Consider the following 115,343-nt stretch of genomic DNA (forward strand, 5'->3'; position numbering starts at 1 on the left):
GCCCCCATGGGTCCAAGGACTGTCTGCACCCCCCTCTTACAGTGCAGAGACGCCGATGACATAGGGATGCGCCCAGAGAAGCGTGGCGAAGAGCCCCAAAGCAAATGCCAGCCGCCCGATAAACCCCGTCCAAGAGGCCGGGGCTTGCAGGAGCGGGGCCGCCCGGCGCTGTGCCTCAAGAGCCTGCCACTGCTCTGCCCCCATCTCCCGGCGTTTGCGCCGGTCGATCAAGGCATGGCCCGCGACCGCGAAACTGCCCAGAACGCCGAACAGCAGGACATGCGCCAAATCGCCGTTCGGCAACAGGTGCACCCCCGCCCAGATCGCCAAGGCAAGCAGGATCGGATGACGTGTAAAGCGAGTGACTCCGGGCCGTTCGGGATCGTAGCGGTCGTTATGGGCCCCGCCGAATGAGAAGGGATTGGGCCGTGCAATACTCAGCGCGAGGATCAGACATACCGTTAGCATACCCAGGTGCGCCGAGTGGCGCTGCCACAGCATGTGCGGCCAGAGTTCCACGTAGGGGGCCTGCCCTGCGGCCCAGATCAACAGCACCAACATCGCCGTCGACAGGAGCGAATATCCCATCCCGAAGCCACGCGCGCCGAAGGTTCGTGTCAGGCGCGCCTTGATGCCGGGGCGCACGGGAATCGAGTGCGTCAGGAAGAATGCGACGAAGACGGCGGCAAAGGCGGTCCAGCTCATGGGTCTTTCTCCGGTTTTGGCCGCAGGGGCGCAGGTAATTCAACACGATGACCGAAATGCCAAGCCCAAACCCCTAGCGCGCCGCCATCATCGCCAGCCGGATCAGCGCGCGTTCGACAAGGGCCATTTCCGGGGCGTGCTGCCCGGCGGAACGTAGTTGCAGGTCGGTCTCGGTCAGCAGGCTAAGCGCCTGTTCCAGTTTGGACGCCCCCCAGTTCTGGGCTTGCCGCAGCATCCGGTCGCGGCGCGGGCCGAAAACGGGCGGGCGCACACGACCCATGCCTTGGGCCGCACCGCCGGGATCGGAGGCGGCAGTGTAGAGCGTGCGAAAGTGGCGGGTCGCGGTGATACAAAGGCTCACGGGTTGCACCCCTTGGGCGCGCAGGCGTTTCATGACCGGGCCGATTTCACCCGAGCGGGCCTCGGCCACGATGTTGAGGATGTCATCAAGTTCAGCTTCGGTGGAACTGGGCGCGCAGGCGGCGATGTCCTCAGGCGTGAGCGGCCCCTCATCACCATATTTGTAGAGGCCCAGTTTTTCCATTGTCTGTCGGAAATCCCCCGGGTCGAGCTCTCGCGCAAGGGCGGTGAGGTCGCGCATCGCGTCATTGCCGATGTCGCGCAGGCCGGATTTGGCCAGTGTCGCCTCGATCTCGTCCCTTGAGGGGGGGTCGTCATAGATGGCGGCGGCATAGGCGTTGGGGTGGCCCTCGAAGAGTTTACGCAGTTTGGAAGTGGCCTTGAGTTGTCCGGCCGTCACGATGATCTGGGCATCGCCCTCCTGCCAGTCTTCCACGGCTGATATGATCGTGGGGGCCATGGCATCGGTGGCATCCTCGACGAAGGCCACGCGTGGACCGGGAAAGAAGCCTTGGGCCTTGATGGCATCCAAGAGCATCGCAGGGTCTTTGCGCAGATCGGCGGCGGGGATGCGAGTCAGGCGCATTTCCTCTTCGCCCTGCGGGCCGATGAGGGCGGCGATGACCTCTTGCCGTTTGAGGGCCACGCGCATCCCATCCGGGCCATAGATCAGAAGGCCCGTGCGGTGCGCCTCGGGCTTGGCGAAATAGCCCGGCGCGTCGCGCCCGGTCAGTTTCATTCCGGCAGACCCCCGGAGGCCGCGATAAGACGGGTGGTGACTTGATCAGCCAGAATGGTCATCAGCCGCTCCTTGGCGTCACGTTCGGCCGCTTGCCTTGCAACCGTCGTGCCCGAGGCGGAATAGGAGGTAAAGCTATCCACCTTGCCCGAGGTCAAAACCTCACCCGTTCCAAGGTCGCGCAGGGCATAGGTGACACGGCCCAGCAGGTTGACCCGGGTGGCAACGTTGCTGGCTGAGATGGCGGCGGATTGTTTGTCGAGCGTAATGGAACAGGCAAGCCCGAAACGCGCAGGGGCCGGGCGGCCCAACCGATCCTCAAGCGCGCGCGTCAGAAGATACCCCGCGCGGCTGTCGGGTTCATCAACTGCAATGGCGCCTTGCAGGTTTTGCGCCGCGCCCTTCGGGCCGTAGGCCGGCGCAAAGCCACAGCCCGCCACGAGGGTGGCGGTGCCAAGCAGGAAAAAGCGGCGGTTAAACGACGACATTGACGATCCGACCGGGGACAACGATGACCTTCTTGGGTTGGGCCCCATCCAACGCCTTGACCACAGCATCGGTGGCAAGCGCGATTTTTTCAACCTCTGACTTGTCCATATCTTTCGGCACTTCGATTTCAGCGCGGCGTTTGCCGTTGATCTGGATGGGCAGCGTAACGCTGTCTTCGACCAGCATGGCGGGGTCGGCCTTGGGCCACGGGGCGTTGACGATCAGGCCCTCGCCGCCTTGGTGCGCCCAGATGTCTTCGGACAAATGCGGGGTCATGGGTGACATGAGTTGCGCAAGGGTCATGATGGCCTGACGTTGGGCCGCTGCCCCGGCTTTGGATTTGGCCAGCGTGTTGGTAAAGGCGTAAAGCCGCGCGATGGCGGCGTTGAAGCCGAAGCTTTCGACGCCCATCGTCACGTCATGGATGGCCTTGTGCATCTCGCGCAGCAGGGCCTCGTCGCCCTCGCCTTTGGCGTCAGCGTCCATCTGGGCGATACGATCACAGAGGTTCCAGACGCGATTGAGGTGCTTATGCGCGGCCTCGGCCCCGGCCGCGGTCCATTCCACGTCACGCTCGGGGGGGCTGTCGGACAGGACGAACCAGCGGGCAGTGTCGGCGCCGAAGGCCTCGATGATGCTGACCGGGTCGACGACATTATTTTTAGATTTGGACATTTTAGCAGAGGGGATGACTTGCACTTTCTTGTCAGGCGTCAAACCTTGCCATCGTACAAACATGCTGGCGGGGTCGTTAGTATTCACTAAATCGTTTTTTTCGGATCGTAAGGTCGCAACGTCATCTTTCAAGAATGCAAAATCTTTTCCATCCAAAGAATATTCAATTACTTCCTCAGGGTAGTGGAATACAGGGCGCATATCTCTTTGCGTGCGGTAGATTGCATGCGTCACCATGCCTTGGGTGAAGAGCGCATCGAAAGGTTCGATCGCTTTTTCCGGCAGGTGGCCGCAGATCTGCATCGCGCGGGCAAAGAAGCGCGAATAGAGCAGGTGCAGGATCGCATGCTCAATCCCGCCGATATATTGATCGACGTTCATCCAATACTCGGCCTCGACCATGTCGGTGGGGGTTTCAGCGCGGGGTGCTGTGAAGCGGGCGAAGTACCATGAGCTATCCACGAAGGTATCCATGGTGTCGGTTTCGCGCTGCGCGGGCGCACCACAAGCGGGGCAGGTGCAATCGCGCCACGTGGGGTGACGATCAAGCGGGTTGCCGGGCACCGAGAAGTCAATCGGCTTGCCGCCCTCGTCATAGGGCAGTTGGATGGGCAGGTTCTCTTTCTTTTCCGGCACCACGCCGCAGGTGTCGCAATGGACCACGGGGATCGGGCAGCCCCAGTAGCGTTGGCGGCTCAGGCCCCAATCGCGCAGGCGGTACTTGGTGACGCCTTGGCCGACGCCATTGGCCTCGCAGAAGTCGATGGCAGCGTCGATGCCGTGATCGCCGGTTTGCAGCTCTTCACCCGCGAATCCCCTGACATAGCGGACTTTCTCGGATTTCGCAGGCACGTAGGCCGGGCCGCCGTCTTCGGGGCTTTGATAATCCTCACCGGGGGTTTCCGGCTCGAACGTGGAGGCGACGGGGAGGTCGTATTTGCGCGCGAAATCAAGGTCGCGTTGGTCATGCGCGGGGCAGCCGAAGATCGCGCCGGTGCCGTAATCCATCAAGATGAAGTTGGCGACGTAAACCGGCAGTTCCCACGAGGTATCGAACGGGTGGCGCACGCGCAACCCGGTGTCAAAGCCCTTCTTCTCGGCCTTTTCCAGTTCCTCTTCCGAGGTGCCCATGCGGCGGCATTCGGCGTTGAAGGCGGCCAGATCGGCGTTGTCTTTCTCCAACTGGCGGGCCAGCGGGTGATCGGGCGACACGCCGATGAAGCTGGCCCCGTTCAGGGTGTCAGGCCGCGTCGTATACACCTCGATCCGGTCGTGGCCCTCGGGGCCGTCAATGAGCGAGAAGGCGAACTGCAACCCGCGCGACCGGCCAATCCAGTTTTCCTGCATCAGGCGCACTTTGGCGGGCCAGTTGTCGAGGCCGTCCAGTGCATCCAGCAATTCCCCGGCGAAATCCGAGATGCGGAAGAACCATTGGGTCAGTTCACGGCGTTCCACCAAAGCGCCCGAGCGCCAGCCGCGCCCGTTTTCCACCTGTTCGTTGGCCAGCACGGTCATATCCACCGGGTCCCAGTTGACCACGGCGTTCTTGCGATAGACGAGACCCTTTTCGAGGAAATCGAGGAACAGCGCCTGTTGCTGGCCATAGTATTCGGGATCGCAAGTGGCGAACTCGCGGCTCCAGTCGATGGAGAGGCCAAGCGGCTTCATCTGGGCGCGCATGTCGTCGATATTGCCGTAGGTCCAATCCTTGGGGTGGCCGCCCGATGCCATGGCGGCGTTTTCGGCGGGCATCCCGAAGGCGTCCCAGCCCATGGGGTGCAGCACGTTATGCCCGGTGGCCAGCTTGTAGCGCGCGATCACGTCGCCCATGGTGTAATTGCGCACATGGCCCATGTGGATACGGCCCGAGGGATAGGGGAACATCTCAAGCACATAGTACTTGGGTTTGTCCTCGGTCCGGGTGGCGCGGAAAATCCCGGCCTTTTCCCATGCCTCTTGCCACTTGGCTTCGATCTCGGACGGCGAATAGCGCGACATATGCAACTTACCCTCAAGGTGGTCTTGATATTTACCATTGCGTGATAGGCCGCAAGGCGCGCGGGGTCCAGTGCCCAAGCCCAAAAAGACAGGGCTTTGCAGGTATTCCGCCCGTGCCTATAACGAGAAAAACGGTATCGAGTGGTCCCTGCATGAAAATCCTGTTCATTCACCAGAACTTCCCTGGCCAATACAAGCACCTCGCGCCGCTTCTGGCCGCGCAGGGGCATCAATGCGTGGCGCTGACCTTGAAGGTGAAAAAGCCGACCAAGTGGAACGGTGTACAGGTCGTTCCCTACGGCCTGCCGAAACGGTCGGGGCAGAACCTGCACCCGTGGCTGGTTGACCTGGATACCAAGGTAACGCGGGGTGAAGCCTGTTGGCGGGCGGCGCGGGAGTTGAAGGACAAGGGGTTCGCGCCGGATTTGATCCTGGCGCATCCCGGTTGGGGCGAGTCGATGTTTTTGCACGATGTCTGGCCGCAGGCGCGGATCGGGCTGTATTGCGAACTGTACCACCACGCCGAGTATCCGCACCTGAATTTCGACCCCGAGTTCGACAAATCCGCCGACACGCAGGCGCAGGCCCTGCGTATCCGGATGAAGAACATCAACAACCACCTGCATTTTCCCGCCGCCCATGCCGGCATCAGCCCGACACTGTTTCAAGCCGACACCTTTCCAAGTGAATTTCGCGAACGCATCACCCTCAGCCACGATGGCATCAATACGGCCACCTCATGCGCCAATCCCGATGTACGCTTGAAAATCGAAGGGCAGGTCGACGTGACCCGCGACGATGAGGTGATCACCTTCGTCAATCGCAACCTTGAACCCTATCGCGGGTATCACGTCTTCATGCGTGCCCTGCCCCGGTTGCTCAAGGAACGGCCCAAGGCAAAGGTTCTGATCGTCGGCGGCGACGAGGTGAGCTATGGCGCGCGGCCGCCCAAGGGGCAGACATGGAAACAGATTTTCATCGACGAGGTGAAAGATCGCATCGCCCCAGAGGATTGGGAGCGCGTGCATTTTCTGGGCCGCATCCCTTACGACACGTTCACGCAGCTATTGCAGGTGAGCCGGGTACATATCTACCTCACCTACCCCTTTGTCCTGAGTTGGAGCTTGATGGAGGCGATGAGTTGTCAGGCGGCGATCGTCGCGGGCCGGGTGGCCCCAGTGGAAGAGGTCATCACCCATGGGGAAACCGGGCGGCTGGTGGATTTCTTCGATGGTGAGGCGCTTGTCACCGAGGTTTGTGACCTGTTGGAGGATGAGGCGGCGCGCACAAGCCTTGGAGCGGCGGCGCGAACCCTTATGCGGGAACGATATGACCTGCATTCGATCTGCCTGCCCCGGCAAGTCGAGTGGGTCAAAGCCCTAAGCGAGATACATGTGGATGACCGCGGGGGCGTTCAGTAACGCCCTGCCTGAACCCGCAATTGCCGAGCGCGGGCCAGAATCGCGTCTTCCACGGCGCGTTGCGTGCCTGCACTGACAGGGCCGCCACGGGTTTGCAGCGCCACGTTGAGCGACCGCGCGTCAAGCGCCGGGTCGCTGATGAGGACCGTCGCGCGATAGGCGCGACCACCGCCCGGCGGTGTGCCGTACCCGGTTGAAATCACGCCGGTAAAGGGATCGGCGCTTTGGACCGGCAGGAAATCGAGCACATCGAGAGACGCTGTCCAGAGGAAGCGGTTGACCTTGACCCCGGCATCCGCGTCACCCGAGAAAATGTCAAACAAGCCGCCTTCGTTGCGGTACTTATCAGCCTCACGCCCGGATTCGACTTCCCAGGCTTTCGGATTCAGCTTTGTCTCGCGTTCGCCGCAGCCGGCCAATACGACCAATGATGCCATGGCCAAGCCGGCGATTTTCGAGGAAAAGGTCATCATGCTACCGTCCACCTTTGTTTCCCTACCCTACTATCCAACGTGGGCACACGGGGCAAGATGTTTGCGGGGATTGTGGAGAGGCGCGGCTTTATGGCAAAGCAGACAAGACCGCCGCAAAGCATGAAAAGGGGCCGCATATGAGCCTTGAGGACATCCAGACCCGTATCCGCAAAGCCGAGGCCGAGGCCGGACGCGCCAAGGGGAGTGTCAGGCTCATCGCGGTATCGAAAAAGCAACCGAACGAACGGGTCGAGGCGGTTCTGGATCAGGGCCACCGGGTTTTCGGTGAGAACCGCGTGCAGGAAGCCGCCGCTAAGTGGCCGGAATTCCGAGAGAAATTCGAGGGGGTGGAGCTGCACCTGATCGGGCCCTTGCAGACCAACAAGGTGCGGCAGGCCTTTGACCTGTGCCAGTATATCCATGCGGTGGATCGGCCCAAACTGGCGAAAACCATTGCACGGATCGCGCAGGAAGAAGGCCATTGCCCCGGGGTGTTCATTCAGGTGAACACCGGCGAGGAAGAGCAGAAAGCCGGGATACTGCCGAGTGAGGCAGATGATTTCATCAAGGAATGCGAGGGGTTGGACCTGCCTGTCGAAGGGTTGATGTGCATTCCGCCCGTGGAGGAAGAGGCCAGCCTGCATTTCGCCCTTTTGGCAAAGATTGCAGCGCGCAATGGCCTTGAAGGGCTGTCGATGGGGATGAGTGGCGACTTTGAAAAGGCCATCGCCCTTGGGGCCACTCATGTCCGGGTGGGCAGCGCGATCTTCGGCGAGCGAAACTACGAATAACTCTTTCGAATCAACGCCCTAACCGCGGATGATAAGGCGGCTTCCGTAGCTGATTCCCCGCGCGATCCGGCGCAGGTGATCGCGGCGGAAGGCGATGCAGCCTTCGGTGGGGTAATGCGGCCTGCGCCATTGGTGCAAAAAGATGCACGATCCACGGTTTGGGACGGCGTAGGGCCAGTTCCAGTCGGTGATGAGGATCAGGTCATAAAGCGGGTCGGCCCGGCGCAGGGATTCGTGCGATCCGGAATAAGGCTTTGATACCAATTGGTTATAGACTTCACAATTCGAATCATCCGACCACAGGTCACGCGGAGTGATCGGCACGGCCCATGAGGTCGGGCGCGCCATGCGGTCGGGGCGGTACATCAGGCCGACAATGCGATGCACGCCCACGGGCGTTGCGCCATCTCCCTCATGTTTACAAGCACTTAGCCCGCCCTTACCAATGGAGCAGGGATAGCGCCGCCCGCGAAAACGCAGGCCCAAAGGGGTCAGGACAAGGTCATCAGGGGTCATGGCAGCCTTTGCGCAGGATTTTCGTACGAGTCGTACGAAGATGCCCCCGGTTTCGTACGAAACTCAAGGGGGCCGGCCAAAGGATCGTACGAGTCGTACGACATCCCGCCCTCAAAGCGATGCGCGACGCGCCCGGAGCCATGCGCCCCGGACGCCAGCCCGCCGATCAGTTCAGCGACATCTGCACCAAAAGCACGATATCTTCGACCGCGCCGTCAGCGAAGGCCGAGGTGGCCCCCGCATCCCCCGGGGCAAGATCGCCCGCATCGACGATGCGCAAGAGGTGATCACCCAAAAGCCCCGTCCCGAATCCCGCTGCGGCACTGGCGCCGACATAGCCGGGGAAATCGGGCAGCGCGGCAAAGCCGGACACGGTTGTCCCGTTGATGCTGATTTCGGTGCCGGTGGCCGACAGCCCGTCACGGGGTTTGATCAGCAACAAGGCCTGATCAAGACTGATCGCGCGATTGCGCAAGGCCACGGGCAAGGCGCGTTGATCGAGTGTCAGCATGGCATCGACATTGACCGGCCCGGTGGACAGCTGATGCAGGACGGTGCCGAATTCCTGTCGCAGGCTATAGGCCCGGGCCAGTGAATTATCGGTCAAGGCCTTGGCCAAGGCCCCTTCGAGCGAGGCATTGGCATCTTCGACCCGGTCGCGCAACACCCCGTCGCTTTCCGCCGAATAGGAGATATGCAGGATCACGTCATTGATCGTGGCATAATCGAACGGCCGGAAGTTGCGCGGCAGGGTCACTTTCCATGTGCTTTCCACGGCCCCCGCCCCTTCAAAGGGCATATAGCGCGGATCGGCGAAGCTGAAGTCAAAGACGCCGGCATCGGACTGTGCGGTGCTGGTGGCAATCTGCACGGTATGGCGCAACAGACTGTCGGTCAGGCCCGCCGGTCCATCCTGTGTGGGTTCCACCCGCAGTTTCGAGCCCGTCAGCGTCAGCGTCGCGGGGATGTTGACGTAGGGCCCGGTCACGCAGGCAATCGACAGGCGCGCGGAATTGATGATCCGCCGGTATTGCCCGGGATAGAGCAGATCGAAGGCCAGTTCGGGCACGGTGAAGGTACATTCCCCGGTTTCGCGCAGGCGCATCAACCCGGCTGGGTCGATCTCGGCAAGGGAGAAAGGTTGCGAGATTTCCAGCTTGCGATAGTTGGTTTCGAGGAAGCGTTTTTCCATCGCGACCAGATCGACGGCCAGTTTCTCGCCCGACAGAAGACCCGCCTGCCCCGGTTCCCAATAGCTGAGGTCCAGCAGGATGGCGGTATCGTCGGGCCGTTCGAACCGATAGGCCTGTTCGGCCAGTTGCGCCATGGAGAAGGCCGCGTTGAAGGCTTGGCGATAGATGGTTTGCAGGGTTGAGACCATCCATGTGTAAAGCTCTTCGCCGGAAAACTTGCTTTCGTAGAAATCCAGCACCTCTTCTTGATCTTCGATGGCCTGAAGGTGGTTTTCCAAGGCGCGTTCGGCGATCTCTAGCCGGATTTTGGCGGCGGCGATCTTTTTCTCGATCTGCTTGAGTTCGTGTTCGTCGAGTTTCTTGCTGTGTTCCCAGCCCTTGCGGCGGCGCTGATACTTGGCCTCAAGCGAGGCGGATTTGCCGAAGATATCCAGCATGGTGCCTGTATCGCTGAAGACCTTGGCCCATTCCTTGGCCGAGCCGCCCAATTCGGCACCGCCGTATTTCATCGCAAAGGGCGATCCCAGTTGCGGGATGAGGTAGAAGATACCGGCGGTGCCGCTGAGGGCCGCGCTGAGGCCCTTGCTAAGACCGGCCCCGTGGGTTGAGATTTGCTCGGCCCGTTCCCATGACAGCAAGTCTTGAGAGATATTTTCTTCGTAATAGCTTTTGCGGTATTCCACCGCCTCCTTGCGGCGGTTGATCTCTTCAAGGCTTTCCTCAGCGATCTTGACCTCGTTCTCGCGCACCTTGGTGACAAGGTTTTGCATGTTGATCGCCTGTTGCAGGCGCAGCTTGGCCAGTTCCTCGCCATCCTTGCGTTCGATGGCGCCCTGCAGCTTGGCCCCGAAGCCCTGCACCAGTGAGGTGTATTCGCGGGCCTTCGAGATCAGGTAGGAGAAGCGATAGGGCGGCAGGTTGCCCGCGCTGGCCCCCAGTATGTCACTGAGGCTGAGGCCGGCGGCGCGGGCGCGGACAAGCGCCATCGGGTCGATCTCGGGCGCGAAGAGCGCCATATCCACCCGCTCGCCATCGATGTTGCGGCAATTGTGGATCTTGTACAGACGGTCTTCGATGCGGTCCCAGATTTTCATCAGGTCCTTGTTGCGCGGCACGCAGAAGACCGGCCCGACCTGCCGCACAACCGAGGTGGTAAAGGCATCGGGGCTGATCCGGTTCCAGTGGCGCCAGTTGCGATCAAGGGTTTCGGTGGCGCGCATATGGCCACGTTCGGCATAGACCTTGCCGGTGCCGTTCCACGTCATTTGCCGCCCCGGAATGCCGTCTTTGACATGCGCCGTTTCATAGCGTTTCTCGGCCTCGATATGCGGGGCCAAGACCGGTTCGGCCGGCTCGGACGACGGGCGATCGGCAAGCATGGCGACGGTGGGGTCGTCGTTGATCTGCAACTCGGTCTGGCCGCGGCTTATCTTGTCGACCCGTTCGGCGGCACCCGCGGTGCGGGCGCTGTCGAAGGTCATTTCGGCCATGACCATGGATTCGGTCTTGGCCTTGAGGTCGAGCATGTGGAGATCGGCGCGTTCCATGGCGACGAAATCGCGGCTGGCGACAAAGCCGGTATTGTTGGCCTCGTGCATGATGCCGTGGTGCACCCAGAAGCTTTCGGCCTCGATCAGGAAATCCTGACCGGCCTCCATGTGCGGTTTGATCTTTTCATAACTGCGCGGGCGCACCTTGCCTTCGCCGCAATCCCCGGCATCGGCGGGGCGCGGGCCCATGATCTGGCGGGCCAGATCGTAAAGGATATGCGCCTCGTCCACGGTTTCGCGCTGGAACTGGCGGAACAGGCTGTCGGCCCAGTCCAGCAGGTTATCGACATAGCGCATGACGATATTCTTCTGGAAAGCCGACAGGCGCAGGCGGGCGATGGCATAGGGGTTGAAGGGGTCCTTGCGGTAGGCCTCTTGCGCCTCTTCATCGGTGAGGATGCTGCGCAGGGTGGGCGGGGCCATGCCGTGGAATTCGGCATATTGCCAAACGCGATCACGCTCGGCCTGTTTGCGGGCGCTGTCCGACAGACCGGCCAGATCGACACCGCTGTCGAATTTGGCGGTGGGGTCGAAGATGGTCTGGTACCAGCCTTGGGCGGCGGAATAATCCCCGCGCGCATTGTGGTGCCCGGCCAGAAGCGCCGGGATATACATGAAAATCTCGCGGAAATAGGTGCCAAGGGGGCCCGCGTAATCTAGGCCACTTGTGGTGCCGCGCAGCAGGGTGCGCATGTTGCTGCTGGTGACCAGATGGGCCTTTTCCTTGAAGTCGGCCTGCGCCTTTTTATCGAGCAGCGCATCGACCCCGCCGTAGAACAGCGTGCGGCTCATCTCGTTCAAGACGGTGGTGCCGACGCGGCGCGCCTCGTAGGGGCGGGCGCTGCTGCTGAAGTTGTAGCTGAAGAAGCTGGCATCGCTTTCTTTTTGCACGAACATGCAGGGAAAGCCGAAATCGGATTGCGGCACGACGAGATGCGGATCGGGGGTGTTGACCCGCGCGACCGACGCCCCGAGGTCACGGCCAAAGAAATTCATATCATCGCGGGTGTCGCGCGCGGTATCCTCGTTGAACCCGCAGGCCAAGAGGTTACGGTCAAGCGCCTCACGGGATTTCACGAAATCCTGACGCGCGCCGACAGGTGCAGAAACCAGCCTAGGGTGCCAGTCTATCGATTGCTCATAAAGGCGCCGTCGGCTGTCGGGGCCACGCATGTGCATGGCCTTGCGGTTGCCGCGCCAATAATTGTTCATATGCTCGGTTTGGCTTTGCGTGAGCTTGGTGCCGCGGCGCTCATACAGATCGACATGAAACTGGATGTGACGTGCGCCGAGACTGAGATACAGCTCCCCCCGCAGAATACCGGGATAGACCTTTTGCCAAGCCGGGGCGTTCAGGCGGTAGCCTTCGTGGTAGTCATAGTGCCCGACCAATTCATCGGAATAGGTGGGGATAAGGACCGAGGAGCCAGGATTTTTTTGAATGCGGTGTTCAAGCAAAACGCCGCCTTCACGCAAGATCCAGTTCTGTTCAAGCCGGATCTGTTGCGGCGTGGCCCATGTGCCATCGAGGCGCAGGAAGGTGAACATCACCTTGAAGGTGTGCTTGTAGCCACGGAACTTGTTTTCCCCACCTTCCACCTCGCTGCGCGAGGAGGTGCTGGATTCCACCCAGAACAGATGCAGCCGGTTGTTGTACATGAAAGGCGAGACATCGCGCACCGGGATGGCCACGTCGATCTTGCGCCGCGCCGAATAGGTCACACGGCGATTGTCGAGGAACTTGCCGAAGGTCAGGTTGTGGATGGTCCAGTAGTAATAGGTGGGCGGATCATCGGCGGTACAGCCGAAGACATGCATCACGTCCTGACCGTCCGACCAGATATGTTCGTGATAAGCCCCGGCGATGCGCAGGTTTGCCACCTCTTCGAAGCCCCGCATATAGGCGCCATAGGCATCCAGAACGGTCTGTTCGGTGACATCCTGTTGCAGCAGGGTTTTTTCAAGCGTTTCGAACAGCGGGGTCTTGTTGTCGCGCAGTTCGGGCAGCATGTAGTTTTCCGGCCAGAGGAAGACTTTGCGGTTGGCCTCCCAGACGCGGTAGTTCTTGCGCCATTCCCATTCATCGGCGGGGATGCGCGAGGGGCTGATATGGACGTGATCCGCGGCATCCGCGGGGCGGCGGTCTTGTTCCATATTGAGCACGACACGGTGTACGTAGCTTTGCAGCGAGCCGATGGCCGAGACCACAAGCGAGGTGCGCGCACAGCCCTCCATATCCGGGTCGATGAGGTAGTAGTTGTATAGGTCGCCGCGACTTGTGAAGCGTCCGGCGGAATCGCGGATCATCCTGTCGGCCAGCGCATCGCGGCGTTTGCCGCGCAGCGCGTCCTCATGTGCCTCGGAGGCCGAGGCAAAGGCCGCCTCGTCGCCCAGCCGCAGGCGCAGCGCCGCCTTGAGGCTTTCGGCCCCTTCTTTCAGGGACTCGGCAGTCTCGGAGGCCAGAAGGGCCATGACATCGGCCCCCAAATGGCGGTCCTCGGCAAAGGCGACGATCCGGCGCATATGCGTCAGGGCGGGAACCGCCAAGTCCGGCAGGCTGGCGGCGGCCTCGAAGACGCGCACCGTGGCGATATCGGCCCCGGTGGCCTGGGCGAATTGGCCGGTGTCGGCGGCGGCGAAACCATTGGCGGCGGTATGGGCCGCCAGCACCGCCTCGACCGCCTCGGCGTGGTCGTCATCCTCGCCGTCTTGCAGAGCGTCGATATAGCCCGCGATGGCCCCCACGCTGGCGTGGGTCCAGGCCGCGACCGGGTTGGCCAGAGCGAAAAGCGCGCGGTTTGCATCGACGAATTGCACCCGTTCGGCCGTGATCACGTCATCGGCAAGGGCAGCGATGGGGCGGCGCATCCGGGCCAGCGCCGTTTCAAGCGGCCCGGCGGCCCCGCCGCTGGCCGCGTCGATCACGCCGGCCTGTGTGAAATCGGCCCCCGCCAAGGTGGCCAGCGCATCGAATTTGTCTTGTGGCACGTCAAGCGCGAGGGCCAGTTCCTCGGGCAGGATGCGCCGCAGGTTGAAGCCATCCAGAACCGCCTGCAAATCCGCCTCGGTCACACCGCTGGGAAAGCCCGCCGCCGGGGCCGTGATGGCGGGCGCAAGGCCGACCCCCGGCTTCAGGCGCAGCATGTCACGCTCGGCGCTGTCGAAAAGACTTTCGTTGGCGCGGGTGATGGCGCGGGATTGATCCTCGCTGACGCCATCGAGAAAGGCAAAGACCGTGGGCGCAAAAAGGCCACGTTCGCCATCGGCGATGGCGGCCACCACATGCGCCGTCAGGGCAGCGGGATCAAAGAATTCCTCGTCCTGTGCCGGATCGGTCGGCCCGCCCATGAGGGCCGCCACGACAGGCAGCTCGAAGGGCATGGTTTCGGCCCTTTCAGCAAAGTCCAGCAGGGCGGACACGTGATCGGGCGTGGTGACGGCGGAGGCGCCGGTGGCGATGCGGATGGCCATGAAAAGCTCGGAAATATCAAGGCCCAGCGCCTCGGCCAACAGGGCATGGCGATAGAGCAGCGACAACGCATCCGCCGTCAGAAGGAAACCGCGATCCTGTTCGGCGGCGGCTTCGGGATCGAAGCCGAGGGCAGGTGCAAGGTTGACGATCAGCTCAAGCAGATCTTCCTCGCTGATGCCGAAGGCCATGCGCATGCGTTGCGAGATGAAAACCCCGGCATTGGGGCCTGCATCGGGCAAGGAGGCATCGTTGCGCAATCCGGGATGAACAAAGCGCAGCGCCGGGGCCGGAAAGGCCACCGCACCATCGGTGCGCAGGGTTTCATTGAACAGCCGGTCCATCAGCGCGCTGTCGTGATGGCCCATGGCAATCTGGGGGATATCACCGCCCAGCGCGAGGGCCTGATCGGGGTCAAGGCCAAGCACATCGGCGGTGTGCGCCACGCGCAGCACCCGGCCAATGGCGGCATCGGTCAGGCCGCCGCCCACACGGGTCATCACCGCGTCCAGCGTGGCCGGATCCCAGCCGATGGCCTGCGCCAGCCGCCAGAAGCGATGCGCCCGGTCCAACATGGCGCGGGTCATGCCGGTGACGCGCTCGATATCGTTTTGCACGCTGGTGGCGGAACGTTTCTGGGCGCGGATGCGGATATTGCCGCCGCCTTGGACGAAATCGGTTTCGACCAGCGCGCCAAAGTCATCGCGGCTGATCTCCATGCCGGCCATGATTTCCTGTACATCGAAGGCATCGGCGGTATTGCCCGAGCGCGTAAATTCCATCCGGTAAAGCGCTTCGAGGAAACCCCATTGACTGCGGGCCGTGGTGATCATCTCGTAGGCGGGCATCGACAGCAGAAGCGCCGCCGCATTGGCCGCATCGTTGGGTGCGTCGGGACGGATCAGGCCCATGATCTCGGCCCGGTCGGTATCGAAATCGGTGACATATTCATCGGCTTCGGCCGCGCCGAGGACGAAGGGCGTGACGAAAGACCGGGTGGCGGCGGGCAGGTCATCGCCATAGACCTTGGCGTGCACCGCGTCACGGTCGGACATGTCGATCCCGGCATCGGCGCGTTTGGCGATGGCGGTTTCCAGAATACCGTTGATGATGCTGAGAGTGGGCACCAGATCATGGGTGTTGTCGCAGGTCAGCGGGGTGGTCCACAGATCGGGCCGCCGGTTTTGCAGCTTGAGCGCATGATCGGCCTTGGCGCCGGTGAATTCCTTTTTGGTGACATTCTCGTCGACGAAATTCATCAGGTCGATGAAATAGGCCGACGGGCTGAGGATCGAGTCACAATGCGCGCAGTCGCAGAAGCTTTGATCGCCGAACAGGTCTTCGTAGCCGGGCAGTTTTTTCAGGCCGTCGGTGACATCCTCGGGCGGGGTGGGCAGCCATGTGTAGCCGCCGGGTTGCCAGATCAACTCGTCGGCGAGGGTGGCCACGAGGTTTGTCACCGTCAGGCGGGTGTCGCGGGCGCGGGCATAGACCATCTCGGCCTCGACCAGCGGCATGCCGGTCAGGTTTGCGACGGTCATGGGGTCACTGGCCGCGACGGCCACGGCGGAATGGAATCCCCCCTGCATCAGCGCGGCCGCGTTGCGCACGGTCCCGCCCACCTTGTAGGTGCGCGTCCGGGCCTTGAGCACGGTCACGACCGCCTCTTGATCCTCGTCGGCGATGCCATCGAAGTTGAGCTTTCGCAGATCGTCGGACCCTGGCATCAGGTCAAGCTGCATCAAATCCATGTCGCGGTTGTTTTCGAGAAACCCTTCGAACAGCGCGACGCGTTCGGCGATCTGGGCGGCCACACGGTTTGCCGCCGCGCCCGATTGCGCGATCTTTTCAAGGCCAAGGCCGGGGTAGGCCCCGACCGTGGCGCGAACTTCGGTTATGGCCGCTTTTTCCTTGTCGTCCAGACGTGCGGGCAGATTGGGATCAAAGAGGGCGTCGGGGTCTTTCTTGAGAAACTCCCTGACGGCGGAATAGCCTTTGCTGATCTGCTCTTTCTTCGGGGCGGCCAAACGCATCTTGAGGCCGGTATCGGGAAACCGCTCTTCAATACGGTTACGTATAGACTCGGCCTTGGCCTTGGCCCCCTCGGGGTCTTTTTCCAGCAACTCGGGCGCCGTGGTTTTGGCCAGTTCCTCATCACTGGCGAACAACAGGTCCTCCAGCTGTTCGGGCTTGCGACCCAGCGCCTTGACCGGTGTGGAGGCAACACGTTCGACCGCTGAGATATCGTCGCCCAAAAGCTGCGCGAACCCGGACAGGAGGCCCAGCCGCTTGGCGTCTTCCTCTTTCAGCTTGCCTTCGATCGCCAAGCTGCCAACCCGTTGATCCGACAGCGATTCTAGCGACGGCACGCGCTCGAGCAGCACCTTGGCACTTTCATCGGACAGGTTCGGCCAGATCGGCCAGGGCCGCCACCCGCGAGCGATCCAGTTCGCTGCGCAAAAAGGGCATGTCGTCCAGGATCGCATCCTGATTGTCAGCATCAAGTTCCGCCAGGCGTTCGGCAATGCCCGTGGTGGACAAATCGGCCTCTAGCCGGGTCTTTTCCGTCTCTTCGATGTCGGCGGCCTTGATCGCATCGGCGATCGTCTCGCTCGCCTTGCGTTCCAGAATTTCGCTATCCGAAATTTCCTTGATCCGGGCACGCACGGCATCGGGGACAGCTTCGAGAGAGCCAAGCACCTGCCGCCTGCGCACCTCGGCCAGGACGGTTTTTGTCACGCCTTCGCGGGCCGCTTCGGCCACCGAGAGGGCCCGTTTCTTGGCCAATTCACGCAGACCTTTGAGATCAAGAATTTCTTCCGGCATGACAAGTCTCCCAAATTATTGGCGCGATCCGTTTTAAAACTGTGGGATGCGCATGGTTATGTCGGCCCCCCGGTTGCGTAGGGCGTCCGGGGTGGTGACGGGGTCGGGCCCGTCGCAAATAAGGGCCGCACCGATCGGCGCGGCGTTTTGGCTATCGAAGGCGATGCTGTCGGGGTCGGCCCCCTCCGGCAAAAGCCAGAATTCCGGGCCAACACCGCTGGACGTATGCAAAACCTGACCGCCCTTTATCGCGCCGAGCTGCACCAGTTGCCCGGCCTTGGCCAAGCGGCCCAATCTGGCCGCTTGCGCCTCGGCGCTGACCCAGTTGAGGCCCGGCGCGCTCATGGTGCGCCTGCCGCGGCGGCGGGGTTTTCATCGTCGCCGGTCAAGTAGCGGTAGGCGCCATACGCCGCCCCGCCAAGCCCGGCCATCCCGGCGGCGGTCCATCCCATCGCTTGGCGTGCCATCGCCACATTTTTATTTTTACCCAAGTAAAACACATACGTGGAATGGAGGGCGTTAAGCGGCACCATAGGCAAGGCATGCAGGCGGCCCGTGGCCAGCCGTCCCGCAGCATAGGCCCCCATTTCGTCCAGCATACTTATGATTGCGAACACAGGTTGCCCTTTCGGGGTTTCCCACATGTATTTCTTTACTGGCCAAGCCACCAAATTGGTGAAGGCGTGAAAGCCCTCATGCACCGCAGCGTCCAATTTGTTGGGCAGGCGAGTGGCCTTGTTCACAATCGTGGTTTTCATATACGGCCAAAAACCGAGAAACTTTTGCGGCGTCGTAGCGCGAAAAGCCTCTGCCCCATCCGTCATTCCGTAAAGAAACCAGCGGCCCACAGCGCTGTCGACCATGGCCGCGCGCCATCCGCCTTTGCTCATGGCCCAATTGTAGAATTTGTATTGCAGACTATAATCACCGGCCACCCATTTGAAGAGATTGTCGGCATAGACGCTCATTTGTTTCGCGCCTTTGACTGAAAGCTGTTTGAGCCCTTTGACCGACAGGTTCTTGGCGGCTTTGCGGCCAAGCGTTGTGAGGGCTTTCACGCCCGCTTTGACCGCGACTTTCAGGCCGGTCTTGATGGCCGCCAAGCCACCAAGGGTCACCACCGTCAGGGCGATATCCACCACCGTCAACGCCACATAAAGCCCCTGCCCCCATGAGCCGAGGTTCAGGCTGCCCATGCCGCCGGGGATGCCGCCGGATTCGCCACCTTTCTTGTCGCCGCCAAACTCTAGGTTCCAGTAGCCCGCGTATTTGACCACCTTGTCCATGACGGTGGCCGGCTTTTGACCGCCGCCGCTTTCGTCGCCGTTTTGGCCGGGCGTCTTGTTCTTGTTGGCGTCACCGCTGGCGCCTCCTTTGCCGTTTGTGCCGCCGGTTTGCGGGCCGGCGTTGCCGCTTCCGGTGCTGCGCTCGCCGCCCGTGCCTTTGCCTTCGCCGGTGGCCTCGCCGTCGGGGTGCCCATTGAGCGACCCCTTGATGCTACCGCCGGCCATGCCCCCTTCTTGACCGCCCTTTTGGCCGCCGGGGGTTTTGCTGGTGCCGCCCTTTTCGCCATCGGGCAGGGCGCCATTGGCCTCGGGGTCGGTGCCGGTGCCGTTGCCCTTGCCGCCTTTCTTGCCCTCGGCACTACCGCCCGGTTTATGCGCATCGCCCAACCCGCTGCCGCTGGCGCCGGGGCGCGTGTGTTCGCCGCCCTTGCCGCTACCGGTTTTTTTGGGGTCGCCTTCGCCCGCACCATGGCCCGTGCCCTTGTCGCCCAACCCATGAGCGTTTGCCTCGTTTGAGGTGCCGCCGCCACCGTCGCCATCGCTTTTGGACAAGGGATTGCTTCCGGTGCCATCGTCATCGCCTTGATCACTGCCGTTCTTGGCCTTGCCCTCGCCATCCTTGCCGGTGGTGTCGTCCCCGGTGCCATCGTCGGCACCTTGGGAGAGGTCGGCGCCGTCTTTCTTGCCGTCCTTGGCCTCTGTGCTGTCATCGCCTTCACCGCCGCCACCAGAGGTGTCTCCGCCGGTCTCGGTGCTGTCGGAGGTGTCCTCGGGGTCGGTGTCGTCCTTGGGGTCGCCCGTGCCATCGCCGGTGCCGGTGCCATCCTTGGACCCACCCGGAGTGGTGACCACCTGCACGTCTTCGCCAGCGGCCAGTTTGCTTTCAGCAAGCGCCGCCATCTCGGCCTTGCTGCCCATGTGCACGGTGCCCTGCGTGTCGATGAAATAGGCGAAATTCTTGGCATCATAGAGCGCCTTGAGTTCCTTGAAGCGCTCGGGGTTGGAGGTTTTCAGACCGACGATCGCGTTGATCACCGCGTCGGGCGTTTCGGCCACTTCGACCGGGATACGTTTGCCCCGTTCGCCGCTGCCCGTTGTTTGCAGGCCGGTCGGGTCAAGATAGGTGATCGGGTTGCATTGCGCGTAGATATAAAGGTTCGGGCCATCCTCATCGCCCGCCGGGTCGGGAGATATCCACCGACAGAGCCAACTTGCATAGTAGCGCTGCCCGATATGGTGCAGCCCGGTGGCATCGTCGCGTTCGCGCCCGATGAAGCCGAAGCGCTTGAGCGCCACCTCGCGGGCATTGTCGCCCGCGGCAAAGGCGCGTTGGCCGAAGGGCAGGTATTCTTCGTAGGAGATGATATTGCCCGTCTCATCCAGCCGCAGCGAGGCCGAGCACAGATGATCGCCCAGCGTATAACGCAGGCGGTGCGCGGTCACGTCGTTGGTTTCCCGCGCGCTGCTGTCGAGGGTCCAGCGGTAAAGCTCGGCCATATCGGACAGCCCGTCGGACAGCGTGGTCGTGAACCGTTCGAGGATCATCTGATCGTCGCGGAAGATGCGGCGGCGTTGTGCGCCGGGCAGATAGGTCACCTCGGTCCGCTCGACGATGCCACCGGCCAGCATGCGGCGGGTGATCCGGCGCAGGCGGTTGCCGTCGCCGTCATAAAGATAAACCTCGTCATCATCCGGCAGGCCTTGATCGGAACGGTCGATCACCACCGCGCGGGCCAGCCGGTGATCGTGCCGCCATTCCAGCCGTGCGATGTGGTCCATGCGCTGTAGCTCACCCGCGGCGGCGAAATCGGCCTGCGGGTTGGGATAGGGCAGGCCATCGGCCCCCAAGGCGGGGCGCGATCGGTTGCTGGCCGCGTCGATCCAGAAATCCTGTGTGAAATTGCTTAGGGTGCCGGTGTGGCGCAGGCGTTCAAGGTTGCCCGACAGGTCATAATCGTAGCTTTGGGTAAAGCGTTCGGTGGCCGAGCCATCCGACAGTGCGAAACCGGCCTGTGGGGTTGGCCCGGCAGTGAGGGCGTTATGCGCCCGCCCTTCGCAGCGGGTCAGCCGGTAGAAGGGATCATAGGTATAAAAGCGCGCGGCGCTGACGGCGGGGGCGGTGCGGAAAAAAGCCGAAGCCCCGCCGCCCGCCGGATCATGGGCCAGATCCTGACAGGCGGTGATATTGCCCACCGGGTCATAGGTATAGTTGAGGTCCTGGATCAGCCGCACGCGCGCCCCGGCGGCGGGGCGGCGGGCCTCGATCCGGCGGACCAGACGGGTGTCGGGGTCATAGCTGCGGGTCAGTTCGACGCCATTGCCCAGACGGGCGAATGCGCGCTGGCCCTCCACGTTGTAGCGCGCATCTCCAATGATCTGGGTTTCGGCCACCTGCCCGTCCAGCGTGGCCACCGACAAGGCGGCAAGGTGGCCGCCATCGGTATAGGCGGCGCGCAGGCGCGTGCCATCGGGGCGCTCTTCGCTCAAGGGACGGCCAAAGGCATCGTGGTGCATACGGGTGGTGAAAACATCCGCCTCCAGCGCCACGGCCCCCGTCCAATCGGGCGCGGCCTCGGCATCGGCCAGCAGTTGCATCGAGCTGCGGGTGGGTTGCCCGGTGGGCAGGGCATCCAGCAGGCGGTGTTCGCCCGCATCATCGCGCGTGACTACGGCCATCCCCAGAAGATTGCGCGACAGCGTATCGGCATCGGTGGGGTCATCGGCATAGGTCACCGTCTCAACCCGGCGCAGGCCAGCGCCGGTATCGACATCCACGGCGACGACCCGGTCGGTGGCGTCAAACCGCGTGTGCCGGATCGTGCCATTGGCCAGCGTCAATTCCACGGCATTGTCGCGATCATCGAACAGGGCGCGGGTCCGGCCGGCATCGGCCAGCCATTCGGTGATCTTGCGCCCCTGCATGTCGTAAACATGGCGCGAGGTCTCGACCCCGCGCGCATCAATCACGCGCGTGATGTCGCCGTAGTGGTCATAAAGACTGCGCATTTCGCGCAGGCCTGCGGCCCCGCCGTCTTCGCGCAGGCGCACCTGTGCGCCCGTGGCATCAAAGATACGTTCCACCGGGGTGCCTGCATGGGGCAAGCTGCCATCAAGCGCGCGGCGTTCGGGGTGATCGGCGGGCAGGATGTCCCGCGACAACCGCCACGCGGATTGATCGACCGTATCGTTGGCATCGAAATGCCGCTCTCCCCATGCGCCATAGTCCGAGCGTTCCATGGCCCCGCCGGGCAGAAGCCGCCGCACCACCCGTCCGAAGGCATCGAAATACTGTTCGGTCGGCTGCCCGAATTGTTGCAGCACCTCGTCGGCCTCGTAATCGGGGCGGTCCGAGAAATAGGGCTCATAGGCGCGGATCGGTTCGCCCTTCTGGTTGCGCTGAACCCAGCCATTGGTGGTCCAGCGTTGGGTGGCGTCTTGCAGATCGGGCGTGCCATCGGCGGCCAGCACCACGTCGCCTTGGGCGTCGCGGTGAATGGCCGGGCCACCCTCGACCCGTTGTTTGCCGCTCAGCACCTCACCATAGCCGTCGTGATACAAAACTTCGGCGCGCAGATGGCCCATGGCCTGCGCACCGCCCTGCCCGTCATGCCGAAGGTCACCCGCCAGAATGGACAGTTGCACCGGCGGGCTGCCATCCCGCTCGAAGGCCTCAAGATCGTAGATCATGAGCTGTGAGGCCGCCCCAAGCGCCGCCGCCGGATCGGCCAATGCGGTTGCCAGATCGGGAACAGGCCCAGCCTGCGGCGGATCAAAGCCCCAAGGCTGCTGGGTGCCGGTGTCATCCACCACGCTGCCGCCATGCGCGGCGCGCAGCGGGATGCCCAGCGGGTCGAACACGGTTTCGCTCCAAGCGCCGGTCGGGCTTTCGCTGCGGCGGGGGGTCAGCGCGTGGTAGTCGATCACGCTGGTCGCCACCGCGCCAAAGGGGTCGGTCATCGACACGGCGAACAGATGCGCCGCGTCAAACCCGTTTGTCGTGCGCCGCCCATCGGGAAGGATATGCCCCGTGGCGCGGAAAAAGCCAGCGGCCTCAAGATAGGTCAGAGTCGGGGTCGCGCGCCACCAATGCCCATCGCGTTGCCAATGGCCCAGATCGGTCAGGCGCGGGCCGATGGTGGCCCCGTAGTGAGTGGTGGCGAAAAGGTCAGAGAACACGGCGCTTTCGGCATGGTGCAGGCGCGGCGGTTGCGCGATGTCTTGCGGGCGGTCGAAATCGGCAGGCTGGCCCGCCGCGTCATAGTGGATTTGCCGGCTCCAATGGCTACGCAGGGCGCGATTGGGCACCGGCGGGGCGGCGAAGCCAAGCGGGTCGGCCAGCGCCGTATCGACAAGCGTCGCCATCTCGTCAAACCGGAACCAGCCGCGCGCCGGGGCGGCAAGACCGGGCAAAACAAACTCCTCTTGCTCGCGCAGAAGGTTGAGCGACAGCAGGTCGTCGTCGTCTGCGTGGTGCAGGGTTTTGCGCGTGATCTCGCAGGTCAGGGTGGATTGCCCTGTATCTTCGACCGGCTGTCCGGCGCGGCGCGGGTAACTAAGCGTTGCGGCCAGAGTATCGGCCCCGTGGTCATCGCGATGCAGGATGAAGGCATGCGATTCACGCGGATCATCAGCGACGCCGTGATAAAGTGCGGCGCTGCTTTCGCGGTCAAAACAGGCCAGTACCGCGCGATCCTGTGGCCGCCTGCGATTGCGCAGGGCGGCCGCGGCGGCGGGGGGCTGCTCCATGCGCACCGCAAAGCCCGATTGGTTGACCGACATCGGCACCGGGGCCGGGCCATCGGCCCCGATGGCATAGGTTTCTTCGCGCAAGACACGCCCGCGCAGGCATTTGCGCGCGTCTTGCAGGGTTTCCATATCAGGCACCGGCGCGCCGGGCGGGCGTTCGAAGTGGAAGGCCGGAACCTTGATTTCCTGCGGATCACCCTGCCAATAGCGCGCCTGCGCCGGATCGCCCTGCCCGTGGTCATAGAAGGCACGGGTCATCAGCGGTTCACTGACCGGCAGGTCCTCGCCCTCGGTTTGCAGGAAATCGGCGGTGACGATCTCGACCTCGCCAAAGCCCGCGAAACTGCGGCTGCGCCCGTCATAGGCCCCATTGCGATAGCGCAGTTGCGTCTCGTATAGGGTGCCGGTGATCAGGTCTTCGCTGATCACCCGGTCGACCGTGACCAGATGGCTGGGCAGGCTGGTATCCCATGCCCGGTCGCTGCCTTTATCGCGCAGGTAATGCTGCGCCGAATGGCCATATTCCAGACGGTCGCAGCGGCCCATGCCATTGCGCACTTCGCGCATCAAACCGGGCGGCACCGCACCGGACAAAGGCAGGCTTTGCCATGTGGCGATGCGACCGGGGCGCACTTCGGTCCAGACCAGCGACAGGCGCCCGTCGGCCATGATATCGGCCACCTCGACGGTGCTTTGGGTGTCGATCATCGGCAGGCCCGACAGGATGCGCGGCGCGCTCCAGCCATTGCCGGCCTCGTTGGTCCAGATGCGCACCTCCCCCTCGCCCAGAAGGATCAGGTCCGCCGTGCCCGAGCCATCCAGATCGGCCAGCAGGATACGATCCAGCGCAAAGCCGCCCGCGGTCTCCAGCACAGGCGCGTTTTCCATCACCACCGGCGCGCCGAAACGACCACCGCCCAGACCGGGCCAATAGGCCATCATGCCGCTGCGCACCAAGACCTGATCTTGCAGGCCATCGCCGGTCATATCGGCGAAAAGGTAATCATTGGCGGGGTCGCTGCTGAGCGGGGGGGCGCCGGTGGGGCCTTGGGCGGCCTCCTCGGGCAAGCGCGTGCGCTGTGCCTGCGGGGCGTAACCGGCGCGGCCGCGCGCCTCGTAATACCGCAGGCCCTCACCATCGCGCACCACCAGATCGGCGCGGCCATCGCCCGTCATGTCAAGGCGCTGCACCCCGGCAAGGCTGCCAAGGGCGGGCATTTCATCGAAGGGGTGAAAGGCGCTCCATTCCCCCGTGGTGCGGTCGAATGTGTAATGCCCCGCCCCCTGCCCCGCATAGGCGACCGCATCCATGTTGCCATCGCCATCGAAATCGCCAAGCGAGATGGCCGCAAGGCTATGGGCCGGGCGGCTTTGCACACAGACGGGCGGCGCGAACCGCCCGCCGCCAAGGTTACGTTGAAAGAACCACCCGGCGGGGTCGTCTTGCAACAGGCCCGGCAAGCCTTCGCCGTAAAGATCGGCCAGAAGCGTCTTGGCATTCGACACGCCACCGGGGGCGGTGGCCTGCAAGGGGGCGGACACGGCGGCGAAGGTATCGGCGATCGACGGTTGGGTGTAGTCGAACCGAAGCGGCGGCATGGCGCGGCTGGCCCCCTCGCGCCAGCCTGTCTTGGTCACCCCGGTCAACAAGGTGCCGCTGGTGCGGCGGTCATAATCGAAGGCGATGCTGCGGGTCAGAACGGGCTGTGGCCCCAACGCATCGAATTGGTGAAACAGCAAGGCGCGCTGACACAGGCGCCATGTCCGCAGGTCGAACCCCGCAGTGCAGGTTGAAAAGGGATCGGGCCGCACGGGCCACGCGCGGTCAGGCGCGGGGCCGGGCGCATCCGGGTCGTGATCGCCATAGTCAAAGACCAGTTGGAAGGCCCATCCGCTGGTCGCCGGATCGAAGGCGTCGACATCCTGCGCCGGGGTCGTATTCACCCAATGAACGGATTTGAGATAGCGTTGCGCCAGTGCGCCGCGCCGCGCGCGGTCGGCCAAACGGTCCCCTGCCCCGCCGCGCAGGTCCTCGGGCTGGTATTGATACCAGATGGCATCGCCCCGCGCGTTGACCGTCAGTTCCGGCAACCATTGATAGATGCGCCGTGGCTGCGCCGGGTCGGCAATGCAGGAACCTGCATCGGGGTCGCGTCCATAGATTGTGACGGCATTGGTGGTGTCGCGGCTGCGCCAGTGGACCGCGCCGGTGGCGATCTCAACCCAGCGTTCAAACCGGATACGGCTGCTGTTTTCCTGCGCGATGAAGGTCTCCACCCGGAATCCGGCCTCGCTGCGCACCATGGCCCGGCCCGCCGCGTCATGCTTGGGTACAAGCGAGCCACCCAGAGTGGCGGTATAGCCATCGCTCTGATCGTAGCGTGGCAGGCTATCGCTGGTGTCGATGGTGATGACCGGCAGGCCCATCAAGACCCAACCGCGCCCGAAGGCCCCCTGCATCCGCGAGGAGGCATAGGTCAACCCGAGAGTCGGTTGCAGGCCATTGCGGCCCTCGGGCAGGTCGAAATCAAGACTGACCTGTGCCGACCCGGTAAAGCGATCTGCCGAGACTTGGTAAGACAATGCCAAGTCCGATGGTGAAAAATTCGATGACCCAGACATCGCGATCCTTTGAAAACACGACGAAAGAAGAAACCCGTGAAAAACAAAATATCCAAGAAAGGCCCAAGCAAGCCTCAACTCAGGGTAGTGTTGATTCTCGCAATCCGTCAATTTTTTTTCGCCGGGATCGGCCAAAAGGCGCGCAGGAGCCTACGTGACTTCGCAGCCCATACGCGGCCAGCCAGGCCACTTGCAGCAACCGGTGGAGCGAAAAAATTGCGTATTATTCAGAACTTGCCCCTGCACGGACCAAAGACAAGTTGGCGTTACACAGCAGGCATAGACCGCGGGCGCTCGCGGTTTTGAAATGCAAAAGGCCCCGCGCTCTGCGGGGCCTTTCAAGGTGTTGGTGTCGCCGGGTTTACTCTTCGCGGCTTTCGGGGGTGTCGACGAAGGTGTCGAATTCATCCCCGCCAACCACGTCATCCTCTGCCGGGGCAGCAAGCGCTGCGGCGGCTTCGGCTTCTTCGCGGCGAGCTTCGATGACCACATTATCACGGCCCTGGGCGATATGGCGCACCTTGAGGGTCGCGCCGCCGGTGCCCGCCGGGATGAGGCGGCCCACGATGACGTTTTCCTTCAGGCCCACGAGCTTGTCGCGCTTGCCCTGAACCGAGGCCTCGGTGAGGACGCGGGTGGTTTCCTGGAACGAGGCCGCCGAGATGAAGCTGCGGGTTTGCAGCGACGCCTTGGTGATGCCCAGAAGGATCGGTTCGCCCTGTGCGGGGCGGCCCCCCTTGGAAATCGCCTTTTCGTTGGCGGCGTCGAATTCGGCCTTGTCCACGTGTTCGCCCTTGAGCAGCGTGGTTTCGCCCGAGTCCAAGATCTCCCACTTTTGCAGCATCTGGCGGACGACCACCTCGATGTGCTTGTCGTTGATCTTCACACCTTGCAGGCGATAGACGTCCTGCACCTCGTCGATCATGTAATCGGCGAGGGCCTCGACCCCCATGATCGACAGGATGTCGTGGGGCGCGGGGTTGCCGTCCATGATGTAGTCGCCCTTCTGGACGAAGTCACCTTCCTGGACAGGAATGTGCTTGCCCTTGGGCACCATGTATTCGACGGGCTCCATCGACTCGTCCGAGGGTTCGATGCTGATCCGGCGCTTGTTCTTGTAGTCGCGACCGTAACGCACGTAACCGTCGATTTCGGCGATGATGGCGTGATCCTTGGGACGACGCGCCTCGAAGAGTTCAGCCACACGCGGCAGACCACCGGTGATGTCCTTGGTCTTGGCGCCTTCGCGCGGGATACGCGCGACGACGTCACCGGCGTGGATTTCCTGACCGTCTTCGACCGACAGGATGGCATCCACGGACATCGGATAGGTGACCGGGTTGCCCGCGTCGTTGCGCACGGGTTCCCCATCTTCGCCCATGACGATGATCTCGGGCTTGAGTTCATTGCCCTTGGGTGCCGCGCGCCAGTCCATCACGATTTTCTGCGTCATGCCGGTGGCTTCGTCGGTCACGTCACGCACGGCAACGCCGCTGACCAGATCGACGAACTTGGCGGTCCCGCTTTTCTCGGCGAGGATCGGCAGGGTATAGGGATCCCATTCGAACAGCTTGTCGCCACGGTCCACCTTGGCGCCGTCCTTGACGTGCAGCTTGGTCCCGTAACCCAGTTTGAAGCTGGCCAGCTCGGCATCGTTTTCGCCCATGATCCGCAGTTTCATGTTGCGGTTCATGACCAGCGTTTCACCCGAGGCGTTTTCCAGCGTCTGCGCGTTCTCGAACGAGATCGTACCGGCCTGACCTGCCTCCTGGAAGGACTGCTGACCACCCTGCGCCACGCCGCCGATGTGGAAGGTCCGCATCGTCAGCTGGGTGCCGGGTTCACCGATCGACTGCGCGGCGATGATGCCGACAGCCTCGCCGGTGTTGACCATGGTGCCGCGTGCGAGGTCACGACCGTAGCACATCGCGCAAACGCCATCCTCGGCCTCACAGGTGAGGGGCGAACGGATGCGTGCCGATTGCACGGCGGCCTCTTCCACGGCGTCGGCCATGCGTTCGTCGATCAGTTGACCGGCGGCGATGACCACCTCTTCGGTGACCGGGTTGACGATGTCCTCGGCGGCAACACGGCCAAGGATACGTTCGCCCAAGCTTGCCACGACCTCACCGTCGTTGACGGCGGCCTCGGCGGTGATGGCGCGTTCGGTGCCGCAGTCGTGCTCGCGCACGATGCAGTCTTGCGCCACGTCCACCAAGCGACGTGTCAGGTAACCCGAGTTCGCGGTTTTCAAGGCGGTGTCCGACAGACCCTTCCGGGCACCGTGGGTGGAGTTGAAGTACTCCAGCACGGTCAGACCTTCCTTGAAGTTCGAGATGATCGGCGTTTCGATGATGTCGCCGTTCGGCTTGGCCATCAGGCCGCGCATTCCGCCCAGCTGTTTCATCTGCGTGACCGAGCCCCGCGCGCCCGAGTGGGCCATCATGTAAACGCTGTTGGGTTCGGCAACTGCGCCGGTTTCGTCCTTTTTCTCGGCCGAGATTGTGCCCATCATCGCCTCGGTCACCTGGTCGTTACACTTCGACCAGGCATCGACAACCTTGTTGTACTTTTCGCCCTGTGTGATCAGGCCGTCCATGTACTGTTGTTCGAAGCCTTTCACCTGATCACGGGTTTCCTCGACGATGGTCCATTTGCCGTCGGGGATCACCATGTCGTCCTTGCCGAAGGAAATCCCGGCGCGGAAGGCTTCCTTGAAGCCCATCGACATGATCTGGTCACAGAAGATCACGCTCTCTTTCTGGCCGCAGTAACGATAGACGGTGTCGATCGTCTGCTGCACTTCTTTCTTGCGTAGCAGCTTGTTGACCAGTTCGAACGGGGCCTTGGTGTTCATCGGCAGCAGCGCGCCGATGCGGACACGGCCCGGGGTGGTCTCGTAGCGTTTCATGACCACTTCGCCGGTTTCCGGGTCGACCTGCGGCACACGCGCGGTGATCTTGGCGTGCATATGCACCTCGCCCGCGTCGAGGGCGTGCTGCACCTCTTCAATGGAGGAGAAGACCATGCCTTCACCCTTCATGCCTTCGCGCATGATGGAGGTGTAGTAGAGGCCGAGAACCATGTCCTGCGAGGGCACGATGATCGGTGCACCGTTGGCGGGCGACAGAACGTTGTTCGTCGACATCATCAGCACACGCGCCTCAAGCTGGGCTTCCAGCGAGAGCGGCACGTGAACGGCCATCTGGTCACCGTCGAAGTCGGCGTTGAAGGCCGAGCAGACCAGCGGGTGAAGCTGAATGGCCTTGCCTTCGATCAGCACGGGTTCGAACGCCTGAATGCCAAGGCGGTGCAGCGTCGGTGCGCGGTTGAGCATGACGGGATGTTCGCGGATCACCTCATCCAGGATATCCCAGACCTCGGGGCGCTCTTTCTCGACCAGCTTCTTGGCTTGCTTGACGGTCGAGGACATGCCCTTGGCTTCGAGCCGCGAGTAGATGAAGGGCTTGAACAGTTCCAGCGCCATCTTCTTGGGCAAGCCGCACTGGTGCAGCTTGAGTTCCGGGCCCGTCACGATGACAGACCGGCCCGAGAAGTCGACGCGTTTCCCCAGAAGGTTCTGGCGGAAGCGGCCCTGTTTCCCCTTGAGCATGTCCGACAGCGATTTCAACGGGCGCTTGTTGGCGCCGGTGATCACGCGGCCGCGGCGGCCGTTGTCAAAGAGGGCGTCGACCGACTCTTGCAGCATCCGCTTTTCGTTGCGGACGATGATGTCGGGCGCGCGCAGTTCGATCAGGCGCTTGAGGCGGTTGTTCCGGTTGATCACACGACGATAAAGGTCGTTGAGGTCGGAGGTGGCAAAACGGCCCCCGTCCAGCGGCACCAGCGGGCGCAGTTCGGGCGGGATGACCGGGATCACGGTCATGATCATCCATTCCGGGCGGTTGCCGGATTCGATGAAGCTTTCCACGACCTTGAGGCGCTTGATGATCTTCTTGGGCTTCAGCTCACCCGTGGCTTCGGCCAGATCGGCGCGCAGCTGCTCGGCCTCGGATTCGAGGTCGATGTTCTGCAGCATTTCGCGGATGGCTTCGGCGCCGATGTTGGCGGTGAAGGCGTCCATGCCATAGGCGTCTTGCGCGTCCATGAACTCTTCTTCCGAAAGCATCTGACCATAGGTGAGGTCGGTCAGGCCCGGTTCGATCACGACGTAGTTTTCGAAATAGAGAACGCGCTCCAGATCGCGCAGGGTCATGTCCAGCATCAGGCCGATGCGCGAGGGCAGCGACTTGAGAAACCAGATATGGGCACAGGGCGCGGCCAGTTCGATGTGGCCCATGCGTTCACGGCGGACCTTTTGCAGGGTCACCTCGACACCGCATTTCTCGCAGACGACGCCGCGGTATTTCATCCGCTTGTATTTGCCGCACAGGCATTCGTAGTCCTTGATCGGGCCGAAAATACGGGCGCAGAACAAGCCGTCACGCTCGGGCTTGAAGGTCCGGTAGTTGATGGTCTCGGGCTTCTTGATCTCACCGAAGGACCACGAGAGGATCCGTTCCGGCGACGCAAGGCTGACCTTGATCTCGTCGAACACCTTGGCGGGGGCGTTCGGGTTGAAAGGGTTGTTTGTGAGTTCCTGGTTCATTTCATGTCCTCAATTCTGAGAGGGTGCGGTGGGGAGGGATGGCGTGGGGTGCGCAAAGACTGCGCACCCATTGGAAAACGTCACTCCGCGTCTTCCTCCTCCTCCGCATCCAGGAGTTCCATGTTGAGGCCGAGGCCGCGCACTTCCTTGACGAGAACGTTGAAGGATTCCGGCACGCCGGCTTCGAAGTTGTCCTCGCCCTTGACGATCGACTCGTAGACCTTGGTCCGGCCTGCCACGTCGTCCGATTTCACCGTCAGCATCTCTTGCAGGGTATAGGCGGCGCCGTAGGCTTCGAGTGCCCAGACCTCCATTTCCCCGAAGCGCTGACCACCGAACTGCGCCTTACCGCCCAGCGGTTGCTGGGTGACGAGGCTGTACGGCCCGGTGGAGCGTGCGTGGATCTTGTCATCGACAAGGTGGTGCAGTTTGAGCAGGTATTTCACACCCACGGTCACGGGGCGCGAGAATTGCTCGCCCGTGCGACCATCAAACAGCAGCGACTGACCGCTTTCGTCGAAACCGGCGCGTTTCAGCGCGTCGTTCACATCGGCCTCTTTCGCGCCGTCGAAGACGGGCGTGGCGATGGGAACACCGCGGGTCACGTTCCCGGCGGCTTCGACAAGCTGACCTTCGTCCATACCGGCGATGCCTTCTTCGTAGACATCATCGCCATAGGCGATTTTCATGGCCTCGCGCACCGGCGTCAGGTCGCCCGAGCGGCGGTATTCCTGAAGCGCCTCGTCGATCTTGATACCAAGGCCGCGCGCGGCCCAGCCCATGTGGGTTTCAAGAATCTGACCGACGTTCATCCGCGACGGCACGCCCAGCGGGTTCAGGCAGAAATCAACCGGGGTCCCATCGGCGAGGAAGGGCATATCTTCCATCGGCACGACCTTCGAAATCACACCCTTGTTCCCGTGACGACCGGCCATCTTATCGCCCGGCTGAAGCTTGCGCTTCACGGCGATGAAGACCTTGACCATCTTCATCACGCCCGGCGGCAGGTCGTCGCCACGGCGGACTTTCTCGACCTTGTCCTCGAAACGGGCATCCAGGGTGCGTTTCTGCGCCTCGTATTGCTCGTTCAGGGCTTCGACGATCTGGGCGTCTTTCTCGTCTTTCAGCGCCAGTTGCCACCATTGGCCCTTGGTCAGGGTTTCAAGCAGGTCCTCGGTGATTTCCGAGTTCGCCTTGACGCCCTTGGGGCCTTTGACAGCGACCTTGCCGAGGATCAGCGATTTCAGACGGGCATAGATGTTGCGATCGAGGATCGCCAGCTCGTCATCGCGGTCTCGGGCGAGGCGCTCGACCTCTTCACGCTCGATTTGCAGGGCGCGTTCGTCTTTTTCAACGCCGTGGCGGTTGAAAACACGCACCTCGACCACGGTGCCGTAGTCGCCCGGTTTCACGCGCAGCGAGGTGTCGCGCACGTCGCTGGCTTTCTCGCCGAAGATGGCGCGCAGCAGCTTTTCTTCGGGAGTCATGGGCGATTCACCCTTGGGGGTGATCTTACCCACGAGGATATCGCCCGGTTCCACATCGGCGCCGATGTAAACGATGCCCGCCTCGTCGAGGTTGCGCAGCGCTTCTTCGCCCACGTTGGGGATGTCGCGCGTGATTTCCTCTGGCCCAAGCTTGGTGTCACGGGCGGCGACTTCGAATTCCTCGATGTGGATCGAGGTAAAGACGTCATCGCGCGCAATGCGTTCCGAGATCAGGATCGAGTCTTCGAAGTTGTAGCCGTTCCACGGCATGAAGGCCGCGATCACGTTCTTGCCGAGGGCCAGTTCCCCCATATCTGTGGACGGGCCATCGGCGATGACTTCGCCCTTGGCAACCGTATCGCCCACTTTCACCAGCGGACGCTGGTTGATGGTGGTGTTCTGGTTCGACCGCTGGAACTTGCGCATCCGGTAGATGTCGACGCCGGGGTCGCCGACCTCAAGATCGGCGGTGGCGCGGATCACGATCCGCTGGGCATCGACCTGGTCGATGACACCGGCACGCTTGGCCATGATGGCCGCGCCCGAGTCGCGTGCGACCACTTCTTCGATGCCGGTGCCCACGAGCGGGGCCTCGGAGCGCAGCGTCGGCACGGCCTGACGTTGCATGTTCGAGCCCATGAGCGCGCGGTTGGCGTCGTCGTTTTCAAGGAACGGGATGAGCGAGGCCGCGACCGAGACCAGCTGTTTGGGGCTGACGTCGATCAGGTCCACGGCATCGACCGGCGACAGGGTATATTCCCCGGCCTGACGGGTGTTGACCATCTCGTTCACGAACTTGCCGCTGTCGTCGAGAGTGGCGTTGGCCTGTGCCACGACGTGACGCTGTTCCTCGGTGGCGGACATATAGGAAACCTCATCGGTCACCTGCCCGCCTTCGACCTTGCGGTACGGAGTTTCGATAAAGCCGTACTTGTTCACGCGAGCGAAGGTCGCGAGGCTGTTGATCAGGCCGATGTTCGGGCCTTCCGGCGTTTCGATCGGGCACATCCGGCCATAGTGGGTGGCGTGCACGTCGCGCACCTCGAAGCCTGCGCGTTCACGTGTCAGGCCGCCCGGCCCAAGCGCCGAGAGACGGCGTTTGTGGGTGACTTCCGACAGCGGGTTGGTCTGGTCCATGAACTGCGACAGCTGCGAGGAGCCGAAGAATTCACGCACAGCCGCGGCGGCGGGTTTGGCGTTGATCAGGTCTTGCGGCATGACGGTGTCGATCTCGACGCTGCTCATGCGTTCCTTGATAGCGCGTTCCATCCGCAGAAGGCCGACACGGTACTGGTTTTCCATCAGTTCGCCGACCGAGCGCACCCTGCGGTTGCCGAGGTGGTCGATGTCGTCGATGTCGCCCTTGCCGTCGCGCAGTTCCACCAGTGCCTTGATGCAGGCAACGATATCTTCGCGGTCCAGCGTGCGCTGCGTATCCGGCTTTTCAAGCGCCAGACGCATGTTCATTTTCACGCGGCCAACAGCCGACAGGTCATAGCGTTCGGAATCGAAGAACAGCGTGTCGAAGAGTGCGCTTGCGGCCTCTTCCGTGGGCGGTTCACCCGGGCGCATGACGCGGTAAATGTCCATGAGCGCGGTTTCGCGGTTCATGTTCTTGTCCATCGCCATGGTGTTGCGGATGTAGGGGCCGACGTTGATGTTGTCGATGTCCAGCACGGGGATGTCGGTGATGCCCGCATCCAGCAGCTCCTGCACGGTGCCGCCGATGATTTCACCGTCCTTGTCGCGCTCGACGGTCAACTCGTCACCGGCCTCGACATAGATCGCGCCGGTTTCTTCGTTGATGATGTCACGCGCGACGAATTTGCCCGCGATCTGATCGAAGGGCAGCAGGAGGTCTGTCACTTCGCCTTCGTCGATCAGTTTCTTGACGGCGCGCGGGGTCACTTTCTTGCCCGCTTCGCCGATCACTTCACCCGACTTGGCATCGACAAGGTCAAAGGTGGGACGGGTGCCGCGCACACGCTCGGGGAAGAACTTGGTGACCCAGCCGTGGGCCTTTTTCTTCAGCTTGTAATCGACGGTGTCGTAGTAGGCATTCATGATGCCTTCCTGATCGAGACCCAGGGCATACAGCAGGGTGGTCACCGGCAATTTGCGGCGACGGTCGATCCGGGCGAAGACGATATCCTTGGCGTCGAATTCAAAGTCGAGCCACGAGCCGCGGTAGGGAATGATGCGGCAGGCGAAGAGCAGCTTGCCCGAGCTGTGGGTCTTGCCCTTGTCGTGGTCGAAGAACACACCGGGCGAGCGGTGCATCTGGGACACGATCACGCGTTCGGTGCCGTTCACGACGAAGGTGCCGTTCGGCGTCATCAGGGGCATATCGCCCATGAACACGTCTTGTTCCTTGATGTCTTTCACCGACTTGGCGCCGGTATCTTCGTCCACATCAAAGACGATCAAGCGCAGGGTGACCTTCAGCGGCGCGCTGTAGGTCATGTCGCGCTGCATGCATTCCTCGACGTCGTATTTCGGCTTTTCCAGCTCGTAATCGACGAATTCCAGCACGCTGGTTTCGTTGAAATCCTTGATCGGGAAAACCGATTGGAACACGCCTTTGATGCCTTCGCCGTCCATCGGCTGGGGCTGGTCGCCGGAGTTCAGGAAGAGGTCATAAGACGATTTTTGAACCTCGATGAGGTTCGGCATGTCGAGAACTTCGCGGATTTTACCGAAGTATTTACGCAGACGTTTCTGGCCAAGGTAGGTCTGAGCCATGGTCGATGTCACCTTTCGTTTCTCACCGGAAACGCCTGCTGTCGGGCTACAGCGGCGTACCCATACGAGACGGCGGGTGCGATCCATTCCCGGCCCCTGTCCCACCAGGGGCCTCCCGATCGCGAGAACCGCGCCTTAGAAAGGGCTTTCCAACCGAGGGGCTGCAAAAGCCCTTTCTAAGACAGGTTCGGCTGAGCGCGGTATATGTCCGCGCTCAGCCAGTCTTGTGCACTCCGGGTTGCCCCGGCGCGACTTACTTGAGCTCGACTTCGGCGCCAGCCGCTTCGAGTTTCTCTTTGATCTCGTCGGCTTCGGCTTTGTCGACGCCTTCTTTGACGGCTTTGCCGCCGGCTTCGACCAGTTCCTTGGCTTCTTTGAGGCCCAGGCCGGTGATGCCGCGAACCTCTTTGATGACGTTGATCTTCGACGCGCCGGCCGATTTCAGGATCACGTCGAATTCGGTTTGCTCTTCAGCAGCACCGCCAGCGTCGCCGCCTGCGGGGCCAGCCATCATCACAGCGCCACCAGCGGCGGGCTCGATGTCGTACTCATCCTTGAGGATGGTTTTCAGTTCTTGTGCTTCGAGAAGCGTCAGACCAACGATCTCTTCAGCGAGTTTTTTCAGATCAGCCATTTTATCAGCTCTTTCCGTTTTAAGATGTGTTCCAACGTCAGGGGAATTCCCTACGCGGTCCTTTTCAGTTGCTTACGCGGCTTCCGCCTTCTCTTCGATGGTCGAAAGAATGCTCGCGATGTTCGAAGCAGGTGCGCCAATTGCACCGGCGATGTTCGAAGCGGGTGCGCCCAGCATACCGGCGATCTGAGCAAGCAGCTCTTCGCGCGACGGCATATCGGACACGGCTTTGACACCGGCACGGTCCAGGTGATCCGACCCCATGGCACCGCCGAGGATCACGAATTTCTCGTTATCCTTGGCAAACCCTTCGGCGACTTTCGCAGCCGAAACCGGGTCTTCCGAGTAGGTCAGAACGGTCATGCCCGTCAGGTAGTCACCAATGCTTTCGCACGGCTTACCCTCAAGGGCGATCTTGGCGAGCCTGTTTTTCGCGACGCGTACAGAGGCTTCGGCCTCGCGGGCACGGGCCCGCAGGTCTTGCATCTGCGCAACTGTAAGACCCGCGTAGTGGGCAACCACTACGACGCCAGAGCTTTCGAAGATCTGGCCGAGTTCCTCGACCACTTTCTCTTTCTGGGCTCTATCCACAGTTTCACTCCAAATTTGGGGGTTTCCCCCCGGCTCATGTTTGCCACCCCGGATGGGGCAGCGTTCGGGTCCAAAGTCAGGGTCCCGAGGCCAAGATCACCCGAAGGCCTAGCCTTCGTTGAAATCTCATCTCGTTCCCCATCTCAGGAAGGAATTACGAGGCTTGCGCCTAACCCTCCATCTCGGACAGGACGGGGCCGGATGCGGCCCCGCCATTCGCCCCGGCCCCGAGGGACCAGTGCAAATTCTTATTCCGACGCAGCGTTGCTGACGTCGATGCTGACGCCCGGCCCCATGGTCGAGGTCAGGCAGATCTTCTTGACGTAGGTGCCTTTGGCGCCGGTCGGCTTGGCCTTGTTCACGGCGGCCACAAAGGCACGCACGTTCTCGGCCAGCTTGCCTTCGTCGAAGGAGGCTTTGCCGACACCGGCGTGCACGACGCCCGCTTTTTCGGCCTTGAACTGCACTTCACCGCCTTTTGCGGCGGCAACGGCATCAGCCACGTCCATGGTCACCGTGCCGACCTTGGGGTTCGGCATCAGGTTCCGCGGGCCAAGCACCTTACCCAGACGGCCGACGATCGGCATCATGTCGGGGGTCGCGATGCAGCGATCGAATTCGATCGTGCCGCCCTGAACGGTTTCCATCAGGTCTTCGGCGCCCACGATGTCGGCACCGGCCTCTTTCGCCTCGTCGGCCTTGGGACCACGGGCGAAGACAGCCACGCGCACGTCTTTGCCGGTGCCGTTGGGCAGGCCGACAACGCCGCGAACCATCTGGTCCGCGTGACGCGGGTCAACACCAAGGTTCAGCGAAATCTCGATGGTTTCGTCGAACTTGGCCTTGGCGTTGGATTTGACCAGCGAAACGGCCTCTTCCACGCTCAGGTTTTCCTTGCCTGCGACGGCTTCACGGGCGGCGCGGGTACGTTTACCAAGCTTTGCCATCTTACTTCACCTCGATGCCCATGGAGCGTGCGGAGCCAAGGATGATTTTCATCGCGGCTTCGACGTCGTTTGCGTTCAGGTCTTTCCACTTCGCTTCCGCGATTTCGCGGACCTGCTTGGTGGTCACCGAGCCTGCGGTCGCACGACCGGGGGTGTTCGACCCCGACTTCAGCTTGGCAGCCTTTTTCAGGTAGTAAGACGCGGGCGGCGTCTTGATGTCCATTTCAAAGGACTTGTCCTGATAGTAGGTGATCACGGTGGGGCAAGGTGCACCTTGCTCCATTTCCTGCGTCTTGGCGTTGAACGCTTTGCAGAATTCCATGATGTTGATGCCACGCTGACCAAGCGCCGGACCCACGGGCGGGGACGGGTTCGCTTGACCTGCGGGCACTTGCAGCTTCATCGTGCCTGCGAGTTTCTTGGCCATTGGCCTTCTCCTTTTCCAACCTCCTCGGGACGCGTCCGTCGGAGCCTATGTTGTGTGGTCCGGTCCGGGCATCGCGATGCCCTCGCCTCCCACGGCTTGCACGTCAGGCCTGCTTGGTGACCTGCGTGAATTCCAGTTCGACCGGGGTTTCCCGGCCAAAGATTGAAACCGTCACCTTGAGGCGCTGGTTCTCGTCGTCCACTTCCTCGACCATGCCGTCGAAATCCTCGAACGGGCCGTCGTTGACCTTGACCTTCTCGCCCACCTCGAAGCTGATCATCAGCTTGGGCTGGTCCTCGCCCTCCTGAACGCGGTTGAGGATGGCGTTCACCTCGGAGTCGCGCATCGGCATGGGGCGGCCCTGCGGGCCAAGGAAACCGGTGACGCGGTTGATCGAGTTGATCAAATGATACCCTTTGTCCGACATCTCCATGTGCACAAGCACATAGCCCGGCATGAAGCGGCGCTCGGCGGTCACCTTCTTACCGCGGCGCACCTCGATCACCTCTTCGGTGGGCACCAGAACCTCGTCGATCTCGCCTTCGAGTTCCTGCTCGGCAACGGATTGTCTGATTTGCTCGGCGATTTTCTTCTCGAAGTTCGAGAGAACACTGACCGAGTACCACCGTTTTGCCATCTTCGACCCATGCCTTTGTCACTGTCGGCCACAAGGGCCGGAATTCTTTTGATTTCAGGGGGTTACCCCGAGCTTCCCAAAACAAAAAATCGGCGCGCAACTCGAATCGCCGCGCGCCCTGTCTGGAATTGAGGCGTCAACTACCGCTGTTTTCGCCTGATTTCAAGGGGCTGGCGCGATTTTCCGCCGACACGTTCTCGCCTCGTTAGCCGAAAAGGTTGAGCACACCGGTCAGGCCGGAGCGGATCACCAGATCGACAAGGGCAAAGAACACCGCTGTCAGCGAGGCCATGATGAAGACCATCACGGTGGTCAACAGGACCTCACGCCGCGTGGGCCAAACCACCTTGGCCACTTCCGAGCGGACCTGCTGAATAAACTGAAGCGGATTCGTACGTGCCATGTGCGCTATCTTCTTTTCCGTGCTGCCGTGAGGGGGCACATACGCGCAGCGGCCCATGAATTCAAGGCCAGAAGCGACAGACGCCCCATCAGCCCGTATCAGCCGCGAAAGACCCCGGCTTCAAGCTGCCCGTTGAATGAATCGTCACGGTCATCGTTCCGGCCCATGTCACGACTGGTTGTGCCACCTGCCAGCCAACGGGCACGAATTTTTCCGGGCAGCCTCTTCATGACTGTCCCACGGGTTATATCCCTGATGCCGCGCAGCTTGGCGGCCAGAACGGGATGACGCCGCAGGAACAGGCGCCACAGCCCTTGCAGGAAATCCACCACGCGACCCGGCCCGAACAAGAGGCTGGCCACGAAAAGGGTCCAGAACATCATGGTCAGCAGGCCCGGGATCATCTGTGGCTGAAATACCAGGATGCTCACGATCACAAGCGACAAGGCATAGCGGCGTTCGGTTCGCGGTTCCTCCGCCTCTGCCCCGTCGCCGCTTCGGTCCTCGCGCAGAAAGAACCGTGCCACCCCGCCGCGGCGCGGATGCTCCGCCTCTTCATGATGCGTGTCGTAATGCGTGGAGGGTGTTGCATTAAGTGCCCTGCCCCACGCCTGACGGCGTTCGAGGCGCGCACGGCGCGCATCCTGATCTTCTGGTGAGATGCCCTTTGGCTCATCCGGCATAATGGCGGGCAGGCTGCGCAGGTTCTTTTCGCGCCGCTGTTCGGCCATCATCTTGCGGATCATATCGTCGGCTGTTCCAGCGCGCGTTTCTTGGGGCGAGCCGTCCCGCCCTGTCGTTTGTGTGCGGTCAGGTCCGTCAGCCTCCGGCAAGCCGGGGTCAATGCGTTTGGCCATATGTCTCATACGCTGTCACCAATCCTGTGTCCGCCTTGCGCGGGGCAAGTTGAAAACGGGCACTCTGCACCCTGATGGGACAACGCTATTGGCTGAAATTGGCCAAATAATGGCTATGAATTGCAAAAAAACCGACAAGGTTAACACCATCCAGAGCCCCGCAAAGCAAGAGGTCGTGGGCATGGGCGAAGTCGCGATTTTCGGAGAATGGCAGGGGCAGCAGGGTTCGAACCCGCGACCTACGGTTTTGGAGACCGTCGCTCTACCAGCTGAGCTATACCCCTAAGTCGCCGCGGTGTTATTGTCTTTCGCCGCCGCCGTCAAGCGTCGGTCTGTGACTTATCGGCGAGAATGCTGCCATAATTTTCATGCGGCCCGGGTTTGCGCGGCAACAGCTTGCTTGACCCATGCCACAAGCGCCGCCGCATCGCCCTCCAATGGCTCGGCCAGCCCCTCGGTAAAGTCATGGAAGGCCTCAAGATTGAGCCCGTTGACGCCTGCTAGAACGGGGACGCCCTCCAGCAGGCATTGGCCGATGACATCGCGAAAGCCGCGCCCGTCGGCCTCGTGCTTGCCGAACTTGTTGACGATCAGCAAATCGGGCGACGCGGACAGGCTTTTGCTGACTTCGCCCACGGCCGCTTCAAGTGCGGCCGGATCAAGGCGGCAACCGCGTGCCTCCTTGCCCAAGGATTGCGAAATCCGAAAGACCGGCCCATCGGGCAGAACTTGCACATCCATGTCGCAAAGGTGCGACTTGGCGGATTCGGTATTGGTTTGCACGATCCCGGCCACGCGAACGCCCTCGGCGATGCAGCGGGCGGCGACCTCGCTCAAAAGGCGGTCGGTGGCACCGCGTTCGGCGGTTATGACATATCCAAGCTTCATTTCTTCTTTCCTCAAGACTGGGCTTTGAACGGCAGGAATTCCAGCAAATCCCCCTGCCGCAACTGTTCGACATCGCCGGGAATCAGGACCAACCCGTCAGCCCCGGCCAAGGGCCCCAGATCGGCCGAATGCATATGATCGGAACAGGCGATGACCTGATGGCCGTCTCCGTCATAGCCCGTGATCCGCGCGGGCCGGTATTCACACCGCCCGAGCTTATGCGACAGGGCTGTGGCGGCGCGTACATGCCAGCGCGTGTCCACTGCCCCCGTCTTGCCCGCCAGCCGCGCCGCAAGCGGACGGCCCAGCACATGCCACGTCACGAAGGCCGAAACAGGGTTGCCCGGAAGGCCGAGAACAAGCGCCCCGTCCACATTAGCTACCGTAACAGGCTTGCCCGGCTTGATGGCAACACCGGCCACGACAGTCTTGGCGCCGATGTCGTGCAAGGCACCGGCCACATGATCGCGGTCGCCCACGGACACGCCCCCCGAGGTCACGATCATATCGACATGACAGGCAAGGTCACCCAAAGCCGAGGCCATATCCGCGCGCGTATCCGCCACATATCGGGTCTCCACGACCTCGACTCCCGCCTCGTCACACAGGGCATCGAGCATCGGCCCGTTCACATCCCAAATCGCGCCACCGGTCAGGGGCTCACCCGCCGGGGTGATCTCGTCTCCGGTCAAAACCATGGCGATGCGCGGGCGGCGATAGACGGTGACCTGCCCCGCCCCGGCCCCGGCGCAGAGCGCGAGTGCCTTGGCATCCAGCGTTGCGCCGATCGACAACAGGTCATCACCGGCACGTCGATCTTCGCCCTGCTTGCGAATATTGCCGCCTTGATCACAGGGCGCGATCAGACGTATTTCATCGCCTGTACGCTCAACCTTTTCCTGCATGACCACGGTATCGGCCCCGCGCGGCAGGGGGGCGCCGGTATAGATCCGCATGGCGACCCCGGCAGGCAAATCCTTGGTCGCATCCCCCGCCGCACTGACCCCGGCTACAGGAATCCATCCATCATGGCCAAGATCCTCATGGCGAAGGGCATATCCATCCATCCCGGAATTATCGAAGCGCGGCATGTCTGCCCCTGCCGTTACGGGTAAAGCAAGAACGCGCCCCCGCGCGGCGGCCAGTGGCAACACCTCGGTTCCCTCCACCGGCGCGGCCAGCGAAAGCGCGGCCTGCACCGCATCACGCACCGACATCATCGAATGGCCCGACTGATCGCAGTCACAAGCCGCGGCCTGTAGTTTCTCGAAAACGGTCATTCTGCCGCCCTCCTTTCGTTTTCCCCGCGCGCAACCGTGCAATCCAGGTCGCGCAGCAGGCCGTCCTTGAGCCCATAGATCAGCCCATGCACCGCGATCCTATCCCCCCGCGCCCAGGCCCGTTGCAATATCGGGGTTTCCGAAACGCGCAGGACGCCCTCGATCACGTTCAACTCGGCCAGACGGTCGCGGTGCGCCTCGGGGGTCTTGGCCTGCGCCAGATCGATCGAATACTGCCGCGCCAGCCGCCGGATGGGTTCAAGCCAGTGGTCGGCCAGTCCATGCGGCAAATCCTCGGTCGCGGCCTTCACCCCACCACACCCATAATGCCCGCACACGATGATCTCGCGGATATTCAGGGCATCGACCGCGAACTCCAGCGCGCTGAGCAGGTTCATGTCAGAGGAATGCACCACGTTCGCCACGTTACGGTGGACGAAGACCTCGCCGGGGTCCAGCCCCGCAACCACATTGGCGGGCACGCGGCTGTCGGAACAGCCGATCCAGAAAAACTCGGGCGATTGTCGCGTGGCCAGCCGGGCAAAATAGCCCGGCTCCCGTGCGGTGCGGTCGATGGACCAGTCCTTGTTGCGCTTGAGCAGGTCCTTGAGCATGTCAGGTCTCCTCACTGTCGGGGCCGCTGCGCCGCAGGGCCATGCGCAGGCGCAGGGTTTTCAGATCATCCTTGGTCAGCAGACCACGGGCCAAGGGCAGGACGATCGCGTTTTCCACGATCAGGTGGCGGCGTTCATGCGTCGCGAAGGCCACGGCATCAGCAACCTCGTCATCGGTGAAGGCGGTATTTGAGGACAACACCCGTCGCAGGGCCTGCACCACGCGGTCCAGCGACGTTTCGCTTTCATCGTGATCGGCCAGAAGTTGCGCGAGGGTCTCATGGATTTCGTCGTCGGGCGCGGCGCGGCGGCGCAAGAGCGGGAAGAGGTCTTCTTCCTCATCCGCGACATGACGCGGCAAGACCGTTGTCAGATGCGTCAGGATGGCGATGGCCCGGGCCTGCGGCGGGTGCGCGCAATGCACAAGAGTTTCCAGATCGCAGCACATCACCCGCTGTTCCATATGCTCGTCCGCGATCTGGTCCAGCGGATTGGCGCGCAGGCCCGGGCACGCCTCGCCGCGCCCAGCGCCGTCATCGGGATATGCCGCAGCCCGCTCCATCCCCGTCAGGCCACCTGTTGCAGGTCCATGCCGGATATCCGGGCCTCGTCCAAAAGGCCGGTGACATAAACATGCGCCGCGCGGGCCCAGTTGGCCTTTTCGCAGGCCTCGCGCAGGCGCCCCCGCACCGCCTCGAACGGCAGGACATCTCCCTCGGCGCGGGCATCCATACGCAGGATATGCAGGCCATAGCGCGTCTCGACCGGGCTGTCGTGCACCTCGCCCACGGGGGCGGCATCCATCGCCGCCTCGAACTCGGGCACGGTATCGCCGCTGCTGAGTTGCCCGAGCTGGCCACCGACATCGCGGGACGAGCAGGCACTGTGCTTTGCCGCAAGGTCGCCAAACCGGCGCGGGTTCTCGTGTAGTTGAGACAGCACCTCGTCGGCCTGTTGCCGGGCCGCCGCGCGCTGCGCGTCGTCCCCGGCGGGGACAGCAAACAGGATATGGGCAGGCTGATAGAGCGTGGGCGCACGGTAGCGGCCGGGGTCGCGGTCATACAATGCGTGCAGGTCGGCCTCGGTCACCGGGGCCGGGTCGATCACCTGTTCGAGCACCTCGCGAATGCGTGCCTCGTCATCGGTTTCCAGCTTGCCGGGGGCCAGTTCGCGCGGGGCAGCTGCAATCTCCAGCCGGTCGGCCTGTTCAAGCAGAAGCTGCCGGATGGCCAGCGCCCGCGCCGCGCGGCGCCAGGCAAGGCCGGGCTTGCCCTGCGGTGCGGGGTGGTTTTGGGCTTCTGCCGCGATGGACGCGGCAGAAAGGGTCGTTCCGTTGACGACGATATCGGGGAAAAGCGGGTTGGCCATGGGATCACTCCGCCGGGGTTTTGTTGCGTGCAGCCAAGGCCGAAGACCGGCGCGAGCGCACGATCTGATACCCCCGGCGCGTCAGCAGGTAGCGGAACGGCGCGGCCAGCCCCGATGCGATATGCACAAGCCGCGTGAACGGCACCAGCAGGAAGATCGTGAGACCGAGGAACAGGTGCAGCTTGAAGATGAAGGCCACGTCCTGAATATAGCTGGCGGCCTGACCGTCGAAGGTCACGATGCCCAGCGCCCATGACATGAACTTGGTCATCTCATACCCGTCGAGGTGCTGAAGCGACACGAAAATCGTGCCCAACCCCAAGACCAATTGCGCCAGCAACAGCCCGAGAATGCCGATGTCGGCCACGGTCGAGGTACGGCGAATGCGCGGATCGGTCCAGCGACGATGGAACAGCATCCCGCCGCCCAGCAGCGCTATGATCCCGGCGATGCCGCCCGCGATCACCGCCAGAAGCTGCTTGGCCCCGTGGCTGATGCCGATGGCGTCGAAGACCCAAATCGGCGTGAGCAGCCCCACGAGGTGACCGACGAAGATGATCAGGACCCCGACGTGAAACAACACCGAGCCGATGATCAGCTGCTTGCGGCGCAAAAGCTGACTGGAGCTGGATTTCCACGTGAAGGGTTCGGTCTCATAGCGCGCGATCGACCCGAAGATCATGACCGACAGCGCGATATAGGGGTAAATTCCGAAAAGGAAATTATGCATCTGAGCCTCCATCACTCAGCCGCGGGGGCGGCGTGGCCCGGCGCGGGGTTAACAGGTGTGTCCATCTTGGCGAGCATGTCGCGCACCTGCGGACAGCCGCCATTGGGATCGGGGCCGAAGGTGACTTCGGTTTCTTCCCAGACGGCATCGAGCGCCTCGAGGTCCGACGGGTCGTCATCCGGTTGCTCCAGCAACTCGGCAACGGCCCCGGCATCGGCCTTGACCCCGGCGATCTGCAAGAGGCTGGCGAACACGGCACCATAAGGGCTTTCGCGCCGGGCAAGCCGGTCACGAAGCGCCGCAAGGATATGGGCCGCGTCCGCCAGCGTTTCCTGGACTTCAGTGAAGGGACGCGTTGCCAGGAATTCCAGAAGGACGGGAAGGTGATCGGGCAGTTCCGAGGTGACCGGATCAAAGCCCGCATCGCGGTACATCTCGACAAGGCTGACCATGGCGCCGCCCCGGTCACGGCTTTCACCGTGGACGTGCTCGAAGAGGTTGAGCGACAGGGTCCGCGAGCGATCGAAAAGGCCCACGTAGGTCTCCTGTACCTCGAAGATGTCACCGCTTTGAAGCCAGTCCACCAGCGGGCGCAATTCGCGCCGCGCCGCCGCCGTCAGGCGCGTGTCCGAGGCCAGCACGGCCCCGATTTCCGGCATGGCCGCCTGAAGTTCGGTCGTGGGATAGCTCAGCAAAAGCGATATGGCTTTCAGACTACGATCCATCATCACATCGCCTCCGGCATTTTCAGGGGTTTGCGTTTGCCGCCAAACAGCGAGCCTTTGGAGATGCCCGTCGAACAGCCGTTGCCATCGGTAAAGCCGCAGCCACCGCGCAGGTCATAGGCTTCTTCGACCTGTTCGCGGTGCGTGGTCGGGATCACGAAACGGTCCTCGTAATCGGCCAGCGCCATGATCTTGTACATATCCTCGATCACCCGGCCCGACAGGCCGACGCGGGCCGCGATGGCCTCGTCGATGACACCATCAACCGTTTTGGCGCGCATATAGGTCCGCATGGCCGACATCCGTTCAAGCGCCTGAACCACGGGTTCTTCATCCCCCGCCGTCAGCATGTTCGCCAGATAGCGCACGGGGATACGCAGAGACCGCACGTCGGGCATTTCGCCGTCGTGGCCGATCTTGCCCGCCTCGGCGGCGTTCTGGATCGGGCTGAGGGGCGGGATGTACCAGACCATCGGCAGCGTGCGGTATTCGGGGTGCAGCGGGAAGGCGACCTTCCATTCCATCGCCATTTTCCAGATCGGGCTTTCCTGTGCCGCCTTGATCCAGTCCTCGGGGATACCGTCGGCGCGGGCAGTCTCGATCACCACCGGGTCGTTGGGATCGAGGAACACGTCAAGCTGCGCGTCGTAAAGATCCTGTTCGCTGGGGGCATTGGCCGCCGTGTCGATCTTGTCGGCATCATAGAGCATCACGCCGAGATACCGGATGCGCCCCACGCAGGTTTCCGAACAGACCGTTGGGTTGCCGGATTCGATGCGGGGATAGCACAGGGTGCATTTCTCGGATTTGCCGCTTTCCCAGTTGTAGTAGATCTTCTTGTAGGGGCAGCCCGAGACACACATCCGCCAGCCTCGGCATTTTTCCTGGTCAATCAGGACGATACCGTCTTCCTCGCGCTTGTAGATCGCGCCCGAGGGGCACGAGGCCGCGCAGGCCGGGTTGAGGCAATGCTCGCACAGGCGCGGCAGGTACATCATGAAGGTGTTTTCATACTCCCCGTAGATGTCCTTCTGCACGCCTTCAAAGTTGTAGTCCTTCGAGCGTTTCGAAAACTCGCCGCCAAGGATTTCCTCCCAGTTGGGGCCGTGTTCGATCTTCTCCATCCGCTCACCCGAGATTTTCGAGCGCGGGCGCGCGGTGGGGAAGGCCTCCATTTCGGGGGCCGATTTCAGGTGGTCATAGTCGAAATCGAAGGGCTCGTAATAGTCGTCGATCTCGGGCAGGTCCGGGTTGCCGAACATATTGGCCAGGATACGCCACTTCGAGCCCTGCTTGGGTTGCAGCTTGCCCGATTTGGTCCGCTCCCAGCCGCCGTTCCAGCGGCTTTGGTTTTCCCAGTCCTTGGGATAGCCCACGCCGGGCTTGGTTTCGACGTTGTTGAACCAGGCGTATTCGACACCATCGCGACTGGTCCAGACGTTCTTGCAGGTGACAGAGCAGGTGTGGCACCCGATGCATTTATCGAGGTTCAGCACCATGCCGATTTGTGCACGTACTCTCATTCTGCGGCCTCCTTTGCGGTCGCTTCACGGTCGAGCCAGTCGACCTTTTTCATTTTCCGGACAACGACGAATTCATCGCGGTTCGACCCCACGGTTCCGTAGTAGTTGAAACCATAGGACTGCTGCGCGTATCCGCCGATCATATGTGTCGGCTTGAGCACCGCGCGCGTGACCGAGTTGTGGATACCGCCGCGCTTGCCGGTTTTTTCCGATCCGGGCGTGTTCACGATCTTTTCCTGCGCGTGATACATGAAGACCGTGCCTTCGCGCATCCGCTGGCTGACGACCGCGCGGGCGGTGAGCGCCCCGTTGACGTTGTAGGCTTCGATCCAGTCGTTATCCTCGATCCCGGCCTTTTTCGCGTCGACCTCGGAAATCCAGACCACCGGGCCGCCCCGGTTGAGCGTGAGCATCAACAGGTTGTCGGTATAGGTGGAGTGGATGCCCCATTTCTGGTGCGGTGTGATGAAGTTGAGCACAAGGCTGTCGCCGTCATCCTGCACCGATTTGGTGATGGTCTTGAGGTCAACCGGCGGACGGTAGCCGACGAAGCCTTCGCCGAAGGCCCGCATCCAAAGGTGATCCTGATAAAGCTGCTGACGGCCCGTCAGGGTGCGCCACGGGATCAGCTCGTGGACGTTGGTGTAACCGGCGTTATAGCAGACCTCCTCGCTTTCGATGCCCGACCACGTGGGCGAACTGATAATCTTGCGCGGCTGTGCGGCAATATCGCGGAAGCGGATCTTGACGTGCTCCTGCCCCTCGGCCAGATGCTCGTGTTTCTGGCCGGTGGCCTTGCCCAGTTGCTCCCATGCCTTGACGGCCACTTCGCCGTTGGTCTCGGGGGCCAGCATCAGGATCACCTCGGTCGCGTCGATGTCGGTTTCGATCTTGGCGAGGCCCTCGTTCGCACCCTCGGCGTGAACACCGTTGAGGTCGCGCAGGTGCTTCACCTCGTCCTTGGTGTCCCATGAGATGCCCTTGCCGCCGTTGCCGACGTTTTCCATCAGGGGGCCAAGTGCCGTGAAGCGATCGTAGATCGCGGTATAGTCCCGCTCGACCGGCACATAGTTGGGCGCGGTCTTACCCGGGATCAGGTCACATTCGCCTTTCTTCCAGTCCTTCACCTGGTCCTGTGCGATCTCGGCGGGCGTGTCGTGCAGGATGGGCAGCGCGACAACGTCGGTTTCCTGCCCCAGGTATCCCGGCACGATCTCCTGCACCTTCTTGGCGACGGCCTTGAAGATTTCCCAATCCGACTTCGACTCGTAGGCCGGGTCCACCGCCGCTTGAAGCGGGTGGATGAAGGGGTGCATGTCCGAGGTGTTCAGGTCGTTCTTTTCGTACCAGCTTGCCGTCGGCAGGACGATGTCGGAATAGACCGCCGTGGTGGACATGCGGAAGTCGATGGTGACCAGCAGGTCGAGCTTGCCTTGCGGGGCCTCATCGTGCCACTTGGCCTCTTTCGGCTTCTGGCCGCCTTCCTCGCCCAGATCCTTGCCCATGACGCCGTTGTCAGTGCCCAGCAGGTGCTTGAGGAAATATTCGTGCCCCTTGCCAGAACTGCCCAACAGGTTGGACCGCCACACGAAGAGGTTCCGCGGCCAGTTCTCGGGCGCGTCGGGGTCTTCGCAGGACATTTCCAGTTCGCCGGACTTGAGCTTGTCGGCGATATAGTCGCGCGGCTCCTGCCCCGCCGCCTTGGCGGCCTTGGCCACCTCAAGCGGGTTCTGCTTGAGCTGCGGCGCCGACGGAAGCCAGCCCATCCGCTCGGCCCGGATGTTGTAATCGATCATGCTGGCGTCCCAGTCGCCCTCGGGGGCCGTGGGCGACAGGATTTCGTCGGCGGTCAATGTCTCGTAACGCCATTGGTCAGTGTGGGCATACCACGCCGAGGTGGAGTTCATGTGCCGGGGCGGGCGCCCCCAATCCAGACCGAAGGCCAGCGGAAGCCAGCCGGTCTGCGGGCGCAGTTTTTCCTGCCCCACGTAGTGGCTCCAGCCGCCGCCCGACTGGCCGACACAACCGCACATCACCAGCATGTTGATGATGCCGCGATAGTTCATGTCCATGTGATACCAGTGGTTCAGACCAGCCCCGAGGATGACCATCGACTTGCCGTTGGTCTTTTCGGCATTGAGCGCGAATTCACGGGCCACGGTGGCGATCTTGTCAGCAGGAACGCCGGTGATCTTCTCGGCCCATTTCGGGGTATAGGGAATGTCGGCGTCATACTCCGTGGCCACCCAATCGCCGCCCAGCCCACGATCCAGACCATAGTTGGCGCAGAACAGGTCAAAGACGGTGGCGACACGTGCCTCGCCCTCGGCCAGTTTGACGGTCTTGACCGGGATATTGCGGGTCAGGACATCGGGGTGATCGCATTTGACGAAGTTTTCTGTGGCAACGCCGCCGAAATAGGGGAAATCGACGCCGACCACATCGTCATGATCCTCATCGAGGATCAGCGACATCTTCAGCTCGGTGTCGGCGCCGTTGGCGCGTTCTTCGAGGTTCCATTCGCCGTCCTCGCCCCAGCGATACCCGATGGAGCCGTTGGGCGCGACGTAGCTACCCGATTTGCCATCCAGCGCGATTGTCTTCCATTCGGGGTTGTTATCCTCGCCCAGCTTGTCGTCGAAATCATCGGCGCGCAGAAGGCGACCGGGCACCAGCTGGCCGTCTTTTTCCTCCAGCTTCACCAGCATGGGCATATCGGAATACTTGCGGCAGTAGTCTTCGAAATAGGCTGCCTGCCGGTCGAGGTGGAATTCACGCAGGATGACATGGCCCATGGCCATGGCCAGCGCGGCATCGGTGCCCTGCTGCGGGGCCAGCCAGATGTCACCGAACTTCGATGCCTCGGAATAGTCCGGGCAAATCACTGCCGACTTGGTCCCGCGATAGCGCGCCTCGGTATAGAAATGCGCGTCCGGTGTGCGGGTCTGTGGCACGTTCGACCCCCAGATCAGCAGGAAACCGGCGTTGTACCAGTCCGCCGATTCCGGCACGTCGGTCTGTTCGCCCCATGTCATCGGCGAGGCGGGCGGCAGATCGCAATACCAGTCGTAGAACGACATGCAGGTGCCGCCCAGAAGCGACAGGTAGCGCGAGCCGGCGGCGTAGCTGACCATCGACATCGCGGGAATGGGCGAAAAGCCGAAGACGCGGTCGGGGCCATAGGTTTTCGCGGTATAGGCATTGGCGGCGGCGGTGATCTCGGTCGCCTCGTCCCAAGTGGCCCGCACGAAGCCGCCCTTGCCGCGCGTTTCGACATAGGTCGCGCGCAGGATCGGATCGTTTTGCAGCTTGGTCCATGCGTCGATCGGGCTGAGGGTCTTGCGCATGTCGCGCCAGATTTTCATCAGCTTGCCGCGCACCAGCGGGTTTTTCACCCGGTTGGCACTGTAAAGGTACCAGCTATAGCTGGCGCCACGGGCACAGCCACGCGGTTCGTGGTTGGGCAGGTCGGCGCGGGTGCGCGGGTAATCCGTCTGCTGGGTTTCCCAGGTGACGATCCCGGATTTCACGTAGATCTTCCAGCTACAGGAGCCGGTGCAGTTCACCCCGTGGGTCGAACGCACGATCTTGTCGTGCCGCCAGCGGTTTCTGTAGGTATCCTCCCAGTCACGGCTTTCACGCGTGACCTGACCGTGACCATTGGCGAACGGCTCCAATTCCTTCGACTGGAGAAAGTTCAATCTGTCGAGCAGGTGGCTCATGGTGTTCTCCTTGGGTTTATGCTCAGGCCGCGGTGGTCGTCTGACCGCGTTCGATGTCGTGAAGAATGCCACCCTTGCGCGTGTAAACGGCGAAGGTGATCAGGGCGCAGACGACGTAGAAGGTCAGGAAAGCCCAAAGCGCGGCGGCCGGGCCGCCCGTAGCGGCGATCGAAGTGCCATAGCTTTTCGGAATGAAGAAGGCGCCGTAGGCTGCGATGGCCGACGTGAAGGCGATGATCGACGAGGCCTCACGCTCGGATTGCTTGCGCGCGGCGTTGTCCTCCTGTCCGGGGTTCAGGCGGGCCACTTCGCGACGCATGATCACCGGGATCATCTGGAAGGTCGAGGCATTGCCCACGCCGGTGAGGAAGAAGAGCGCCATGAAGCAGGCGAAGAAGCCCCAGAAATTGCCCTCGCTACCGCCCAGCGGCAGGAACTGAAGCACGCCATAGACCGCGGCGATCATGCCGACAAAGGTCCAGAACGTCACACGGCCACCGCCCCATTTGTCCGAAATCCACCCTGTCGCTGCCCGGCTGAGAGCACCGACAAGCGGCCCGAGGAAGGCAAGGTGCAGCATGTCCAGTTCGGGAAACTGGGTTTTCATCAGCAGGGGAAAGCCCGCTGCATAGCCGATGAAGCTGCCGAAAGTGCCGGTGTAGAGGATGCACATGATCCAGTTCTGGCGGCGCTTCAGGATTTGCAGCTGGTCCGACAGGGTGGCCTTGGCATCGGCGATGTCGTTCATGCCGAACCACGCCGCGACGGTCGCGATCACGAGGAAGGGGACCCAGACAAAGCCCGCGTTCTGCAACCAGATGCGCCCGCCATCGGAAATCTCCTGCGGTGCACCGCCAAGTGCGCCGAAGACACCGGCCGTGATGACAACCGGCACAAGGAACTGCATCACGGACACACCGAGGTTCCCCAGCCCCGCGTTCAGCGCCAGGGCGTTACCCTTCTGGGCGCGCGGATAGAAATAGGCGATATTGGCCATCGACGAGGCAAAATTGCCGCCGCCGAACCCGCACAGCAACGCGAGGATCAGGAACATCGAATAGGGCGTGTCGGGGTTCTGCACCGCAAAACCTATGCCAACAGCGGGCAAAAGCAACGAGGCGGTCGAGAGGGTCGTCCACAGCCGCCCACCGAAAATCGGCACCATGAAGCTGTAGAAAATGCGAAGCGTGGCCCCGCTGAGGCCCGGCAGGGCCGCCAGCCAGAACAGTTGGTCGGTCGTGAAGGCAAAGCCGATGGCGGGCAGTTTGGCCACCACCACCGACCAGACCATCCAGACCGAGAAGGCCAGAAGCAGCGCCGGGATCGAGATCCAGAGGTTGCGTCGCGCAATCCGTGCGCCGTCTTGTTTCCAGAACTGGCTGTCCTCGGGGCGCCAGTCGGTCAACAGTTTACCGGTGTTTGTCGATACGGAAGACATCTTGTCATATGTCCTTTTCAATTGGGTTCCGGGGCGGCGCGACCACGCGTGTCGCGCCGTGAAGGGGTTATTCGGCAGGGCGTGCGCGTCCGGCTTCAGACATGCCGACGGTTGACGCCTCGGGTTTGGCCAAAGGGGTCTCGGGAACGTCCGAGAGGTATTTCTCATCCTTGAGGGCCGGGTGACGGCGGCGTTCCATACGGCGGATGGCGACATGCATCCAAACGGTCATGATCGCGACCAGCACGAAGAGCAGCATGAAGGGCGCGGTCCAGACCCCGGTGAGGTCCAGCAGCATCCCGAAGGCAATCGGCAGGAAGAACCCGCCAAGGCCGCCGATCATGCCGACCAGCCCCCCGACCGAGCCCACGTGATGCGGGTAGTAGACCGGGATGTGCTTATAGACGGCCGCCTTGCCAAGGCTCATGACAAAGCCCAGCGCCACGGTCAGCGCGACGAAGACGCCGACGCTCAGGCCGAAATTGAACTCGATCGGGCCGGTGATACCTTGCACGACATAGCTGGTCTGCGGGTAGCTCATGAGGAACAGGACCACCAGCGACACCACGAAGGTCAGGTACATGACCGAACGCGCGCCCCATTTGTCCGACATCCATCCCCCGAGTGCGCGGAAGACAGAACCGGGAAGGCTGTAGAGGCCTGCAAAGACACCCGCGGTTGTCAGTTCGAGCCCATAAGCGCCCACGTAATAGCGCGGCAGGAAACTGGCCAAGGCGACGAAGGCGCCGAAGACGAAGAAATAATAAGTGGCAAAGCGCCAGACCTGGATGTTCTTCAGCGGTTCGAGTTGCTGACCGGTCGAAACCGGACCTTCACCGCTTACCTTGCGGGCCTCGTGCTCGGGGTCGGTCTTGGCCAGCAGGTAGAACAGGACAGCGGTGATCGCCAGAACCACGGCATAGACCCGTGCGGTCCCTTCCCAGCCAAGCGCGACGACGAGGAACGGGGCGGCAAAGTTGGTAACAGCCGCACCCACGTTACCAGCACCGAAAATGCCAAGGGCCGTGCCCTGACGCTCTTTCTCGAACCAGCGCGAGGTATAGGCGACGCCCACGATGAACGAGCCGCCCGCAAGGCCAAGGCCCAGTGCCGCCAACAGGAACACCGGGTAACTGTGTACCGAAGTCAGCAGCCAGACGGCCACGGCGGTGATCAGCATTTGCAGCGGGAACATGATCCGGCCGCCGAACTGTTCGGTCCAGACGCCCAGGAAAATCCGGCTGATCGAGCCGGTCAAAACCGGCGTGGCCACCAGCAGGCCAAATTGAGTATCACTAAGCCCGAGTTCCCCTTTGATCTTCACGCCGATGATCGAGAAAATCGTCCACACGGCAAAGCAGACGGTAAAGGCGAAGGTGCTCAGCCCAAGGGCACGATATTGATCCGTGCGAGTTACGCCTTCGAGCGAGTTCATGATTGGTCCCTCCTAAGATGCATCGCAGTCTCCTGCGGCGCGTTTCCGGGGCACCAAAACGCGTCGAAGGGAGGAAACTGGTTGATCCAGATCAAAAGTTCCCCCACCCTTGGGCGAAATAAGTGATCGTCAAATTTGATTGGGTCGCGCCTGAAAAACATGTTGGGCACAAAGAAAATCGACATCAATCCAGCGGTTGACATTTATCAAGTGACCCATCAAGCAATGTGAAGTCCCAGTTTCGGAGGCCTCGTGCGAGCAGACGATATACCGGCGATTCGCGAACTTGCCTTGTTCCGCGACATGGAAGAGGAAAACTTCCAGAACTTGGTCAAGGCCGCCTATGTGCAAACCTTTCCGCCGCAGGTGGACCTGACAACGGCGGGCGATCACTCGGATTTTCTGCACATCGTTTTTTCCGGCAGCGTCGAACTCTATGCCAACTGGAACGGGCGCGAGACCTCGATGGCGACGGTGCGCCCGATCTCGACCTTCATTCTCGCGGCGACGATCAAGGACGCACCCTATCTGATGTCGGCACGCACCGCCGAGAAATCGCGCATCATCATGCTGCCCTCGCCCAATGTCCGCGCGGTGTTCGAGCAGGACAACGGCTTTGCCCGGGCGGTGGTGACCGAGTTGGCACAATGCTACCGCTCGGTCGTGAAAACCTCCAAGAACCTCAAGCTGCGCACCTCGATCGAACGGGTCGCCAATTATTTCCTGCGCTGTCACAGGCGGGTGGACGGGGCCTCAGAATTCAAATTGCAGATGGAGAAACGGCGTCTGGCCTCTTTTCTGGGCATGACCCCCGAGAACCTGTCGCGTGCCATCAAGGCCCTGCGTGCCTATGGTGTCGAGGTGGATGGCGAGGACGTGAAGATCACGAACCTGTCCGAGTTGGAGAGATTTGCAAAACCTGATCCGCTGATCGACAATTATTCGACATGAGAGGAGCGATGCATGGCTGATGATCTTCCCGGCGCCGCTGGCGACCTACAAAACGACTTTCCCGATGTCTGGAAATCCTATTCCGATCTGGGCGAAGCCACCGCGACATGCGGCCCGTTAACGGCCCGCGAGCGGCGGCTTGTCAAACTGGCCCTCGCTATCGGGGCAGGATCGGAAGGGGCCGTCCATTCCCACATGCGCCGCGCCGACGGCGACACGGTTTCCCGCGCCGACGCGATGCAGGTGGCGATGATGTCGATCGGCCCCCTTGGTTTTCCGCGTGCCGTCGCCGCGAAAACATGGATCGAAGACGTCACGGGCTAACATTGGCTCCGAACGGATCGGGGGCCAACATCGCCATCAGGCCGCGTCGGCCCGGCGGGCGATGTGGCGATAGCCCGCTTCGCCATACCAGAACCCATTGCTGAACCCCGTGCCGACACAAAGCTCGCCAAGGCGTGAGCGCCCCTCTTCGACACTGCTGCGGCCTTGCATCACATCGTCGAAAATCCGGGCCACGGCCACCATATCCACGTCCTGCGGCAAAAGGCGGGCATGGGTGATACCCATGTCCCGCATCACCGGCAATTCCGCCAAAAGCTCGATATAACTTTCCGATTGCGTCTGGATTCCGTTCACCCGGAGGATCGGCTGTTCGTCCCGCGTGGCCAGTGGCATCCCGTCGCTGTCCTCCTCGCAAACGAACTGGCAGTTGTCCTTCGTCCGGCCATGGGCGCGCGCATGGTAGCACCGCGCCGACACGGCCAGCGGCGCGCGGCCAAACGCCTGCACCTCGACGCCAAGGCCCAGATCGCGGGCGGCCTCGGCGGCGACCCCCACCGCGGCCCCCGGCATTTCCGGCGGAAGGCAGACATGCGTGGCCCCCTGCCCGGCCATCCAGTCGATGGTCGCCACGCTATAGGCGTTCAGGAACGGCCCGATGCGATGCGCCCGCCCGCCCCGCGCCATGAGCCCCGCGGCATTGTTGACCTCGACCTCGGGGCCCTCGCTGTCCATCAGGTCCGAAGTGGCTTGCCGTTCACGTTTGAGCATCACTTCGGCCAGCGATGACAGCACCACCCGCTTGCCCGCCCGCTCCAGCCGGTCGATCACCTGCGGCAACTCGCGCTCGAAAAAGGGCGCGCGCTTGGAACAGATCACCTCGCCCAGGTAAACCGTGCTCACAGGTGCCTCATCGGCAATCCGGGCATAGAAATCGCGGCGTTTTTCGGGCGTCCAGTGATAGGCCAGCGGCCCAAGCGTCAGTTCCATCGGCTCATCTCCATTTCTTGGTCTGAAACGCGCCCTGCGTTTCCTTCTGCCCCTCGGTCAGCGCGATCAGGTCGGCCAAGTCCGGCTCGGCCCCGGCGCGCACGGTATCCACCGCCTCGCGAAAGGCGCCCACGACCTTGCGGACATAGGATTTCGAGCGCTGCCGCCCCTCGATCTTGAAGGCATGCACCCCCGCCGCCATCAGATCGGGCAGAAGCCGCGACAGGTTCAGGCTGACAGGTTCTTCGAAAGCATAATAGCCCTCGGGCCGGTGCGGGGCGGTGTAGCGCCCCTTGCAGATGGTGGGATAGCCCGCCGTTTCGCCCTTGGCGAAACTGTCGATGGTGAACCCACCAAGACAGGAACGCAACGCGCCATTGGCGTCTTCCTCGTAGGTCACCTTGGCGGCGGGCGAACAGACACCGTCCATATTCGTGGACTCCCCCGTCATCCAGTTGGTCAGGCTGCACCGCCCTTCGACCATGAGGCCGTGATTGCCAAAGATGAAGGTCTCGATCTCGCAGGGGATTTCCTGCTTGATCGCGCGGATTTCGGGGATGGTCAGGATGCGCGGCAGCACCACACGTTTGACCCCGAAATTCTCACAGTAATACCGGATCGCCTCGGGGCTGGAGGCCGCCGCCTGCACCGAAAGGTGCAGCCGCAGGTCGGGATGCGTGGTGGCGATATGCCGGGCCACGCCCATATCGGCCACGATACAGGCATCCACACCGACGCGTGCCGCGACCTCCGCCGCGTCGCGCCAAAGCGCCTCGTGCCCGGCGGGCGGATATGTATTGAGCGCCAAAAGCACCTTGGCCCCGCGCGCATGGGCATAGGCGACCGAGGCTTCAAGCTCTTCGGGCGTGAAGTTCAGCCCGGGGAAGTTGCGGGCATTGGTGGCATTGCGGAAGCCGCAATACACCGAATCCGCCCCGGCATCGACGGCGGTGCGCAGGGCGGCGGGGGTGCCAGCGGGGCAAACCAACTCGCCAGCTTGGGAAAACTGTTCACCCGTGGTCATGCCGCGGCCCTCCGGCGCAGGGCGTTCAGGACCATCCGGCCCGGCGGACCAAACAGGTTGGCCGTATCCTGCGCGATCGACCCGTCCACGTCATCCAGCGCATTGCGCAGCGACACCACCGCCTCGGTATTCCCCGAGATCGTCAAATCGCGCGAAAAGAACGCCGCGTCGCCGTCATCCTCGCCATCGACCAACCGCAACAGCAGCATGAACGGCCCCTCGATCCGCGCATCATGCGGCGGCAGAGGGTCGCGTGGAATCGCGCGAAAAACGGGCGCGTCCGGGTCCGGGCGCAGATGCAGGGCAAAGGGCATCTCGCGGGCCAGAACGATGAAATCGGCCTGTTGGTAGGGGGCGATGCGTGCGAACATCTCGGGATGCCGGCGCGCGATCCGGTTTACCACCCGTGACAGAACAGGCTGAAGTGCCGCGCGCAGCGGGCCGCCGGGCAAGGCGGGCCACCGGGGCGGCGCCGGGTGTGGGGAGGCATCGGTCATGCTTGGGTCTCCGTCTTGTCTATGGAACCGTTGTCCGGTCCGCCCTCCTGCCCCGGCAACATGGCAAGCGCGGCGAAAGCGCCGAGTACGCACAGCCCCGAAAGGACATGGAGAGGGTCGGTATGATCTGGCCAAAGGCCCGCCGCGACCCGCGCCGACAATGCCACCACCGCGCATAGCCCCAGCACGAGACCAGGCAGACGGGTGTGGCGCGACGCGGCACAGGTCATCCGCCGATCCCTCCCGGAGCCGGTCCGAAGCGGCCAGCGATCAGGGTGAAATCTATGCGCGGTGTTGCAAACACGGAATCGGGCTTGTCCTGCGCCCGGAAATGGCACGCAGCGGCGCCACCCGGGCATGGTTTCGGTTTGCAAAACCGTCTATTCGCATTAATAGGTATTGTAAATACCAATTCAGCAGGACACGGAAATGCGCCTGACCTCTTTCACGGATTACGGCCTGCGCATGTTGATGCGCATGGCCAACGCGCCCGAGCAGTCGTTTTCGACAGCGGAATTCGCCGAGGAATTCGGCCTGTCGCGAAACCACTTGGCGAAGATCGTGCAGCACCTGTCTCGCGCGGGGCTTATCCGAACCCGACGCGGTGGCGGCGGCGGGGCGGTTCTGGCCCGCCCGCCGGCGCAGATACGCCTTGGCGACATCGTGCAATCGCTTGAGGCCGGGCATCCGCTGGTGGAATGCCTCGGTGCGGAGGGCGGCGATTGCACGCTGGACGGACGCTGCCTTCTGAAGGGGCGGCTGCGCATGGCCGAAGCCGCCTTTTACGCCGAGCTCAACCGCAGCACGCTGGCCGATGTTGCCATCGCCGGGGCGCTCCGAATGCCGGGTTCAGGTGGGTAAATCCCCCCGCCCGGCCTCGCCCGGCCGTCCTTTTCGCGTGGTCAGGCCCATGTCATCCAGAATGGAATAGAAGGCCGGAAGAACGATCAACACCAAGAACGTGGCCGAAAGCAACCCGAAGACCACCGAGATGACCAGCGGTTTGACGGTTTGGGCCTGCGTGCTTGTTTCCGCCAGAAGCGGCACCATACCCATCATCGTCGTGGTCACCGACACCACGATAGGGCGGAATCGGTCGCGGCTGCCCTGCCCTGCCGCCTCCATCCCGCTGCTGCCCTCGGCGATCCGTTGCTTGACCACCTGGATCAACAGAATCGCGTTGTTCACCACGATCCCCGCCAAGGAGGCCGCCCCCATGATCGACGGCATCGAGATGTTATAGCCCATCGCCATATGCCCCAGCACCACCCCCACCAGAGCCAGCGGGATCGTCAGCATGACGATCACCGGCTCCACGTAGCTGCGGAACTGGAAGGACAGGACCACGTAAATTCCCACCAACCCGATCAGGAACCCGCGCAGGATCGAGCCAACGGTCTCCGCGGAATTCGCGTTCTGGCCTCCGACCTCATAGGTCAGCCCCGGCATCTCGCGGGCAAGTGACGGCAGGAACGTCCCGGTAAGCTCGGATACGATAGCGTCGGCATTGCCGATCCTGCCATCCACATCCGCCTGTACGGTCAACGTCCGCAGCCCGTCCACATGCGTGACACGGCCCCAACCGCGCGCCTCGTCAATCTGCACAACCGTCGAAAGCGGCACCCGTGCCCCATCCGGCAACAGCACCTCGAAGGCCGACAGATCATCACGCGCGTCGCGATCAGAGATGGCCTGCTGCACCTCGATCTCATGGGCAATATCACCCTCCTGCACCGTGGTGACGATCCCGCCCAGATAGGCGGTACCGATCTGGGTGGCTATGTCGGCGGCACTCAGCCCCAGCGCCGAGGCCCCCTCGGCCAGTGACAGCCGCAATTCGGGCCGCCCCGGGCGCAGGTCGTGCATTGCATTGTAAACACCGGCATAGGTTTCAAGCTCGGCAATCAGGTCGCTTCCGGCGCGCTCCAGCCGATCAAGGTCGTCCCCGAACAGGCGAATTTCCACCGCGCGCCCCTGCGGCCCCATCCCCGGCTCGGCCAGCGTGATCGCAATCGCACCGGGAACGCCCCCGATCTCGGCCCGCCAAGCGGCAATCAGGCTGTCCAATGTGGTTGCGCGGCGTCCGGCTTCCAGCAGATCGGCCGAAACCGTGGCCACATGGGGGCCGGTCTCGCCAGCGGTGACATTCTGGCCATAGGTGACCTGCACGGATTGCACGAGGTCCGCCTCGTCCGGCTGATCCTTGCGCAGCTCTGCATTGACGGCTGCCAGCGCCTCGGAGACATGCGCCGCGACCTCCTCGGTCCGGCTCAATGGTGTGCCCTGCGGCATCAGGATCTGCGCCTCCAGAACGTCACCGTCAATATCCGGCAGCGCCTCGCGTTGCACATAGCCGCCACGCATCAACCCCACCGTAACGATAAGCGACGCCAGCGTCGCACCGGCCACCAGATAGCGCCAGGCAATCGCCCCATCGACAAGCCGCCCCAGCCCCCGGTCGCGGACACGCGTGAACCCCCGTTCGAACCAGGCGCGCGCACCGGACGGAGGCCGGTTCGCGGATTTCAGCCCATGCGACAGGTGATGCGGCAGCACCCAAAACGCTTCAAGCAGGCTTGCCGCCAGCGCCGCGATCAGGACGACAGGCAGCACTTCAAGCACCGCCCCGAGATCCCCGGCCAGAAACGAGAGCGGCGCGAAGATCGCCACCGTCGTTATGAAGGACGACACGACACCGGGCAGAACACGCTGGGTGCCCTTTATCGCGGCCTCTGTCCGGGAATGCCCCTCGGCCGAAGCCTCGGCAATAGCATCCGAGATCACGATGGAATCGTCCATCACGATCCCGATGGCCATCAACAGCGCCACCAGCGTGATCATGTTCAACGACAGCCCGGTCAGCGCCATGACCGCAAAGGCCCCCAGAAAGGCCACCGGCAGGCCCATCGCCGCCCAGATGGCATAGCCGGGGCGGAAAAACAGGCTCATCACCGCGACCACAAGGACAAGGCCGATGGCCCCGTTCTTGACCAGCATCGCCAGACGGTCGCGCACGTTCGAGGTCATGTCCTGCACGATCTCGATACGAACGGCCTCGGGCAGCGTGGTCCGCTCGGCCTCGACAAGCGTCTCGACCCGGTCGAACACCCGCAGCGCATCAGCGCCCAGCGCCTTGTCCACTTGCAGGAACACCGCGCGTTGCCCATCCAGAAGGGCGCGCGCCTCGGACGGGTCGAACCGCTCCTCGATCCGGGCGATCTGTCCAAGGGTCAATTCCGCACCATTGGGTTTCGACAACACCACGATCCCAGCCAACGCCGCAGCGGTGCGGCGTTCATCTGTAAAGCGCAGCGCGATGTCGCGCTCCGGCGTCTCCAATAGGCCTAGGGGCCGGTCAATACTTTGCGCGCCGATCCGCGCGGCCAGCGCCGAGGCGGTCAGCCCGTGCTGCACCAGCACGGCGCGCGGCACCGTGATCCGAAACTGCCGCTCCCCGACCCCTGTACGACTGACCCCGGCCACATTGGGCAGCGCCGCCAGCCTGTCACGCAGCGCGGCGGTATAGCGGTCCAACGCGGGCTCGGGCAGATCACCGGCGACAGCCACCGACACCACCCTGTCGGTGCGGTGCAACTGGCGCACCACCGGCGGATCGGTGCCCTCGGGGAAGTCATCGACCGCCGTCACCTCGGTCCGCAGGTCGTTGACGAAACGGCCCGCCTCGCCCCCAGGCGCCATGGTGGCCACCGCGCGGCCCGCGTTGTCCTGCGCCGTGCAGGTAAGTTCCTCAAGGTGCTCGACGGCCTCGACCGCATCCCAGATGCGGCGGCAGATGGCATCCTCCACCTCCGCCGCCGAGGCCCCCCGGTAGACCACGTTTATTTCCGCCTCGGTCGGGCGGAAATCGGGGAAGGTCTCGCGCTTGAGGGCGGGGGCCGCCATGATCCCGATGGCGGCGATCAACACCAGCAGCAGGTTGGCCGCCGTGGGATGGCGCGCAAACCAGCCGATCATTGCCCCTGCCCCGCCGGGATCACCCGAAGGCCCGGCAAGGCCGGAACCACGTCATCGACGATCACTTCATCGCCCTCGGACAATCCCTCGTTGATCACGGCCATACCGTCCTGTCGCCACCCCACTTCAACGGTACGCAGGGCCAGACGCCCCTGCTGATCGCGCAGGTAGACCGTATCGCCCTCATGCACCGCATTCGCGGGGATAACGACACGCGGCGCCCCCGGCGGGCCGGTCAGGATGGCCTCGACATACATGTTCGGCACCAGCGGCAAACTCAGGGGCGGATGTGCCCCGGCATAGGGCGCCTCGACCGAAAGCACCACGGGCACCGAGCGCGCCTGCGGATCAAGCGCGTTCTCGATCCGGATCACCCGGGCCTGCCATGTTTGCCGCATGTCCGACACCAGCCGCAATTGCGCGTCCAGCTTACCCAGAACCGCCTCCTGATCCGCGGTTTGAAGATCGACGCCATCACCGGCCACCGCCCCCACAAGGCGCGGGAAACCGTCAATCGGGAACTGCGCGGTCACCTCGGCCCGCGCCGTTCCGTCCGCCGTCACCAGCGGCCCACCCGCTGGCACGAACTGATGGCGCTCCGCATGAACCTTGCCGATCCGCACGGCAAAGGGCGTTTCGATCCGGGTCAGGTCCAGCTCTCTCCGCGCCCGGTCCCGCCCCGCCTCGGCCCGCGCGATCTGTGCCTCCAGCCGCGCCCGGCGGGACGGAACCAGCGCCAGCGTATTTTCAAGCTCCCGCACCGCACGGCGCAACAGCAAGGTCGCGCGCCTCTGTTCGTCCAGACGGCTTTCCGGCGCGGTCCCCTGCTCGACCAGCGTTCGAACCCGCTCAAGGTCACTTTCCGCAAGGGCCAGCCTGTCCTGTTCGATCTTCACGATGCTCTGGGTGTTTTCCGCCTCTAGGTCGATCTGTGCCCGCTCGGCCCTGAGCGCGGCCAGATCCGCCATGGCCTGCCGCAGGGCCAGATCATAACGGGTGGTGTCGATCTCGAGCACCTTGGTCCCGGCGGGAATGATCTTGCCGGTTTCAAGGTCCGGGTGCCGATATGTCACCGCGCCTGCGACCTCGGCCACCGCTTGCCAACTGCGGGCCGGGCGCACGGTGCCATAGCCATGCAGCCGGGGGGGCACTTCCTGCGGGGTGACTGTCAGGACGCGCGCCGTGACAGACCGCACCTCTCCCTCGACACGTTCGGGCGGCTCCGCCCCCGAGATCAACCAGACAGCAAGGCCGATACCAACCGCCACAGGCGGCAACAGGCGCAGGATACGGGTACGTTTCATCTCAAACCTCCGGGCCGGGGGCGCACATCAGCGCAATTTGAATATCCACAAGCCGCAAACCTTCGGCAACAAGATCAAACGCACAATCCGACAACCGCCAACGCAGAACCGTCCCCTGAACCAGCCCAAGGAACAGGTCAACGGCATCTTCGGGCGCCAAGTTGGCGAGGTCTCCGGCCTCGGTCGCGGCCGTCAATTGCGCCATAATCCGGGCGCGCAGACCTTGCATGACACGCAGGTGAATGGGCCGCATCGCGGTTTCGGCCGTGGCACGCCCCTGATTGAAGATCAGCACCGGGATCGCGGGCACCTAGGCGATCAAACCCAATTGCGCCCGCAGGACCGCCCGCAACCGCGCCAAGGGCGTGGTCTGCCCCTCCTCCGCCGCGTCCCATGCACTGACAGCGCGGGCCTCGACCGCTTCGAGAACCGCCGCCCATAGGGCATCTTTCGTCCGGAAGTGCCGGAAAATCGCGGCTTGGGTGATCCCTATATCGTCAGCGATCCGCGCGGTCGAAAGGGCCTCGACCGGCGTCACCGTTAACAGGCGCAAGGTGGCCTCGACAATCTCGGCCTTGCGATCGCCCGAGGATTTGCGACGGTCGGACATGGCGACTCCCTTAGTTAGTGATCAATTACTAACTAAAGATACGCCGAAACATCAAGCCATTTCGCGACAGGCGCGGGAGGCGCCCGGAATATCCAACAATGGCGATCTCAGGCCGCAGAACGCGCAGTATATCCCGGGCTTTGCACGACGCCCTTGTCATGCAGTTGCGCAATCTCGGTATCGGTCAACCGCGCCACGTCGCCCAGCACCTCCTCGGTATGCTGGCCCAGTTGCGGCGCCGGTTGCGGCTTGATCCGGGGCTTGGCCGAGAAATCGCCGGGGAACCCCGGCACCGGGAAACGGCCCAGCCCCGGCTGATCCAGTTGCGAGAACATCGGGTTCGCCTCGCTCAGATCCGGGTCTTGCGCCACCGCCTCGGGCACGGTGCGGAATACCGACCACGTCAGGCCCCGCTTGTCGAACTCCGGCCCGAAATCGGCGATCCTGCGGGCGGCGAACCACGGGCGCAGAATCTCGGTGATCTCGTGGCGCAATTCCCACCGCACGCCCTCGTCGCGCAAATCGCGCTTGGCTCGTTTGGCCAGTTTCTCCATTTCAGCGCCGCTTCCCGTCACCTTGACCAGCCCCGACCATTGCCGCCCCGTCAGGCCAATCACCATGACCCGCCCGCCACAGGCACAGGTGAAATCCTGCCCATAAGCGCCATAAAGCGCATTGCCGGATTTCTCGCGCGCATGGCCGTTGACCACCGCATCGCCGATCATCCCAAGATGGCCCAGCGTAGCGGCGGCCACATCCTTGAGGGCCAGCTCCACCTCCTGCCCCTCGCCATGGCGCAACCTATGCCGCTCGGCCGCCAACAGCGACGAGACCACGAGGTTGCCGGCCATCAAATCCCACGCCGGCAGGGCATTGGCCACGGGCGCATCATACCCCTCCGGACCAGTCATGTCCGGGATCCCAAGCGCCGGGTTCACGGTGTAATCCACCTGCGGGCGCCCCTCGCGGTCGCCCATCAGCGTCACCATGATCAGATCGCGCCGATATTGGCTCAGCGTTTCGTAATCCATCCAGCCGCGCACCCGCAGGTTGGTCAGGAATTGCCCGGCATCGCGTCCCGGCGCGGTGATGATCCGGGTGACCAGCTCCTTGCCTTCGGGGCTACGCATATCCACCGCAACCGATTTCTTACCCTTGTTGAGCCCCGCCCAAAACAGGCTTTGCCCCGACGGTGCCAAGGGCCAGCGCCCGGCATCCAAACCGCCTTCGATACGGTCAAAGCGGATCACCTCGGCGCCCATCTGGGCCAACGTCATGCCCGCCAAGGGCACCGCGACAAAGGCCGAGCCCTCGACCACGCGCATTCCGTCCAGAACCCGGTTCATTGCGTCTCCTCCCAGATCGCCGTGGCCTGCATCCCCTGATGCCCGCCCTGCCCGGTGCAAAGGCTCAAACCGCCCACCTCATCCTCGGTGCCCATCAACTCGATCTCGCGGCTCTCTCCGGGGGTCAGGAAAACCGGATGCACACCCCGGAAATCGAAATGCTTCGGCCGCCGCCCCTTGTGGGCACAGGCCGCCTGCATCAGCCATGCCGCCTGTAACGGCCCATGCACCACCAGCCCCGGGTAATGCTCGACCTGCTGCGCATAGGGCAGGTCGTAATGGATGCGATGCGCGTTGAAGGTGATCGCCGAAAACCGGAAAAGCAGCGGCTCCGAGACCTGGCGGCGTTCATGCAGCACCGGATTATCCGGCAGGGCGCGCGGGCGCGGCGGGCGGAAGGCCTCGGGAATGTCGAGGTAAACGATGTCCTGACGCTCCTCGATGGCCAGCCCCTGCTCGCCATAGATCTTGTGATCGACCGAAACCAGAACCATCGGCCCCGAACCGCCCTCCTTCTCGATCACACTGCGAATGAAGGATCGCTTGGTCAGCCGCTCACCCACCCGCAAAGGCGCGCCGAACGACAGGCTGCCACTGGCCCACATCCGCCGTTCCAGCCGCACAGGCGGCAGGAAATCCCCGAGGATCGGGTGACCGTCGCGGGCCAGTTCCCCCATCGGGTTCGTTGGTGTGAAAGCGCACCAATGCCACAGGGGGTCCACCGCCTCGCCCAGCGTAGGCGCGGCATGACGGGACGACCCAAGGGTTGCGTGAATCTGTGCCGCCTGAGCGGGGCTGATCACCCCCTCCTGAAGATCGGTCCGGCCCTCCCAAGCCCTGACGTTCAACTGATCCATGGCAAACCTCCCTGTGTGCATGTCACAAGGCTGCGGGAGAAATTCGATTTTATCAAGATTTTCAACAACTTAGCGGAATACCGTTGTATGCCGGAAAATTGCTGCACCTGCAAAACAGCCGATTGTACCTTGTTTTCTATCGGAAATCTCGGGGGGATGTCAGCGCGGAGTCGGGCGCTTCATATTGCATTTTCTGCATTTGAAACCGCCCGCGCCCGCCGTTCGACATTGCGGCAGATTGACCCATTCAGCCCCCGAAGCGCTCTGCTTCGGCCTCGAGCGTCACCAAATCCGCCCCGCAAATCGCCGCCTCGTGATGCAGGATTCGCGCAATCGGCCAATCCCACCACGCCAGCGCCAAAAGCCGCGCGATGGAGGCCTCGTCAAAGCGTCGCCGAACGACCTTGGCGGGGTTGCCTGCCACAACGGCATAGGGCGGCACCTCGCCGTGCACCACGGCCCCGGCCCCGACGATCACCCCGTCACCGATCCGCGCACCGGGTAGGATGCGGGCATCCTTGCCGATCCAGACATCGTTGCCGATCACCGTGTCCGGCCCCGGCTCTTGCGGCAGCGACGGGCGACCGCTTTCGAAATCTCCTTGAAAGATCGCGAAAGGAAAGGTCGAAAACCCGTCCCGCCGATGATTGGCCGAAGCGGTGATGAACACCACCCCATCGGCGATCTGGCAGAACTTGCCCATGATCAACCGCTCGGGCGATTGCGGGTACAGGTAAGGGGCCAGATGCGCCGCCCAATCTTCGGGTGGCTCAAACGCATTGGCATAGGTGAAATCGCCCACCTCGATACGCGGATGGTCGATCACGGGTTTCAGGAAAACGGTGCCGGGATGGGTCGTGCCATCGGGCAAGGTCAGCGGATGCGCGGTATGCGCAGGGGGAAAGGGGGCAGGCATGTCAAAGCGGCCTTTTCAAAGGATCGGGTTTCGGAAAAAACGGGCGATCAGGCGGCTTTGTTCACGGCACTCTCCATCGGTTGCTGAGGCAGGTTTACCGGGAAAGGATCAAAAAAGAAAGGGCGCCCCAACGGGACGCCCTTTCACAAATTCAGCCGGTGCAAAGATTATTCAATAATCTTCGAGACGACGCCGGCGCCGACGGTGCGGCCGCCTTCGCGGATGGCGAAGCGCAGACCGTCTTCCATGGCGATCGGCGCGATCAGCTCAACCTCGAACTTCAGGTTGTCGCCCGGCATCACCATCTCGGTGCCCGAAGGCAGCGTCACGGTGCCGGTCACGTCGGTCGTGCGGAAGTAGAACTGCGGACGGTAGTTCGCGAAGAACGGCGTGTGACGGCCGCCTTCTTCCTTGGTCAGGATATAGGCCTCGGCTTCGAACTTGGTGTGCGGCGTCACCGACCCCGGCTTGCACAGAACCTGACCACGCTCAACGCCGTCACGGTCCACACCGCGCAGCAGCGCGCCGATGTTGTCGCCCGCTTCACCGCGATCCAGCAGCTTGCGGAACATTTCAACGCCGGTGCAGGTCGTCTTCTTGGTGTCGCGGATGCCGACGATCTCGATCTCGTCGCCAACGTTGATCACGCCACGCTCGACACGGCCGGTCACAACCGTACCACGACCCGAGATCGAGAACACGTCTTCGATCGGCATCAGGAACGGCTTGTCGACGTCACGCTCCGGCGCGGGGATATAATCGTCCACGGCGGCCATCAGCTCGCGGATCTTCTCTTCGCCGATTTCCGGGTTGTTGCCTTCCATCGCCGCCAGCGCCGAACCGGCGATGATCGGGATATCGTCGCCCGGGAAGTCGTAGTCGCTCAGCAGTTCGCGAACTTCCATTTCCACCAGCTCGAGCAGCTCGGGGTCGTCAACCTGGTCAACCTTGTTGAGGAACACGACCAGCGCGGGCACGCCGACCTGGCGGGCCAGCAGGATGTGCTCGCGGGTCTGCGGCATCGGGCCGTCAGCCGCGTTCACAACCAGGATCGCGCCGTCCATCTGCGCCGCACCGGTGATCATGTTCTTCACATAGTCCGCGTGGCCGGGGCAGTCGACGTGCGCGTAGTGACGGTTCTCGGTCTCGTATTCGACGTGCGCCGTCGAAATCGTGATCCCGCGGGCCTTCTCTTCCGGCGCGCCGTCAATCTGGTCATATGCACGGAAATCACCGAAATACTTCGTGATCGCCGCCGTCAGCGTCGTCTTGCCGTGGTCAACGTGACCAACCGTCCCGATGTTCACGTGCGGTTTCGAACGGTCAAACTTTTCCTTTGCCATATCTCAAGGCGCCTTGTCGTTGGGGGGCCTCTTGGCCCGATTAATACTCCGCGCGCCATTTATTGGCTCGCGACGGGAAAATCAAGCGCTTCGTGGCGCCTGGATCAGCTTTCCGGTGCCTCTTCGGCCTCGGCCATGGCCTTCTCGGCAAGCTCCGAGGCATCCGTGCCCTCGTCCTCGATCGCCTCGGCCGCCTTGCGGGCCTCGTCCGATGGGCCATCCACCCCCTCGAACCAGCCATTTTGGGCATTCTCCCGCACCAGCCAGTTTTCGATCAGCTTGGCGGCATTGCGGCTGAGGTTGTCCAACTGCTTTTCCTTGGATTGCGTCAGCCCCGATCCCAGCAAGGTATTGCCCGAAAAGGTTTCCATGACCGTGATCTGCTCCGGCTCGGCGTTCAGTTTTTCCTGCTTGGCATCATCCCAAACGGTCACATTCAGGATCAGCGCCGATTTCGGCGACAGCACCAAGGGCACCCCCGGCACCGCCAGAACATAGCCCTCGATACTGACCCCGAGGTGATACAGCCGCTCGCCGTCATACCGCCCGAAGCGGTCGTCGATGGCCTTGGTCATCACCTTGACCCATTCTTCCTCGCTCGCCTCGCGCGAGGCCGGCCCCTTAGTCAGGTTCGGCGCCACGACCACGTTATGACCCAAGTTGAAATCGCCCAGATAGGTGGGCTCTTTGTTCAAATCGTTGGCATTGGTGCAGGCCGTCAGGGCCAGAAGGCCCGCAAACAGGACAATGATACGCAGCAGCATGGATGAATTCCCCTCACGTTTGGCCCCGGATACCGCAGGCGGGGCCTTGGCGCAATGCACGGGGTATTTGCCGTCCGGCGGGTCCGCGCCTATATCTGGGGCAAGCAGAAAGGACCGCCATGACTGCCGCCGCGCCCCTTCCCGTGCATGTGCCCCTTGTAACCCGGCCCATGGGCCTATGGGCCAGCCTGCAAGCCTCGCGCCGCAATGTCCTGAGCATCATTCCCGCCATCGCCACCCGGCAGCCCATGGTCTCGGGGCGCACCGGCAAACGCTGGCACATGGTGATGGACCCCGGGGCCATCCGCCGGGTGCTCCTGGAAGAGGTCGACAATTACCCCAAATCGCTGGTCACCAAGAACCTGCTGCGCCCCGCCATCGGCGAATCGCTGTTCATCGCCGAGGGCGCGCACTGGCGCTGGCAACGGCGGGCGGCGGCGCCGGTGTTTTCCCATCGCAACGTGATGAACCTCGCACCGATCATGACGGCGGCCGCCGAGCGCAGTTGCGCCCGCATTGCCAAGGCAGGCCCCCGCGCCGTGGACATGGCCGAGGACATGGTGCGCACCACTTTCGACGTGATCGCCGAGGTGACCTTCTCGGGCGACGGCACCTTCGACGCCGACGCCGTGCATGGCGCGATTGACGCCTATATCGCGGAAGCCGGGAAAATCTCGCTTTTCGACCTGCTGGGCTTTCCCGATTGGGTGCCGCGCCCGGGCCGCGTGATATCGGGCGGCGCCGTCAACCAGATGAAACGCGTGGCCGACGAGGCCGTCGAGGCCCGCCGCGAAAGGGGCCGTGATGGTGTGCCCGACCTTCTCGACCTGCTGTTGGAGGGCGAAGACCCCAAGACCAAACGGCAGATGAACACCGCCGAACTGCGCGACAACCTTCTGACCTTCATCGTCGCGGGCCATGAAACCACCGCGCTGACGCTGGCGTGGTCGCTCTACCTCTGTGCCTTCGACCAAGAGGTCCAGGACCGCGCCCGTGACGAGATCCAGGGCGTTCTGGGCGATCGCGCCTGCACCGGCGAAGATGTCGAACACCTGCCCTACATCCGCCAGATCATCGACGAGGCCCTGCGCCTTTATCCGCCTGCTGGGATGATCTCACGCACGGCCATGGCCGACGACACGCTCTGCGGGCGCGAGGTGAAGCGCGGCGATACCGTGATCCTGCCGATCTACGCCCTGCACCGCAGCCACCTTCTGTGGGACGAGCCCGACGCCTTCCGGCCCGAGCGTTTCGCCGACCGCAAGGCGATTGATCGCTACGCCTACCTGCCCTTCGGTGACGGACCGCGTATCTGCATCGGGGCGAGCTTCGCCATCCAGGAGGCGGTGATCATCCTTGCCACCCTGCTCAATCGCTACCGCTTCACCCCCGTCAAGGGCCGCGACCCCGACCCGGTGATGATCCTCACCCTGCGCCCCGAAGGCGGTGTCTGGCTTGAGGCCGAGGCGATTTAGGCCGCCCGACCGACGGGCCAAGCGGCCAGACTCTACCCGCAAATCCCCTTGAGCGCCTGCCAATCCGCCTCGCTCAACACAGGGCTGGTCGCACCTTGGCTTTCTGCATTGTCGCGGGCCCGTTCGGCACGCCCCGCACTGGCCGGGTGGGTCGAAAGATACTCGGGCAATTGCATCATCTCGCCCTGCAACTCGCCAATATGGTCAAAGAACTCGGCAAGGCCGGTGCTATCCACCCGCGCCGCGTTCAGCATCCCGAGGGCAAACTCATCCGCCGCCGCCTCGGCCTCGCGGGTATAGCTGGCCTGCATCACCCTCTCGCCCAGAACCACGGCAATCGTGCCGCCGGTGAAATCGCCCAGCACCATCGACAACAGCCCGGCAGACCCCGCCGCACGCAATGCAATCCGTGTCGCGTCGCGCGCCTCCACATGGCCGATCTCATGCGCCAGCACGGCAGCCACGGCATCCGGCCCGTTCGCATCCTCCAACAATCCGCGCATCACGACGACCTGACCGCCCGGCGCGGCAAAGGCGTTGACCATCTCGTCGTCGAAAACCCGCACCTCAAGGTCATACTGAAGGTCCTGCCCCTCGGTCAGCCGCGCCACCATCCGGTCCAGCGCCGCCTGCCCTGCATCCCCGCGACACCGCAGGTCGCCCAGATCGGCGGCGCCCAGTGCGCGCTCCATCTGCGCGATCACCGACTTGCCAAAGGCAATCTCGCGCTCCACCGGGATCAGCGTGGCCAAGGTGTCGGCCATGCGCGGCAGGATCACGAAAAGCATCAGAACCACCGCCGCAACGGCAAGGCCCGTCCGCTTCAAAAGCTTACCCCATGTCCCCCGGTGCAGGTCCCGGCGCCGCAGGTCGGGGCAGACCTCACGAATGCGCGCCGTCATGGACGGCTCGCGGATGGTCAGGCGCGCGGGATCGCGCGGCGACTCGTCCTTGGTTTCGGCGTGCAGGGTCAGGGTCAGGCTATAGTCGCGCGCCAGATCTTCCAGCGCGCGCAGCCGTTCCAAGGGCCAATGCAGTGCCTCGGGCAGGCTCGGCCCGGTCACGATCAGCACTCCCGCCCCCTCATCCAGTGTCACCTCGACCCGGTGACGCCCGGCATGTTGGCCGTCGAAAAAACTGCCCGTGACCGGCCCCATCAAATCGCGCCGCCAATATCCAGAGCGTCGGCGAAGCCTTCGGCATCCGCCCCGTCGTCATGCGCCCGTTGCTTGATGGTGTTCAGGTGATCCGCAGCTTTCACATTGAGCGTGGTGACCACGTGATAGATGATCGGCTGCGTGATCCAGACAAGCGACAGCGCCCCCGCCATGGCCAGTGCCATGATATAGATGGCGGCCACGAATATCAGCCCGATGATCTGGGCCACCGGGTTGCCGAACATCAGCGGTCCCATCATCGACGAGGCGATTCCGCCGACCACGGCAAAAACCAGACCCACGATAAGGCCCACCACAAGCCCCCCCACGATCACCGTTCCCACGATGGTCGAGGTTTCGGGCGCGGCATCGAAGGTCACCTCTCGGTCCAGAACCTTGTTGTCGGTAAGGTAAATGAACGAACGGACCCGATACGACACAAGCCCGACCATGAACCAGATATAGCCGACAATCGCGGCAATCACGCCTATCGCAGCCGACCCTGTGACGCCGCCCAGAATGCCGCCCCCGATCAGGATGGCCAAGCCAATCGCCAGATGCTTCATCGCCGGGTAGAGTCCGGTCCAATTGCCCTGTTGCTCGAACCTGCCGTCGCCATACCACGTGCGGTCGGTCATGTACTTCTCAAGATAGAATGTCTGGCGCGGCAACAGGACACCCAGCGTGATAATGGTCAGGACCCAATGCCCAATCGCCCGCAGGGCATAGCCCCACGCACTGCTTTCCATCCCGAAGCGCACCCCCCGCCAGCGCGACCGCGCCAGCTTGTAACGCCGCGCGCGATACTGCGCGAAGAAAATCAGCGGCACCACCGCCAGGAAGGTGATGTAGAAGGCCAGCGTCTGCCCGACCATCTCTGCCGTGTTCGTCGGTTCGGAAAACAGGGTCAGGCCGAAATAGAACAGGATCATCTGCACGATCCCAAGGTAGACGGCCAGAATCACGATCGCCATCAGGAACCCAAGGAACTTTTCCAGACCGGTGCCGGTATATTCAAAGGCATCGCCCTGCCCGGCCACCGAGGACCAGATGTATTTCCGGATGCGCGTCTTGGCCCAGAAACGGTAAATCCCCACCGTCAGCGCGGTAAGGATTGCGGTTTTGAAGGCCAACCCGAAAAGCGGCTTTCGCTCGCCATGGTATTCGCCTGAAATTGTATGCGTAACGTCTGACATCGAAACTCCTTAAAAACAAAGACTTGACTTAAATTTGGCGGCACCATCCATGGGCTGCCCCATGTGACCGCTTTTGGCAAAGACACAACCCTTGGTAAAGCGCAAATCGTCTCGCCCGGAAAACCTGCCGAATGCCTAGACAGCCGCCGCCAGATCCAGTGCATCGGCAAAGCCCTCGGCATCGGCCCCCTCGTCAAAGCTGCGCTGCTCGATGAACTGCAACTCGTCGGCATTATGTACCGTAATGGATTCGACAACCTGATCAATGATCGGCTGAACAACCCAGACCAGGGCCAGCGAGTTGGTGATCGCCAGCGCCAGAAGATAGGCCGCGACGACCGCCACCGTGGCAATGAACATCGCCCCTTGCCCCAGCATGGCGGCAGGCACCACCAAAACAAAGATCCCCACGCCCAGCGCACCGAACACGAACCCCGTGATCAGGGCCGCCGCCAGCGCCCCAAGAAACACCGTCGCCACAAGCGAAACGGTATCCACCTGCGCATCGAAGTGAATATTGCCGTCCAGCGTCTTGGAGTTGGTCAGATAACAAAAGGCTTTCACACGATAGAGCACGATCCCCGCAATGAACCAGACAAAACCCAGCCCGCTCAGCATCATGCCCTCGGTCGGCAGCGCCATCATACCGGCCAGCGCTCCGCCGCCCACCACGATCGCGAGGCCCATATAGATATGCCCCATCATCGGCAAAAGCGCCGTCCATTTTCCGCCCTGCTGAAACGGCGCATCCCCGTACCAGCTCCGGTCGGTCATATAGCGTTCCAGGCGCAGGGTCTGCCACGGCAACAGCAGGCCCAGCGACAGGATCGTCAGCACCCAATGCATCATCGCCCGCGCGGCATAACCCCATGCGCCCTTGTCCATGCCAAAGCGTATCCCGCGCCAGCGCGTCCGCGCCATCTTGTAGCGCCTCACACGGTATTTCGCGAAAAAGACCAAGGGCACCACCGCAAGGGCCGTGATCACCACCGCCATGGATTGCATCATCGTCTGTTCCGGGGTCTGCGGCTCGATGAACAGGGTCATCCCGAAGTAATAAAGCCCCATCTGAACCACCCCGAGGTAGACGGCCAGAATGACAACCGCCACCAGAAAACCCAGAAGTTTCTCAAGTCCCGTGCCGGTATATTCGAAACTGTCCCGGCCATCACTGACCGAGGACCAGATATAGCGCCGCACGCGTGTCTTGGCCCAGAACCGATAGATCCCGAAGGTCAGAGTGGTCAAAAGCGCCGTCACCACGGCGATATTGAACAAGGACTTGCGCTGACCCGCGTAGTGGCCCTCCAAAGTCTCCCGAACCCCGAATTGAATATCTGTCGTCATTGCTTGACCCAACGCTTCGTTGATGGATGCTTCCGTTGCCTTGCGGCCTTTCAGAAGGTTCTCATCCAACTTTGCGTTGAATTTGAGGCAATATCACGACGTTATGAAGCCGCCCTAGCGCCCCGCGCCGATGCCCCGGTGCAGGCAGGCAAACTGTCAGGTAAAGCGGTTATCCCGTGGGAAACCGCGCGGTGCCATCCGGCCCGTACCGGCACGTTTGCCCATCCATTCGGCAAGCTCGGTTTCCGTCCGCGTCCGCCCCGCCGGATCAAGCCAGCTTAGCCCATCGGCCAGCGTAAAGGTCGCCGCATCGCTAAGGCCCCCGTCCTTGTACTTCTGCAACCGCACGCCCTTGCCCCGGCCCATCTCGGGCAGGTCTTCCACCGGGAAGATCAAAACCTTGCGGTTTTCCCCCACACAGGCCACGTGATCGCCCGTCACCGGCGTACAGACCCGCGCCGACGCCTCGCCGCGCACGTTCAACACCTGCTTGCCGGTCCGGGTCTGGGCCACGACATCGTCCTCACTCACGACAAACCCGTCCCCCGCCGAGGAGGCGACCAAAAGCTTCCGGCCCGGCTTGTGAATGAACAGATCGACGATTTCCACCTCGTTGGGCAGGTCCACCATCAGGCGCACCGGCTCCCCCATCCCGCGACCGCCGGGCAGGTTGGCGGCGCTCAGGGTATAGAACCGCCCGTTGCTGCCAAAGACCAACAGCCGGTCGGTGGTTTCCGCATGGAAGATGAACCGCCCCTCGTCGCCATCCTTGAACTTCAACTCGCGGGTCAGGTCGATATGCCCCGACATCGCCCTGATCCACCCCATCTTGGAGCAGACAACCGTGATCGGCTCGCGGTCGATCATCGCCTCCAGCGGCACCTCTTCCACTTCGCCGGCCTCGGCGAACTGGGTCCGGCGCGCGCCCACGTTCTGACCGTCCAGAACGTAATCCTTGCCAAAGGTCTTCTTTACCTCGCGCAACTGATCGGCAATCGCCGCCCATTGCAGGCTTTCATCCTCAAGCAGGTCTTCCAACTCGGCCCGCTCTTCCATCAAGGCATCGCGTTCCTTGACAAGCGCCTCTTCCTCAAGCCGCCGCAAGGACCGCAGGCGCATGTTGAGGATCGCTTCGGCCTGCACATCCGACAGGCCGTTTTCCCGGCCCGCGTAACTATGCGGCACGGCCCGCTCGGGCGCGCTTTCCGACAGAACGCCCGTGGCCTCCATCTCGGGGTCGGCAATCAAGGCCAGCGATTTCACATCGACACCCGCCAACGGCGAGCGATACTCGGACTCGTCCATCGCGCGGCTCAGGGTGGATTGATGCACATGGCTCCAATCCTCGTACATCAACGCCACCTTGGGGTCGTCGTCATAGCGGATAATCTCGATCACCCGATCAAGGTTCAAGAAGGCCGTGATAAGCCCCTGCAACACCTCCAGCCGGTGGTCGATCTTGGCCATCCGGTGGCGGCTGCGACGGATCAGAACCTCGCGCCGGAAATCAAGGAAGGCGCGCAGAACCTCCTTGAGGCTGCACACCTTTGGGGTGACGCCATCAATCAGCACGTTCATGTTCAGGCTGAACCGCACCTCAAGGTCCGAGTTGCGATACAGCATCCCCATCAGAACCTCGGGGTCGACGTTCTTGGATCGCGGCTCAAGGATCATCCGCACGTCATCGGCGCTTTCGTCGCGAATATCCGCGAGGATCGGCACCTTTTTGGTCTGGATCAACTCGGCGATCTTCTCGACCAGCTTGCTCTTCTGCACCTGATAGGGAATCTCGGTAACGACCACCTGCCATTGCCCGCGGCCAAGGTCCTCGACCTCCCACTTACAGCGCAGGCGGAAGGCCCCGCGCCCGGTACGATAGGCCTGCGCGATATTCTCGGGCGGCTCCACGATCACCCCGCCGGTGGGAAAGTCCGGGCCGGGAATATAATTCAGCAGCGTATCGTCGCGGGCATCGGGCGTCTTGATCAGATGCAGACAGGCATCGACCAGCTCACCGATGTTATGCGGCGGAATATTGGTGGCCATCCCCACGGCAATGCCGCTCGACCCATTGGCCAGCAGATTGGGGAACGACGCCGGCAGAACCGCCGGTTCGGTCAGCGTCCCGTCATAGTTATCGCGGAAATCGACGGCATTCTCGTTCAGGCCGTTCAGCATCGCCTCGGCCACGGCGGTCATCCGTGCCTCGGTGTACCGGCTGGCCGCCGGGTTGTCCCCGTCGATATTGCCGAAGTTCCCCTGCCCGTCGACCAGCGGATAGCGGACCGCGAAATCCTGCGCCAGACGCGCCATGGCATCGTAAATCGCCGCGTCCCCGTGCGGGTGGTAGTTCCCCATCACGTCGCCGCTGATCTTGGCGGATTTGCGGAAACCCCCGGCGCTGCTCAGTTTCAACTCGCGCATCGCGAACAGAATCCGCCGGTGCACGGGCTTCAACCCGTCACGCGCATCGGGTAGCGCACGGTGCATGATCGTGCTCAGGGCATAGGTCAGGTAGCGCTCACCGATTGCACGGCGCAGCGGTTCCGACACAGCCTCGGGGCCGATATTGGGGTCATCCAGCAAATCACTCATAGATGATGTGATACCGCCCCCGCGAATCCGCGTAAAGCGGATTGGAGGGAAAGAATTCACCTTTTCCCATGAAGCGAAGGGGCGAATCGTGTAAGCTGTACTTTATCTGTTCAAGAGTGTGTTTATCCGGGGGGATTGCGCAATGTGGCGCTTTATTTTGATAAGCTTCGCCTTTTTGGGGTGGTCATTTTATGAATTGAGCGGCGGCGCCGATTACGCGCCGGTCACCAATTCCATTCAGGTCCGCGCGCAACTCGATAACGCGCGCCCCAAGGCACGCCCGGTCAAGGTTGATGTGACGCGCGTGGCCGCAAACGGCGACCGCGCCGAGGAAGAAACCGTCACCCGCTCCATCACCTCGCTGGCCGATCTGGACCTGTCCGGCGGTCAGCGGTTCGAGATCAGCCTCGCCAGCGTCGAATCCCCAGCCCCCGAGAAAGCCCCCATCGCCAAGGTAAACAAGGCCGTCGCCACGGGAGGGGCCAAAGACACCCCCCTGCCCGATCACGTCGCCAAGGCCGTCGCCGCCGCCAGCCTGTCCGGCGTGGCATCGCAAAGCGTCGATCAAGCCGCCCTTGCCACCGCCCCGGACACCGAAACGGTCCAGCCACCCCGCGACATCCGCCGCGTGACCGGCACCGTGGTCAACATGCGCAGCGGCCCCGGCACGACATACGGGCGCACCGGCAAACTGTACAAGGATGACAAGGTGATCGTCCTGCGCGACCCCGGCAATGGCTGGATCAAACTGCGCAATGCGGAAACGGGGCGCGTCGGCTGGATGGCCGATTGGCTGGTCACCGCCGCAAACTGATTGCATCGCGCGCCCGTGCGGGCCATAGCTCCCTCCATGAGCGCGAAAACCATCCTGATCACCGGCTGTTCCACCGGCATCGGCCTTGACGCGGCCCACACCCTGCGCGCCCGCGGCTGGCGGGTCTTCGCCGCCTGCCGCAAGGCCGAAGACTGCGACCGCCTGCGCACCGAGGGCTTCGATAGCCCGCGCATGGATTACAACGACGAACACAGCCTGCGCGACGGTCTGGCCGAGGTCCTCGACGCCACCGGCGGTACGCTGGATGCGCTGTTCAATAACGGCGCCTACGCCATCCCCGGCCCGGTCGAGGACATCCCGACCGAGGCCCTGCGCACCATCTTTCAATCCAACCTCATCGGCTGGCACGACCTGACCCGACAGGTCATCCCGGTGATGCGCGCCCAGGGGCATGGCCGGATCGTGCAATGCTCCTCCGTTCTGGGCCTTGTGGCCATGAAATGGCGCGGCGCCTACGTGTCCACCAAGTTCGCCCTCGAAGGCCTCACCGACGCCCTGCGCCTTGAAATGGCCGAGACCGGCATCAAGGTTTCCATCATCGACCCCGGCCCGATCGAGACCGATTTCCGCAAGAACGCGATCAAGGAATTCGAACGCTGGATCGACTGGGAGAACTCGGCCCGCGCCGACCAATACCGCGACAACCTTCTCACCCAACTCTACGAAGGCAGCAGCAGCGGCCCGCAATGGCCCGCCTCCGCCGTTACCCGCAAATTGATCCACGCCCTCGACCATCCCCGCCCCAAGGCGCGCTACTATGTGACCGCGCCCACCCATGCCATGGGCCTTGCCCGGCGCGCCCTGCCCGCCCGCGCATTGGATTGGCTGGTCTCCAAGGGGTAAAAGCCCCGCGTCACCATTTCACCTTCGCTTTTCGTCCTGTAGGCTCTACATGGCCCAAGACGTCATAAAAGGATGCCCGCGATGATGAACGATCCCGTATTCCTTGTGGCCGCAGCGGCGATGCTGGCGGTCGTGGTGATTCTGGCCCTCGGGATCAGCCACTTCGGCAAGGGCGATATCGACTCCGCCAAGAAATCCAACCGCATGATGAAATGGCGGATCATCATGCAGTTCGTGGCGGTCTGCCTCATTCTCTTCTTTCTCTGGTTCCGCTCGGGGGGGTAAATCATGGTCGTACTCAATAAAATCTACACGAAAACAGGGGATCACGGCGAAACCGCGCTTGGCAATGGCGCGCGGGTGGCCAAGCATTCCATGCGCGTCACCGCCTATGGCACCGTGGACGAGGTGAACGCCACCGTGGGCCTTGCCCGTCAGCACGCCACGGGTGAAACCGACGAGGCCCTCGCCCGCATCCAGAACGACCTCTTTGATCTGGGCGCCGATCTCTGCCGCCCCGACATGGAAAAGGACGCCGAGGCCGAATATACCCCGCTGCGCATTTCCGACGCACAGGTCGCCCGCCTCGAATCCGAAATCGACGCGATGAACGCCGCGCTTGAACCCCTGCGCAGCTTCATCTTGCCGGGTGGCACGGCACTTGCCGCACAGCTCCACCTTTGCCGCACCGTCTCGCGCCGGGCCGAACGCCTGTCCGTGGAACTGGCCACGGTCGAGCACGTCAATCCGGCCGCCGTGAAATATCTCAACCGCCTGTCCGATTGGTTCTTCGTCGCCTCGCGCGTCTCCAACGACAACGGCAAAGAGGATGTTTTGTGGGTTCCGGGCGCGAACCGCTGAGGCAAAGCCGAAGCGGCGGGGCCTCCGGGGGAGGCACCGGCAACCGGAAGGGCGGAGCCCCGCAAGGCGCGAACCGCTGAGGCAACGCCGAAGCGGCGGAAAACTCGACACATTCTTGAAAGATTCTTGCGTTCAAACCGGAAACGCGACGTCGCAAGACGGTAACGTGACGATTTTGCCCTGTTTCACGATGTAACAAGGCTATATCAACGACCCGGAGAGCTTTTGGGAGAGTCGCATCGCGGCTCTCCGTCAATTTAAGGGAGACCATGCCAATGAAGGTTCTAGTGCCTGTCAAACGCGTGATCGACTACAACGTGAAGGTCCGCGTTAAGGCGGACGGCAGCGGTGTCGATCTTGCCAATGTCAAAATGTCGATGAACCCCTTTGACGAGATTGCCGTCGAAGAGGCCATTCGCCTGAAAGAGGCCGGCAAGGCCGACGAAGTGATCGCCGTATCCATCGGCGTCAAGCAAAGCCAGGAAACCCTGCGCACCGCGCTCGCCATGGGCGCCGACCGCGCCATTCTGGTTGAAGCCGCCGATGACGTGCACACCGACATCGAACCTCTGGCCGTGGCCAAGATCCTTGCCAAGGTCGTCGAAGAAGAACAGCCGGGCCTTGTCCTGACAGGCAAACAGGCGATCGACAACGACATGAACGCCACCGGGCAGATGCTCTCGGCGCTTCTGGGTTGGTCGCAAGCGATGTATGCCAACAACGTGGATGTCGAAGGCGACCATGCCGTCGTCACCCGCGAGGTTGATGGCGGTCTGCAAACCATCAAGGTCAAGATGCCCACCATCATCTCGACCGACCTGCGCCTGAACGAGCCGCGCTATGCCTCGCTGCCGAACATCATGAAGGCCAAGAAAAAGCCGCTGGACGAGAAAACCGCCGCCGACTACGGCGTCGACGTCAGCCCGCGCCTCGAAATCGTCAAGACGGACGAGCCCGAGGCCCGCAAGGCCGGTGAAATGGTCGGCTCGGTGGACGAGCTGGTTGCCAAACTCAAAGAAGCGGGGGCCGTGTAATGTCTGTTCTTCTGATTGCTGAAATCAACGACGGCGAACTGGCCGTTGACGCAACCGCCAAGGCCGTGACCGCCGCCGCGAAACTCGGCGACGTGACCGTTCTCTGCGCCGGGGCCACCTGCGCCGCCGCCGCCGAGGAAGCCGCCAAGATCGACGGTGTCGCCAAGGTCCTCTGCGCCGAGGATGACCTTTACGGTCACCGCCTGGCCGAGCCCGTGGCCGCGCTGATCGCCGCACAGGCCGGTGACTACGAACACATCGTTGCCCCCGCCACCACAGACGCCAAGAACATCCTGCCCCGCGTTGCGGCGCTTCTGGATGTCATGGTGATCACCGATGTCTCGGGCGTCGTCGATGCCGATACCTTCGAGCGTCCGATCTATGCCGGTAACGCCGTGCAGACGGTCAAGTCGAAAGACGCCAAGAAGGTCATCAGCTTCCGGACCTCCACCTTCGATGCCGCTGGCATGGGGGGCTCGGCCTCGGTTGAAACCATCGGCGCAGGCGACAATCCCGCCCTCTCCGAATGGGTCGAAGACAAGGTTGCCGAATCCGACCGTCCCGAACTGACTTCGGCGGGTGTCGTGGTGTCCGGTGGTCGCGGTGTCGGCTCCGAAGAGGACTTCGCCCTGATCGAGAAACTGGCCGACAAGCTCGGCGCCGCTGTCGGCGCCTCGCGCGCCGCTGTCGACTCGGGCTTCGCGCCGAACGACTGGCAAGTGGGTCAGACCGGCAAAGTGGTCGCCCCTGATCTTTACGTGGCCATCGGCATCTCGGGCGCCATTCAGCACCTCGCCGGTATGAAAGACTCCAAGATCATCGTCGCGATCAACAAGGACGAAGAAGCGCCGATCTTCCAGGTGGCCGATTACGGCCTCGTCGCCGACCTCTTCGAGGCGGTGCCGGAACTGACCGAGAAGCTGGGTTAACAGCGACGTTTCGTACGACTCGTACGAAAGTTTTGGGGCACCCCCGGATTTTCGTACGAAACTCGCATATAAAACGTACGACTCGTACGAAAATAAAGGCCCGCCACATTGGCGGGCCTTTTGATTGAAACCTGCCCTTGCAGCGCCCCGGTTCGGGGGCCTATGCTCTGCCCAAACCAAGCGGAAGGGCACCCCATGGAAATCCAGAAAATCGGCGTTATCGGCGCGGGCCAGATGGGCAACGGCATCGCCCATGTCCTTGCAATTGCTGGATATAATGTCCTGCTCAACGATATTTCGCAGGAGGCGCTCGATGCCGGTCTGGCCACGGTGCGCAAGAACATGGAACGTCAGGTCAGCCGGGATAAGATGACCCAAGCGGATATGGATGCCGCCCTTGCGCGCATTTCCCCCACCCTGACCCTCACCGATCTGGGGCAAACCGACCTCGTGATCGAGGCCGCAACCGAGAAAGAAGCCGTAAAAACCGCTATTTTTCAAGAGCTTGTACCACACCTACAGGATCATACGATCCTGACCTCGAACACCTCGTCGATTTCGATCACCCGCTTGGCCAGCGGCACCGACCGCCCCGAACGCTTCATGGGCTTTCACTTCATGAATCCCGTTCCGGTGATGCAACTGGTGGAATTGATCCGTGGTATTGCCACCGACAAAGCCACTTATGACGCTTGCCTTCAAGTTGTTGAAAAACTTGGGAAAACGGCCGCCAGCGCCGAGGATTTTCCGGCCTTCATCGTCAATCGAATCCTGATGCCGATGATCAACGAGGCGGTCTATACCCTCTATGAAGGTGTCGGCACCGTCAAATCCATCGACCAATCCATGAAACTGGGCGCCAACCACCCCATGGGCCCCTTGGAACTTGCTGATTTCATTGGATTAGATACCTGCCTGGCGATCATGAACGTACTGCACGACGGCCTAGCCGACACCAAGTATCGCCCCTGTCCTCTGCTCACCAAGTATGTCGAGGCCGGATGGCTTGGCCGCAAGACGGGCCGCGGGTTCTATGACTACCGTGGAGAAGAGCCCGTCCCGACGCGCTAATCGTCTATAAGCCTCTGAAATCGCGTGCCTTTTAGCGCCTCGATCACCTCGTCTCGATTGGCCAGCCGGTCAATCGACCGGCCTTGAACGATCTTGCGCATCCGCACTTCGGGCTTGAACGGTGCCACCTCAAGGAAGCGATGCAGATCATCCATGATTGCCGCTGTTTGTTGCGGCCCTGCAAAGAAATCTTCATACCGAACATGCATGCGGCGCTCTTGCGGTATGCCTGCAAGCATTTGATTCAGAATGATATTTTCCCCCTCGATCACCTCAAGCGCGTTCAATGCGTTCTGCGGTTCCATGTGCAATTTTGTCTCCGCCGGTCCGCCCTGCCCCTCGCGAATTTCCACCACGCCCGAGGCTTCCAGCAAAGCGTTTGAGATCATGCGGTCAAATAGATTGGCCCGCTCCAGCCCGATCACCTTGATGTCAGGCCGCTGTGCCAGATAGTCAATGATACCAAGGTTTTGAAAATGCAGGGCAAAATCCTTGATCCCGATCTGGCGCACCTGCGACAGGCGTTTACCATCACGAGGCCGCCGCTTGATACGCCTTTGTGCCGACCGTCCCGCGAAGGCCAGGCGATGCCCCCACGGATTCCCCAAGCAAAAGTCCAGATATGCCGCATCATCCTCTTTAAAGGCTCCAAGTCGGCGCTGCATCTTTCGGATCGGGTTCCAATCGCCCAGAACCTCACCATAATTCATGATTTCAGGGTGCTGGTTCAGCAGGTTGACCAAGGCATTCGACCCACTTCGCCCCAAAGTCAAAATCACATGCTGCCCGACCATACAATACCTCCAAAGGGCATGAACAAGACACGCCGCAGTACGATCCACCCCTGCGGGATCCCTTTTTGCATATCAAATTTTTGGTGATTTATCAGCCTCTTCGCGGTCTGACGATGAAACATTTCGTTTCGTGTCAGGCCCCCGAAGGCCCGTTATCCGCCAGTGATAGGGTGTGTTCCCGCAGCCATGTCATGAACCCCCGCGGGTCGCTTTCCAACATCTTCATCCGCTCCGGCGAAATCGGCGCCCCCACCACGGGCTTTTGCGGGTTGTTGCAACTGTGTACGACTTCATGCAGCAGCAAACTCTGCCGCAGGGTGGCCGATATACGGTTGGCCATCTGGTACCAGCGGGAATTCGCGCCGGGGAAATAGATCGGCACTACCTGCGCGCCCGAGCGGCGGATCATCTGGGCGGTAAAGACATTCCACTCACGCTCAATGGCCGGACCCATGAGGCTATCAGAGGAGGCGACGACCCCCGAGGGAAAGACACTGATCAATCCCCCCTCTTTCAGGTGCGCCATGGCCTTGGCTCGCATCTCCACCGATTTACGCTGTGCGTCAGGCTCATGCGGGAAAGGCACCGAAATCATGTAGGACGCCGCAACCTCGTCAATGCCAGTCAAAAGTGCGCGGGTCAGGATTTTGTAATCGGTTCTCCTACGGCCAATCAGATCGGCAAGGATCATGCCATCCACAAGGCCATGCGGGTGATTGGCCACCACGACAACCGGGCCATCCGTCGGAATATTGTCCAACTGTTCGTCGGGAGTCAGAAGATCAATGCCCATTGTATCGAGGGCCGCACGCCAAAACGCCTGCCCGGTAGGGGCCCCACGCTTTTCAAACTTGCGGATCATCCGCAGAATAGACAGCTTACCTGTAAACCACTCTATCGTCCGGATGGTGAATGCCGTGGCGGGCGTGTCGAAAGAATTGGCATAGGTCAAACTGCGACGGTCATACTTGGTGAAGTTCACCGTCTCGCCGGTTTCGTCTATGGCGTGTTCATCTTGCCTTTCAGCCAAAGTGCTCTTCCCGTTCCGTCGCGCCATGGCACGGCCTTTTTACATATCTTCGCCGAACCGGTCGGCCACAAGGGCCTCGATCGCGTCGGCCAAAGCCTCGGCATCGGGTCCCGAAGTCTCGACGTCAATAGTCTTTCCTTTCGACGCTGCCAACATCAAAAGGCCCATGATGCTATCGGCATTCGTGGACTGCCCATCATGAGAAACCTCGGCGGTTGCATCGAAACCTTCGACCACCTCCACAAGTTTTGCCGCAGCGCGCGCATGCAGCCCTTTCTGGTTCACTATCTTCAACTGTCTAATGGTCTGCTCAGACATGCGCACTCAACCCTCTCCCGCGTTATCCGCCTGTACATTATGGCTGTCTATGTATTTCCGCCCTGCATCCAAAGCCGCACGGGCGGCTTCACCGAGCGGCAGATGACGGCTTTTGACCAGTTTGATCAAGAGGGGCAGGTTCGCCCCGTAAAGAATGCGCCGATCCGTTGGGCGGCAGGCCTTGAGCGACAGGTTCGAAGGAGACCCCCCGAAAATATCCGTCACGATCAAGACACCATCGCCCGTATCGACCTCATCCGCCGCAGCACAAATTTCGGCTTGCTTGGCAGCGCGGTCATGATCCCCGCCAATCGAAATCGCTTTGATGCCGACCTGCGGCCCGACGACGTGTTCAATCGCGCTCAGATACTCCCGGGCGAGTCCGCCGTGCGCCACGATCACGATACCGATCACTACCGTCATTCCCCCCGGGCTTGCGCGTTATCAACAACGATAAATCTGTCCGAAGCGGTTTTTCCGCGCCGTTCCAGCTCTCGGTGTCTTATTGACACTTGCCAGCCGCTGTCTGCAAGGGCTTGTGCCAAGGTTTCTGTCATTGTGACGCTACGGTGCTGTCCTCCAGTACATCCGAAACCGATAGAAAGATAGGCCTTCCCCTCGGCCTCATACGCCGGTAGCAGAAGTTCGGCCAGTCCGATGATCTTTTGTCGGAACGCCTCGAAGCGCCCATCCTGTTTAACGTAATCTGCTACCTCCGGAGACCGCCCGTCGAGTATGCGCAAGCCTTCCTCCCAATAGGGATTGCGCAGAAAGCGACAATCCAACACGATATCCAATCCGCGCGGCAACCCTCGCTTGTAGGAAAACGACTGGACCGATACCGCCAATTGCCCCGTGCTGCTCGGTGCGAACCAACGGTCAAGCTCGGCGCGCAGATCATGTGGCGACATTTCGGAAGTATCGATCAGCATATCGGCACGGGCTTTGATGGGGCCAAGCAGGTCAAACTCTCGTGCGATGCCGATTTCGGCATTCTCTGCCGGAGCCAAGGGATGGCGGCGGCGGGTTTCCGAGAACCTCCGCATCAGTATCTCGGGGCGGCAGTCCAGGTAGAGAACCTGCATGGGCGTATCGGCCATGCCGCCAATCTGATCGATCGCTTCAATCAGCGCATTGGTCGAAAAATCGCGGTTGCGTGTGTCGACACCAAGGGCCAACGGCTTGGTCGGAGCGGGACCATCCAGAAGGCGGGGCAAAAGGGACAGCGGCAGGTTGTCAATCGCCTCATATCCTATGTCCTCAAGCGCACGGATTGCCGTCGTCCTCCCGGCACCGGACGGGCCCGTGACGAGGACAAGCCGATTGCCCTTAGATGAGAAAGTCGCCGCGGTCATCCCGCCCCCTATTCAGTTAACGCGCCCATGTCGAAGATACAGCATGATCGCCGCAGGAAAATGGTCGGCGTCAGTTTTTCTTATGACAGGCACGCTCAATCCCAGCAGTGTATCCTCGCGAAACGGCGGCAAGCGATGATCTTCGGTCTGTGTTAGGTCCACGATCAAGGCCAGAGGCGCGGACGGAAGTACCGGGGAAGACAGGATACCCACACTGCGCGCCTCGATGAGGCCATGCAGAGCCTTAGGTGCGCTCAGTATGATCTGCTCGTTTTGGCGGCTAATGCAGGTTCTGTCATCAGACACCAAGGATGCGCCATATGCGATCAGTTGCAGGGCAAGGCCAGATTTTCCTGACCCGGAAGGGCCTCGGATCAAGGCAGCCCGCCCATCAACGGCGACGGAAGTCGCATGAAGGATGTGGCCATTGCTGTCCTGATTCATCACCCTACTATCCCTGCACGTAACCAGCTGGGATCAAACGGGAAGACCGACGACAAATCGTGCACCCAAGGGTTCGGAACTGGGATCGGCATCATTCGGGCGGATGTTCTCGGCCCAGATCACACCGTCATGCGCTTCGATGATCTGTTTCGAGATCGAAAGGCCAAGCCCCGAGTTATTGCCGAAATCGTTACTGGGCCGCTCGGAATAAAAACGCTTGAAAATCTTCAGCAAGGCCTGCTCGGGAATGCCGGGGCCGGTATCCTCGACCACGACCAGAACGCGGTTGTCGCGCTTGCGAATCCAGACACGGATGGCATCGCCTTCTTCGCAGAAGCTGATCGCGTTGGTGATCAAATTGACAAAGACCTGCGCAAGCCGGGCTTCAAGCCCCGTAAAGACTATTGGGTCTTTGGGGAAATCGGTAATGAACTCGATACCCTTCTTTTCCGCTTCTTCGCCAAGGAAATTGCCAATATTGCTGAGCATCGTGATCAGGTCGAAGGGCTCCTGCTCCTCCTTGACCAGTTCACTATCCAAGCGGGATGCGTTCGAGATATCGCTCACCAATCGGTCAAGGCGGCGAACATCATGTTCAATGACCTGCAAAAGTTTTTCGCGTTGATCGTCCCGTTTTGCAACCCGCATCGTTCCGACGGCTGAACGCAAGCTGGCCAGAGGATTCTTGATTTCATGCGCAACGTCAGCGGCAAATTGTTCGTTACTGTCGATCCGATGGTAGAGGGCTGCCACCATCCCCCTGAGCGCGCCAGACAACCGGCCAATTTCGTCTGGTCGCGCGGTCAGATCGGGGATGCGGATGCGCCCGCCACGATTGCTACGACGGTCACGGTCCCCACCGATTTCGGCCGCCGACGCCAAATCGGCCAGTGGGTTGGCGATCGTGGACGCAAGGATCAGGCTCAACCCTACGGAAACGAGAGTAGCGACAAGAAACATCTGCAACACACGTTCACGCTCGGCGGCGGCGACGCGGTCAATCTCACCGCTTGCGCTCGCCATGGAGACAACGGCAACGGGCCGGCCACCTTGCATCACCGGACTGGCGACCAGGAATATAGTGGCTCCGTCGATCTCACCCGTTACAATCTGTGTGTCGGATTCCAGTGTGGGTCCAACAAGGGCCTGAGCCTGAGCCCGAGTCGATGTTTGGTCTTTCTCACCGGCCAGTGCATCGAAGGGCACAGACAACCAGTTCCAAACCTTGATCAAAGCATCGGTGATGGATGTGGGCTTTTCACCAACAGGGTTTTCGGCTTGTGGGCGCGTGCCGATCGTCTGCCCCGCCAATGTACCAGCCGGGTCGAAAACAAAAACCTCGACACCTTGTTGAATATCTAGCCCACTCAACGTTTCACCAACGTCGATACCGTCACCCGATACCAAGTTGACGGGCCCACCCGAGGGAAGCTGCGCCTCGAAGACATCGGCGATGAGTTCAACCTCGGACACAAGACTGTTTGCACGTTGCAGGGCAAGACTGTCTCGCGAGGAATTGAAATAAAGAATCCCTGCCACCAGAACGCTCAGTGCGATCAGGTTGAAGGTAATGATTTTCCGAGTGAGGGAGGATTCACGCAGGGAAAAGAACCCGCGCCGCTCGCGACGAACGCGCAGCTCGTCCTCGACGACATTATCCGGTGCAACAAAGTCATCCCCAAGGACAACGTCGTCATCCTTGTGGGACGGAAGATCGCGCACGTGTACCCCCTCGACCAGAGTCATTATTCTTCGTTGTACCGATAACCGATACCATAAAGTGTCTCGATTGCCGAGAACTCGGGATCGACCATGCGAAGTTTCTTGCGCAGGCGCTTGATGTGGCTGTCGATCGTGCGGTCGTCCACATAGACCTGATCGTCATAGGCCACATCCATCAACTGGTCACGGCTTTTGACAAAACCGGGGCGCTGCGCGAGAGCCTGCAGAAGAAGGAACTCCGTCACGGTCAGGGCAACATCCTGCCCCTTCCACGTGACCGCGTGGCGCAGCGGGTCCATCCGCAACTCGCCGCGTTCGATCACTTTGGTTTCCTCGGTATCCCCCACGACCTCGCCGGCGACGGCATCCTGACGCCGCAGAAGCGCACGGATACGCTCGACCAAAAGGCGTTGTGAAAAAGGCTTTTTCACATAATCGTCGGCACCCATGCGCAGGCCCAGAACCTCGTCAATTTCATCATCCTTGGAGGTCAAGAAGATCACGGGGATCGATGTTTTTTGCCGAATACGCTGCAACAGGTCCATGCCATCCATACGCGGCATCTTGATATCCAGAACGGCCATGTCCGGCAATTTCTTACTAAAGGCATCGAACGCTTGCTGGCCATCATTGTAGGTTTCCACCTCAAAGCCTTCCGCCTCGAGAGTCATGGAGACGGACGTCAGAATATTCCTGTCGTCGTCCACAAGGGCGATCTTAGACATGCTATTTTCCTTATCACTGCTCTTGTTGCCTGCTTTTTTCCGCGAGTATGCGCTTTTTTTGCCTTTACAATCAATCCCAAAGTGCGAATCGGGCCACCCGACCACCACAATTCAGACAAAAAAACATTAGGAATGGCTAAATTGACTCACCATTCAACCACGAGATGAGGGAACCTATTACGCCGACCAAGACTTGGTTGCGCTAACTTCGGCTTGGTTGCGCTAACTGCGCTAAAGCGTCCTGTTCTTTTACAGAAGCGTCATGTTAAGAGGCCCGCGACGGTGCGATTACGCCGCCATGGAACCCTAGGGCGCAGGCTGCCCGCTACAGACCGCCCCAAGGGCGGGCCTCACGAAACAGGAGCGTGACACATGACATTTGGACGGGTGAACCCGCAGTTCCGGCTTGAAGATCAAGGGATCACGGGCTTGGGCGATGTCTACTACAACCTTATCGAGCCCGCCTTGATCGAGTCGGCCATCAAGAACGGCGAAGGCACCCTTGGCCGCGGCGGGTCTTTCCTCGTGACCACCGGCAAATTCACCGGACGGTCGCCCAAGGATAAACACGTCGTCAAGACAGACAGCGTTGCCGATACCATTTGGTGGGAAAATAACGCCGAGATGTCGCCCGAAGGCTTCGATGCGCTCTATGACGACATGGTCGCCCATATGCAGGGTGGCAAGTATTACGTTCAGGATCTTGTCGGCGGCGCAGACCCGGCTCATTCGATCAATGTTCGCATGGTGACAGAACTGGCATGGCACGGGTTGTTCATCCGTCACCTCCTTCGCCGCCCCGAGCGCGAGGCCCTCGAAAACTTCACCGCCGATTTCACCGTTATCAACTGCCCCAGCTTCCAGGCCGACCCGGCCAAGCACGGCTGCCGGACCGAAACGGTGATCGCGCTGAACTTCGATCGCAAGATCATCCTGATCGGCGGCACCGAATACGCGGGCGAGAACAAGAAATCAGTCTTTACCTTGCTCAACTATCTCCTGCCCGAAAAAGGCGTTATGCCGATGCACTGCTCGGCCAACCATGCCGACGGCAACCCGGTGGACACCGCCGTGTTCTTTGGCCTCTCGGGCACCGGCAAAACCACCCTGTCTGCTGATCCCGCACGCACCCTGATTGGCGACGACGAACACGGCTGGTCCGATCGCGGCACCTTCAACTTCGAAGGCGGCTGCTATGCCAAGACCATCAACCTCAACCCCGAGGCCGAGCCGGAAATCTATGCGACCACGACCAAGTTCGGCACCGTGATCGAAAACATGGTCTTCGACGAAGAAACGCTGGAGCTGGATTTCGAGGACGACTCGCTCACGGCCAACATGCGCTGCGCATATCCGCTGGAGTACATCTCGAACGCGTCGGAAACGGCACTTGGCGGCCATCCCAAGAACGTCATCATGCTGACTTGCGATGCCTTCGGCGTTCTTCCCCCGATTGCGCGGCTGACCCCGGCACAGGCGATGTATCACTTCCTCTCGGGCTTCACCTCGAAGGTGGCAGGCACCGAGCGCGGCGTCACCGAACCCGAGCCCACCTTCTCGACCTGCTTTGGCGCCCCCTTCATGCCGCGCCGCCCCGAGGCTTACGGGAACCTGCTGCGCGACAAGATCGCCAAACACGGCGCGACCTGCTGGCTGGTCAACACCGGCTGGACCGGCGGCGCCTATGGCACCGGCTCGCGGATGCCGATCAAGGCGACCCGCGCACTGCTGACCGCCGCGCTTGACGGATCGCTCAACGAAGTCGAATTCCGCAAGGACCCGAACTTTGGCTTTGACGTGCCGGTGGAAGCCCCGGGCGTGGCCGAGGTTCTGCTTGACCCGCGCCGCACATGGGACGACCCCGAAGCCTATGACGCACAGGCCGAGAAGCTGGTGAAGATGTTTGCCGATAACTTCGCACAATACGTGCCTTATATCGACGATGACGTGAAAGCTGCCGCTCTTGGTTAATCCTTGCGACAATGCAGTTCGATTACGCCCCGTCTAAAATGACGGGGCGTTTTCATTTCAGGTCCTTGCCTTGCGCCGCAATTGCGAAGGTGATGCACCATATTGTCTCCGCATGGCGCGGGCCAAAGCCCCGGGGTTTTCATAGCCACAGCGCAGGGCGATTTCGGAAACTGGTAACCTGCCTCCCTCCAACAACTTGCGCGCTGCTGAGAGGCGCAGGTGCCGGTAAACTGTACCGGGTGGCGCGCCCAGTATTGCACGGCACCGCCGGTCCAGGGTTCGCGGCTGACAGGACAAAGCCTTGGCCAGGGATGCAAGGCCAAGGGGCATTTCAACCGTATCCCGCATCAGCGTCAGGGCACGCTGCACCAGCGGATCATCCTCTTCTCGCATATCATCAGCACGCAATGGCGGATCGCCATGCAAGAACAAGGCCTCAACGTCCAGACGGGCGGAAATACCGAGTGTATCGGCGATCAAATCCAACGTCAGATCAAGCGCCGACATAGCACCGGCACAGGTCCAGTATGGGCCATCGCGCATAAACCGCGCGCGCGCCACCTCGATATCCAGGAAACGTTCGGTAAAGCCCTCAAGCAAGTCCCAGTGCACCGTCGCTCGCCGCCCCTGAAGCAATCCGGCCGATGCCATTAGCCAAGGCCCGGCGTCAAGGCCAACCACGACATCTGCTTTACGCGCTGCATCCCGCAACATGCGCCGGGTCGCAGCGGTGTCATGGTTGTCGTGGTCGTAACTGGCCACGACGAAAAGAAAGTCCACCTTCGGCAACTCCGCAAGCGCGATATGCGGCAAAACCTCGATCCCGCTTGACGACCGACTGGGCAGGCCGGTGGGCGTCAGAATTTGCCACGTAAACCCCTCTTTCCCGGTCAGGGTATTGGATGCACGCAGAGGTTCGAGGCAATTCGCCAAACACAGGTTGGAAAACTTGTCGAACAAGAGCAAGCCGATGTGACACGACGCAGATGGATTTTTTGACCATTCTTGCATGATAATTGTCTATTACTGCAACATTATATGCGTGACCAGCAGGCAATCTGGGGTCAACTAATTTAGGAGGATGCCATGCCGCTTGCCATGAACCGAGAGGTCTTCATCACCTGTGCCGTTACCGGGTCGGGCGGAACGCAGGACAAAAGCCCCCATGTGCCACGCAGCCCCGCACAGATTGCCGAGAGTGCCATTGCAGCGGCCAAAGCCGGGGCCTCCGTTGTGCATTGCCATGTGCGCGACCCCGAAACCGGGGCTCCCTCACGCGACAAGGGACTGTTTCGGGAGGTGACCGACCGTATCCGTGAAAGCGAAACGGATGTCGTCTTGAACCTGACGGCCGGCATGGGGGGCGACATCGTGTATGGCGGGGTGGAAACACCTTTGCCGCCGGTGGAAGGCACGGACATGATCGGAGCTACCGAGCGTGTTGCGCATGTTGCAGACTGCCGCCCGGAGATTTGCACACTGGACTGCGGCACGATGAATTTTGCCGAAGCCGATTACGTCATGACCAACACCCCCGGTATGCTTCAGGCCATGGGCAAGATGATGACCGATCTGGGCGTGAAACCCGAGATCGAGGCCTTCGATACGGGCCATTTATGGTATGCGAAACAACTGGTTAAGGATGGCATCCTTGAACCGGACGCTTTGGTGCAGCTTTGCATGGGCGTACCTTGGGGGGCGCCCGATGACCTCAATACCTTCATGGCCATGGTCAACAATATCCCCGAGGATTGGACCTTCAGCGCCTTCGCCCTTGGCCGCAACCAGATGCCCTATGTCGCGGCCAGTGTTCTGGCCGGGGGCAACGTACGTGTGGGCTTGGAAGACAACCTGATGCTCGACAAAGGCGTGCTGGCAGAAAACTGGCAATTGGTGGAACGCGCCGTGGGCATCGTCGAGAACCTCGGGGCGCGGGTCATTGGGCCGGAAGAGGTGCGCAAAAAGCTGCGCCTGACCAAGCAGGCCCCGGTATGAAAATCACCCCCAAAATCCATGCCGGTGAAACGCCGGTATTTTGTCGGTATCGCGTCGGTGGATCGGAGCCGCGGTAATGGAAGGGCAACGCGTCCTGATTACCGGCGGCGGGTCGGGCATCGGCCTGCGATTGGCCGAGCGGTTTTCCGAGGCGGGTGCCCGCGTCGCGCTATGTGATGCGGACGCGGCGGCAATCGCCCGTCTGGAGGCGAGCCATCCCGCGATTGTTGCCGCCCATGCGGATGTCACAAACGAGACCGAGATGGCCGCCTTCCTTGCCAATGTCGAGGCGCAATGGGGCGGGGTCGATGTGGTCTGCGCCAATGCGGGCACCGGCGGGCCAGCGGGCCGGATCGAGGACTTGAACTATGACGCGTGGCAAACCTGTATCGGGGTGAACCTGAATGGTGCGTTCCTGACCTGCCGGTGGGCGGCGCGTCTGATGCGGGCGCAGGGCGCGGGGCTGATCCTGCTCACCTCGTCCACTTCGGGCCTTCACGGGGTGCCGTACCGCGCGCCTTATGTCGCCGCGAAATGGGGATTGATTGGCTTGACCAAAACGCTGGCGATGGAGCTGGGCCCGGCGGGTGTGCGCGTCAACGCCATTGCCCCCGGCGCCGTGGAAGGCGAACGGATGGAGCGCGTCGTGGAGATGGAAGCCAAGGCAAGCGGCAAGACGGAGGAAGAAGTGCGTGGGATATATGCCAAGGGCAGCAGTCTGCGCACATGGGTCAGCGCCGATGATCTGGCCGACATGGCGCTGTTTTTGGCCTCGCCCGCCGCTTCGAAAGTCAGCGGTCAGGTTCTGGCCGTGGATGGCCATACGGAGAGCATGGTGTGATTGGGGCCGGGGTGCTTGGCAGGCGCATGCGCGCCTTTCTCGCGAGGAGCGTAGCGATAAGTGCGCTTTTGGCCGTGGCCGGGTGTATGGCCCCGCCTGCCCCGGGTTATCGCGACACCACACAGCCGCTTTCAATCACTACCCGCGCCGCCCCGGATCTTTGGCAAGGGACGTGGCACCTGCGGGCGGCGACGCCGGGCGACGGCGAGGCACATCAATTCGAGTTTGACGCGGGGCGGATCACGCCCGACTGCGCCCCGGATTGCGGCACGGGTTGGATGGTCACGCCCATTGGCGCAAACCGCTGGCAGTTGACCACTAGCCAAGGCCAGACCCGCGAGCTGTGGCTGATCTGGATCGACGATAGCAGGCGGACGGCGGCCTTTGGAGAACCTGACGGCGGCTATGCTTGGGTCCTTGACCGCAGTGCCAGCGGTGGCGCGGACCGCATCCAAGCGGCGCGCGAGATTTTGGACTTCAACGGATACGACGCGGGCCAGATCGCCCTGCGCCAAGACAAAAAGGACGCATCATGAACAAGATAGCAGCCATCATCGGCGGGGGTGTGATTGGCGGCGGATGGGCCGCACGTTTTTTGCTGAACGGATGGGATGTGCGGGTGTTCGACCCCGACCCGGAGGCCAAGCGCAAGATAAACGAGGTCTTGGGCAACGCACGCCGGGCATTGCCCATGCTCTACGATTGCGCCCTGCCCCAAGAGGGCAGCTTGCGCTTTTGTGACAGCATTGCCGAGGCTGTTACCGGCGCCGACTGGGTGCAGGAAAGCGTGAGCGAGCGGCTGGATTTGAAGCACAAGGTTTTTGCCGAGATTCAAGAGGCCGACGCGAGGGTACTGATCGGCTCGTCCACCAGCGGCTTCATGCCCTCGCAATTACAGGAAGGCGCGGCACGGCCCGAACGGATCATGGTCACGCATCCCTTCAACCCGGTGTACCTGATGCCACTGATCGAGGTGGTCCCCTCCCCCGCCACCGATCCCCACGCAGTCGAAGCGGCCAGTGAAATTCTCACCTCGCTTGGCCTTTACCCGCTGAAGGTCCGCAAAGAGATTGACGCCCATATCGCTGACCGTTTCCTCGAAGCCGTCTGGCGCGAGGCACTCTGGCTGGTCAAGGATGGCATTGCAACGACCGAGGAGATCGACAACGCGATCCGCTATGGCTTCGGCCTTCGTTGGGGGCAGATGGGCCTCTTTGAGACCTACCGCGTGGCGGGCGGTGAGGCAGGCATGCGGCATTTCATGGCGCAGTTCGGCCCGGCCCTGAAATGGCCGTGGACCAAGCTGATGGATGTACCCGAATTCACCGACGAACTGGTGGATATGATTGCCGATCAATCCGACGCACAATCGGGGCACCTGTCGATCCGTGATCTGGAACGCAAGCGCGACGGCAACCTTGTGGCGATGATCCGGGCGCTTCGGCAACAGGGCAATGCCGCCGGGCGCTTGGTGAATGAACATCAACGAACGGTATTCGAAGTGCCTGCCCCGGCCTTGCCGCTGATCACGCAAGACAGGGTGATCCCCGTCGACTGGACGGATATGAACGGCCACATGAACGAGGGCCGCTACGGGCAGATTTTCAGCGATGCCGCCGAGGTGGTGATGGCCATGGTTGGGGCCGATGAGGAGTATGTCGCGCGCGGCATGAGCTATTTCACGGTCGAGACCACGGTGAAATATCTGGCTGAGACCCACGCCGGTGAGCGCGTGGTGGTTGAAACCGAGGTGACGGAAGGCGCGGGTAAAAAGCTGCGCTGTTTTCACACCATGAAACGCAAGAACGACGGCGAGGTCATGGCCACCTGCGATCAGTTGATGCTGCATGTGAGCCTTGAGACCCGCCGCACCTGTGTGCCGCCCGAGGATGTGGCGGCGCGGGTGACACGACTGGCCGCTTTGAACGGGGAGGCATGAGATGCAGTTCGGACTGACCGACGAACAGGAGATGATCGTCTCAACGGTGCGGAGCTTTGTCGAGAACGAGGTTTATCCGCATGAAGCTGAGGTGGAGCGCAGCGGCGAGGTGCCCCCCGAAGTCGCCGAGGCAATCAAGCAGAAGACGATCGACCTGGGCTTTTACGCCTGCAACTTTCCCGAAGAGGTGGGCGGCGCGGGCCTGAGCCATCTGGAATTTGCTTTGGTGGAGCGTGAGCTTGGCCGCGGGTCCATGGCGCTGACGCATTTCTTTGGACGGCCGCAAAACATCCTGATGGCCTGTGAGGGCGAACAGCGGGAACGGTATTTGTTACCGGCTGTACGTGGCGAACGGATGGATGCGCTTGCCATGACCGAGCCCGATGCGGGCTCGGACGTGCGGGGGATGAAATGCACGGCACGGCGCGAGGGCGGCGATTGGGTGCTCAATGGCACCAAGCATTTCATCTCGGGCGCGGATCACGCCGATTTCGTGATCGTCTTCGTTGCGACGGGTGAGGATGACACCCCCAAAGGCCCGAAAAAGCGCATCACCACCTTTCTGGTGGATCGCGGCACGCCCGGGTTTACCATCCGCGAGGGGTACATGTCGGTCAGTCACCGTGGCTACAAGAACATGGTGCTGGAATTCGACGATTGTCGCCTGCCGGATGCGCAGGTTCTGGGCGAGGTGGATGGTGGTTTTGCCGTGATGAACGAGTGGCTCTACGCCACGCGGATCACCGTGGCCACGATGAGCGTGGGACGGGCGCGACGGTGTTTCGACCTGGCCCTGGCCCATGCTGCCGAGCGCAAGCAATTCGGCCAGCCCATCGGCAAGTTCCAAGGTGTGGGCTTCCAGATCGCCGATATGGTGACCGAGATCGACGCCGCCGACTGGCTGACGCTGGCCTCGGCGTGGCGACTGGATCAGGGCCTGCCCACCAACCGCGAGATCGCCTCGGCCAAGCTCTATGCAACCGAAATGCTGGCGCGCGTCACCGATGCGGCGCTGCAAATCCATGGCGGCATGGGCCTGATGGATGACCTGCCGATCGAACGCTTCTGGCGCGATGCGCGGGTCGAACGCATTTGGGACGGCACCAGCGAGATTCAACGCCATATCATCAGCCGCGAGTTGCTGCGGCCCTTGGGCGCATGAGATCGAGCATGGCGAAAAGGGATTTTACGCCTCTCGACCCGCGCAGGAGGTTGGCATGAGGCACCCACTTGACCGTTTGCTGCGCCCCAAGTCGATCGCGGTTATTGGTGGCGGGGCCTGGTGTTCATCAGTCATTGAGCAATGCCGCAAGATAGGGTTTGCCGGGGAGATATGGCCGGTGCACCCAAAGCGGAACAAGGTTGGCGGGGTGGCGGCCTTTGCGCGGCTTGAAGACCTCCCGCAGGCACCGGACGCCAGTTTCATTGGCGTCAACAGACATGCGACCATCGAAACCGTACGCCTTCTGCGAGAAAAAGAGGCCGGGGGCGCGGTGTGCTTTGCCAGCGGGTTTCGAGAAGCGCAGGCCGAGACCGGCGACGGCGAGGGGTTGCAGGCGGCTCTGCTTGAGGCTGCGGGCGAAATGCCGATCATCGGGCCCAATTGCTATGGCGTCATCAACTATCTGGACCGCGCCCTTTTGTGGCCGGATCAGCATGGGGGAGTACCCGTTGACCGGGGGGTGGCAATCCTGACCCAAAGCTCGAACATCGCGATCAACCTGACCATGCAGGCACGTGGCTTGCCCTTGGCTTATGTGCTGACGGCGGGCAATCAGGCACAGCAAGGCTTGGCCGAGCTGGGCCTTGCTGTATTGGCGGATGAGCGTGTCACGGCCCTGGGTTTGCACATCGAAGGGGTCGGCGATCTTCGCGCTTTCGAGCGTTTGGCGGCGGAGGCCAAACGTCTTGCCAAACCCATCGTGGCAATCAAGGCGGGCCGCTCGGATCAGGCCCGGGCGGCGGCAGTTTCCCATACTGCATCGCTAACCGGAAGCGACACAGGGGCGCGGGCCTTGTTGGCGCGTTTGGGGATTGCGCAGGTAGAGAGCCTGCCCGCGTTGTTGGAGACCTTGAAGTTAATACACTTTAACGGCGCTTTGTCCTCGAACAAGGTTGTGTCGCTGTCGTGTTCAGGAGGCGAGGCGAGCCTGATGGCGGACACGGCAGAAGGGCATGACGTTGTCTTCCCCTCCCTGACCCCGGCTCAGACCACACGGTTGCGCGAGGTTTTGGGGCCGATGGTGGCCCTCGCCAACCCATTGGATTATCACACTTTCATATGGGATGACGTTCCCAAGATGGCCGATTGCTTCTCCGCCGCGCTTGATGGGGACGCCGCGATTGGCTGCTTGATCGTTGACTACCCAAGGGCGGATCGCTGTGACCGGGCAGCTTGGGAGTGTACGATTGAGGCGGGCGCACTGGCGGTCAAGGCCACGGGCAAACCGTTAATCATTGTTACCACTCTACCGGAGGCGCTACCCGAGGATGTGACGGCACGGATCACATCGGCGGGGATGATCCCGATGCATGGGTTGGATGACACGCTCGGTGCGATCAGCAGGGCCGCCTGGCTTGGACAGCAGAGCGATTCGTTAACGCCTGTGACCCGTCCGGGAGCGCCCTGCAACCTTGTCACGATAAGCGAAGCAGAGGCGAAAATGGTCTTGCAAAGCAAGGGCTTGCAGGTTCCCGAGTCGATCAGGGCCGAGCGCGCGGCGGCGCTTGCGGACTGTCTGGCCCATGTCTCCGGACCTGCGGTGATCAAGGCTGAAGGTCTGGCCCATAAAACCGAAGCTGGAGGCATCGTTTTCGTTGGCGAAGACACGGCGCAAGCCATTGAAACAGCATCAAAAATGCCCTGCCAATCATGGCTTGTGGAAGAGCGGATCGAGGACGCGGTGGCCGAGCTTCTGGTGGGTATCCTGCGCGACCCGGCGCATGGATTTGTCCTGACGATTGGAGCGGGGGGAACATGGACGGAGCTTCTGCGAGACAGTACATCGCTTTTGTGTCCCGTGACGGGCGATGACATCCGTAACGCATTGACAAACTTGAAGATTTACCCACTCCTGACAGGCTATCGCGGCGCATCTGCCGCCAATGTCGACGCCATTGTCAGGGCGGTTCTGGCTATACAGAACTACGTCGTGGATCATGCAGGCGAGATCGAAGAGGTCGAGGTTAACCCTTTGCTGATCTGCCCGACCCGGGCGGTGGCGGTGGATGCCTTGATCAGGAAGGGAGAAGCGAGATGAGCGATGCGGTAAAGACAGAGCAACGGGAGCATGTTCTGGAGGTGACACTGGACCGGCCCAAGGCCAATGCGATCGACCTGCAAACCAGCCGCGCGTTAGGAAATGTGTTTAAGGATTTCCGCGACAACCCGGAGCTTCGCGTGGCGATCATCACCGGCGCAGGGGAGAAATTTTTCTGTCCTGGCTGGGACTTGAAGGCCGCAGCGGAAGGCGACGCGGTAGATGGCGATTATGGCGCCGGCGGTTTTGGCGGCTTGCAGGAGTTAAGGGGTCTTAACAAGCCGGTCATCGCGGCGGTGAACGGGATTTGCTGTGGTGGCGGTCTGGAATGGGCGCTTTCGGCGGATATCATCCTGTCGGCGGATCACGCACAATTCGCCTTGCCCGAGATCAGGTCGGGCACGGTGGCGGACGCGGCAAGTGTTAAGCTACCCAAGCGCATCCCCTATCACATCGCCATGGAAATGCTGCTGACAGGGCGATGGATCGAGGCCGAGGAGGCACATCGTTGGGGCATGGTGAACCACCTGTATCCCTCTGATATTCTTATGGAAAAGGCACGCGAGATGGCCGACCTCCTGGCCAGTGGGCCGCCCTTGGTCTACGCCGCGATCAAGGAGATCGTGCGCGAAGCCGAGGCGTTAACCTTTCAGGACGCGATGAACCGGATCACCAAGCGGCAATTCGGTTCGGTGGATGTGCTGTATGACTCGGAAGATCAGCTTGAGGGCGCCCGCGCCTTCGCCGAAAAACGCGATCCGGTCTGGAAGGGACGTTAACCTTCGTACGAGTCGTACGTTAACCATGGTTGTTTCGTACGAAAAGCGGCGGGGTTTGCGAGGTGAGCGTACGAGTCGTACGTTTTGTACGTCTGTTTTGTGCAGACATCGGGGCGACCTGCGGGGCCAGTGTACAATTTGTACATAACGCCTGCCGCGCCAACCATTCTTTAACCCCTGCCTGTCATTCTGCCCCCCGCTAGATGAATTGCGCGAGGGTTTTGGACAGTGACAGTGGCCACCAGAACAGAACAAAGGCCCCGGTGGGGACCGGGGCCTTTGGCGTGGCTTTACAAAGCCTTGGCGTGGTGTGTCGCGCTAGTTGGTTATGATCTCCGGCCCCATGAAGGTATTGGGCAGGATGGTCGAGATCCAGGGCACATAGGTGATCAGGATCAGGAACACGAAGAGCACCGCAAGGAAGGGCAGCGCGGCACGCACCACGCCCATCATCGGCATCCCCGCCACGCCCGAAGTGACGAAGAGATTGAGGCCCACCGGCGGGGTGATCATGCCGATTTCCATGTTGACCACCATGATGATACCCAGGTGAATCGGATCGATCCCCAGTTCGATCGCGATGGGAAACACCAGCGGTGCCACGATGACCAGCAGGCCCGATGGCTCCATGAATTGCCCACCGATGAGCAGGATCACGTTGACAATCACGAGGAACATCACCGGCCCGAAGCCCGCCGAGAGCATCGCCGAGGCGATTTGCTGCGGGATTTGTTCATCGGTCAGCACGTGCTTGAGGATGAGCGCGTTGGCGATGACGAAAAGCAGCGTCACCGTCAGCTTGCCGGCCTCGAACAACGTGTGCTTGGTATCGGGGTGGAAGAACGCCGTGATCAGGGCCTGCGGCTTTTTGAAAAGCGATGTGTTGCGCCCCTCGCCCTCGGTCGCCAGTGGGCCCATGTCCTTGTAGACGAAGCTGGCGATGAAGAAGGCATAGACAGCGGCCACGGCGGCGGCCTCGGTCGGGGTGAAGATACCGCCGTAAATGCCGCCAAGGATGATCACGATCAGGAACAGCCCCCACCCGGCCTCGCGCCCCGAGGCCCAGATTTCTCCCCAGCCTTGCCATTCGCCCTTGGGCATGTTGCGCAGGCGCGCCATGATGTAGATCGTGGTCATCAGCATCAGCCCGGCCAGCAATCCGGGAATGACCCCGGCCAAGAACATGCGCCCGACCGATACCTCGACCGCCGCGGCATAGACCACCATCACGATCGACGGCGGAATGAGAATCCCGAGCGTGCCCGCGTTGGCAATGACACCGGCGGCAAAGTCGCGGGTATAGCCCACCTGTCGCATCCCCGCGATGACGATGGAGCCAATGGCGACCACCGTGGCCGGGGACGAGCCGGACAGCGCGGCAAAAAGCATGCAGGCAAAGACCCCTGCAATCGCCAGCCCGCCATGCAGGTGCCCCACGCAGGCGATGGAAAACCGGATGATCCTCTGCGCCACGCCGCCGGTTGTCATGAAGCTGGACGCGAGGATGAAAAAGGGGATCGCCAGAAGGGTGAAATGCCCTTCGAAGGCTTCAAAAAGCGTTTGCGCGATGGAAGCCAGCGAGCTTTCCGAGAACCACAGAAGGAAAAGCGTGGACGACAGGCCCAGCGAAACCGCGATCGGCACACCGACCAACAGCAGGCCGACGACCATGACAAAGAGAAGGACCACTTCCATCAGTTTTGCCCTCCGTTGTCTTGTGCCTGGCCTGCGCGGGCCTCGTTCAAGTCGTCTTCGACCTCGTGGCTGGCCACGAGACGATCAGCCTGACCACTCAGGATGCGCAGGGCCGCCTGTGTAAAGCGGAAGACCAGCAGCGCCATGGAGACGGGCAGCACGATATAGGGAATGGCCTTGGGAATCTTCTCGTAGCTTTCGCCGTAGTTCAGCAGGTCTTCGAGAAAGCGCAGGGGGGCCACCATCGGGATGTCCTGCACCTCGTACCAGCCCTGTCCGCGGGCATTCCAATCGAACCCGGTTGGGAACCAGCGGCCCGTGGTGGGGGGCAGCTCGGCGAAGACGGCCCAGTAGTCATAAGCCCCCTTGAGCAGCAGGAGCGAGAACACCAGGCAGCAGCCCACCGAGAACAGGCCCATCGCCTTGCGCACCGGTGGAGCCACCATGTTGACAATGGCATCGACGCCAAGATGGGCGTGTTTCTTGACCGCATAGGAGGCGCCCAGAAGCACCAGCCAGCCGAACATGAACACGGTCAGTTCGAGTGCCCAAAGAATGTTTGAATTGAACAGGTATCGGGCGACGACATTGGCGAAGGTCACCACCGTCATCAGGCCCAGAAGCGCGGCGATGATCGTTTCCTCGATCCTGTCGCCGAATGTGCGTGCGGTTTGCATCTGTCCCCCTCCCGCGGATTGGGTGTGAAAAGGGCGGGCCCATTGCCACAGGCCCGCCCTGAATGCATCGGCGTCAGGTGACGCGCCCGCGATTTACATGCTGGCGTTGATCTCTTGCGCCGCGTCGATGTTTTCCTGGCCGACGTCACCCTTGAACTGCTCCCAGACGGGCTTCATGGTTTCGACCCATTTGGCACGCTGATCGGCGTTCAGCTGGCGCACTTCGCCACCGGCGTCGATGATCGCCTGCTTGGCCTCCTGGTTGACCTTGGCCGACTCGCTGTTGCGGGTGGTGGTCACCTCGTCGAGGATGGTTAGGAATTGCTCGCGCACGTCCTCATCCAGACCATTGAGCCAGTCGATGTTGGTCACGACGAGATAGTCGATGATGCCGTGGTTGGTCTCGGTGATACCGTCCTGCACCTCGAAGAACTTCTTGCCGTAGATGTTGGACCAGGTGTTTTCCTGCCCGTCCACAACGCCCTGTTGCAGCGCGCCGTAAACTTCGGAGAAGGCCATTTTCTGCGGGCTGCCGCCGATGGCTTCCATTTGGGCAACCAGCACGTCAGAGGATTGCACGCGGAACTTGAGGCCATTGGCATCCGACGGTTCGATCAGCGGCACGTTGGCCGACATCTGTTTCATGCCGTTGTGCCAGTAGGCCAGGCCTTGCAGGCCGCGGCGCTGCATGGAGTCCAGAAGCGCCTGACCGTTGTCGGAGGCCTGGAAGGCGTCCACGGCGTTGATGTCCTTGAACATGAACGGCAGGTCGAAGAGGCGGAATTTCTTGGTGAACTTCTCGAACTTCGACAGCGAGGGCGCGGCGAGCTGCACGTCGCCCTGAAGCATGGCTTCGAGCACCTTGTTGTCGTTGTAGAGGGTGGAGTTCGGGAAGACCTCCATGCACATCTTGCCGTCCATTTCCTCGTTCACACGCTTTTCCAGCAGCGAGGCGGCAATGCCCTTGGGGTGCTTGTCGGTGTTGGTAACGTGGCTGAACTTGACGACGATTTCGCCATCATCACAGGCGGCGGAAACGGCGGTGGCCGAAACGCTCATGGCCAGGGCCGCGGCAGCTGCGGTCAGGAATTTCATATTTGTCTCCTCCCATATCTTGAGACGTTGTAATCAGCGCCCTTTCGGCGCGACGCACAGAGATTTTCGCATGGCGGCTATTCGCTCAAGGCATAGCGATGAAAAAATGGGGAGTTTATAAAAAGCATTTATTTACAATGACATACCCGCACTGCAATTGGGCCTGAGTGATGCTGCGAGGCGGCATTGTGCGGGATACCGCACGGGGATTGGCCGGCTTGTGCGAAAACCCGCACAGCACACCCCGAGGATTTACGGGGCGAATCTGCGATCAGGCGGATTTGCGACCCGGATGGATGGTTGCCACGCCAACCCCCGCAACCACCAGCCCGACAGCAATCAGGTCAACCCCAAGAACATTGCCCGCGTCCAGCCCGCTGAGCGCCATCATCACAAGTCCACCACATGTCATGAGTGCGCCGAACATGGCCTGCCACGGCCCGGGCAGGTTGGCGCCGGTGGCGCGGCTGCCTGCCTCGAACCGGACGAAGGCCAGCACAAGGGGGATGAGCAAGATCGCATAAATCGCCAGCCACAGGGGGCGCATGGCCCACCATGCGCCACTGCCGGGTTCCAGCCCCAGACCGAGACCGCCCAAGCCCTGCACCGCGACCACGACGGCGACGATCAGGGCCGTCATATGCCAAAGATAGATCGTCATGATCATCTGGTTGAGCAGGATCACCCAAGCCCATGGCCGGGCATGACGCAGCCATGCCGAAGCGGGGCCAGTGAGCAGAAGAATAGCGCCCACCTGTACGCTTCCCACGGCCAGCATCGCGGTTGTCGGCGGTCTCGTGTTGGACATCTCGGCCCCCGGGACGCTGACCATGGCGACGGGAAAGCCGAAGTGCACGATCAGGGCGTAAAGCCACGCGGCCCCGAGCGCGATGAAGGCCAAGGCCCATGATTTGGGCCGCTTGGCTTGTTGCCACCAATAGCCCAGCTGGTGCATTCCGAGCCAGACAAAGCCATAGTTCGCCCAGCGCAGCCATTGTTGATCAAGGCCAAAGGCGATGGAGTCCACGGCAATGGCCCCGGCAAAGAGCAAGCCCACGGACCACATGCCAAGCCGCTCCCAAAGGCGGTAGGACAGCGGCACGGCCATTGTGATCATTATGTAGACGGCCAGAAACCAGATCGGCACAAGTGCGGCCTGCGAGGCCGCGCCGATGAGATCGGGCGAGACATCGAGGCGGGTGGCGACAAAAGCCGCCGCCGCCCAGACCAGCACCACCGGCACCGTGGGTTTCAGCAGCCGCGCCAGACGGGTGGCCGCCCATGTGCGCGCCTTTTCGGGGTCGCGCCGGGCAGAGGCCCAGGACAGGCCGTTGGAAAAGCCCCCCACGAAGAAGAACACCGGCATGACCTGAAACAGCCATGTGACGTAGTGGGTCCAGCGTTGTTGGGACAGCAGGATGGTCAGATCGGCCTTTCCGTCACGCATGACGGCAGCCACCAAAAGCCAATGCCCCAAGATGACGAAGAGGATCGCGATAGCGCGATAGAGATCCACGGCGCGGTTACGGTTTTCGGGGGTACGCTCGGCGGCCCAGCGGGCAGCGGCGAGCATACCCTTGGGCATTGGATCGGGGGTGGAAACCATGATGCTTGTGACCTGTCTGCTCGATCTGCGGCGGCCTTGGGGGTGCCTGTGGTTGTTTTTTGTGAATTGATACTATCAGGACGGCAGCCGTGGGCCAAGAATATGATAATTTTGGGGTGGCGGGCGTCAGCGGCGGAAGTCCTCGGGCTTCAGGCCATAGCGCGCCAGTTTGTCGTAGAAGGTCTTGCGCGGCAGTTTGAGGGCCTTGGCGGCCTCGGAGGCGCGGCCGTTCTGGCGGCCAAGCGCGGCGGCCAGCAGGGACCGTTCGACACGGGCCAGTTGTTCGGCAAGGCCCAGTTCGGCGGCCCCTTGGGTTTCTTCGGGCATGCCGAGGGTAAAGCGCATGGCCGCCGACATGAGGGAGCGGGCATTCCCCGGCCAGTCCTGCGCCATGAGCGCCGAAAGGTGATCGGGCGGAATTTCCGGCGTCGGCAGGCCCGCCTGCTCGGCGGCCTGCGCCACGTAATGGCGAAAGAGCACCGGGATATCCTCGGGCCGTTCGGACAGCGCGGGAATGCGAACCGGCATGACATCGAGGCGATAGTATAGCTCGGCGTTGAAGCGTCCGTCTTGTGCAGCGGCGGACAGATCGGCGGTGGTGCCGGCGATGACGCGCGCCGTGCCGCCGGCCTCGAGCCGTTCCAGTAGGCTGTATTGCGCATCGCCGGGCAGCGCGGCGATTTCATCAAGAAACAGGCTGCCGCCCTGTGCGGAGGCAAGCGTTTCGTCAAGCGCGGCGGCGTCCAGCGTGGCAGCGGGGCGTTTGACGAATGGACCGGAGGCATTGGGCGTCATGAGGTGGATCACCTCGGCCACCTTCGAGACCCCCGCGCCGGGCGGGCCGGTGACCAAGGCTTCGGTTCCCATGCGAGCGACGGCGCGGACGCGGGTGCGCAGATCCTCGGCCAGTTGCGAGGTGCCGAACAGCATCCGCGCCGCCGGGTCGCCGGTTTCCAACTGGGTTTTCAGGCGGCGGTTCTCCAGCACCAGAGCGCGGGTTTGCAGGGCGCGGTGCAGCACCGGCAGAAGGTCATCGGGGGCGCAGGGTTTTTCGAGGAAGTCGAAGGCCCCCTGCCCCATGGCCTCGACCGCCATGGGAATGTCGCCCTCGCCCGTCAGCAGGATCACCGGCAGGTCGGGGTCGAGCCCGTGGGCATGGTTCAGCAAGTAAAACCCATCGCGGCCGGGCATGCGGATGTCCGACAGGATCACCCCCGCGAAATCGCGGGTGATGTGATCCTTGGCCTCGATGAAAGAGCCGCAGGGCACGGTGCTGAGGTCATTAAGGTCCAGCGTTTGGGTGAGGGCCTCGCGCACGGCGGCGTCATCATCGACCAGCAGGATCTTGGTGGGGGTCTGGCTCATGCGGCGTCCTTTGCGGGGCTGGTTCGTGGCGCGCGTTCCAGTTCGATGCGGAAGATGGCGCCGCCATCGGGGGCGTTACGCCCCTTGATGTCGCCCCCGAAGCTTTGCACCAGACCATAAGAGATCGACAGGCCAAGGCCCATCCCTTCGGTGCTGCCGACCTCCTTGGTCGAGTAGAAGGGATCGAAGATTTTCTCGGGCTCGTCGATGCCGGGGCCGGTGTCGCGCACTTCGACGATCACCGGGTTGGCGGCATCGACCGTGAGGGTGATTTCCTTGGTCGGGCTATGCGACATGGCGTCGGCGGCGTTGGACATCAGGTTGATAAGCACCTGCCCCAGCCGGACCTCGCCGCCCATGACATAGACGGGCGCGTCGGGCGGTGTCCAATGAACGGTAACGCCATCGGATTTGAGGCGCGCGCCCGAGAGTTCGAGGGCCTGTTCGATAACGGTGACGATATCGACACGGGCCACCGGCTCGCTTTCCTGTTTGGCGAAGGCACGCAGGTTGCGGATGATCCGGGCCATGCGGGCGGCAAGCGCCGAGATGCGGCCAAGGTTTTCGCTGGCTTTCTCGGGCTTGTCACGGTCAAGGAACTGCGCGCCGTTGTCGGCGAATTGGCGGATCGCCATGAGCGGTTGATTAAGCTCGTGACTGATGCCTGCCGAGATCTGGCCGAGGGCCGAAAGCTTGCCCGCCTGAACCAGATCGTCCTGCGCTTTTTTCAGGGCCGCTTCGGCCTCGTGCCGCTCATGAATTTCGCGCCGCAGGGCGCGGTTGGTCGTGGTCAGTTCGTAGGTGCGTTCGGTGACCCGTTGTTCAAGCTGCGCATTGGCGCGGGCCAGGGTGCGGCGGCGTTCGGTGATTTGCAGGATGACCGCACCGAAGGCGAGGCAGATGACGGCAAACATCAGGCTTTGCAGGACGGCAAGGCGGCGGGCCGGGGCGACGTCGATCAGCGCGTGACCGGTCATGCCGATGACAGGCAGGTTTTGCGTGAGGTGCAGGGCGCGTTTGGGCAGGTAATCGCCCCAGTCCATTTGCCAGACTTCATGGCCAGCGATGTCATGTGCGGTAAAGTCAGGCGCGGGCATGCCTTGGGGGCGATACCCCGGCCCCGCATCACGCGCCTGCCAGAAAAGGAGTTCGGAGCGGTTGGAGACGAAGATTTGCTCTTCTTGCTCGGTAAAGAACACCGGCGGCTGACCGCCGATCCAGTCCCATTCCAGCTCTGCTATATCGACCAGCACGATCAGCGCGGCGCGCACGAGGCCATCGGCGGCAAAGGCAGGGGCGGCGTAGATATAGGCCCTCTGGCCTTGGCGGCCCAAGCGGCCGTAGCCCACGCCGAGCGCCCCTTGGGTCGCCCGGATGAAGGCCTCGTTCTGCGCAAGATCCCGGGGGGTGTCGCCCGCTTGCGCGAGGATGCGGCCACTGGCATCGGCATAGGCAAGCCCCATGGCGCCGGTTTTATCGGCCGCTTCAAGGAGCAAGGCACGGGCGGCCTGTGCATCGCGCCCGGCGGAAACGCGGGCAAGCGTGGGGTGCTCGGCCATCAGAACGGCGAGTTCCTGATAGCGGCGGAGTTGCCCGGTGAAGCGGTCGGAGGCAAGCGCGAGGTCGGCGCGGCCTTGTTTTTCCAACTGGTGCAGGGCCTGTCCGTAGCCATAGCGCCACAGACCGGCGGCGCAGATCGCGACGGCGGCGAGGAAAAGGGCGATGACCACGATGCGCAGGCGAGACTCGGCTGTCATGGCGAGGGTTTTAGCAATGCTTGCCGGGGCTTGACCAGTTTTTCGGTTTGTCCGGTTCACGCCGCGGGCAACGTGACGGTAAAGCGGCTGCCCTGCCCCGGGGTGGAGGTGGCCGAAATCTCGCCCCCGGCGCGGGCCACCAGCCGTTGACTGATCGACAGGCCAAGGCCGGTACCTTCGGCCTGCTTGGTGGTGAAGAACGGATCGAAGATGCGTTTGAGGACATCCGCCGCGATGCCGCGCCCGGTGTCGTTAACTTCTATGGTGACTGTATCCCCGCTATCCCAGACCGAAATGCCAAGTCGCCCGCCCCCGGGCATGGCGTGGACGGCGTTGATGATCAGGTTCACCATGACCTGCTGTAATTCGGTGCGCGACATTGCCACCTGCCGGTCGCTTTGCAAATCGGTCGTGACCTCGACGCCCGCTTTCTCGGTCTGGTGCGCGGTGAGGACGAGGCAATCGCGGACCACGTCGGCGGGACAGGTCAGGGCGTCTTCGCCCGAATACTCCTCGGGGCGCGCGAATTGCAGGAGTTTCGAAACGATGGCGCCGATGCGGTAGACCTGATCGTCGATCAGGGTGAACTCGGTCTTGACCTTCTCGGCCTCGGCCTCGGCCAGAAGGCTGCGGGCGACATCGAGGTTGCCTTGGATCACCGCCATGGGGTTGTTGATTTCATGGGCGACGCTGGCGGTGATTTCGCCCACGGTGGCGAGTTTTTCCGACATGATCAGCTGTTCGGTGGTGTCTTCGAGTTTGCGGTTGGCCTCGCGCAGGTCACGGGTGCGGTCCTCGACCTTGCGTTCAAGGCTTTCGGCCCAGTCGCGGAGTTGTTTGTCACGTTCCTGCACCTGATCGAGCAGGTCATCGAGGTGGCCCGCCACCTGCGCGATTTCACCGCTGTCACCCGTCGGACCGTTGCGGGCGGTCAGGTCGCCGCCTTCGACCCGGGCGATGGTTTTGGTCATGGATTCCAGCGGGCCGAAGATGCGCCCGGCCCAGCGCAGGAAGATGGGAATCGATAGCGCGGCAATGGCCAGAAAGATCAGGCCCATCGTGAGGGCCGAGCGTGTCTTGGCCTCGCGGAAGGGGGTTTCGAGGAAACCGACATAGAGCATTCCAACGCGCTTGCCGAAGCTGTCGGTAATGGGTTGGTAGGCCGAGATATACCAATCGTTGACGACGAAGGCACGGTCCAGCCACGTGCGACCCTCGCCCAGAACCCGTGCGCGCACCTCGGCGGACACGCGGGTGCCCAGCGCGCGAACGCCCTCGAACAGGCGAACGTTGGTGGACACGCGCACATCATCCAGAAACAGCGTCGCGGTGCCTTGGCTGCCATCGGGGAGGCTTCGATCACGGTAGACAAGGTTGTTGATCGTATCGATGAACCCGAGGTTGCGATTCAACAAAAGCCCCCCCACCAACGCACCGGGGCGACCATCCGGCAAGGTGACGGGGGCGGCGGAGTGGATCACCATGCCACGGTCTTCGATTGTGCGGGTGGTGGGCACGGCGGCGCGGGTTGGCACGAGTTGGATTGCGGCTTGCTGGCCAAGGCCGAGATCGAGGGCAGTCAGGGTCTTTTGCCCCATGATGTCCACCACGCTGCCCCATTGCCCCTTGTTCAGGGCGGATTGGACCACGGGCCAATCGGTGGGATGCAGGTCACCGGGCCCCGTGCTGCCATCGGTGAGATAGAGAAAATCCAAGCCCAGTGCGCGGCGCTGCGTACGCAAGCGCGCGCGGCGGGCGGCGGGGCGGTCCATCACGTCGCGCAGGGCGGCGGACTTGGCGAAGGCATCCAGACGCTCGCCCGAGTTTTCCAGCAGGCGTTGCAGGTATTGGTCGGCGATTGTCAGGTCGCCGTTGACCTTGGTGATCAGAAGGTCATCCACCCGCCCGGTCCAGCGTAGCATGGCACTTCCCAGCAGAAGCGGCATCAGCACCAGCATCGGCAAGAGCGCGATCACCAGAAGGCGCATTCGCACGGATCGGAAGAGAGGGCGGAAAAGCGTCATGGGGCGCATAATGCCCCATGTTGCGCCGGGTTAAAGGGTTTTTTGCCGACGTCAGTCGCCGTCTGATCCGGTCACCAGCTCTGACAGGTCCCGGGCCGCCGAGCGCATTTCGTCGAGATAACCCAAGGCCTGGTCGATCTTGATACGTTGCGTGGGGGCATGGAAGGCCAAGGTGGCCATGAGCCTGTCATTCTGGTCCAGAATGGGAACCGCCAGTGCAATCATGTCGGACATGAATTCCTCGCGGTCCAGCGAATAGCCCTGTTTGCGGATTTCCCGGATTTCTTCAAGCAGGGCATCGTGATCCGTGAGGGTGTTCGGGGTGCGCGCCGTGAGCTCGGTATTTTCGAGGTATTTGATCACATGGCTGCGGGCCAAGGTGCTGAGATACATCTTGCCGCTGGCGGTGCAGTAGAAGGGCACGCGGGTCCCGATGGGAAGCTGAATGCGCAGGGGCCATTCGGTTTCGACCCGTTCGAGATAGGCCATCGCGTCGCGTTCGGGCATGGCGATATTGCAGGTTTCACCGATCTGCCGACTCAGGCGTTTGAGGATCGCCTGCCGGACCGAGCGGATGCGCCGGGACGAAATGATCCCGCTGGCCATGGTGCGCAGGCGCGGGCCGGGCGAATAGGCCCGCCCGTCGAGGTCACGCTGGAGGAAGCCTTCTTCCTCCAGCGTGCTGAACAGGCGGTGAATGGTGGGCTTGGGCAGGCCGAGTTCTGCATTGACCTCGGTCGGGGTGACGGGAACACCGGCGCGGGCGATCTCTTCGATCACCATGAGCAACCGAAGGTTGGTCGGTATCGTTGCCGTCTTGTCGTCACCCATGAGTCACCCGCACTTATCTATTCGGTAGCAAAGCTGTCGATAGCTCAGGCACGAGGGCCACTACAAGCCAGACCGAGATGAGTGCGACCAAATAAGGCACGGTGTACTTCAAAAGCCTGAAATATGGGACACCCGTCACCCCCGAGGCCACATAGAGGTTCAGGCCATAGGGGGGCGTGATGAACCCGATGGAGGCCCCGACAAGGAAGATCACGGCGAATTGCACCGGCTCGACCCCGACGGAATGGGCAATGGGGGCCAGAATGGGCGCAAGGATGATCGTCACCGGCAGGCTTTCCAGCACCATGCCCGAGACGAAAACGATCGCCATGGAGGTGAACAGAACCGCATGGTAGCCGCCCATCGAGGTCACAAAACCGCCGATCGCCTCCTGAGCGCCGAGAACCGACAGGATTTGCTGCATCACCACGGAAACCGCAATGAGCGGGGCAAGGATGCCCGTAATCTGGGCCGAGCGCATGGTGATAGACGGTAGTTCCAGTGGACTGAAGCCCTGAACGACAAGCATGCTGGCCACGGATTTTTCGGACAGGTCGGCATCCTTCTTGCCGCCCATCAGTTTGTGAATGGGCAGGCACAGGAAACCGACGATCACGCAGAAGCCCACGGTTACGCCCGCGGCCTCGGTGGGTGAGAACTTGCCGGTGTAGATCCCCCACAGGACAAGGCCGATGGCAAAGAAGCCAAGCCATGCGCCAAGCGCGGTCTTGATCACCCGCAGCGGGCTGAGGGCAATCAGGTAGCCCCAGCCGTTGCGCCAGCAGATGAGGAAGCAGGCAAACATCATGCCACCCACCATCAGCGACCCAGGGATGATCCCGGCCACGAACAGGTCCGAAATCGGGAGGTTGAGGAGGAACCCGTAGACGATGAAGATGATGGAGGGCGGGATGATGATGCCCACCGTGCCCCCGGCTGCCGCCGTGGCCGCCGAAAAGCGTTCGTCATAGCCGCCCTTGACCATTTCAGGGTGCAGCATGGAGCCGATTGTGGCCGTGGTGGCCGAGTTCGACCCCGAGATCGCGGCGAACAGCCCGCAGGCCCCCAGCGAGGCCATGGCCAGCCCGCCGCGTATCCAGCCAAGGCAGGCATAGGCGAAATCCGAAAGGCGCCGTGCGATGCCGGAGCGGTTGATCAGGTCGCCGGTGAGGATGAAAAGCGGCATCGCCAGCAGGGCGAAGCCATCGGTAAAGACATCCGCCAGTGCCGCGCCGATATTGTCGAGCGGCAGCCCCAACAGGAATGACATGCCGATCACCCAGTAACCGATCACGAGGAACACCGGCACGCCGAGCATGAACAGGATGGTGACGCCAACAGAAATGGCGGTGATAATTGTTGTATCGCTCATGTCAGTCGCCCCCGATGACGGCTTGTTTGATCAAAGGTGCGCCCGTGCGGAAGTTGCGCAGGTCGATGATGAGGTTTTCCAGAACGCGGGCCACCAGCATGGTAAAGGCCATCGGCACGGCGATCAGGAACCACCATTGCATAATATTGTCGGTGCCAAGCATGATCTGGAAGTTCGAGGCCGAGTTCGCCGCAACGCGGCTTGAGGTGACGACGACGATCCATGCAAAGCCGGTCCAGAGAGCGGCATCCAGCAGAAGACAGGCCATTTGCCCGCGCCGCCCCATGGCGCTGCGAAACTCGGCGAAGGCCAGGTGCGTGCGAAGCTGGACGTTATAGGTACAGCCGAACCACGTCATGATGAGAAACAGGAAAGGCGGCAGGGTGGTTGACCACGGGGCCTGTTCAGAGAGCACGAAGCGGCGAAACACCTCGACAAAGATGATGCCGCCGATGGCAAGGTACGAGACCACCATGACCGTCTTTTCGAAGTTGCGTTCGATCCAGGGCACAAAGTGATAGACCACCAACAGTAATGCAGCGGACGCCAGCATCGCGATCAGGCCCAGTGGCCAGATTGCGGGTTGGCGCATCGCCTCGCTCAACATCCATGAATCGCCCGCAGCTAGGGCGCTCAGGATCTCTCCCGTCCCCTGAAACCAGCCAGTCATTCCCAGTCCTCCCTTTGGGTCGCCGTATGTCATGGCGGTCTTTCGCGCCGCCTGTGGACTCGGGCCGCCCGCAAGGGGCGGCCCGGTTCAGGATCAACAGTGCCAGATCAGGCCGAGCGCCACCAGCGGCGCGGCTCGACATTCTCGGGCAGAGTGTCCGTTGGGATTTGGCGGGCAACGTCATAGATCTCCTGGTAGGTATCGATGCCACCGGCCCAGTTGTTGAGACGTTCGCGCCATTGCGCCCAGGGTTCGGGGTTGAACTCGGGCGAGCACATTTCTTCGGCCATCTTGATCTGATCGTCGGCAAGGAAGGCCGGAGTCACATCGTTTTCGGCAAAGATCGTGCCGGGCAGTTGCGGATCGCTGAAGCCCACGGTCTTGACCAGGGCGGCCTCGTTCGCGGCCTGCACATGGACCTGCGCCAGATAGGCCGATTCCATGATCGCATCCTGAAGGTGCGGTTCCATGGCGTCGAAGACCTTGGCCGACATCGAGGTGTGCTCGGTCCCGCAGAAGAACTTGAGGTCGACCGATTGGCTGACCACGGGCGACATGTTGGCGTAGGCCACGGCCGAGGCCCATGTTTCCGCCCCGTCGATCAGGCCCTGCTTGAGGCCATCGAGGGTTTCCTCCCATGCCACCGGCACCGGGTTGAGGTTGAGCAGCTGCATGGCGATACGGCCAAGCTGTGTGCCCGTGACCCGGTTCTTCGTGCCAAAGAGTTCTTCCAGCTTGGTCACCTTGGGCTTGCCGGCGAAGGACTGACCCAACTGGATACCGCGCAGCTCGCAGTGGCTGAAGAGGAACTTCAGGCCATGGCGCTTTTCAAGCGGGTCACGCAGGATTCGCTGCGATTCCGGGCTGTAGAGGAAGTGATACTGCGACGCCCGGCTGGGGAACATATAGGCATAGTCCAGCACGTTCAGGTAAGGCGCGCCACCCGCCGAGTTCTGGGTCGAGGCGGCATACATATCCACCACGCCAAGCTGGGTTTTCTCAACGCAGTTGAGCTGTCCGCAGATTTGGTTGTCGCCGATAAATTCGACACGAATTTCGCCCTCGGTCCTTTCTTCGAGGTCGCGGGCAAATTCCAGAACGCCTGCCCGCTCGATCAGCAGGTTACGTGCGTTGAAGCCCGCCGCGCCGAGTTTCAGGGTGTGTTTGGGCTCTTTCGCGAAGCGTTTGTTGTAGCTGGACTCAGCTGCTTTCGCGAGATTAGGCAGCGTCGCGGCGCCGGTCAGCGCCCCTGCCCCCAATAGAACCGATGATAGGCCGAATTGGCCGGAAAGACGGAAAAGATCCCGGCGGGAAATCCCGCTCAGGGTTTTCGATACTTTCATGGTCTCCTCCCATGTTGCGCAATTTTGATACTTGCAGTCTCAATATTGATCGAATTATGCTCTCTCTGGCAAGGAAAATCTTTTACGGATTTGAAAGTCTGCGTCGGGAGGAAAGAAATGTCGGAGATTTCAGCGGATTACGTCATCGTCGGCGCGGGCTCAGCGGGGTGCGTTCTGGCGAATCGTCTCTCGGCGGACCCGTCGATCAAGATCGTCCTGATGGAGGCGGGCGGACGCGACTGGAACCCGTGGATTCACATCCCGGTGGGCTATTTCAAAACCATGCATAACCCCTCGGTCGACTGGTGTTATCGCACCGAACCGGACCCGGGGTTGAACGGGCGGCAACTGGATTGGCCGCGCGGCAAGGTTCTGGGCGGGTCGTCTTCTTTGAACGGTCTGCTCTATGTCCGGGGACAACCCGAGGATTACGACCGCTGGCAGCAGATGGGCAACCCCGGCTGGGGCTGGGACGATGTGCTGCCGCTGTTCAAACGCTCGGAAAACCAGGAACGCGGGGCGGATGACTTCCACGGTGATCAAGGCCCGTTGTCGGTGTCGAACATGCGGTTGCAACGCCCGATTTGCGATGCATGGGTCGCGGCGGCTCAAGAAGCCGGATACCCGTTCAACCCCGATTACAACGGGGCCACGCAGGAGGGCGTGGGGTACTTCCAGCTGACCACCCGCAACGGGCGGAGATGCTCAAGCGCGGTGGCCTTCCTGAACCCGGCGCGCAAACGCGAGAACCTGACGATCCTGACCAAGGCGGCGGCCAGCCGGATCGTGTTCGAGGGCAAGCGGGCCACCGGGGTGGCCTATCGCGATGCGGCGGGGCAGGAACATGTGGTCAAGGCCAATGCCGAGGTGATACTTTCATCCGGCGCGATCGGGTCGCCGCACCTGATGATGGTTTCGGGGCTGGGCGAGGCGGCGCAACTCAAGGAACAGGGCATCGAGGTGCTGCAAGACATGCCCGCCGTGGGCAAGAACATGCAGGACCATTTGCAGGCGCGGCTGGTGTTCAAATGCAATGAACCGACGCTGAACGACGAGGTGCGCAGCCTTGTGGACCAGGCCCGTATCGCATTGAAATACATGATGTTTCGGGCGGGGCCGATGGCCATGGCGGCGAGTTTGGCGACCGGGTTCATGCGCACCGGCGACCATGTGGAGACCCCCGACATCCAGTTCCATGTGCAACCGTGGTCGGCAGACAGCCCCGGCGAAGGCGTGCACCCCTTCTCGGCCTTTACCATGTCGGTATGTCAACTGCGCCCGGAAAGCCGGGGGGAGATCCGTCTGGCAGGGCCGGACAGCGGGACCTACCCGACGATCCACCCCAACTACCTGTCGACGGAAACCGATTGCCGGACCATCGTCGAGGGCATCAACATCGCCCGACGAATTGCCCGGTGCGAGCCGCTTAAGCATAAGATTTCACAGGAGTTTCGGCCCGACTCCAGCCTTGACATGGAGGACTATGAGGGCACGCTGGACTGGGCGCGGAACTACTCGACCACGATCTATCACCCGACGGGAACCTGCAAGATGGGGCCGGGCGGTGACGCGGTGGTGGACCCGCGCCTGCGGGTGCATGGGATCGAGGGGCTGCGGGTGGCGGATTGTTCGATCATGCCCGAGATCGTCTCGGGCAACACCAATGCGCCGGCGATCATGATCGGGGAGAAAGCCTCGGACATGATCCTGGAAGACCGCAAAGCAGGCGCCCTACAACGCTCGGCCTGAGGCTTTGGATTTTCGTACGAGTCGTACGCTTTACCCCCGGTTTTCGTACGAAAATCGGGGGTTTGGTTTTCGGGATCGTACGAGTCGTACGAAACACCCCTGCCCCGTGCGGTTGGGTAACGGTATGGTAAGGGGTTTGGGGTATGTTGGTTTGCGTGAGGCGAGAGGTTTGGTTTGCGATGGTTTTGGAGATACGTTGGGAATTGGTGAGAGGGTTTGGGTCGGGCCTTGGGCGTGAGCAGTGGAGACCCGGCGCGGGATCGAGGCGCGCGGTGCCGCCGCGCTGAAGACTCGTTCTACCAAGCGACCCTAGTAAACTTTTTACTAACCCGGCGTGACACCCCGAACCGATGCAAAAATGAATCATCGAATAAAACAACACTCAACTCGGTTGTCTAAAACGGATTGTTAAGGTTTTTTAGGGAAAAAGGGGGCTAAGATGAGCGAACTTTACACCATCGGCTACGAAGGCGCGTCAGCTGAACAGCTGATCGAAACCCTTTGCAACCTTCAAATAAAGGTATTGGTAGACGTTCGTGAGTTGCCACTTTCTAGAAAAAAGGGCCTATCAAAAACCTCTTTAGGACAAGCGTTGAACGACCGCGGCATTCAATATCTACACCTTAAAAAACTCGGCGACCCCAAGCAGGGGCGAGACGCTGCCAAAGCTGGTGACTATGTGACTTTTGAAAAGGTTTTCTTGCAGCATCTAAACACGGCAGATGCGCAGAATTCACTTTCAGAACTACTTAAGATTGCAGGTTCTCAGAAAACATGCATTCTTTGCTTTGAACGATGCGCGCATGTTTGCCATCGCTCGTATATCGCTGATGAGGCCGTCTTGTCAGGATTTGAAGTATTCAACCTA

Annotated in this window: 89 protein-coding genes and 1 tRNA gene (1 of these 90 only partly in view); 23 read left to right on the top strand and 67 right to left on the bottom strand. The window is 62.0% G+C overall.

The genetic code is table 11. From position 1 onward, the window contains the following. Positions 1 to 36: 36 nt before the first annotated feature. The 4 genes from FDP25_RS04360 to leuS all read right to left on the bottom strand — a co-directional run bounded on the left by FDP25_RS04360 (position 37) and on the right by leuS (position 4,966). Entirely contained in the window at positions 37 to 705 is a 669-nt protein-coding gene (locus FDP25_RS04360; RefSeq protein WP_154149288.1) for an NnrU family protein, read from the bottom strand. A 73-nt stretch (positions 706 to 778) separates the two neighbouring features. Then, positions 779 to 1,804, bottom strand: a complete 1,026-nt coding sequence (gene holA / locus FDP25_RS04365) for a DNA polymerase III subunit delta (protein WP_154149290.1) — start codon at positions 1,802 to 1,804, stop codon at positions 779 to 781. Continuing rightward, complete coding sequence (gene lptE / locus FDP25_RS04370; protein WP_154149292.1) at positions 1,801 to 2,292, bottom strand: LPS assembly lipoprotein LptE; 492 nt, start codon at positions 2,290 to 2,292, stop codon at positions 1,801 to 1,803. Before lptE ends, holA begins: the two co-directional genes overlap by 4 nt. After that, complete coding sequence (gene leuS / locus FDP25_RS04375) at positions 2,279 to 4,966, bottom strand: leucine--tRNA ligase (RefSeq protein ID WP_154149294.1); 2,688 nt, start codon at positions 4,964 to 4,966, stop codon at positions 2,279 to 2,281. The genes lptE and leuS overlap by 14 nt, the downstream gene beginning before the upstream one ends. A gap of 152 nt (positions 4,967 to 5,118) precedes the next feature. On the opposite strand from leuS, the gene FDP25_RS04380 reads away from it, so the two are divergent. Continuing rightward, positions 5,119 to 6,387, top strand: coding sequence for a glycosyltransferase (locus FDP25_RS04380; protein ID WP_154149296.1), 1,269 nt, complete (start codon positions 5,119 to 5,121; stop codon positions 6,385 to 6,387). Here the strand turns inward: FDP25_RS04380 and FDP25_RS04385 are convergent. Then, a complete protein-coding gene (locus FDP25_RS04385) occupies positions 6,381 to 6,860 on the bottom strand; it encodes a DUF3576 domain-containing protein (RefSeq protein ID WP_154149297.1) in 480 nt (159 codons plus the stop codon). The genes FDP25_RS04380 and FDP25_RS04385 overlap by 7 nt on opposite strands. A gap of 137 nt (positions 6,861 to 6,997) precedes the next feature. On the opposite strand from FDP25_RS04385, the gene FDP25_RS04390 reads away from it, so the two are divergent. Beyond that, complete coding sequence (locus FDP25_RS04390) at positions 6,998 to 7,651, top strand: YggS family pyridoxal phosphate-dependent enzyme (RefSeq protein ID WP_154149299.1); 654 nt, start codon at positions 6,998 to 7,000, stop codon at positions 7,649 to 7,651. An 18-nt stretch (positions 7,652 to 7,669) separates the two neighbouring features. Here the strand turns inward: FDP25_RS04390 and FDP25_RS04395 are convergent, their stop codons facing one another. The 26 genes from FDP25_RS04395 to FDP25_RS04520 form a co-directional block, all read right to left on the bottom strand. Next, positions 7,670 to 8,167: a L,D-transpeptidase family protein gene (locus tag FDP25_RS04395; protein ID WP_154149301.1), complete on the bottom strand. Its 498-nt coding sequence runs from the start codon at positions 8,165 to 8,167 to the stop codon at positions 7,670 to 7,672. A 166-nt stretch (positions 8,168 to 8,333) separates the two neighbouring features. Further along, positions 8,334 to 16,763 carry a Tc toxin subunit A-related protein gene (locus FDP25_RS04400; protein ID WP_172982747.1) on the bottom strand — a complete coding sequence of 2,810 codons (8,430 nt, stop codon included), beginning with the start codon at positions 16,761 to 16,763 and terminating at the stop codon, positions 8,334 to 8,336. A 10-nt stretch (positions 16,764 to 16,773) separates the two neighbouring features. Further along, the gene (locus FDP25_RS04405; protein ID WP_154149304.1) at positions 16,774 to 17,205 is read right to left on the bottom strand and encodes a hypothetical protein; all 432 of its coding nucleotides are present in this window, start codon (positions 17,203 to 17,205) and stop codon (positions 16,774 to 16,776) included. Positions 17,206 to 17,238: 33 nt separating this feature from the next. Beyond that, the gene (locus FDP25_RS04410; RefSeq protein WP_154149306.1) at positions 17,239 to 17,550 is read right to left on the bottom strand and encodes a hypothetical protein; all 312 of its coding nucleotides are present in this window, start codon (positions 17,548 to 17,550) and stop codon (positions 17,239 to 17,241) included. Next, complete coding sequence (locus FDP25_RS04415) at positions 17,547 to 25,859, bottom strand: SpvB/TcaC N-terminal domain-containing protein (protein ID WP_154149308.1); 8,313 nt, start codon at positions 25,857 to 25,859, stop codon at positions 17,547 to 17,549. Before FDP25_RS04415 ends, FDP25_RS04410 begins: the two co-directional genes overlap by 4 nt. 361 nt (positions 25,860 to 26,220) lie before the next feature. Then, the gene (rpoC, locus tag FDP25_RS04420) at positions 26,221 to 30,468 is read right to left on the bottom strand and encodes a DNA-directed RNA polymerase subunit beta' (protein ID WP_154149310.1); all 4,248 of its coding nucleotides are present in this window, start codon (positions 30,466 to 30,468) and stop codon (positions 26,221 to 26,223) included. An 80-nt stretch (positions 30,469 to 30,548) separates the two neighbouring features. After that, on the bottom strand, positions 30,549 to 34,697 hold the full coding sequence (gene rpoB / locus FDP25_RS04425) for a DNA-directed RNA polymerase subunit beta (RefSeq protein WP_154149312.1): 4,149 nt from the start codon (positions 34,695 to 34,697) through the stop codon (positions 30,549 to 30,551). Between the two features lie 253 nt (positions 34,698 to 34,950). Further along, complete coding sequence (gene rplL, locus FDP25_RS04430) at positions 34,951 to 35,331, bottom strand: 50S ribosomal protein L7/L12 (RefSeq protein WP_154149314.1); 381 nt, start codon at positions 35,329 to 35,331, stop codon at positions 34,951 to 34,953. Positions 35,332 to 35,403: 72 nt separating this feature from the next. Further along, on the bottom strand, positions 35,404 to 35,922 hold the full coding sequence (rplJ, locus tag FDP25_RS04435; protein ID WP_343031957.1) for a 50S ribosomal protein L10: 519 nt from the start codon (positions 35,920 to 35,922) through the stop codon (positions 35,404 to 35,406). 248 nt (positions 35,923 to 36,170) lie between these two features. Next, positions 36,171 to 36,869 carry a 50S ribosomal protein L1 gene (gene rplA / locus FDP25_RS04440; protein WP_154149316.1) on the bottom strand — a complete coding sequence of 233 codons (699 nt, stop codon included), beginning with the start codon at positions 36,867 to 36,869 and terminating at the stop codon, positions 36,171 to 36,173. Position 36,870: 1 nt separating this feature from the next. Beyond that, a complete protein-coding gene (gene rplK, locus FDP25_RS04445; RefSeq protein WP_154149318.1) occupies positions 36,871 to 37,296 on the bottom strand; it encodes a 50S ribosomal protein L11 in 426 nt (141 codons plus the stop codon). A 103-nt stretch (positions 37,297 to 37,399) separates the two neighbouring features. Then, complete coding sequence (gene nusG, locus FDP25_RS04450) at positions 37,400 to 37,933, bottom strand: transcription termination/antitermination protein NusG (protein ID WP_154149320.1); 534 nt, start codon at positions 37,931 to 37,933, stop codon at positions 37,400 to 37,402. Between the two features lie 205 nt (positions 37,934 to 38,138). Further along, entirely contained in the window at positions 38,139 to 38,336 is a 198-nt protein-coding gene (gene secE / locus FDP25_RS04455; RefSeq protein ID WP_154149322.1) for a preprotein translocase subunit SecE, read from the bottom strand. A gap of 98 nt (positions 38,337 to 38,434) precedes the next feature. Further along, positions 38,435 to 39,193 (bottom strand): hypothetical protein, encoded by a 759-nt coding sequence (locus tag FDP25_RS04460; RefSeq protein WP_154149324.1) that lies wholly within the window; start codon positions 39,191 to 39,193, stop codon positions 38,435 to 38,437. Between the two features lie 208 nt (positions 39,194 to 39,401). Continuing rightward, positions 39,402 to 39,477 (bottom strand) — tRNA-Trp (locus FDP25_RS04465). 82 nt (positions 39,478 to 39,559) lie between these two features. Beyond that, complete coding sequence (locus tag FDP25_RS04470) at positions 39,560 to 40,081, bottom strand: DUF2478 domain-containing protein (RefSeq protein ID WP_154149326.1); 522 nt, start codon at positions 40,079 to 40,081, stop codon at positions 39,560 to 39,562. An 11-nt stretch (positions 40,082 to 40,092) separates the two neighbouring features. After that, the gene (locus FDP25_RS04475; protein WP_154149328.1) at positions 40,093 to 41,361 is read right to left on the bottom strand and encodes a molybdopterin molybdotransferase MoeA; all 1,269 of its coding nucleotides are present in this window, start codon (positions 41,359 to 41,361) and stop codon (positions 40,093 to 40,095) included. Continuing rightward, on the bottom strand, positions 41,358 to 41,975 hold the full coding sequence (locus tag FDP25_RS04480; RefSeq protein ID WP_154149330.1) for a carbonic anhydrase: 618 nt from the start codon (positions 41,973 to 41,975) through the stop codon (positions 41,358 to 41,360). The genes FDP25_RS04475 and FDP25_RS04480 overlap by 4 nt, the downstream gene beginning before the upstream one ends. 1 nt (position 41,976) lies before the next feature. Further along, positions 41,977 to 42,537 carry a hemerythrin domain-containing protein gene (locus tag FDP25_RS04485; protein WP_154149332.1) on the bottom strand — a complete coding sequence of 187 codons (561 nt, stop codon included), beginning with the start codon at positions 42,535 to 42,537 and terminating at the stop codon, positions 41,977 to 41,979. Between the two features lie 5 nt (positions 42,538 to 42,542). Further along, a complete protein-coding gene (locus tag FDP25_RS04490; protein WP_154149334.1) occupies positions 42,543 to 43,343 on the bottom strand; it encodes a peptidylprolyl isomerase in 801 nt (266 codons plus the stop codon). Positions 43,344 to 43,347: 4 nt separating this feature from the next. After that, positions 43,348 to 44,073 carry a respiratory nitrate reductase subunit gamma gene (narI, locus tag FDP25_RS04495; protein WP_154149336.1) on the bottom strand — a complete coding sequence of 242 codons (726 nt, stop codon included), beginning with the start codon at positions 44,071 to 44,073 and terminating at the stop codon, positions 43,348 to 43,350. 11 nt (positions 44,074 to 44,084) lie between these two features. Then, positions 44,085 to 44,798: a nitrate reductase molybdenum cofactor assembly chaperone gene (gene narJ, locus FDP25_RS04500; protein ID WP_154153105.1), complete on the bottom strand. Its 714-nt coding sequence runs from the start codon at positions 44,796 to 44,798 to the stop codon at positions 44,085 to 44,087. A 2-nt stretch (positions 44,799 to 44,800) separates the two neighbouring features. Next, positions 44,801 to 46,321, bottom strand: coding sequence for a nitrate reductase subunit beta (narH, locus tag FDP25_RS04505; RefSeq protein ID WP_154149337.1), 1,521 nt, complete (start codon positions 46,319 to 46,321; stop codon positions 44,801 to 44,803). After that, positions 46,318 to 50,043, bottom strand: a complete 3,726-nt coding sequence (locus FDP25_RS04510; RefSeq protein ID WP_154149339.1) for a nitrate reductase subunit alpha — start codon at positions 50,041 to 50,043, stop codon at positions 46,318 to 46,320. The genes narH and FDP25_RS04510 overlap by 4 nt, the downstream gene beginning before the upstream one ends. Before the next feature lie 22 nt (positions 50,044 to 50,065). Then, positions 50,066 to 51,448: a NarK family nitrate/nitrite MFS transporter gene (locus FDP25_RS04515; RefSeq protein ID WP_281350448.1), complete on the bottom strand. Its 1,383-nt coding sequence runs from the start codon at positions 51,446 to 51,448 to the stop codon at positions 50,066 to 50,068. 100 nt (positions 51,449 to 51,548) lie between these two features. Further along, entirely contained in the window at positions 51,549 to 52,916 is a 1,368-nt protein-coding gene (locus FDP25_RS04520; RefSeq protein WP_154149344.1) for an MFS transporter, read from the bottom strand. Positions 52,917 to 53,168: 252 nt separating this feature from the next. Between FDP25_RS04520 and FDP25_RS04525 the strand changes: the two genes are divergently transcribed. Together FDP25_RS04525 and FDP25_RS04530 are read left to right on the top strand one after the other, a co-directional pair. Further along, a complete protein-coding gene (locus FDP25_RS04525) occupies positions 53,169 to 53,867 on the top strand; it encodes a helix-turn-helix domain-containing protein (protein WP_343031958.1) in 699 nt (232 codons plus the stop codon). A gap of 12 nt (positions 53,868 to 53,879) precedes the next feature. Further along, positions 53,880 to 54,191: a carboxymuconolactone decarboxylase family protein gene (locus FDP25_RS04530; protein ID WP_154149346.1), complete on the top strand. Its 312-nt coding sequence runs from the start codon at positions 53,880 to 53,882 to the stop codon at positions 54,189 to 54,191. Between the two features lie 36 nt (positions 54,192 to 54,227). Here the strand turns inward: FDP25_RS04530 and ubiV are convergent, their stop codons facing one another. The 3 genes from ubiV to ubiT are packed head-to-tail and all read right to left on the bottom strand — an operon-like array spanning position 54,228 to position 56,660. Beyond that, complete coding sequence (gene ubiV / locus FDP25_RS04535; protein ID WP_154149347.1) at positions 54,228 to 55,139, bottom strand: ubiquinone anaerobic biosynthesis protein UbiV; 912 nt, start codon at positions 55,137 to 55,139, stop codon at positions 54,228 to 54,230. Between the two features lie 4 nt (positions 55,140 to 55,143). After that, positions 55,144 to 56,163 (bottom strand): ubiquinone anaerobic biosynthesis protein UbiU, encoded by a 1,020-nt coding sequence (ubiU, locus tag FDP25_RS04540; protein ID WP_154149349.1) that lies wholly within the window; start codon positions 56,161 to 56,163, stop codon positions 55,144 to 55,146. Then, positions 56,160 to 56,660 carry a ubiquinone anaerobic biosynthesis accessory factor UbiT gene (ubiT, locus tag FDP25_RS04545; RefSeq protein ID WP_154149350.1) on the bottom strand — a complete coding sequence of 167 codons (501 nt, stop codon included), beginning with the start codon at positions 56,658 to 56,660 and terminating at the stop codon, positions 56,160 to 56,162. The genes ubiU and ubiT overlap by 4 nt, the downstream gene beginning before the upstream one ends. 429 nt (positions 56,661 to 57,089) lie before the next feature. On the opposite strand from ubiT, the gene FDP25_RS04550 reads away from it, so the two are divergent. Continuing rightward, entirely contained in the window at positions 57,090 to 57,521 is a 432-nt protein-coding gene (locus FDP25_RS04550) for an Rrf2 family transcriptional regulator (RefSeq protein WP_154149352.1), read from the top strand. Here the strand turns inward: FDP25_RS04550 and FDP25_RS04555 are convergent. The 9 genes from FDP25_RS04555 to FDP25_RS04595 all read right to left on the bottom strand — a co-directional run bounded on the left by FDP25_RS04555 (position 57,510) and on the right by FDP25_RS04595 (position 67,775). Next, positions 57,510 to 60,635: an efflux RND transporter permease subunit gene (locus tag FDP25_RS04555; RefSeq protein ID WP_154149354.1), complete on the bottom strand. Its 3,126-nt coding sequence runs from the start codon at positions 60,633 to 60,635 to the stop codon at positions 57,510 to 57,512. The genes FDP25_RS04550 and FDP25_RS04555 overlap by 12 nt on opposite strands. Then, entirely contained in the window at positions 60,632 to 61,939 is a 1,308-nt protein-coding gene (locus tag FDP25_RS04560) for an efflux RND transporter periplasmic adaptor subunit (RefSeq protein WP_154149356.1), read from the bottom strand. The genes FDP25_RS04555 and FDP25_RS04560 overlap by 4 nt, the downstream gene beginning before the upstream one ends. Position 61,940: 1 nt before the next feature. Then, positions 61,941 to 62,249, bottom strand: coding sequence for a hypothetical protein (locus tag FDP25_RS04565; RefSeq protein ID WP_154149358.1), 309 nt, complete (start codon positions 62,247 to 62,249; stop codon positions 61,941 to 61,943). After that, positions 62,250 to 62,549 carry a TetR/AcrR family transcriptional regulator gene (locus FDP25_RS04570; protein ID WP_154149360.1) on the bottom strand — a complete coding sequence of 100 codons (300 nt, stop codon included), beginning with the start codon at positions 62,547 to 62,549 and terminating at the stop codon, positions 62,250 to 62,252. A 107-nt stretch (positions 62,550 to 62,656) separates the two neighbouring features. Continuing rightward, entirely contained in the window at positions 62,657 to 63,895 is a 1,239-nt protein-coding gene (locus FDP25_RS04575) for a CoA transferase (RefSeq protein WP_154149362.1), read from the bottom strand. Beyond that, complete coding sequence (locus FDP25_RS04580; RefSeq protein ID WP_246175759.1) at positions 63,892 to 64,752, bottom strand: HTD2 family dehydratase; 861 nt, start codon at positions 64,750 to 64,752, stop codon at positions 63,892 to 63,894. Before FDP25_RS04580 ends, FDP25_RS04575 begins: the two co-directional genes overlap by 4 nt. 247 nt (positions 64,753 to 64,999) lie before the next feature. Further along, positions 65,000 to 65,668 carry a CatB-related O-acetyltransferase gene (locus FDP25_RS04585; RefSeq protein WP_154149364.1) on the bottom strand — a complete coding sequence of 223 codons (669 nt, stop codon included), beginning with the start codon at positions 65,666 to 65,668 and terminating at the stop codon, positions 65,000 to 65,002. A gap of 167 nt (positions 65,669 to 65,835) precedes the next feature. Beyond that, positions 65,836 to 67,011: an elongation factor Tu gene (gene tuf / locus FDP25_RS04590; protein ID WP_154149366.1), complete on the bottom strand. Its 1,176-nt coding sequence runs from the start codon at positions 67,009 to 67,011 to the stop codon at positions 65,836 to 65,838. A 104-nt stretch (positions 67,012 to 67,115) separates the two neighbouring features. After that, a complete protein-coding gene (locus tag FDP25_RS04595) occupies positions 67,116 to 67,775 on the bottom strand; it encodes a hypothetical protein (RefSeq protein ID WP_154149368.1) in 660 nt (219 codons plus the stop codon). A 119-nt stretch (positions 67,776 to 67,894) separates the two neighbouring features. On the opposite strand from FDP25_RS04595, the gene FDP25_RS04600 reads away from it, so the two are divergent. After that, positions 67,895 to 69,250 carry a cytochrome P450 gene (locus FDP25_RS04600; protein WP_154149370.1) on the top strand — a complete coding sequence of 452 codons (1,356 nt, stop codon included), beginning with the start codon at positions 67,895 to 67,897 and terminating at the stop codon, positions 69,248 to 69,250. Positions 69,251 to 69,282: 32 nt separating this feature from the next. Here the strand turns inward: FDP25_RS04600 and FDP25_RS04605 are convergent, their stop codons facing one another. From FDP25_RS04605 to FDP25_RS04620, 4 genes are all read right to left on the bottom strand, one after another. Next, on the bottom strand, positions 69,283 to 70,407 hold the full coding sequence (locus FDP25_RS04605; protein ID WP_154149372.1) for a M48 family metallopeptidase: 1,125 nt from the start codon (positions 70,405 to 70,407) through the stop codon (positions 69,283 to 69,285). Beyond that, positions 70,407 to 71,603: a DUF898 family protein gene (locus FDP25_RS04610; RefSeq protein ID WP_154149374.1), complete on the bottom strand. Its 1,197-nt coding sequence runs from the start codon at positions 71,601 to 71,603 to the stop codon at positions 70,407 to 70,409. Before FDP25_RS04610 ends, FDP25_RS04605 begins: the two co-directional genes overlap by 1 nt. A gap of 135 nt (positions 71,604 to 71,738) precedes the next feature. After that, positions 71,739 to 72,950, bottom strand: a complete 1,212-nt coding sequence (locus tag FDP25_RS04615; RefSeq protein ID WP_154149376.1) for a DUF898 family protein — start codon at positions 72,948 to 72,950, stop codon at positions 71,739 to 71,741. 156 nt (positions 72,951 to 73,106) lie between these two features. Then, positions 73,107 to 75,545 carry a DNA topoisomerase IV subunit A gene (locus FDP25_RS04620; RefSeq protein WP_154149378.1) on the bottom strand — a complete coding sequence of 813 codons (2,439 nt, stop codon included), beginning with the start codon at positions 75,543 to 75,545 and terminating at the stop codon, positions 73,107 to 73,109. Between the two features lie 142 nt (positions 75,546 to 75,687). Here FDP25_RS04620 and FDP25_RS04625 point away from each other — a divergent pair, with 142 nt between their 5' ends. The 7 genes from FDP25_RS04625 (at position 75,688) to FDP25_RS04655 (ending at position 81,118) form a co-directional block, all read left to right on the top strand. Beyond that, on the top strand, positions 75,688 to 76,359 hold the full coding sequence (locus FDP25_RS04625; RefSeq protein ID WP_154149380.1) for an SH3 domain-containing protein: 672 nt from the start codon (positions 75,688 to 75,690) through the stop codon (positions 76,357 to 76,359). A gap of 36 nt (positions 76,360 to 76,395) precedes the next feature. Then, positions 76,396 to 77,223, top strand: coding sequence for an SDR family NAD(P)-dependent oxidoreductase (locus FDP25_RS04630; RefSeq protein WP_154149382.1), 828 nt, complete (start codon positions 76,396 to 76,398; stop codon positions 77,221 to 77,223). 81 nt (positions 77,224 to 77,304) lie between these two features. After that, the gene (locus FDP25_RS04635; RefSeq protein WP_154149384.1) at positions 77,305 to 77,508 is read left to right on the top strand and encodes a twin transmembrane helix small protein; all 204 of its coding nucleotides are present in this window, start codon (positions 77,305 to 77,307) and stop codon (positions 77,506 to 77,508) included. Between the two features lie 3 nt (positions 77,509 to 77,511). After that, positions 77,512 to 78,084, top strand: a complete 573-nt coding sequence (locus FDP25_RS04640) for a cob(I)yrinic acid a,c-diamide adenosyltransferase (protein ID WP_154149386.1) — start codon at positions 77,512 to 77,514, stop codon at positions 78,082 to 78,084. 275 nt (positions 78,085 to 78,359) lie between these two features. Beyond that, the gene (locus tag FDP25_RS04645) at positions 78,360 to 79,118 is read left to right on the top strand and encodes an electron transfer flavoprotein subunit beta/FixA family protein (protein WP_154149388.1); all 759 of its coding nucleotides are present in this window, start codon (positions 78,360 to 78,362) and stop codon (positions 79,116 to 79,118) included. Next, positions 79,118 to 80,047 carry an FAD-binding protein gene (locus FDP25_RS04650; RefSeq protein WP_154149390.1) on the top strand — a complete coding sequence of 310 codons (930 nt, stop codon included), beginning with the start codon at positions 79,118 to 79,120 and terminating at the stop codon, positions 80,045 to 80,047. The genes FDP25_RS04645 and FDP25_RS04650 overlap by 1 nt, the downstream gene beginning before the upstream one ends. A 195-nt stretch (positions 80,048 to 80,242) precedes the next feature. Continuing rightward, positions 80,243 to 81,118 (top strand): 3-hydroxybutyryl-CoA dehydrogenase, encoded by an 876-nt coding sequence (locus FDP25_RS04655; protein WP_154149392.1) that lies wholly within the window; start codon positions 80,243 to 80,245, stop codon positions 81,116 to 81,118. Here the strand turns inward: FDP25_RS04655 and FDP25_RS04660 are convergent. The 8 genes from FDP25_RS04660 to FDP25_RS04695 all read right to left on the bottom strand — a co-directional run bounded on the left by FDP25_RS04660 (position 81,115) and on the right by FDP25_RS04695 (position 87,506). Continuing rightward, positions 81,115 to 81,912, bottom strand: coding sequence for a sulfotransferase (locus FDP25_RS04660; protein ID WP_154149394.1), 798 nt, complete (start codon positions 81,910 to 81,912; stop codon positions 81,115 to 81,117). The two genes, FDP25_RS04655 and FDP25_RS04660, sit on opposite strands and share 4 nt — an antisense overlap. A 133-nt stretch (positions 81,913 to 82,045) precedes the next feature. Then, entirely contained in the window at positions 82,046 to 82,969 is a 924-nt protein-coding gene (locus FDP25_RS04665) for a lysophospholipid acyltransferase family protein (RefSeq protein ID WP_154149396.1), read from the bottom strand. 12 nt (positions 82,970 to 82,981) lie between these two features. Further along, complete coding sequence (locus FDP25_RS04670) at positions 82,982 to 83,260, bottom strand: HPr family phosphocarrier protein (RefSeq protein WP_154149398.1); 279 nt, start codon at positions 83,258 to 83,260, stop codon at positions 82,982 to 82,984. Positions 83,261 to 83,266: 6 nt separating this feature from the next. Next, the gene (locus FDP25_RS04675) at positions 83,267 to 83,674 is read right to left on the bottom strand and encodes a PTS sugar transporter subunit IIA (protein ID WP_343032066.1); all 408 of its coding nucleotides are present in this window, start codon (positions 83,672 to 83,674) and stop codon (positions 83,267 to 83,269) included. Between the two features lie 5 nt (positions 83,675 to 83,679). Continuing rightward, entirely contained in the window at positions 83,680 to 84,615 is a 936-nt protein-coding gene (gene rapZ / locus FDP25_RS04680) for an RNase adapter RapZ (RefSeq protein WP_154149402.1), read from the bottom strand. Between the two features lie 12 nt (positions 84,616 to 84,627). After that, a complete protein-coding gene (locus FDP25_RS04685; protein WP_154149404.1) occupies positions 84,628 to 85,059 on the bottom strand; it encodes an HPr kinase/phosphorylase in 432 nt (143 codons plus the stop codon). A 33-nt stretch (positions 85,060 to 85,092) separates the two neighbouring features. Continuing rightward, positions 85,093 to 86,805 carry a sensor histidine kinase gene (locus FDP25_RS04690; protein WP_154149406.1) on the bottom strand — a complete coding sequence of 571 codons (1,713 nt, stop codon included), beginning with the start codon at positions 86,803 to 86,805 and terminating at the stop codon, positions 85,093 to 85,095. Further along, positions 86,805 to 87,506 carry a response regulator transcription factor gene (locus FDP25_RS04695; RefSeq protein ID WP_154149408.1) on the bottom strand — a complete coding sequence of 234 codons (702 nt, stop codon included), beginning with the start codon at positions 87,504 to 87,506 and terminating at the stop codon, positions 86,805 to 86,807. Before FDP25_RS04695 ends, FDP25_RS04690 begins: the two co-directional genes overlap by 1 nt. A gap of 372 nt (positions 87,507 to 87,878) precedes the next feature. Between FDP25_RS04695 and FDP25_RS04700 the strand changes: the two genes are divergently transcribed. Then, a complete protein-coding gene (locus FDP25_RS04700; protein WP_154149410.1) occupies positions 87,879 to 89,477 on the top strand; it encodes a phosphoenolpyruvate carboxykinase in 1,599 nt (532 codons plus the stop codon). 57 nt (positions 89,478 to 89,534) lie between these two features. Here FDP25_RS04700 and FDP25_RS04705 read toward each other — a convergent pair whose 3' ends face one another. Beyond that, entirely contained in the window at positions 89,535 to 90,443 is a 909-nt protein-coding gene (locus FDP25_RS04705; RefSeq protein ID WP_246175760.1) for a GlxA family transcriptional regulator, read from the bottom strand. A gap of 120 nt (positions 90,444 to 90,563) precedes the next feature. Here FDP25_RS04705 and bcoG point away from each other — a divergent pair, with 120 nt between their 5' ends. From bcoG to FDP25_RS04740, 7 genes are all read left to right on the top strand, one after another. Then, positions 90,564 to 91,472, top strand: a complete 909-nt coding sequence (gene bcoG, locus FDP25_RS04710; protein WP_154149414.1) for a 3-dehydrocarnitine:acetyl-CoA trimethylamine transferase BcoG — start codon at positions 90,564 to 90,566, stop codon at positions 91,470 to 91,472. 76 nt (positions 91,473 to 91,548) lie between these two features. Then, on the top strand, positions 91,549 to 92,313 hold the full coding sequence (locus FDP25_RS04715) for an SDR family oxidoreductase (RefSeq protein WP_154149416.1): 765 nt from the start codon (positions 91,549 to 91,551) through the stop codon (positions 92,311 to 92,313). A gap of 86 nt (positions 92,314 to 92,399) precedes the next feature. Continuing rightward, positions 92,400 to 92,849: a lipocalin/fatty acid-binding family protein gene (locus FDP25_RS04720; protein ID WP_172982748.1), complete on the top strand. Its 450-nt coding sequence runs from the start codon at positions 92,400 to 92,402 to the stop codon at positions 92,847 to 92,849. Next, the gene (locus FDP25_RS04725) at positions 92,846 to 94,252 is read left to right on the top strand and encodes a carnitine 3-dehydrogenase (RefSeq protein WP_154149420.1); all 1,407 of its coding nucleotides are present in this window, start codon (positions 92,846 to 92,848) and stop codon (positions 94,250 to 94,252) included. Before FDP25_RS04720 ends, FDP25_RS04725 begins: the two co-directional genes overlap by 4 nt. Position 94,253: 1 nt before the next feature. Continuing rightward, entirely contained in the window at positions 94,254 to 95,414 is a 1,161-nt protein-coding gene (locus FDP25_RS04730) for an acyl-CoA dehydrogenase family protein (protein WP_154149422.1), read from the top strand. Positions 95,415 to 95,469: 55 nt separating this feature from the next. Next, a complete protein-coding gene (locus tag FDP25_RS04735) occupies positions 95,470 to 97,512 on the top strand; it encodes an acetate--CoA ligase family protein (protein ID WP_154149424.1) in 2,043 nt (680 codons plus the stop codon). Next, a complete protein-coding gene (locus FDP25_RS04740) occupies positions 97,509 to 98,291 on the top strand; it encodes a carnitinyl-CoA dehydratase (protein ID WP_154149426.1) in 783 nt (260 codons plus the stop codon). The genes FDP25_RS04735 and FDP25_RS04740 overlap by 4 nt, the downstream gene beginning before the upstream one ends. Positions 98,292 to 98,609: 318 nt before the next feature. On the opposite strand, the gene FDP25_RS04745 is transcribed toward FDP25_RS04740, so the two are convergent. The 11 genes from FDP25_RS04745 to FDP25_RS04795 form a co-directional block, all read right to left on the bottom strand. Next, complete coding sequence (locus tag FDP25_RS04745; protein WP_154149428.1) at positions 98,610 to 99,986, bottom strand: TRAP transporter large permease; 1,377 nt, start codon at positions 99,984 to 99,986, stop codon at positions 98,610 to 98,612. Continuing rightward, positions 99,986 to 100,663: a TRAP transporter small permease gene (locus tag FDP25_RS04750; RefSeq protein WP_154149430.1), complete on the bottom strand. Its 678-nt coding sequence runs from the start codon at positions 100,661 to 100,663 to the stop codon at positions 99,986 to 99,988. Before FDP25_RS04750 ends, FDP25_RS04745 begins: the two co-directional genes overlap by 1 nt. 93 nt (positions 100,664 to 100,756) lie before the next feature. Beyond that, entirely contained in the window at positions 100,757 to 101,758 is a 1,002-nt protein-coding gene (locus tag FDP25_RS04755; protein ID WP_154149432.1) for a DctP family TRAP transporter solute-binding subunit, read from the bottom strand. A gap of 271 nt (positions 101,759 to 102,029) precedes the next feature. Then, positions 102,030 to 103,364: an acyltransferase family protein gene (locus FDP25_RS04760; RefSeq protein ID WP_154149434.1), complete on the bottom strand. Its 1,335-nt coding sequence runs from the start codon at positions 103,362 to 103,364 to the stop codon at positions 102,030 to 102,032. A gap of 126 nt (positions 103,365 to 103,490) precedes the next feature. Next, the gene (locus tag FDP25_RS04765) at positions 103,491 to 104,729 is read right to left on the bottom strand and encodes a sigma-54-dependent transcriptional regulator (RefSeq protein WP_154149436.1); all 1,239 of its coding nucleotides are present in this window, start codon (positions 104,727 to 104,729) and stop codon (positions 103,491 to 103,493) included. Then, on the bottom strand, positions 104,726 to 106,486 hold the full coding sequence (locus tag FDP25_RS04770) for a sensor histidine kinase (protein WP_154149438.1): 1,761 nt from the start codon (positions 106,484 to 106,486) through the stop codon (positions 104,726 to 104,728). The genes FDP25_RS04765 and FDP25_RS04770 overlap by 4 nt, the downstream gene beginning before the upstream one ends. Positions 106,487 to 106,542: 56 nt before the next feature. Next, positions 106,543 to 108,474 carry a sensor histidine kinase gene (locus tag FDP25_RS04775; protein ID WP_246175761.1) on the bottom strand — a complete coding sequence of 644 codons (1,932 nt, stop codon included), beginning with the start codon at positions 108,472 to 108,474 and terminating at the stop codon, positions 106,543 to 106,545. Between the two features lie 87 nt (positions 108,475 to 108,561). Continuing rightward, on the bottom strand, positions 108,562 to 109,341 hold the full coding sequence (locus FDP25_RS04780) for an IclR family transcriptional regulator (protein ID WP_154149442.1): 780 nt from the start codon (positions 109,339 to 109,341) through the stop codon (positions 108,562 to 108,564). A gap of 13 nt (positions 109,342 to 109,354) precedes the next feature. Continuing rightward, a complete protein-coding gene (locus tag FDP25_RS04785; protein WP_154149444.1) occupies positions 109,355 to 110,713 on the bottom strand; it encodes a TRAP transporter large permease in 1,359 nt (452 codons plus the stop codon). Position 110,714: 1 nt separating this feature from the next. Next, the gene (locus FDP25_RS04790; protein WP_154149446.1) at positions 110,715 to 111,383 is read right to left on the bottom strand and encodes a TRAP transporter small permease; all 669 of its coding nucleotides are present in this window, start codon (positions 111,381 to 111,383) and stop codon (positions 110,715 to 110,717) included. Between the two features lie 107 nt (positions 111,384 to 111,490). Beyond that, entirely contained in the window at positions 111,491 to 112,726 is a 1,236-nt protein-coding gene (locus tag FDP25_RS04795; RefSeq protein ID WP_154149448.1) for a TRAP transporter substrate-binding protein, read from the bottom strand. Positions 112,727 to 112,843: 117 nt separating this feature from the next. On the opposite strand from FDP25_RS04795, the gene FDP25_RS04800 reads away from it, so the two are divergent. Together FDP25_RS04800 and FDP25_RS04805 are read left to right on the top strand one after the other, a co-directional pair. Further along, complete coding sequence (locus FDP25_RS04800; RefSeq protein ID WP_154149450.1) at positions 112,844 to 114,475, top strand: GMC family oxidoreductase; 1,632 nt, start codon at positions 112,844 to 112,846, stop codon at positions 114,473 to 114,475. A 439-nt stretch (positions 114,476 to 114,914) separates the two neighbouring features. After that, positions 114,915 to 115,343, top strand: the 5' portion of a protein-coding gene (locus FDP25_RS04805) for a DUF488 domain-containing protein (protein WP_154149452.1). It continues 87 nt past the right edge of the window; only the first 429 of its 516 coding nucleotides appear in the window; it begins with the start codon at positions 114,915 to 114,917; the stop codon falls past the right edge of the window.

This window comes from Roseovarius bejariae (assembly GCF_009669325.1).
GTDB classification, from domain to species: domain Bacteria; phylum Pseudomonadota; class Alphaproteobacteria; order Rhodobacterales; family Rhodobacteraceae; genus Roseovarius; species Roseovarius bejariae.

Coding starts and splice junctions, on each gene's coding strand:
- FDP25_RS04360 (WP_154149288.1), bottom strand. CDS start 705: ATGAGCTGGACCGCCTTTGCCGCCGTCTTCGTCGCATTCTTCCTGACG.
- holA (WP_154149290.1), bottom strand. CDS start 1,804: ATGAAACTGACCGGGCGCGACGCGCCGGGCTATTTCGCCAAGCCCGAG.
- lptE (WP_154149292.1), bottom strand. CDS start 2,292: ATGTCGTCGTTTAACCGCCGCTTTTTCCTGCTTGGCACCGCCACCCTC.
- leuS (WP_154149294.1), bottom strand. CDS start 4,966: ATGTCGCGCTATTCGCCGTCCGAGATCGAAGCCAAGTGGCAAGAGGCA.
- FDP25_RS04380 (WP_154149296.1), top strand. CDS start 5,119: ATGAAAATCCTGTTCATTCACCAGAACTTCCCTGGCCAATACAAGCAC.
- FDP25_RS04385 (WP_154149297.1), bottom strand. CDS start 6,860: ATGATGACCTTTTCCTCGAAAATCGCCGGCTTGGCCATGGCATCATTG.
- FDP25_RS04390 (WP_154149299.1), top strand. CDS start 6,998: ATGAGCCTTGAGGACATCCAGACCCGTATCCGCAAAGCCGAGGCCGAG.
- FDP25_RS04395 (WP_154149301.1), bottom strand. CDS start 8,167: ATGACCCCTGATGACCTTGTCCTGACCCCTTTGGGCCTGCGTTTTCGC.
- FDP25_RS04405 (WP_154149304.1), bottom strand. CDS start 17,205: ATGCCGGAAGAAATTCTTGATCTCAAAGGTCTGCGTGAATTGGCCAAG.
- FDP25_RS04410 (WP_154149306.1), bottom strand. CDS start 17,550: ATGAGCGCGCCGGGCCTCAACTGGGTCAGCGCCGAGGCGCAAGCGGCC.
- FDP25_RS04415 (WP_154149308.1), bottom strand. CDS start 25,859: ATGTCTGGGTCATCGAATTTTTCACCATCGGACTTGGCATTGTCTTAC.
- rpoC (WP_154149310.1), bottom strand. CDS start 30,468: ATGAACCAGGAACTCACAAACAACCCTTTCAACCCGAACGCCCCCGCC.
- rpoB (WP_154149312.1), bottom strand. CDS start 34,697: ATGGCTCAGACCTACCTTGGCCAGAAACGTCTGCGTAAATACTTCGGT.
- rplL (WP_154149314.1), bottom strand. CDS start 35,331: ATGGCTGATCTGAAAAAACTCGCTGAAGAGATCGTTGGTCTGACGCTT.
- rplA (WP_154149316.1), bottom strand. CDS start 36,869: ATGGCAAAGCTTGGTAAACGTACCCGCGCCGCCCGTGAAGCCGTCGCA.
- rplK (WP_154149318.1), bottom strand. CDS start 37,296: ATGGCCAAGAAACTCGCAGGCACGATGAAGCTGCAAGTGCCCGCAGGT.
- nusG (WP_154149320.1), bottom strand. CDS start 37,933: ATGGCAAAACGGTGGTACTCGGTCAGTGTTCTCTCGAACTTCGAGAAG.
- secE (WP_154149322.1), bottom strand. CDS start 38,336: ATGGCACGTACGAATCCGCTTCAGTTTATTCAGCAGGTCCGCTCGGAA.
- FDP25_RS04460 (WP_154149324.1), bottom strand. CDS start 39,193: ATGGCCAAACGCATTGACCCCGGCTTGCCGGAGGCTGACGGACCTGAC.
- FDP25_RS04470 (WP_154149326.1), bottom strand. CDS start 40,081: ATGAAGCTTGGATATGTCATAACCGCCGAACGCGGTGCCACCGACCGC.
- FDP25_RS04475 (WP_154149328.1), bottom strand. CDS start 41,361: ATGACCGTTTTCGAGAAACTACAGGCCGCGGCTTGTGACTGCGATCAG.
- FDP25_RS04480 (WP_154149330.1), bottom strand. CDS start 41,975: ATGCTCAAGGACCTGCTCAAGCGCAACAAGGACTGGTCCATCGACCGC.
- FDP25_RS04485 (WP_154149332.1), bottom strand. CDS start 42,537: ATGGAGCGGGCTGCGGCATATCCCGATGACGGCGCTGGGCGCGGCGAG.
- FDP25_RS04490 (WP_154149334.1), bottom strand. CDS start 43,343: ATGGCCAACCCGCTTTTCCCCGATATCGTCGTCAACGGAACGACCCTT.
- narI (WP_154149336.1), bottom strand. CDS start 44,073: ATGCATAATTTCCTTTTCGGAATTTACCCCTATATCGCGCTGTCGGTC.
- narJ (WP_154153105.1), bottom strand. CDS start 44,798: ATGGATCGTAGTCTGAAAGCCATATCGCTTTTGCTGAGCTATCCCACG.
- narH (WP_154149337.1), bottom strand. CDS start 46,321: ATGAGAGTACGTGCACAAATCGGCATGGTGCTGAACCTCGATAAATGC.
- FDP25_RS04510 (WP_154149339.1), bottom strand. CDS start 50,043: ATGAGCCACCTGCTCGACAGATTGAACTTTCTCCAGTCGAAGGAATTG.
- FDP25_RS04520 (WP_154149344.1), bottom strand. CDS start 52,916: ATGAACTCGCTCGAAGGCGTAACTCGCACGGATCAATATCGTGCCCTT.
- FDP25_RS04530 (WP_154149346.1), top strand. CDS start 53,880: ATGGCTGATGATCTTCCCGGCGCCGCTGGCGACCTACAAAACGACTTT.
- ubiV (WP_154149347.1), bottom strand. CDS start 55,139: ATGGAACTGACGCTTGGGCCGCTGGCCTATCACTGGACGCCCGAAAAA.
- ubiU (WP_154149349.1), bottom strand. CDS start 56,163: ATGACCACGGGTGAACAGTTTTCCCAAGCTGGCGAGTTGGTTTGCCCC.
- ubiT (WP_154149350.1), bottom strand. CDS start 56,660: ATGACCGATGCCTCCCCACACCCGGCGCCGCCCCGGTGGCCCGCCTTG.
- FDP25_RS04550 (WP_154149352.1), top strand. CDS start 57,090: ATGCGCCTGACCTCTTTCACGGATTACGGCCTGCGCATGTTGATGCGC.
- FDP25_RS04555 (WP_154149354.1), bottom strand. CDS start 60,635: ATGATCGGCTGGTTTGCGCGCCATCCCACGGCGGCCAACCTGCTGCTG.
- FDP25_RS04560 (WP_154149356.1), bottom strand. CDS start 61,939: ATGAAACGTACCCGTATCCTGCGCCTGTTGCCGCCTGTGGCGGTTGGT.
- FDP25_RS04570 (WP_154149360.1), bottom strand. CDS start 62,549: ATGTCCGACCGTCGCAAATCCTCGGGCGATCGCAAGGCCGAGATTGTC.
- FDP25_RS04575 (WP_154149362.1), bottom strand. CDS start 63,895: ATGAACCGGGTTCTGGACGGAATGCGCGTGGTCGAGGGCTCGGCCTTT.
- FDP25_RS04580 (WP_246175759.1), bottom strand. CDS start 64,752: ATGGATCAGTTGAACGTCAGGGCTTGGGAGGGCCGGACCGATCTTCAG.
- FDP25_RS04585 (WP_154149364.1), bottom strand. CDS start 65,668: ATGCCTGCCCCCTTTCCCCCTGCGCATACCGCGCATCCGCTGACCTTG.
- tuf (WP_154149366.1), bottom strand. CDS start 67,011: ATGGCAAAGGAAAAGTTTGACCGTTCGAAACCGCACGTGAACATCGGG.
- FDP25_RS04595 (WP_154149368.1), bottom strand. CDS start 67,775: ATGCTGCTGCGTATCATTGTCCTGTTTGCGGGCCTTCTGGCCCTGACG.
- FDP25_RS04600 (WP_154149370.1), top strand. CDS start 67,895: ATGACTGCCGCCGCGCCCCTTCCCGTGCATGTGCCCCTTGTAACCCGG.
- FDP25_RS04605 (WP_154149372.1), bottom strand. CDS start 70,407: ATGGGGCCGGTCACGGGCAGTTTTTTCGACGGCCAACATGCCGGGCGT.
- FDP25_RS04610 (WP_154149374.1), bottom strand. CDS start 71,603: ATGTCAGACGTTACGCATACAATTTCAGGCGAATACCATGGCGAGCGA.
- FDP25_RS04615 (WP_154149376.1), bottom strand. CDS start 72,950: ATGACGACAGATATTCAATTCGGGGTTCGGGAGACTTTGGAGGGCCAC.
- FDP25_RS04620 (WP_154149378.1), bottom strand. CDS start 75,545: ATGAGTGATTTGCTGGATGACCCCAATATCGGCCCCGAGGCTGTGTCG.
- FDP25_RS04625 (WP_154149380.1), top strand. CDS start 75,688: ATGTGGCGCTTTATTTTGATAAGCTTCGCCTTTTTGGGGTGGTCATTT.
- FDP25_RS04630 (WP_154149382.1), top strand. CDS start 76,396: ATGAGCGCGAAAACCATCCTGATCACCGGCTGTTCCACCGGCATCGGC.
- FDP25_RS04635 (WP_154149384.1), top strand. CDS start 77,305: ATGATGAACGATCCCGTATTCCTTGTGGCCGCAGCGGCGATGCTGGCG.
- FDP25_RS04640 (WP_154149386.1), top strand. CDS start 77,512: ATGGTCGTACTCAATAAAATCTACACGAAAACAGGGGATCACGGCGAA.
- FDP25_RS04645 (WP_154149388.1), top strand. CDS start 78,360: ATGAAGGTTCTAGTGCCTGTCAAACGCGTGATCGACTACAACGTGAAG.
- FDP25_RS04650 (WP_154149390.1), top strand. CDS start 79,118: ATGTCTGTTCTTCTGATTGCTGAAATCAACGACGGCGAACTGGCCGTT.
- FDP25_RS04655 (WP_154149392.1), top strand. CDS start 80,243: ATGGAAATCCAGAAAATCGGCGTTATCGGCGCGGGCCAGATGGGCAAC.
- FDP25_RS04660 (WP_154149394.1), bottom strand. CDS start 81,912: ATGGTCGGGCAGCATGTGATTTTGACTTTGGGGCGAAGTGGGTCGAAT.
- FDP25_RS04665 (WP_154149396.1), bottom strand. CDS start 82,969: ATGGCGCGACGGAACGGGAAGAGCACTTTGGCTGAAAGGCAAGATGAA.
- FDP25_RS04670 (WP_154149398.1), bottom strand. CDS start 83,260: ATGTCTGAGCAGACCATTAGACAGTTGAAGATAGTGAACCAGAAAGGG.
- rapZ (WP_154149402.1), bottom strand. CDS start 84,615: ATGACCGCGGCGACTTTCTCATCTAAGGGCAATCGGCTTGTCCTCGTC.
- FDP25_RS04685 (WP_154149404.1), bottom strand. CDS start 85,059: ATGAATCAGGACAGCAATGGCCACATCCTTCATGCGACTTCCGTCGCC.
- FDP25_RS04690 (WP_154149406.1), bottom strand. CDS start 86,805: ATGACTCTGGTCGAGGGGGTACACGTGCGCGATCTTCCGTCCCACAAG.
- FDP25_RS04695 (WP_154149408.1), bottom strand. CDS start 87,506: ATGTCTAAGATCGCCCTTGTGGACGACGACAGGAATATTCTGACGTCC.
- FDP25_RS04700 (WP_154149410.1), top strand. CDS start 87,879: ATGACATTTGGACGGGTGAACCCGCAGTTCCGGCTTGAAGATCAAGGG.
- bcoG (WP_154149414.1), top strand. CDS start 90,564: ATGCCGCTTGCCATGAACCGAGAGGTCTTCATCACCTGTGCCGTTACC.
- FDP25_RS04715 (WP_154149416.1), top strand. CDS start 91,549: ATGGAAGGGCAACGCGTCCTGATTACCGGCGGCGGGTCGGGCATCGGC.
- FDP25_RS04720 (WP_172982748.1), top strand. CDS start 92,400: ATGGCCCCGCCTGCCCCGGGTTATCGCGACACCACACAGCCGCTTTCA.
- FDP25_RS04725 (WP_154149420.1), top strand. CDS start 92,846: ATGAACAAGATAGCAGCCATCATCGGCGGGGGTGTGATTGGCGGCGGA.
- FDP25_RS04730 (WP_154149422.1), top strand. CDS start 94,254: ATGCAGTTCGGACTGACCGACGAACAGGAGATGATCGTCTCAACGGTG.
- FDP25_RS04735 (WP_154149424.1), top strand. CDS start 95,470: ATGAGGCACCCACTTGACCGTTTGCTGCGCCCCAAGTCGATCGCGGTT.
- FDP25_RS04740 (WP_154149426.1), top strand. CDS start 97,509: ATGAGCGATGCGGTAAAGACAGAGCAACGGGAGCATGTTCTGGAGGTG.
- FDP25_RS04745 (WP_154149428.1), bottom strand. CDS start 99,986: ATGGAAGTGGTCCTTCTCTTTGTCATGGTCGTCGGCCTGCTGTTGGTC.
- FDP25_RS04750 (WP_154149430.1), bottom strand. CDS start 100,663: ATGCAAACCGCACGCACATTCGGCGACAGGATCGAGGAAACGATCATC.
- FDP25_RS04755 (WP_154149432.1), bottom strand. CDS start 101,758: ATGAAATTCCTGACCGCAGCTGCCGCGGCCCTGGCCATGAGCGTTTCG.
- FDP25_RS04760 (WP_154149434.1), bottom strand. CDS start 103,364: ATGGTTTCCACCCCCGATCCAATGCCCAAGGGTATGCTCGCCGCTGCC.
- FDP25_RS04765 (WP_154149436.1), bottom strand. CDS start 104,729: ATGAGCCAGACCCCCACCAAGATCCTGCTGGTCGATGATGACGCCGCC.
- FDP25_RS04770 (WP_154149438.1), bottom strand. CDS start 106,486: ATGACAGCCGAGTCTCGCCTGCGCATCGTGGTCATCGCCCTTTTCCTC.
- FDP25_RS04775 (WP_246175761.1), bottom strand. CDS start 108,474: ATGCGCCTTCTGGTGATCGCGCTCTTGCCGATGCTGGTGCTGATGCCG.
- FDP25_RS04780 (WP_154149442.1), bottom strand. CDS start 109,341: ATGGGTGACGACAAGACGGCAACGATACCGACCAACCTTCGGTTGCTC.
- FDP25_RS04785 (WP_154149444.1), bottom strand. CDS start 110,713: ATGAGCGATACAACAATTATCACCGCCATTTCTGTTGGCGTCACCATC.
- FDP25_RS04790 (WP_154149446.1), bottom strand. CDS start 111,383: ATGACTGGCTGGTTTCAGGGGACGGGAGAGATCCTGAGCGCCCTAGCT.
- FDP25_RS04795 (WP_154149448.1), bottom strand. CDS start 112,726: ATGAAAGTATCGAAAACCCTGAGCGGGATTTCCCGCCGGGATCTTTTC.
- FDP25_RS04800 (WP_154149450.1), top strand. CDS start 112,844: ATGTCGGAGATTTCAGCGGATTACGTCATCGTCGGCGCGGGCTCAGCG.